107 protein-coding genes and 1 pseudogene (1 of these 108 cut by a window edge) are annotated in these 112,864 nt (G+C 73.3%); 35 read left to right on the top strand and 73 right to left on the bottom strand.

Features of this window, described 5'->3' with window-relative positions; all coding sequences use genetic code 11:
- From AB0H57_RS12490 to AB0H57_RS12480, 3 genes are all read right to left on the bottom strand, one after another.
- Window positions 1-613, bottom strand: partial view of a phosphatase PAP2 family protein gene (locus AB0H57_RS12490; protein ID WP_357505572.1) — the 5' portion only. It extends 218 nt beyond the left edge of the window; only the first 613 of its 831 coding nucleotides appear in the window; it begins with the start codon at window positions 611-613; its stop codon lies off the left edge, out of view.
- Between the two features lie 301 nt (window positions 614-914).
- On the bottom strand, window positions 915-2,147 hold the full coding sequence (locus AB0H57_RS12485) for a hypothetical protein (RefSeq protein ID WP_357505570.1): 1,233 nt from the start codon (window positions 2,145-2,147) through the stop codon (window positions 915-917).
- Between the two features lie 62 nt (window positions 2,148-2,209).
- Window positions 2,210-2,812, bottom strand: a complete 603-nt coding sequence (locus AB0H57_RS12480; protein WP_357505568.1) for a glycoside hydrolase family 16 protein — start codon at window positions 2,810-2,812, stop codon at window positions 2,210-2,212.
- Between the two features lie 146 nt (window positions 2,813-2,958).
- Here AB0H57_RS12480 and AB0H57_RS12475 point away from each other — a divergent pair, with 146 nt between their 5' ends.
- Both AB0H57_RS12475 and AB0H57_RS12470 read left to right on the top strand, forming a co-directional pair.
- Entirely contained in the window at window positions 2,959-3,219 is a 261-nt protein-coding gene (locus AB0H57_RS12475) for a hypothetical protein (protein ID WP_357505566.1), read from the top strand.
- A 24-nt stretch (window positions 3,220-3,243) separates the two neighbouring features.
- Complete coding sequence (locus AB0H57_RS12470; protein ID WP_357505564.1) at window positions 3,244-3,597, top strand: hypothetical protein; 354 nt, start codon at window positions 3,244-3,246, stop codon at window positions 3,595-3,597.
- A 264-nt stretch (window positions 3,598-3,861) separates the two neighbouring features.
- Here the strand turns inward: AB0H57_RS12470 and AB0H57_RS12465 are convergent, their stop codons facing one another.
- From AB0H57_RS12465 to aspS, 13 genes are all read right to left on the bottom strand, one after another.
- On the bottom strand, window positions 3,862-4,674 hold the full coding sequence (locus tag AB0H57_RS12465; protein ID WP_357505562.1) for a shikimate dehydrogenase: 813 nt from the start codon (window positions 4,672-4,674) through the stop codon (window positions 3,862-3,864).
- Window positions 4,671-5,909, bottom strand: coding sequence for an endolytic transglycosylase MltG (gene mltG / locus AB0H57_RS12460; RefSeq protein ID WP_357505560.1), 1,239 nt, complete (start codon window positions 5,907-5,909; stop codon window positions 4,671-4,673). Before mltG ends, AB0H57_RS12465 begins: the two co-directional genes overlap by 4 nt.
- The gene (gene ruvX, locus AB0H57_RS12455; RefSeq protein WP_357505558.1) at window positions 5,906-6,367 is read right to left on the bottom strand and encodes a Holliday junction resolvase RuvX; all 462 of its coding nucleotides are present in this window, start codon (window positions 6,365-6,367) and stop codon (window positions 5,906-5,908) included. The genes mltG and ruvX overlap by 4 nt, the downstream gene beginning before the upstream one ends.
- Window positions 6,368-6,439: 72 nt before the next feature.
- Window positions 6,440-9,118, bottom strand: coding sequence for an alanine--tRNA ligase (alaS, locus tag AB0H57_RS12450; protein ID WP_357505556.1), 2,679 nt, complete (start codon window positions 9,116-9,118; stop codon window positions 6,440-6,442).
- Entirely contained in the window at window positions 9,115-9,420 is a 306-nt protein-coding gene (locus AB0H57_RS12445) for a hypothetical protein (protein WP_357505554.1), read from the bottom strand. Before AB0H57_RS12445 ends, alaS begins: the two co-directional genes overlap by 4 nt.
- A 33-nt stretch (window positions 9,421-9,453) precedes the next feature.
- On the bottom strand, window positions 9,454-9,915 hold the full coding sequence (locus tag AB0H57_RS12440) for a DUF948 domain-containing protein (RefSeq protein ID WP_357505552.1): 462 nt from the start codon (window positions 9,913-9,915) through the stop codon (window positions 9,454-9,456).
- A gap of 144 nt (window positions 9,916-10,059) precedes the next feature.
- The gene (locus AB0H57_RS12435; RefSeq protein WP_357505594.1) at window positions 10,060-10,683 is read right to left on the bottom strand and encodes a hypothetical protein; all 624 of its coding nucleotides are present in this window, start codon (window positions 10,681-10,683) and stop codon (window positions 10,060-10,062) included.
- 2,132 nt (window positions 10,684-12,815) lie between these two features.
- A complete protein-coding gene (locus tag AB0H57_RS12430; RefSeq protein WP_357505550.1) occupies window positions 12,816-14,318 on the bottom strand; it encodes a replication-associated recombination protein A in 1,503 nt (500 codons plus the stop codon).
- 72 nt (window positions 14,319-14,390) lie between these two features.
- Window positions 14,391-14,603 carry a hypothetical protein gene (locus tag AB0H57_RS12425; RefSeq protein WP_357505548.1) on the bottom strand — a complete coding sequence of 71 codons (213 nt, stop codon included), beginning with the start codon at window positions 14,601-14,603 and terminating at the stop codon, window positions 14,391-14,393.
- 203 nt (window positions 14,604-14,806) lie between these two features.
- A complete protein-coding gene (locus AB0H57_RS12420) occupies window positions 14,807-16,102 on the bottom strand; it encodes an MFS transporter (RefSeq protein ID WP_357505546.1) in 1,296 nt (431 codons plus the stop codon).
- The gene (locus AB0H57_RS12415; protein ID WP_357505544.1) at window positions 16,099-16,689 is read right to left on the bottom strand and encodes a helix-turn-helix domain-containing protein; all 591 of its coding nucleotides are present in this window, start codon (window positions 16,687-16,689) and stop codon (window positions 16,099-16,101) included. The genes AB0H57_RS12420 and AB0H57_RS12415 overlap by 4 nt, the downstream gene beginning before the upstream one ends.
- 84 nt (window positions 16,690-16,773) lie before the next feature.
- Complete coding sequence (locus AB0H57_RS12410; protein WP_357505542.1) at window positions 16,774-17,583, bottom strand: sugar nucleotide-binding protein; 810 nt, start codon at window positions 17,581-17,583, stop codon at window positions 16,774-16,776.
- Between the two features lie 65 nt (window positions 17,584-17,648).
- Window positions 17,649-19,454: an aspartate--tRNA ligase gene (gene aspS, locus AB0H57_RS12405; RefSeq protein ID WP_357505540.1), complete on the bottom strand. Its 1,806-nt coding sequence runs from the start codon at window positions 19,452-19,454 to the stop codon at window positions 17,649-17,651.
- A gap of 560 nt (window positions 19,455-20,014) precedes the next feature.
- On the opposite strand from aspS, the gene AB0H57_RS12400 reads away from it, so the two are divergent.
- The gene (locus AB0H57_RS12400; protein ID WP_357505538.1) at window positions 20,015-20,707 is read left to right on the top strand and encodes a DUF998 domain-containing protein; all 693 of its coding nucleotides are present in this window, start codon (window positions 20,015-20,017) and stop codon (window positions 20,705-20,707) included.
- A 64-nt stretch (window positions 20,708-20,771) separates the two neighbouring features.
- Here AB0H57_RS12400 and AB0H57_RS12395 read toward each other — a convergent pair whose 3' ends face one another.
- Window positions 20,772-21,830, bottom strand: coding sequence for a S1 family peptidase (locus AB0H57_RS12395; protein ID WP_357505536.1), 1,059 nt, complete (start codon window positions 21,828-21,830; stop codon window positions 20,772-20,774).
- 187 nt (window positions 21,831-22,017) lie between these two features.
- Between AB0H57_RS12395 and AB0H57_RS12390 the strand changes: the two genes are divergently transcribed.
- Window positions 22,018-22,908, top strand: coding sequence for an SGNH/GDSL hydrolase family protein (locus AB0H57_RS12390; protein ID WP_357505534.1), 891 nt, complete (start codon window positions 22,018-22,020; stop codon window positions 22,906-22,908).
- A gap of 64 nt (window positions 22,909-22,972) precedes the next feature.
- Here the strand turns inward: AB0H57_RS12390 and AB0H57_RS12385 are convergent, their stop codons facing one another.
- From AB0H57_RS12385 to AB0H57_RS12375, 3 genes are all read right to left on the bottom strand, one after another.
- The gene (locus AB0H57_RS12385) at window positions 22,973-23,905 is read right to left on the bottom strand and encodes an acyl-ACP desaturase (protein WP_357505532.1); all 933 of its coding nucleotides are present in this window, start codon (window positions 23,903-23,905) and stop codon (window positions 22,973-22,975) included.
- Between the two features lie 72 nt (window positions 23,906-23,977).
- On the bottom strand, window positions 23,978-25,300 hold the full coding sequence (hisS, locus tag AB0H57_RS12380; protein ID WP_357505530.1) for a histidine--tRNA ligase: 1,323 nt from the start codon (window positions 25,298-25,300) through the stop codon (window positions 23,978-23,980).
- Between the two features lie 51 nt (window positions 25,301-25,351).
- Complete coding sequence (locus AB0H57_RS12375; RefSeq protein WP_357505528.1) at window positions 25,352-26,071, bottom strand: MBL fold metallo-hydrolase; 720 nt, start codon at window positions 26,069-26,071, stop codon at window positions 25,352-25,354.
- A gap of 194 nt (window positions 26,072-26,265) precedes the next feature.
- On the opposite strand from AB0H57_RS12375, the gene AB0H57_RS12370 reads away from it, so the two are divergent.
- Together AB0H57_RS12370 and AB0H57_RS12365 are read left to right on the top strand one after the other, a co-directional pair.
- Window positions 26,266-27,141, top strand: a complete 876-nt coding sequence (locus tag AB0H57_RS12370) for a peptidylprolyl isomerase (protein WP_357505526.1) — start codon at window positions 26,266-26,268, stop codon at window positions 27,139-27,141.
- Between the two features lie 58 nt (window positions 27,142-27,199).
- Window positions 27,200-28,039: a peptidylprolyl isomerase gene (locus AB0H57_RS12365; RefSeq protein ID WP_357505523.1), complete on the top strand. Its 840-nt coding sequence runs from the start codon at window positions 27,200-27,202 to the stop codon at window positions 28,037-28,039.
- A gap of 60 nt (window positions 28,040-28,099) precedes the next feature.
- Here AB0H57_RS12365 and AB0H57_RS12360 read toward each other — a convergent pair whose 3' ends face one another.
- The 9 genes from AB0H57_RS12360 to tnpB form a co-directional block, all read right to left on the bottom strand.
- The gene (locus AB0H57_RS12360) at window positions 28,100-30,541 is read right to left on the bottom strand and encodes a bifunctional (p)ppGpp synthetase/guanosine-3',5'-bis(diphosphate) 3'-pyrophosphohydrolase (protein WP_357505592.1); all 2,442 of its coding nucleotides are present in this window, start codon (window positions 30,539-30,541) and stop codon (window positions 28,100-28,102) included.
- A gap of 301 nt (window positions 30,542-30,842) precedes the next feature.
- The gene (locus tag AB0H57_RS12355; protein ID WP_357505521.1) at window positions 30,843-31,409 is read right to left on the bottom strand and encodes an adenine phosphoribosyltransferase; all 567 of its coding nucleotides are present in this window, start codon (window positions 31,407-31,409) and stop codon (window positions 30,843-30,845) included.
- A 104-nt stretch (window positions 31,410-31,513) separates the two neighbouring features.
- Window positions 31,514-32,698, bottom strand: a complete 1,185-nt coding sequence (secF, locus tag AB0H57_RS12350; RefSeq protein ID WP_357505519.1) for a protein translocase subunit SecF — start codon at window positions 32,696-32,698, stop codon at window positions 31,514-31,516.
- A 1-nt stretch (window position 32,699) separates the two neighbouring features.
- Window positions 32,700-34,589 carry a protein translocase subunit SecD gene (secD, locus tag AB0H57_RS12345; protein ID WP_357505590.1) on the bottom strand — a complete coding sequence of 630 codons (1,890 nt, stop codon included), beginning with the start codon at window positions 34,587-34,589 and terminating at the stop codon, window positions 32,700-32,702.
- A 245-nt stretch (window positions 34,590-34,834) separates the two neighbouring features.
- Window positions 34,835-35,182 carry a preprotein translocase subunit YajC gene (gene yajC, locus AB0H57_RS12340; protein ID WP_357505517.1) on the bottom strand — a complete coding sequence of 116 codons (348 nt, stop codon included), beginning with the start codon at window positions 35,180-35,182 and terminating at the stop codon, window positions 34,835-34,837.
- A 139-nt stretch (window positions 35,183-35,321) separates the two neighbouring features.
- Complete coding sequence (gene ruvB / locus AB0H57_RS12335; RefSeq protein ID WP_357505515.1) at window positions 35,322-36,386, bottom strand: Holliday junction branch migration DNA helicase RuvB; 1,065 nt, start codon at window positions 36,384-36,386, stop codon at window positions 35,322-35,324.
- A 43-nt stretch (window positions 36,387-36,429) separates the two neighbouring features.
- Window positions 36,430-37,032, bottom strand: coding sequence for a Holliday junction branch migration protein RuvA (gene ruvA, locus AB0H57_RS12330; RefSeq protein WP_357505513.1), 603 nt, complete (start codon window positions 37,030-37,032; stop codon window positions 36,430-36,432).
- Window positions 37,029-37,559: a crossover junction endodeoxyribonuclease RuvC gene (gene ruvC / locus AB0H57_RS12325; protein ID WP_357505511.1), complete on the bottom strand. Its 531-nt coding sequence runs from the start codon at window positions 37,557-37,559 to the stop codon at window positions 37,029-37,031. Before ruvC ends, ruvA begins: the two co-directional genes overlap by 4 nt.
- A 66-nt stretch (window positions 37,560-37,625) precedes the next feature.
- Entirely contained in the window at window positions 37,626-38,981 is a 1,356-nt protein-coding gene (gene tnpB / locus AB0H57_RS12320; protein ID WP_357505588.1) for an IS607 family element RNA-guided endonuclease TnpB, read from the bottom strand.
- 480 nt (window positions 38,982-39,461) lie between these two features.
- Between tnpB and AB0H57_RS12315 the strand changes: the two genes are divergently transcribed.
- Window positions 39,462-40,244, top strand: a complete 783-nt coding sequence (locus AB0H57_RS12315; protein WP_357505509.1) for a 3-hydroxybutyrate dehydrogenase — start codon at window positions 39,462-39,464, stop codon at window positions 40,242-40,244.
- Window positions 40,244-42,178, top strand: coding sequence for a helix-turn-helix domain-containing protein (locus AB0H57_RS12310; RefSeq protein ID WP_357505507.1), 1,935 nt, complete (start codon window positions 40,244-40,246; stop codon window positions 42,176-42,178). The genes AB0H57_RS12315 and AB0H57_RS12310 overlap by 1 nt, the downstream gene beginning before the upstream one ends.
- A 40-nt stretch (window positions 42,179-42,218) precedes the next feature.
- On the opposite strand, the gene AB0H57_RS12305 is transcribed toward AB0H57_RS12310, so the two are convergent.
- The 8 genes from AB0H57_RS12305 to AB0H57_RS12270 form a co-directional block, all read right to left on the bottom strand.
- The gene (locus AB0H57_RS12305) at window positions 42,219-42,827 is read right to left on the bottom strand and encodes a TetR/AcrR family transcriptional regulator (protein WP_357505505.1); all 609 of its coding nucleotides are present in this window, start codon (window positions 42,825-42,827) and stop codon (window positions 42,219-42,221) included.
- A gap of 11 nt (window positions 42,828-42,838) precedes the next feature.
- Complete coding sequence (locus tag AB0H57_RS12300; protein WP_357505503.1) at window positions 42,839-44,404, bottom strand: MFS transporter; 1,566 nt, start codon at window positions 44,402-44,404, stop codon at window positions 42,839-42,841.
- A gap of 292 nt (window positions 44,405-44,696) precedes the next feature.
- Complete coding sequence (locus AB0H57_RS12295) at window positions 44,697-45,722, bottom strand: branched-chain amino acid ABC transporter permease (RefSeq protein WP_357505501.1); 1,026 nt, start codon at window positions 45,720-45,722, stop codon at window positions 44,697-44,699.
- Complete coding sequence (locus tag AB0H57_RS12290; RefSeq protein WP_357505499.1) at window positions 45,719-46,600, bottom strand: branched-chain amino acid ABC transporter permease; 882 nt, start codon at window positions 46,598-46,600, stop codon at window positions 45,719-45,721. Before AB0H57_RS12290 ends, AB0H57_RS12295 begins: the two co-directional genes overlap by 4 nt.
- Window positions 46,601-46,607: 7 nt before the next feature.
- Window positions 46,608-47,852: an ABC transporter substrate-binding protein gene (locus tag AB0H57_RS12285; RefSeq protein WP_357505497.1), complete on the bottom strand. Its 1,245-nt coding sequence runs from the start codon at window positions 47,850-47,852 to the stop codon at window positions 46,608-46,610.
- 57 nt (window positions 47,853-47,909) lie between these two features.
- Window positions 47,910-48,602, bottom strand: coding sequence for an ABC transporter ATP-binding protein (locus AB0H57_RS12280; protein WP_357505495.1), 693 nt, complete (start codon window positions 48,600-48,602; stop codon window positions 47,910-47,912).
- Complete coding sequence (locus AB0H57_RS12275; RefSeq protein ID WP_357505493.1) at window positions 48,589-49,350, bottom strand: ABC transporter ATP-binding protein; 762 nt, start codon at window positions 49,348-49,350, stop codon at window positions 48,589-48,591. Before AB0H57_RS12275 ends, AB0H57_RS12280 begins: the two co-directional genes overlap by 14 nt.
- A gap of 262 nt (window positions 49,351-49,612) precedes the next feature.
- On the bottom strand, window positions 49,613-50,263 hold the full coding sequence (locus AB0H57_RS12270) for a TetR family transcriptional regulator (protein WP_357505491.1): 651 nt from the start codon (window positions 50,261-50,263) through the stop codon (window positions 49,613-49,615).
- 119 nt (window positions 50,264-50,382) lie between these two features.
- On the opposite strand from AB0H57_RS12270, the gene AB0H57_RS12265 reads away from it, so the two are divergent.
- Window positions 50,383-51,555: an acyl-CoA dehydrogenase family protein gene (locus AB0H57_RS12265; RefSeq protein ID WP_357505489.1), complete on the top strand. Its 1,173-nt coding sequence runs from the start codon at window positions 50,383-50,385 to the stop codon at window positions 51,553-51,555.
- Between the two features lie 45 nt (window positions 51,556-51,600).
- Here the strand turns inward: AB0H57_RS12265 and AB0H57_RS12260 are convergent, their stop codons facing one another.
- Together AB0H57_RS12260 and AB0H57_RS12255 are read right to left on the bottom strand one after the other, a co-directional pair.
- On the bottom strand, window positions 51,601-52,638 hold the full coding sequence (locus tag AB0H57_RS12260) for an aminotransferase class V-fold PLP-dependent enzyme (RefSeq protein WP_357505487.1): 1,038 nt from the start codon (window positions 52,636-52,638) through the stop codon (window positions 51,601-51,603).
- 145 nt (window positions 52,639-52,783) lie between these two features.
- Window positions 52,784-54,190: a cation:dicarboxylase symporter family transporter gene (locus AB0H57_RS12255; protein WP_357505485.1), complete on the bottom strand. Its 1,407-nt coding sequence runs from the start codon at window positions 54,188-54,190 to the stop codon at window positions 52,784-52,786.
- A gap of 134 nt (window positions 54,191-54,324) precedes the next feature.
- Here AB0H57_RS12255 and AB0H57_RS12250 point away from each other — a divergent pair, with 134 nt between their 5' ends.
- Together AB0H57_RS12250 and AB0H57_RS12245 are read left to right on the top strand one after the other, a co-directional pair.
- Entirely contained in the window at window positions 54,325-55,911 is a 1,587-nt protein-coding gene (locus tag AB0H57_RS12250) for a sensor histidine kinase (RefSeq protein WP_357505483.1), read from the top strand.
- Complete coding sequence (locus AB0H57_RS12245; protein WP_357505481.1) at window positions 55,908-56,591, top strand: response regulator; 684 nt, start codon at window positions 55,908-55,910, stop codon at window positions 56,589-56,591. Before AB0H57_RS12250 ends, AB0H57_RS12245 begins: the two co-directional genes overlap by 4 nt.
- A gap of 15 nt (window positions 56,592-56,606) precedes the next feature.
- Here AB0H57_RS12245 and dnaE read toward each other — a convergent pair whose 3' ends face one another.
- Complete coding sequence (gene dnaE, locus AB0H57_RS12240) at window positions 56,607-60,140, bottom strand: DNA polymerase III subunit alpha (RefSeq protein ID WP_357505479.1); 3,534 nt, start codon at window positions 60,138-60,140, stop codon at window positions 56,607-56,609.
- A gap of 203 nt (window positions 60,141-60,343) precedes the next feature.
- Here dnaE and AB0H57_RS12235 point away from each other — a divergent pair, with 203 nt between their 5' ends.
- The 8 genes from AB0H57_RS12235 to AB0H57_RS12200 all read left to right on the top strand — a co-directional run bounded on the left by AB0H57_RS12235 (window position 60,344) and on the right by AB0H57_RS12200 (window position 68,426).
- Window positions 60,344-60,685, top strand: a complete 342-nt coding sequence (locus AB0H57_RS12235) for a PadR family transcriptional regulator (protein WP_357505477.1) — start codon at window positions 60,344-60,346, stop codon at window positions 60,683-60,685.
- Window positions 60,682-61,623 carry a permease prefix domain 1-containing protein gene (locus tag AB0H57_RS12230; protein WP_357505475.1) on the top strand — a complete coding sequence of 314 codons (942 nt, stop codon included), beginning with the start codon at window positions 60,682-60,684 and terminating at the stop codon, window positions 61,621-61,623. Before AB0H57_RS12235 ends, AB0H57_RS12230 begins: the two co-directional genes overlap by 4 nt.
- 163 nt (window positions 61,624-61,786) lie before the next feature.
- The gene (locus AB0H57_RS12225; protein ID WP_357505473.1) at window positions 61,787-62,383 is read left to right on the top strand and encodes a LemA family protein; all 597 of its coding nucleotides are present in this window, start codon (window positions 61,787-61,789) and stop codon (window positions 62,381-62,383) included.
- A gap of 14 nt (window positions 62,384-62,397) precedes the next feature.
- Window positions 62,398-64,335, top strand: coding sequence for a M48 family metalloprotease (locus AB0H57_RS12220; RefSeq protein ID WP_357505471.1), 1,938 nt, complete (start codon window positions 62,398-62,400; stop codon window positions 64,333-64,335).
- Between the two features lie 64 nt (window positions 64,336-64,399).
- The gene (locus AB0H57_RS12215) at window positions 64,400-65,680 is read left to right on the top strand and encodes a sensor histidine kinase (RefSeq protein WP_357505469.1); all 1,281 of its coding nucleotides are present in this window, start codon (window positions 64,400-64,402) and stop codon (window positions 65,678-65,680) included.
- Window positions 65,677-66,393: a response regulator transcription factor gene (locus AB0H57_RS12210; protein WP_357505467.1), complete on the top strand. Its 717-nt coding sequence runs from the start codon at window positions 65,677-65,679 to the stop codon at window positions 66,391-66,393. The genes AB0H57_RS12215 and AB0H57_RS12210 overlap by 4 nt, the downstream gene beginning before the upstream one ends.
- 81 nt (window positions 66,394-66,474) lie before the next feature.
- Window positions 66,475-67,368, top strand: coding sequence for an ATP-binding cassette domain-containing protein (locus AB0H57_RS12205; RefSeq protein ID WP_357505465.1), 894 nt, complete (start codon window positions 66,475-66,477; stop codon window positions 67,366-67,368).
- Complete coding sequence (locus AB0H57_RS12200) at window positions 67,365-68,426, top strand: ABC transporter permease (RefSeq protein ID WP_357505463.1); 1,062 nt, start codon at window positions 67,365-67,367, stop codon at window positions 68,424-68,426. The genes AB0H57_RS12205 and AB0H57_RS12200 overlap by 4 nt, the downstream gene beginning before the upstream one ends.
- 3 nt (window positions 68,427-68,429) lie before the next feature.
- Here the strand turns inward: AB0H57_RS12200 and AB0H57_RS12195 are convergent, their stop codons facing one another.
- From AB0H57_RS12195 to AB0H57_RS12175, 5 genes and pseudogenes are all read right to left on the bottom strand, one after another.
- A complete protein-coding gene (locus tag AB0H57_RS12195) occupies window positions 68,430-68,582 on the bottom strand; it encodes a hypothetical protein (protein ID WP_357505596.1) in 153 nt (50 codons plus the stop codon).
- A 119-nt stretch (window positions 68,583-68,701) separates the two neighbouring features.
- Window positions 68,702-68,776 (bottom strand): annotated as a pseudogene (locus AB0H57_RS12190) (DUF402 domain-containing protein); the annotation flags it as partial.
- A 493-nt stretch (window positions 68,777-69,269) separates the two neighbouring features.
- A complete protein-coding gene (locus AB0H57_RS12185; RefSeq protein WP_357505461.1) occupies window positions 69,270-70,019 on the bottom strand; it encodes a YebC/PmpR family DNA-binding transcriptional regulator in 750 nt (249 codons plus the stop codon).
- A 222-nt stretch (window positions 70,020-70,241) separates the two neighbouring features.
- Window positions 70,242-70,535, bottom strand: a complete 294-nt coding sequence (locus AB0H57_RS12180) for a hypothetical protein (protein WP_357505459.1) — start codon at window positions 70,533-70,535, stop codon at window positions 70,242-70,244.
- 2 nt (window positions 70,536-70,537) lie between these two features.
- On the bottom strand, window positions 70,538-71,149 hold the full coding sequence (locus tag AB0H57_RS12175; protein ID WP_357505457.1) for an NAD(P)H-dependent oxidoreductase: 612 nt from the start codon (window positions 71,147-71,149) through the stop codon (window positions 70,538-70,540).
- A gap of 103 nt (window positions 71,150-71,252) precedes the next feature.
- Here AB0H57_RS12175 and AB0H57_RS12170 point away from each other — a divergent pair, with 103 nt between their 5' ends.
- On the top strand, window positions 71,253-72,101 hold the full coding sequence (locus AB0H57_RS12170; RefSeq protein ID WP_357505586.1) for a helix-turn-helix transcriptional regulator: 849 nt from the start codon (window positions 71,253-71,255) through the stop codon (window positions 72,099-72,101).
- A 65-nt stretch (window positions 72,102-72,166) separates the two neighbouring features.
- On the opposite strand, the gene pdxT is transcribed toward AB0H57_RS12170, so the two are convergent.
- From pdxT to pgsA, 6 genes are all read right to left on the bottom strand, one after another.
- Window positions 72,167-72,778 carry a pyridoxal 5'-phosphate synthase glutaminase subunit PdxT gene (gene pdxT, locus AB0H57_RS12165; RefSeq protein WP_357505455.1) on the bottom strand — a complete coding sequence of 204 codons (612 nt, stop codon included), beginning with the start codon at window positions 72,776-72,778 and terminating at the stop codon, window positions 72,167-72,169.
- Window positions 72,779-72,852: 74 nt separating this feature from the next.
- On the bottom strand, window positions 72,853-73,770 hold the full coding sequence (pdxS, locus tag AB0H57_RS12160; protein ID WP_357505453.1) for a pyridoxal 5'-phosphate synthase lyase subunit PdxS: 918 nt from the start codon (window positions 73,768-73,770) through the stop codon (window positions 72,853-72,855).
- 135 nt (window positions 73,771-73,905) lie between these two features.
- Window positions 73,906-74,409 (bottom strand): hypothetical protein, encoded by a 504-nt coding sequence (locus AB0H57_RS12155; protein WP_357505451.1) that lies wholly within the window; start codon window positions 74,407-74,409, stop codon window positions 73,906-73,908.
- Between the two features lie 64 nt (window positions 74,410-74,473).
- On the bottom strand, window positions 74,474-75,634 hold the full coding sequence (locus tag AB0H57_RS12150; RefSeq protein WP_357505449.1) for a glycosyltransferase family 4 protein: 1,161 nt from the start codon (window positions 75,632-75,634) through the stop codon (window positions 74,474-74,476).
- Between the two features lie 61 nt (window positions 75,635-75,695).
- Window positions 75,696-76,631, bottom strand: a complete 936-nt coding sequence (locus tag AB0H57_RS12145) for a phosphatidylinositol mannoside acyltransferase (RefSeq protein WP_357505447.1) — start codon at window positions 76,629-76,631, stop codon at window positions 75,696-75,698.
- Window positions 76,628-77,248: a phosphatidylinositol phosphate synthase gene (pgsA, locus tag AB0H57_RS12140; RefSeq protein WP_357505445.1), complete on the bottom strand. Its 621-nt coding sequence runs from the start codon at window positions 77,246-77,248 to the stop codon at window positions 76,628-76,630. Before pgsA ends, AB0H57_RS12145 begins: the two co-directional genes overlap by 4 nt.
- Before the next feature lie 241 nt (window positions 77,249-77,489).
- On the opposite strand from pgsA, the gene AB0H57_RS12135 reads away from it, so the two are divergent.
- Window positions 77,490-79,652, top strand: a complete 2,163-nt coding sequence (locus AB0H57_RS12135) for an elongation factor G-like protein EF-G2 (protein WP_357505443.1) — start codon at window positions 77,490-77,492, stop codon at window positions 79,650-79,652.
- Between the two features lie 113 nt (window positions 79,653-79,765).
- On the opposite strand, the gene AB0H57_RS12130 is transcribed toward AB0H57_RS12135, so the two are convergent.
- Entirely contained in the window at window positions 79,766-80,824 is a 1,059-nt protein-coding gene (locus AB0H57_RS12130) for an aldo/keto reductase (RefSeq protein ID WP_357505441.1), read from the bottom strand.
- A gap of 67 nt (window positions 80,825-80,891) precedes the next feature.
- Here AB0H57_RS12130 and AB0H57_RS12125 point away from each other — a divergent pair, with 67 nt between their 5' ends.
- A complete protein-coding gene (locus AB0H57_RS12125; RefSeq protein WP_357505439.1) occupies window positions 80,892-81,221 on the top strand; it encodes a hypothetical protein in 330 nt (109 codons plus the stop codon).
- Window positions 81,222-81,273: 52 nt separating this feature from the next.
- Here AB0H57_RS12125 and AB0H57_RS12120 read toward each other — a convergent pair whose 3' ends face one another.
- The 5 genes from AB0H57_RS12120 to thrS form a co-directional block, all read right to left on the bottom strand.
- On the bottom strand, window positions 81,274-81,747 hold the full coding sequence (locus tag AB0H57_RS12120; protein WP_357505584.1) for an HIT domain-containing protein: 474 nt from the start codon (window positions 81,745-81,747) through the stop codon (window positions 81,274-81,276).
- 307 nt (window positions 81,748-82,054) lie between these two features.
- Entirely contained in the window at window positions 82,055-82,786 is a 732-nt protein-coding gene (locus AB0H57_RS12115) for an endonuclease/exonuclease/phosphatase family protein (RefSeq protein WP_357505437.1), read from the bottom strand.
- Window positions 82,783-83,421: a hypothetical protein gene (locus tag AB0H57_RS12110; protein ID WP_357505435.1), complete on the bottom strand. Its 639-nt coding sequence runs from the start codon at window positions 83,419-83,421 to the stop codon at window positions 82,783-82,785. Before AB0H57_RS12110 ends, AB0H57_RS12115 begins: the two co-directional genes overlap by 4 nt.
- Window positions 83,414-84,313, bottom strand: a complete 900-nt coding sequence (locus AB0H57_RS12105) for a hypothetical protein (protein WP_357505433.1) — start codon at window positions 84,311-84,313, stop codon at window positions 83,414-83,416. Before AB0H57_RS12105 ends, AB0H57_RS12110 begins: the two co-directional genes overlap by 8 nt.
- Before the next feature lie 88 nt (window positions 84,314-84,401).
- Window positions 84,402-86,414, bottom strand: a complete 2,013-nt coding sequence (gene thrS / locus AB0H57_RS12100; RefSeq protein ID WP_357505431.1) for a threonine--tRNA ligase — start codon at window positions 86,412-86,414, stop codon at window positions 84,402-84,404.
- A 215-nt stretch (window positions 86,415-86,629) separates the two neighbouring features.
- Between thrS and AB0H57_RS12095 the strand changes: the two genes are divergently transcribed.
- Window positions 86,630-87,673 carry a DUF1775 domain-containing protein gene (locus AB0H57_RS12095; protein ID WP_357505429.1) on the top strand — a complete coding sequence of 348 codons (1,044 nt, stop codon included), beginning with the start codon at window positions 86,630-86,632 and terminating at the stop codon, window positions 87,671-87,673.
- Between the two features lie 40 nt (window positions 87,674-87,713).
- Here AB0H57_RS12095 and AB0H57_RS12090 read toward each other — a convergent pair whose 3' ends face one another.
- Window positions 87,714-88,628 (bottom strand): ADP-ribosylglycohydrolase family protein, encoded by a 915-nt coding sequence (locus tag AB0H57_RS12090; protein ID WP_357505427.1) that lies wholly within the window; start codon window positions 88,626-88,628, stop codon window positions 87,714-87,716.
- 73 nt (window positions 88,629-88,701) lie between these two features.
- Here AB0H57_RS12090 and AB0H57_RS12085 point away from each other — a divergent pair, with 73 nt between their 5' ends.
- Window positions 88,702-89,391 carry a response regulator transcription factor gene (locus tag AB0H57_RS12085; protein WP_222957637.1) on the top strand — a complete coding sequence of 230 codons (690 nt, stop codon included), beginning with the start codon at window positions 88,702-88,704 and terminating at the stop codon, window positions 89,389-89,391.
- A 29-nt stretch (window positions 89,392-89,420) separates the two neighbouring features.
- Window positions 89,421-90,818, top strand: a complete 1,398-nt coding sequence (locus tag AB0H57_RS12080; RefSeq protein ID WP_357505425.1) for a HAMP domain-containing sensor histidine kinase — start codon at window positions 89,421-89,423, stop codon at window positions 90,816-90,818.
- A gap of 253 nt (window positions 90,819-91,071) precedes the next feature.
- On the opposite strand, the gene AB0H57_RS12075 is transcribed toward AB0H57_RS12080, so the two are convergent.
- Together AB0H57_RS12075 and AB0H57_RS12070 are read right to left on the bottom strand one after the other, a co-directional pair.
- Complete coding sequence (locus AB0H57_RS12075) at window positions 91,072-92,097, bottom strand: adenosine deaminase (protein ID WP_357505423.1); 1,026 nt, start codon at window positions 92,095-92,097, stop codon at window positions 91,072-91,074.
- The gene (locus AB0H57_RS12070) at window positions 92,094-92,894 is read right to left on the bottom strand and encodes a trans-aconitate 2-methyltransferase (RefSeq protein WP_357505420.1); all 801 of its coding nucleotides are present in this window, start codon (window positions 92,892-92,894) and stop codon (window positions 92,094-92,096) included. Before AB0H57_RS12070 ends, AB0H57_RS12075 begins: the two co-directional genes overlap by 4 nt.
- Window positions 92,895-93,039: 145 nt before the next feature.
- On the opposite strand from AB0H57_RS12070, the gene AB0H57_RS12065 reads away from it, so the two are divergent.
- Both AB0H57_RS12065 and AB0H57_RS12060 read left to right on the top strand, forming a co-directional pair.
- Window positions 93,040-94,023, top strand: coding sequence for an aldo/keto reductase (locus AB0H57_RS12065; RefSeq protein ID WP_357505418.1), 984 nt, complete (start codon window positions 93,040-93,042; stop codon window positions 94,021-94,023).
- A gap of 76 nt (window positions 94,024-94,099) precedes the next feature.
- Window positions 94,100-94,294, top strand: a complete 195-nt coding sequence (locus AB0H57_RS12060) for a hypothetical protein (RefSeq protein WP_357505417.1) — start codon at window positions 94,100-94,102, stop codon at window positions 94,292-94,294.
- A 124-nt stretch (window positions 94,295-94,418) separates the two neighbouring features.
- Here AB0H57_RS12060 and AB0H57_RS12055 read toward each other — a convergent pair whose 3' ends face one another.
- The 7 genes from AB0H57_RS12055 to AB0H57_RS12025 form a co-directional block, all read right to left on the bottom strand.
- Window positions 94,419-94,622 (bottom strand): cold-shock protein, encoded by a 204-nt coding sequence (locus AB0H57_RS12055; RefSeq protein WP_091424054.1) that lies wholly within the window; start codon window positions 94,620-94,622, stop codon window positions 94,419-94,421.
- 289 nt (window positions 94,623-94,911) lie between these two features.
- Window positions 94,912-95,184 (bottom strand): DUF4235 domain-containing protein, encoded by a 273-nt coding sequence (locus AB0H57_RS12050; protein WP_357505415.1) that lies wholly within the window; start codon window positions 95,182-95,184, stop codon window positions 94,912-94,914.
- On the bottom strand, window positions 95,181-95,522 hold the full coding sequence (locus tag AB0H57_RS12045; protein WP_357505413.1) for a DUF3618 domain-containing protein: 342 nt from the start codon (window positions 95,520-95,522) through the stop codon (window positions 95,181-95,183). The genes AB0H57_RS12050 and AB0H57_RS12045 overlap by 4 nt, the downstream gene beginning before the upstream one ends.
- Window positions 95,519-95,953 (bottom strand): phage holin family protein, encoded by a 435-nt coding sequence (locus tag AB0H57_RS12040; RefSeq protein WP_357505411.1) that lies wholly within the window; start codon window positions 95,951-95,953, stop codon window positions 95,519-95,521. Before AB0H57_RS12040 ends, AB0H57_RS12045 begins: the two co-directional genes overlap by 4 nt.
- 217 nt (window positions 95,954-96,170) lie before the next feature.
- The gene (locus AB0H57_RS12035; protein ID WP_357505409.1) at window positions 96,171-97,367 is read right to left on the bottom strand and encodes a mechanosensitive ion channel domain-containing protein; all 1,197 of its coding nucleotides are present in this window, start codon (window positions 97,365-97,367) and stop codon (window positions 96,171-96,173) included.
- A gap of 76 nt (window positions 97,368-97,443) precedes the next feature.
- On the bottom strand, window positions 97,444-98,265 hold the full coding sequence (locus AB0H57_RS12030) for a DUF1206 domain-containing protein (protein WP_357505407.1): 822 nt from the start codon (window positions 98,263-98,265) through the stop codon (window positions 97,444-97,446).
- Window positions 98,266-98,339: 74 nt separating this feature from the next.
- Window positions 98,340-98,693, bottom strand: coding sequence for a hypothetical protein (locus tag AB0H57_RS12025; RefSeq protein ID WP_357505404.1), 354 nt, complete (start codon window positions 98,691-98,693; stop codon window positions 98,340-98,342).
- Between the two features lie 91 nt (window positions 98,694-98,784).
- Between AB0H57_RS12025 and AB0H57_RS12020 the strand changes: the two genes are divergently transcribed.
- Together AB0H57_RS12020 and AB0H57_RS12015 are read left to right on the top strand one after the other, a co-directional pair.
- The gene (locus tag AB0H57_RS12020; protein WP_357505403.1) at window positions 98,785-100,011 is read left to right on the top strand and encodes a cysteine desulfurase-like protein; all 1,227 of its coding nucleotides are present in this window, start codon (window positions 98,785-98,787) and stop codon (window positions 100,009-100,011) included.
- Entirely contained in the window at window positions 100,008-100,295 is a 288-nt protein-coding gene (locus AB0H57_RS12015) for a GNAT family N-acetyltransferase (RefSeq protein WP_357505401.1), read from the top strand. The genes AB0H57_RS12020 and AB0H57_RS12015 overlap by 4 nt, the downstream gene beginning before the upstream one ends.
- A gap of 29 nt (window positions 100,296-100,324) precedes the next feature.
- Here AB0H57_RS12015 and AB0H57_RS12010 read toward each other — a convergent pair whose 3' ends face one another.
- On the bottom strand, window positions 100,325-101,872 hold the full coding sequence (locus AB0H57_RS12010) for a glycoside hydrolase family 3 N-terminal domain-containing protein (RefSeq protein WP_357505399.1): 1,548 nt from the start codon (window positions 101,870-101,872) through the stop codon (window positions 100,325-100,327).
- Between the two features lie 189 nt (window positions 101,873-102,061).
- Between AB0H57_RS12010 and AB0H57_RS12005 the strand changes: the two genes are divergently transcribed.
- Together AB0H57_RS12005 and AB0H57_RS12000 are read left to right on the top strand one after the other, a co-directional pair.
- Window positions 102,062-102,184: a hypothetical protein gene (locus tag AB0H57_RS12005; protein ID WP_357505397.1), complete on the top strand. Its 123-nt coding sequence runs from the start codon at window positions 102,062-102,064 to the stop codon at window positions 102,182-102,184.
- A 115-nt stretch (window positions 102,185-102,299) separates the two neighbouring features.
- Entirely contained in the window at window positions 102,300-103,250 is a 951-nt protein-coding gene (locus tag AB0H57_RS12000) for a TIGR03557 family F420-dependent LLM class oxidoreductase (RefSeq protein ID WP_357505395.1), read from the top strand.
- Between the two features lie 22 nt (window positions 103,251-103,272).
- On the opposite strand, the gene AB0H57_RS11995 is transcribed toward AB0H57_RS12000, so the two are convergent.
- Both AB0H57_RS11995 and AB0H57_RS11990 read right to left on the bottom strand, forming a co-directional pair.
- Window positions 103,273-103,950, bottom strand: coding sequence for a helix-turn-helix domain-containing protein (locus AB0H57_RS11995; protein WP_357505393.1), 678 nt, complete (start codon window positions 103,948-103,950; stop codon window positions 103,273-103,275).
- Window positions 103,951-104,062: 112 nt separating this feature from the next.
- On the bottom strand, window positions 104,063-104,899 hold the full coding sequence (locus AB0H57_RS11990) for a methyltransferase domain-containing protein (RefSeq protein ID WP_357505391.1): 837 nt from the start codon (window positions 104,897-104,899) through the stop codon (window positions 104,063-104,065).
- Between the two features lie 114 nt (window positions 104,900-105,013).
- Here AB0H57_RS11990 and AB0H57_RS11985 point away from each other — a divergent pair, with 114 nt between their 5' ends.
- Complete coding sequence (locus AB0H57_RS11985; protein ID WP_357505390.1) at window positions 105,014-106,645, top strand: RecQ family ATP-dependent DNA helicase; 1,632 nt, start codon at window positions 105,014-105,016, stop codon at window positions 106,643-106,645.
- Between the two features lie 66 nt (window positions 106,646-106,711).
- Window positions 106,712-107,215, top strand: a complete 504-nt coding sequence (locus AB0H57_RS11980) for a hypothetical protein (RefSeq protein WP_357505388.1) — start codon at window positions 106,712-106,714, stop codon at window positions 107,213-107,215.
- A 221-nt stretch (window positions 107,216-107,436) separates the two neighbouring features.
- Here AB0H57_RS11980 and AB0H57_RS11975 read toward each other — a convergent pair whose 3' ends face one another.
- A complete protein-coding gene (locus tag AB0H57_RS11975) occupies window positions 107,437-109,116 on the bottom strand; it encodes an MFS transporter (protein WP_357505386.1) in 1,680 nt (559 codons plus the stop codon).
- Between the two features lie 81 nt (window positions 109,117-109,197).
- Between AB0H57_RS11975 and AB0H57_RS11970 the strand changes: the two genes are divergently transcribed.
- Window positions 109,198-109,971, top strand: a complete 774-nt coding sequence (locus tag AB0H57_RS11970) for a TetR/AcrR family transcriptional regulator (RefSeq protein WP_357505384.1) — start codon at window positions 109,198-109,200, stop codon at window positions 109,969-109,971.
- A 53-nt stretch (window positions 109,972-110,024) separates the two neighbouring features.
- A complete protein-coding gene (locus AB0H57_RS11965) occupies window positions 110,025-111,011 on the top strand; it encodes a helix-turn-helix domain-containing protein (RefSeq protein WP_357505382.1) in 987 nt (328 codons plus the stop codon).
- Between the two features lie 301 nt (window positions 111,012-111,312).
- Here the strand turns inward: AB0H57_RS11965 and AB0H57_RS11960 are convergent, their stop codons facing one another.
- Entirely contained in the window at window positions 111,313-112,296 is a 984-nt protein-coding gene (locus tag AB0H57_RS11960) for a DNA topoisomerase IB (protein ID WP_357505380.1), read from the bottom strand.
- Window positions 112,280-112,864: glycosyltransferase family 9 protein (locus AB0H57_RS11955; protein ID WP_357505378.1), on the bottom strand; the 585-nt coding region annotated here is incomplete at its 5' end. The genes AB0H57_RS11960 and AB0H57_RS11955, both read right to left, overlap by 17 nt.

The raw sequence follows: 112,864 nt of genomic DNA, 5'->3' as shown, positions 1-112,864 counted from the left end.
TCCGGCCACCGCGCGGCAGCCGCCAGGTCAGCCCGGCCAGCAGGGCGATGGTGCCGAAGGTGAGCAGCACCCGGGCGCAGCCGCCGGACGGGTAGGTGCCCAGGTCGGTCGGCGGGTGCCCGCGGTCCACCACCCGGGCGAGGATCTCCTGGGTGTACTGCTCGAGCACGAACTGCAGGGGCAGCGCCAGCAGCGGCAACCACCAGCGCCGGCGCCGCCACAGCACGGCGAACACCAGCGCCGCGACCACGGTCACCCACTTGAGCGGGTACCGGTCGCCGATGGCGGTGACGAACGAGTTCAGCTCGGCCCAGCCGGCCACCCGCCGAGCGTGCACGTACTCGAAGACGGGCCGGTCGAGGTGCGGCTCCAGGCGGGACAGCGCCTCGCCGAGCGGCCAGCAGACCGCCACCACCGCGGCGGAGCCGGCGAGCAGGACCACCAGCGCGGTGCCGAACCGGCCCACGGCGCCGTTCAGCGCCGCCACGGCCAGCCGCAGGCGCTCGGCCGCCCGTCCGGCCCGCAGGGCCGGCGCCCAGCGGGTGACCCCGACCGGGACCAGCACCGTGGGCAGCAGCACCACCAGCACCGCGCACGCGTAGATGATCAGCATGGCCGGACACCACCCCCGGTGTCCCTGCCGGTGCGCCGGGCTGCCCCTCGCCCGGCGATCCGCGCCGATGCCATCGGTCCCCCTGTCGTGCCGGCCGTCGGCCGGACCGCGTGCTCCCGACGTCCCACGACGTCGGGAGTGCAGCGATCACGGTGCGGCGGACCGCCCGTAATCGAGTGGTGACAGTAGTGGACCGAGCAGGGGATGCGATAGCGTCGATGTCGTCACTGCGGCTTTTCGGCGGAATGTGAGTCCATCTCCGGACACTTCGTTCCGTCCGCCGAAGCACGTACGGGCAACCTCAGCCGCCGCTCGTGAGCCGTCCGGCGAGCATCCGCGGCAACGCCGGATGCAGCTTCCCGCTCCACCCGCCGCCGCCGGCCGCCAGTTCGGCGGTACGCAGCCAGAGCTCGACCAGGTAGGCGTCCGCGACGAACCGCCGGCGCGCCCGATCCAGGCCGAACGCCGCGCCGTACCGGTCGAGCACCGCGACCATGTCGGCGGTCGCCTCCGGCACGGCCCGCCCGCGCAGCGACAGCGCGCTCTGGAATCCCTGATGGGCGAGGTCGAAGCCGACCGGCCGGTCCGGCCCGCTGTTCTCCCAGTCCCAGGCCCAGAGCCGGCCGCCGTGCCCGCCCAGGTTCCACGGCACCCAGTCGCCGTGCCAGTGGCCGAACTCCACAGTGGTCGCACCGTCGCGGGCGGCGAGCGCCGCCACCGCCTCCCGCGCCGGCCCACCGGCCCGCTCGGCGCGGTCGGCCAACCCGGCCAGGAACGGCGACCCGGCCAGCGGGCGGGACTCGGCCGGCGCACCGGCCCGCCGGGCCACCGCCAGCATCGCCGCCACCCGGGGCCGCTCCGCCCGGGACAGCCGGCGGACCCGGGCCGGCATCGGCGCCACCAGGGTCACCGCCAGCTCCCCCCAGCGCGTCTCGGCCAGCAGCCGGGGCACCTCGGGCAGGTCACCGCCGTCACGCGGCAGGGCACGCAGCGCCGCCGCCTCCGCCACCACCATGGCCCGGGTGGCGTCGTTCCAGCCGATCTTCGCGTACCCCCGGGCCGCTCCCCGGTCGTCGAAGAGCTGCAACGTCGGCTTGTGGTGCGGGTCGGGCGGCCGGATCCCGATCGCCGCGTGCAACGTGCGCCCGGCCGCGCGGCCCAGGTGCTCGGCGAGCAGCACCTCGGCCGGGTCGACCCGGTCCGGCACGGCCACGCTCAGCACCGGCATCCGGGCACGGCCGGTCGCGCCGAGCCCGGCCAGCAGCCCGACCGCGAGCCGGTTCATCCGCACCCGCGGTGGTCGCAGCGCGTTGTACGCCAGGGTGGCCGCCGCGCCGACCCGGCGGGAAGCCAGCGGCAGCAGGAACTTCGCCCGGTCCACAGAGGGCACCACCGCGTACCGGGCGGCCACCCGGTGACCGGGCGGCGGCGCGGACGGGCCGGCCGACACGCCCAGCCACAGGCGGGGATCGCCGAAGACCGCCCGGCACACCCAACCGATGCCGTCGGTCCGGCCCCGCGGGTCCTCCGCCATGCCGCCTCCCACCCGTACCTCCGCGATCACGACCGGGCACACCATAGGCCCGGCCGGCGCGGTCAGCGCTGCCAGACCCGGACGTAGTCGACCCGGAAGTCGGCCGGGAACCGGGTCGCCGGGTCCGGGTCACCGAGCCAGCCGCCGACCTGGAAGTTCAACCGCAGGTTGTAGGGCTTGTGGAAGACCTCGTCGAACCAGGGGGTGGTGGTGCGGTCGCGCTGCCAGACCTGCCGCCCGTCGACGTACCAGCGGATCGCGTCCGGCTCCCACTCCACCGTGTACGTGTGGAAGCCGTCCCCCGGATGCCCGGCCGGCAGGGGGACCCGCACGTCCTGCTTGACCGGGCTGTAGTCGTAGAAGACGGCCAGGGTGGCGGCCCGGTGCCACTCCGGACCGCCGGGCAGTTCCACCACGTCGATCTCGCCCCGCCCGCCGTCCTCCGGGCGCAGCCAGAACGCCGGCCACAGGCCGCGCGAGTCCCCCGGCCCGTTGGGTGACTGCGCCCGCACCTCGAAGCGCCCGTACCGGAACGACGTCCGGCCGATGGTGTCCAGGTAGCTCTGCGCGTACGCGCGCGGCTGCGCGCCGCACGGCACGGCCCGCCGTTCGGCGCGCAGCGTGAGCACGCCGCCGGAGACGAACGTGTTGGCCGGATCGGCCACGTTGCAGCCCCGGTCGATGTCCCTCGCCGTCGCGCAGGTTCCACTTCGACCGGTCCAGACCGGGGCCGTCGAACTCGTCGGACCAGACCAGCCGCCAGCCCGGCACCGGGCCGCCGCGGTCGGTCGTCGCGCCGGGCGGATCGCCGGTGGGCGGGCCGGCCGGCGGGCCGCCCGGCGCGACCGGCGGGGATTCCGGCGGGGCGGGCGCGGACCCGGCCGGGGCGGACGGCGCCGGGCCGGCGAGCGGCGACCCGCCGGACGCTTGTGGTGGCGTGCGCGACCCCGGGTCCGGGCCGACCGGCGCGGGTGCCGGGGTGGCTGCCCGGCCGCGGCGCGCGCCCCGGTCGTACGTCAGCACCAGCCGGGGCCGGACGGCGGCGTCGGCGTTCTCCCGGGAGGCCCAGTAGATCCGGGAGCCCCGGTCGAGCTGGGTGAGGGCGAACGCCACCCGGCCGTTGCCGGTCACCGCGCCGGAGACGTCGAAGTCGTTGAACCCGGTGACCACCCGCTGCGCCCGGGCCAGCGCCCCGTCCAGCGGCGGGCGGCGGGACCAGTCGCCCGGCCACGGCTCCTCGCCGGTCACCCGGTGCACGGCGACCCGGGCCGGGAACGGCTGCCAGCTCCAGACCCGCAGGGTGGCCCGGACCCGCACCACCTCCGGCGGCAGCTCCGCCACCACGAACTCGAACACCGCGTCCCGGCGCCCGTTGGGGTTGCCGTCGCAGAGCTGCGGGCAGCTGGCCAGCGCGGTCTCGGCCCCGGTGTCGCCGTCCTGGAGCACCTGACTCGCGGTGGCGTCGGCGGCCACCGGGACCACGATCGGCGCGACCTCCGCCCGGGACAGCGGCACGGCGGCGGCCCCCAGCACGAGCAGGCCGGCGCAGAACACGCCAAGCCCGAGCGCGCGGCGGCGAACCCGCTCCCGCCTTCGGTGCCCGGCCCCCACCAGGTGCGCTCCCCAGGCTCGACGACGGCTGTCCGAGCCAGCGTAGCGACCGCCCGCCCACCGCGCGGGTCACCCGAGCCGGCCCCGGGGACCGCCGTTCGGGTCAGCCGGCGGCCGCGGCCAGCGCGGCGGCCATCGCCGCCCGGGGCGCGGGGACGCCGGTGAACTGCTCGAACTGGCCGAGCGCCTGGGCGAGCAGCAGGTCCAACCCGGACACCACCCGGCAGCCGGCGGCGGCGGCCGACGCCGCGAGGGGGGTGGGCCACGGGTCGTACAGGGCGTCGAAGCAGACCGTGCCGGGGCGCCACCGCACCTGCCCGGCCAGCGGGTCCGCCACCCCCTTCGGGACGGTGGCGACCACCACGTCGGCGCCGGCCAGGGCGCCGACCGCCGCCGGCCAGGCCGCGCCGGTCAGTGGCACGCCGACGGCGTCCGCCACCGGCGCCAGCTCCGCCAGCGCCGCGGCCCGCCGCGCCAGCACGGTCACCCCGGCCGCGTCGAGCCGGGCCGCCGCGGCCAGCGCCGCCCGGGCGGTGCCACCCGCGCCGAGCACGGCCACCGTGGCGCCCCGGGCGACCCCGGCGGCGGTCAGCACCTCGACCATCCCGGCGACGTCGGTGTTGTCCGCGTACCAGCCGCCGTCGGGGCGGCGTACCAAGGTGTTGGCGGCGCCGACGGCGGCGGCGACCGGCGAGACCTCACCGGCCACGGCGAGCGCCGCCTCCTTGCCCGGCATGGTCACCGACAGGCCGGCCCACTCCGGGCCGAGGCCCGCGACCAGGCCGGCCAGCTCGTCGGCCGCGCACTCGATCCGGGTGTACGACCACCCGGTCAACCCCGCCGCCGCGTACCCGGCGTTGTGCAGCACCGGGGAGAGCGAGTGGGCGATCGGCTTGCCGACGACGGCGGCTCTCACTGGTAACGGGTGCAGTTCGACCCGGTGAGCACCTTGTTGTCGCACATCTGCTTCTGCAGCTTGTGGAAGTCGGCTTCGGTGCGGCCGTACCCCATGGTGCCCTTCTTGTCGACCGTCATGAAGAAGAGGTCCTTGGTGTCCGGAGGGTCCATCGCGCCCTTGAGCGCCGCCTCGCCCGGGTTGCTGATCGGCGTGATCGGCAGGCCGTCGGAGCCCGGCCCGTGCGTCCGGTACGGGTTCTTCGGGTCGAACAGCTCGCTGCTCTTGATGACGTCGGAGTCCTTCGGGTCGAGACCCTGCAGCCGCTTCCAGTAGTTCAGCGCGCTGTCGATCTCCAGGCAGTGGCAGTGGTAGTCGTCGGTGTAGACCCGGTTGTAGAGCACCCGGGCCACCCGGCCCATGTCCTTGTGGTTGACCGACTCGGCCTCGGCGATGGACGCGGTGATCAGCGCCTCGTACGGGGTGATGCCGCCGCGCTTGGACTCCACCGTCTCGACGAACTTCATCCCCTCGGTGACGGTGAGGAACTTCTCCACCATCATCGACAGGATCTGCTCGGCGGTCGCCTTCGGCGGGATCTCGTACGTCGCCGGGTAGAGGAAGCCCTCCAGGCTCTTCGCCGACTTCTTGCCGTCGGAGCGCTTGAACCAGAACTCCGGCACGCCCAGCGCCACCGGATCCTTCGCCGCCGCCTTGAACTCGGCCACCGGGATCTTGGTCTGCTTGGACAGCTTGTCGTAGATCGCCAGCGTGATCATCCCCTCCGGGATGGTGACGCCGTTGACCACCCGGTTCTTCGGGTCCAGCAGCATGTCCAGCGCGTCTGCGGCCTTCATCTCCTGGCGCACCTTGTACCGGCCGACCTGGATGTTCTTGCTGCGCGAATTCTCCTCGGCGGCGTTGATGAACGCCTTGACGCTCTTGACCACCCCCGCGTCGTGCAGGGTGACGCCGATGTCGGTGGCGGTGTCGCCGCGCTTGACCTCCACCTGCGCCTCGCCCTTGCCCGGCCCGTCGTAGTCGGGGGTGACGAAGTAGTTACGCACCCGGTCGAACCCGACGTACGCGCCGCCGCCGATGCCGCCGAGCAGGACAAGGGCCATCAGCAGGGCGAAGACCGTCTTGCCCCGGCCGCTGCCACCGCCCTTGGCGCGCTTCTCGACGAAGCCCCTGCGGTGCCGGCCCTTCTCCCCCCGCTCCGGCTCGTCGAACCCCAGATCCAGATCGTCGATCATTGCGTCTGCCTCCGCTGCGCGTCCAGCCAGCCCTGCAGGATCTCGACTGCGGCGGCCTGGTCGACCACCGCGCGCTGACGTTTTCCTCGGACGCCGCGCTCGGCAAGCCTACGAGAAGCCACCACCGTCGACATCCTCTCGTCGGTGAGCGTTACCGGAACCGGCGCTATTACATCGGCCAAACGGTCGGCGTACGCCTTCGCGTGCACCGCGGCGGGGCCGTGTCGGCCGGCAAGGTTGACCGGAAGGCCGACGACGACCTGCACCGCCTCGTGCTCGACGACGAGCCGGGCCAGCTCCGCCAGGTCCGTCGGCACGGCGTCCTCGGCGGTGGTCAGGTCCCGGGCGAGGGTGACCAGCGGGGTGGCCAGCACGCCGTGCGGGTCGGACCGGGCCACCCCGACCCGGACCTGCCCGACGTCCACGCCGAGCCGGACACCACGGGTCAGGTCAGCCACAACCGGTCACCGTCCCACCGGTACGGACCAGGGCGGACCGGATCGGTCCGCCCTGGTCGACGCGGTTCGTGTTCACGCCTCGGCGATCGCCTTCTCGACGGTGGCCAGCAGGTTCGGCGCCTCGGCCGCGGGCAGGCCACCGCCCTGGGCCAGGTCCGGGCTGCCGCCACCGCGCCCGGAGAAGGCCGCCTTGACCAGATCCGACGCCGCCAGCCCCCGGCCCCGGGCCGCCGCGTTCACGGCCACCACCAGGGACGCCTTGCCGTTCGAGCGGGCCGCCACGGCGACCACCGCCGGCCGGGCCGGGTCGATCCGGCCGCGGATCTCCTGGGCCAGGGTCCGCACGTCGTTGCCGGCCGCGCCCTCCGGCGCCTCGGTGCCGACGTACGCCACCCCGCGCACGTCCTTCGCCCCGGCCGCGAGGCTCGCCGCGCCGCCCAGCACCAGCTGGGCGCGGAGCTTCTCCAGCTCCTTCTCCGCGTCCCGAAGCTGGGTGACGGTCTGCTCCACCCGGTCGGCCACCTGCTCGCCCGGCACCCGGAACAGCTCGGCCAGCCGGGACACCAGCAGGTGCTCCCGGGCCAGGAAGCCGAAGGCGTCCATGCCGACCAGCGCCTCGATCCGGCGCACACCGGACCCCACGGACGCCTCGGAGAGGATCTTCACCAGGCCCAGCTGGGCCGAGCGGGCGACGTGGGTGCCGCCGCACAGCTCCCGGGCGTAGTCGCCGACCTCGACGACCCGCACCCGCTCGCCGTACTTCTCGCCGAACAGCGCCATCGCGCCGATCCGGCGCGCCTCCTCCTGGGTGGTGATGAAGGCGTGCACCTCCAGGTCGGCCAGGAGCACCTCGTTGACCTGCTGCTCCACGTCGTGCAGCACGCTGGGCGCCACCCCGGTCGGGGTGTTGAAGTCGAACCGCAGCCGGCCCGGCGCGTTCAGCGAGCCCGCCTGGGTCGCCGACTCCCCGAGGAAGTTGCGCATGGTCTGGTGCACCAGGTGCGTCGCGGTGTGCGAGCGGGAGATGGCCCGCCGCCGGGACGCGTCGATCTCGGCGTACCCGGTCTCGCCCGCGCGCACCTCGCCGCGCAGCACCCGCGCCCGGTGCACGATCAGACCCGGCACCGGCTGCTGCACGTCGAAGACCTCGAGCTGGCCCCCGCCGACCGTGATCAAACCCTGGTCCGGCTGCTGGCCACCGCCCTCGGCGTAGAACGGGGTGGTGTCGAGCACCAGCTCGACCGTGTCCCCCTCGACCGCCGCGCCGACCGACCCGCCACCGGACAGCAGCGCCCGCACCCGGGACTCCCGGTTCAGCTCGCTGTAGCCGGTGAACTCGACGTCGCCGCCGTCCTCCAGCACCGACCGGTACGCCGACACGTCGGTGTGCCCGGTCTTGCGGGCCCGCGCGTCGGCCTTGGCCCGGTTGCGCTGGTCGGCCATCAGCCGGCGGAAGCCCTCCGCGTCGACCTGCAGGCCCTGCTCGGCCGCGATCTCCAGGGTCAGGTCGATCGGGAAGCCGTACGTGTCGTGCAGCTGGAACGCCTTGTCGCCGGAGAGCGCCGGCTTCCCGGCCGTCTTCGTCTCCGCGATCGCGGTGTCCAGGATCGTGGTGCCGGCGCGCAGGGTGGCCAGGAAGGCGTCCTCCTCCGCGTACGCGTACTGGGAGATCCGGTCGAACTCGGCGGAGAGCTCCGGGTACGACGGGGACATGCAGTCCCGGGCCACCGGCAGCAGCTCGGGCAGCGCCCGGTCCTGCCAGCCGAGCAGCCGCACCGCGCGGATCGCCCGGCGCATGATCCGGCGCAACACGTACCCGCGGCCCTCGTTGCTCGGGGTCACCCCGTCGCCGATCAGCATCAGCGCGGTGCGCACGTGGTCGGCGATCACCCGCAGCCGCACGTCGTCCGGGTGCGACTCGGCGGCCACGTGGCCGGAGTGCGCCCCGTAGCGCTTGCCGGTCAGCTCGGCGGCCCGGTCGAGGATCGGCCGCACCTCGTCGATCTCGTAGAGGTTGTCGACGCCCTGGAGGATGGAGGCCATCCGCTCCAGGCCCATCCCGGTGTCGATGTTCTTCGCCGGCAGGTCGCCGACGATCCGGAACTCCTCCTTGCTGCGCACGTCGGCGATCTCGTACTGCATGAAGACGAGGTTCCAGAACTCCAGGTAACGGTCCTCGTCGACCTCCGGACCGCCCGCGCGCCCGTACTGCGGGCCCCGGTCGTAGAACAGCTCCGAGCAGGGGCCGGCCGGGCCGGGGATGCCCATCGACCAGTAGTTGTCCTTCTTGCCCCGCCGCACGATCCGCTCGTCCGGCACGCCCACCGAGCGCCAGATCGCGTACGCCTCGTCGTCGTCGAGGTAGACGGTCGGCCAGATCCGCTCCGGGTCCAGCCCGTAACCGCCGGCGTCGACCGACTTGGTGGCCAACTCCCAGGCCAGCGGGATGGCCCCGTCCTTGAAGTAGTCGCCGAAGGAGAAGTTGCCGTTCATCTGGAAGAACGTGCCGTGCCGGCTGGTCTTGCCGACCTCGTCGATGTCCGGCGTCCGGATGCACTTCTGCACGCTCACCGCGCGCGGGTACGGCGGCCTCTGCTGGCCGAGGAAGTACGGGACGAACTGCACCATGCCGGCGTTGACGAACAGCAGGTTCGGGTCGCTGATGGCGGGCAGCGGAGCGGACGGCACCACGGCATGGCCGTTCGCCTCGAAGTGGGCGAGGTACCGCCGCCTGATCTCCGCCGTCTTCATCGCTGGTGGTCCTCCGGGAAAATCTCTCGGTCGCCGATGCGCGGGTCCTCGCGCAGCTCGGCGAACTGGTCGTCGAACGCCTCGCCGCGGGCGAAGGCCTCGTGGATCTCCTGCTCCCGCTCCGCCATCCCGAGCCGGACGTCCGCCACGAAGCTACGCACCGACTCGACCAGGCCGCCAGCGGATTCCGACAGGCCGCCGGCGATGCCGGCCGGGGTGTACGCCTGGGCGGTGCGGGTGGCCTTGCGGACCACCACCACCCCCACGGCCAGTCCGATGCCCAGCCAGAACAGACGCCTCATGCTCTCTCCTCCTCCTGCTCGCCGCCGGCCGGGTCAGCGGTTGCCGCGCCGGGCGGCGCGCCGCTGCTGCTTGATGGTGTCGCGCACCTCCCGCTCGGTCTCGGCGTGCCGGCGGGCCGAGGCGGCCCGGCGCACCCCGTAGCCGAAGGCCGCGACCTTGACCAGCGGGTTGGCCGCGGCGGCGGAGACCACGGTGGCCAGGTTCGCGACGTTGGCGGTGACGTTCTGGGCGTGGGTGGTCATGGTGTCCACCTTGGCGAGTTGGAGGTTGACCCCGTCGAGGGAGGTCTGCACCTGCTCCAGGGCGGTGTTGACGTTCTTCACGGTGGTGTTGACGTCGCCGAGCAGCGGCCCGGAGCGGTCGTTGAGGTCGTTGATCATGCGGGTGGCGGCGTCCACGGTGTGCCGCAGCCGCAGGATGGGCAGCGTCAGGATCAGCACCAGCATCGCGAACGCGATCGCCGCGACCAGTGCCGCGACCTCCAAAATGCCCACGCCTGTCCTCCTCAAGCTGTGCCCCGTGGCCCGACGCCCGGGACGCGCGACCGTCCTGCCCGGCCCGCACGCCGCCGACGGCACGCCGACGGGTGCGAACGGGTCCGCCAGCCCCAGACCCTACCGTCCGTGATGAAAACCGGCTCAGGACGGTGAAGGTGTCAGTTCGCCGAGCGGATCGTCGGTGATGACGGGGTCCGGATCCTCGCCGGTGAGTGACGGGTCGGTGCTCGGCTGTGGCTGCGTCCGCTCGTCGTCGATCGCGTTGCGGACCTTCACCGACACCAACGACCCGGTGCACTTGCCCGCAGCGGGCTTCGGCGGCGGGGACGGCGGAATCGCCGGCTCACCGTTGACCGGCGGCGGTACGCAGGCCGGCTCGCGCACCCACAGGTCGAGGGTGAGCTCGTCCCGGCGCCAGCAGGTGTAGCTGCCGTTGGCCGGCTGCTCCGGGCACCGGCTGACCTTCCACGGCCGCCAACCGTCGTCGGCCAGCGCCCGCTGGTAGACCTGCGCGGTCTCCTTGACCGGCCGCTGCGAGTCCACGGTGCGCTCCCGCAACCGGCAGTCGAGCAGGCACCAGCGGCTGCCGCTGACGTCGTCGACCGTCTTCACCGCCGCCCAGTCGGGCACGCCCAACTCGTCGAGGGAGTCGAAGACCGGGTCGTGGCTGAGCGTCCGGATGCCGAAGTAGAGCGGTACCGCTCCCAGGAGGACCAGGCTGACCAGGGCCAGGATGCCCATCCGCAGCCGGCGCCGCTCGCGCATCTGGCGGCGTAGCTCGGAACGGGCGCCGCGCAGCCCACCGGCCGGCGCCGGCGCGGCCGGTTCCGGCTCGACCCCGGCGCGCAGCGGCGGACCGCTGGTCGGCTCGGGACCGGGCGGGCCGGCCGGGGGGACGGCGACCGCGGCCCGGGCCACCGCGGGTGGCTCGCCGGGGCGCGGCGGCGGCACGGCCGCGCCGGCCCGGGCGGGTGGCCCCTCGGCCGGTCCCGCCGGTGCGGCCGGACCGTTGACCGGCGCGGCGGCCCGGGCCACGGCGGGCTGGCCCGCCGGCCCCGGTCGACCGCCGGGGCCGCCGTCCGGTCCGGGCAGGGACCGGCGCGGCTCCTCCGGGTTCGTCCCGGGACCGTCGCCCGGTCGGGGACCGCCGGCGACCGGACCGGCCGGCCCGCCGGCCGCCGGCGGCGGGCCGGGGCGCGCCGCCCCGTAAGCCGGGCCGGGCCGGGCGGCACCACGCGCAGCCGGCGGTGCGTCCGGCACCGGGCCGGGCCGGGCGCCGGTGTCCGGCCGGCCGGCACCACGCGCCGCGGCGGGCGCCTCCGGCACCGGGCCGGCGGACCGGCCGGGCACCTGGGCGCTCGCCCCCGGACGGGCGGCGCCCCGGGCGGGCGCCGGGTCGACCCGGTCCGCCGGGTCGTGGCCGATGGGCCCGGCGGGCGGCTGGCCGGGCCGTGGCGCGGGCCGCTCGGTGGGGGTCTCCGGCCGGCCGGTCGGGGCCCCCGACACGGGGCGTGGCTCACCGGAGCGCCGCGCGGCGCCACGCCGGCCGCCGTCGGTCGCGGCGTTCGGGCCGGACGGCGCCACCACCGGCATGGCGGGGTCGCTGTGGCCGGTCCGGCCGGCCTGGCGCAGCCAGTCCGCCGGGCGCTGCGGACGCTCGGCACGGGCGTCACCGCCCCGGCGGCCCCCGGCCGGCGGGGCAGCGGATCCGGTGCCGCGGCGCTCGCCGCGGTCGGTCGCCGGCGCGGTCCGGTCCGCCGCCGGCGGGACCGGCGGGGCGTTGCCGCTGCGGGGCACCACGGGCTCGTCGGCCTCCGCCGCGCGTCGCCGGCCCGGACGCGGCGCGCCGGTCACGCCGGGACCGGCCGGAGCGCCGGTGGCGCCGGCACCCGCCGGGCTTTCGGTGGTGCCGGGAGCGTTCCGGCCCACCGGCGGGTGGTCGCCGGCTACCGGCCGGGCCGGCGGTTCGGCCGCGGCTCGCCGGCCGCGGCCGCCGGTCGAGGGTTCCTGCTCGGGCACAGCCCGGCGCCCGGCGGCCGGGGCGACCGGACCGCGCCCGGGATCGGTCGGATCGGGTGCGGCCCGACGGCCGGCACCGGGCCGCCCGGCCGGCCGGCCCGGATCGGTCGGGTCCGCCGCGGGGGGCGTGGTCGGCCGCCCGGCGCGGCGCCCGGGGTCGGTCGCCGGCGGCACGGCCGCCGCGGTGTCGGTGGGCGGCCCGCCGGGAGTACGGCGGGGCGGCCGGGACTGGGCGGCGGCGTCCATCGTCCGGCGGGGCGGCTCCGGGGCGGCGGCCCGGCCCTCCTCGGGCCGGGACCGCGGCGGCGGCACCGGTCCGCCGTCGCGCACCGGCGGTACCGCTCCCCGCCCGGTGGCACCCTCGGGGGCCGATCGGCCGGTGGGCGGGTCACCCCGGCCCACCACGGGCGCGCCACCGCGCGCCGGCCTCGCCGACGGCATCGCGCCGGGCGGCACCTGCCCGGGGCGGGCGCCGGACGGGGGCACCGGGCCGGACCGGGCGTCCGGCGGGGGCACCGGCCCCGGCCGGGTCGGGGCGCCAGGGGCCGGCCCGCCGGACGGCGGAGGCACCTGGCCGGGCCGGGTCGGGGCGCCGGGGCCCGGACGGCCGGCCGGCGCGGGCGCCGGGCGCCGCGGTCCCGCGCCGGGTGGAGGCACCGGACCAGGGCCGGCCACCGGGGCCGACCGGTCGCCGTCGGGGCCAAGCTCGGCGCGATCCTGCTTCGCCGTACGGAGATCGTCGATCCAGCCGAGGTCCTCACCGTCGGGCGCACCCGCCGGCTCGGCGTCGGCCTTGCCCCGCCCCCAGCGGCGCCCCTTGGTGCGGGGGTCACGCCGCTCCTCAGGGCCATCCTCCGGTCGCTCCGAACCACGCGGATTCACTGCTGAGCCTCCATGACGGCGTTCGTGCCGCCTTCGTCCGCCGCGTTGGCGTTCTCCGGGTCCGACGGTCGTCGGTCGGTGCCGTGCCCGGGCGCCGCCGGGGCCGGCCGTGCCGAGGGCGCCGGCAGTCCCCGCACGATCCGGCGCAGCACGGGCAGCCGGGCGGCGACGGATTTCTCCGCGCCGTGTCCGCCGGGCCGGTAGTAGTCGGTCCCGACGAGGTCGTCGGGAGCGTACTGCTGGGTGACCACCCCGCGCGGGTCGTCGTGCGGGTACCGGTAGCCGGTGCCGTGGCCGAGCCCGCGCGCCCCGGCGTAGTGCGCGTCGCGCAGGCCGCGCGGGACGGGACCGCCCCGGCCGGCCCGGACGTCGGCGATGGCGGCGCCGATCGCGGTGGTCGCCGAGTTGGACTTCGGCGCGGTGGCCAGGTGGACGACCGCCTGCGCGAGGTTGAGCTGCGCCTCGGGCAGGCCGACGTACTCCACGGCGTGCGCGGCGGCGGTCGCCACGGTCAGCGCGGTGGGGTCGGCCATGCCGACGTCCTCGCTGGCGAAGATGACCAGGCGGCGGGCGATGAACCGGGCGTCCTCGCCGGCGACCAGCATCCGGGCCAGCCAGTGCAGCGCCGCGTCCACGTCCGAGCCGCGCATGCTCTTGATGAAGGCGCTGGTCACGTCGTAGTGGGCGTCGCCGTCCCGGTCGTAGCGCACCGCCGCCACGTCCACCGCCTGTTCGGCGGTGGCCAGGTCGATCACGTCGGCGCCGAGCGCGGCGGCGGAGGCGGCGGCCGCCTCCAGCGCGGTGAGCGCCTTGCGCACGTCGCCGCCGGCGAGGCGGACCAGATGGTCCTCGGCCTCCGTTTCCAGGGTGACCGCGCCGGCGAGGCCGCGCTCGTCGGCGACCGCGCGGCGGAGCAGGCCGCGCACCGCCCGGTCGTCGAGCGGCTGGAGGGTGAGCAGCACGCACCGGGACAGCAGCGGTGAGATGACCGAGAAGTACGGGTTCTCGGTGGTCGCCGCCAGCAGGGTGACCGTCCGGTCCTCCACGGCGGCGAGCAGGGAATCCTGCTGCGTCTTGCTGAACCGGTGCACCTCGTCGATGAAGAGCACGGTCTGTGGCCCGCCGGAGCGGCGCTGCCGACGGGCGGCCTCGATGACCGCCCGGACGTCCTTGACGCCGGCGTTGAGCGCCGACATGGCGACGAACGTACGGTCGGTGGCCCCGGCGACCAGGTGGGCGACGGTGGTCTTGCCGCAGCCCGGCGGGCCCCAGAGGATCACCGACATCGGCGCCCCGCCGCCGACCAGCTGGCGCAGCGGCGAACCGGGCGCGAGCAGGTGCTCCTGGCCGACCAGCTCGTCGATGTTGGCCGGACGCATCCGGACGGGGAGGGGCGAATCCGACGTCACGCCGACGAAGTCGGCGACACCGGCGGCGCCCGCGGGGGCGCGCGGCGCTCCGGCGGGTTCTCCGAGGGAGAAGAGGGTGTCGGACTCCATCACGAAGACATTACCGGGCCCGGCCGACGGCGCCGGAACGACGCCGTCGGTCGGGCCGCTGATCCGATCCGGTCAGCCACGGCCGGGGCGCCGGCCCCGGTACCAGCGACCGCCGCCACCGCCGCGCGGCCCGCTGCCCACCCCCGCCAGGTAGAGCGAGAGCAGCAGCAGGCCGAGCAGCAGCATGGTGTGCACGTTGAAGAGGTCGGGCGCGCCGAGGTCGGTGTTCAGGAAGTCGAGCAGCAGCATGAAGCCGAACACGATGGCGGCGAGGATCGCGAGCATGTCAAGTCCTCCGGTCGGGGGTCCCAGTAGGTCGGCGCGGGATGTACCCAATCGGTCCGGCCGCCAATCTCCACCGTGGACCAGTCGCCCCGCCGACCACCGGCGGGTGGCCGGAATCGCTGCTCTCGTGGTCAACGTCGGCGCGATCCGCCGCTACCGCCGGCTCGGCTTCACCGGCACCGAGCCGCGCACCTCGTTTCGCCTCAGCTGACCTTGGACAGGGGCTCGGCCGACGACTCCGCCTCCTCCGCACCGGCGGCGGCGCCGGTGCGGCCGGCCCGCCAGGCGGGCAGGTAGAGCGGGGCGGCCAGGGCCAGCACCACCCCGCCGACCAGCATGGCGACGGTGACGCTGACGCGGTCGGCCAGGGCGGTCAGCACCACCATGCCGAGCGCCCCGGCGGGCTGGACCATCATCGAGTTCAGCGAGAGCACACTGGTCCGGTACGGTCCGTCGACCTGCCGGTGCAGCAGTCCCATGTGCAGCGGGTTCGACGCGCCGTGCACCGTGTAGCAGGCCAGGTAGGCCACGATCACCCCGACCGGGCCGGCGAGCAGGCCCATCCCGATCACGGTGCCGCCCTGCAGGATCCGCATCAGCGCGGCGGCGGGCGCGGCGCCGATGCGGCGCAGCAGGAACGGCGTCAGGGCCGCGCCGGCCGCGTTGGCCAGCCAGGCCGCCGAGGCGGCCGGGCCGAGCAGAGCGGCGGCCCGTTCGCTGCCGCCGGCCACCTCGGCGAGGCGCACCGGCAGCAGGGACTCGAAGGTGACCATGCCGAAACCCCAGAACAGCTCGACACAGACCAGCGCGAGCAGCACCCGCGAGCGGCGCAGCAGGCCCACCGCCTGCCCCACCATCCGGGGCGCGTCGACCACCGAGGCGCGCAGCGCGGCGGCGCCGGTGGCCGGCCGCTCCTCGCGGAGCAGCACCAGCAGGGCCACCAGGGCCACGCCGTTGAGCACGACGGCCGCCAGCACCGGCAGGGTCAGCGCGCTGACCGGGCCGACCGGTCCGAGCGCGACGAGGCCGCCGCTGAGGATGGCACCCGTCCCGATCGCGACGCCGCTGACGGTGCCCGCCCAGCCGAGGCCGCGCTCGTACCTGGCGTGCGGGTCGGCAGCCAGCGTGGCGTCGACGTACCAGGACTCCAGTGGGCCGCTGTCCAGCGCCCGGTAGACCCCCTGCAACGCCCAGACCAGGAAGAACAGCCAGAACGAGTCGGCCACCGTCCACAGCACCACCGACAGCAGGCCGACCACCCAGGCGACGGCGAGCACCGGCTTGCGGCCGAGCGCGTCGGCGAACCCGCCGGTGGGCAGCTCCAGCGCGAGCACGATGAGCCCCTGGGCGGTGGCGACCAGGCCGATCTGGGACAGCGACAGACCGCGCTCCTGCATCAGCAGGATCGTCACCGGGATCATCAGGCCGGTGGGCAGCCAGCGCAGGCCGTACAGGGCGAGGTAGCGGAACCGGACCTGGCGTACGGACAGCGCGCTCATCGGGGCCCCTCGGTCAACGGGTACGCGGCCAGGAAGATCTGCACCCGCTCGGCGTCCGGCTCGTCCGCGGTCGCCTCGGCGCGGTGCCGTTCCAGCACCCGGTCCAGGTCGGCCTTGAGCGCCTGGAGGCGCTGCGGGGTGAGGGTCAGGAAGGTGTCGCCCATGCCGAGCGCGTCCCGCCAGGCGGCCGACCACTCGTGCCGGGCGGCGAACCAGCGCTCGGCCACCTCGGTCAGGTACCGGACCTGGTGGCCCTCGACCCACTCGATGGCGGCACGGGCGTCGGGGTCGGCGTCGTAGTCGCTGGTGTCCCACTGGGTGAAGTCGTGCCCGGCCCGCCAGTACCGCTGCCGGCCGCTGCCCCGCTCCGGGTCCTCCACGACGAGCCCGACCTCGGCGAGTTGGCGCAGGTGGTAGCTGGTGGCCCCGGTGTTGGTGTCGAGCAGTTCGGCCAGCCGGGTGGCGGTGGCCGGGCCGTTGACGCGCAGCGCGCCGACGAGACGCATCCGCAGCGGGTGCGCCAGCACGCGCACCTGCCGGTGATCGAGCCGTACGCCCTGCGGCGCGGGCTTCCGCACGTTGTCCATGGATGCACAATAACTGTGCACACTTTCTATGCACAAGAGTTGTGCATAGAAAGTGTGTGGATGGTTGTGCCGTGGTCGCGGTGGTCAGGCGAGCAGTTCGGAGACGCCGCGCAGCCGGGTGCGCAGCAGCGCGGCGGCCCGGGTGGAGTCCAGGCGTACGTCGGTGGAGCGGTGCAGGCCGGCGGCGACCGTGGTGGTGGTCTTCAGGGCCGCGGTGTCGAGGCCGAACCGGCGGGCCACCAGCAGCCCCAACTCGGCCCGGCTGACCGGATCCGGTCCGGCGATGTTGAGCAGGCCGGCGTACTCCGTCGACACCAGTTCCAGCACGGCGGCGGCCAGGTCGGCGACGTGGATCGGGCAGCGCACCTCGTCGGTGAAGAGGGTGACCCGGCCGGCGAGGCCGTCGTGGCAGAGCTGGATCTGCTTGCTCCCCTTCCCCACGATCAGCGAGGTACGCACCAGCGCCGCCCCCGGGTCGACCACCCGCACCGCGGTCTCCGCCGCCGCCTTCGCCGCCCCGTACGCGTTGACCGGCGTCGGCACGTCGTCGTCGGCGTACGGCGTGGGCCGCCCGGCGTGCAGCGCGTCGCTGGACAGGTGCACCAGCCGTGCCCCCACCTCGGCGGCCGCGTACGCCACGTTCGCCGCCCCGTCCGCGGTGACCCGCCAGTCGTCGTACCGATAGGACGTGCCGACGACGGCATCGGGGCGTACCTCGGTCAGCAGCGCGCGCACCGCGGCCCGGTCGGTGACGTCGAGGCGGCGTGGCTCGACGGCCGGCGCCCCCACGACGGCCGAGTGGTACGTGCCGACGACCCGCCGACCGGCCGCGACCGCCTGCCGGCACACCTCGCCACCGAGAAAGCCGCTGGCCCCCACCACGAGCAGGTTCATCCGCACCCCCATCAAGATCGACCGGCCCGCGCCATCATGACGCGGGCCGGTCGACGAAGCCAGGATCAGGTCGGGTCGGCCACCGGGGCGGCCGGGCCGGCGGTACCGGCGTGCGGGCCGGTCGGGGCCTTCGGCTTGGCGTCGATGCCGGCCTCGGCGCGCTGCTGGCCGGTGATCGGCGTGGGCGCGCCGGTCAGCGGGTCGAAGCCGCCCCGGGTCTTCGGGAAGGCGATCACCTCGCGGATCGAGTCCGCGCCGGCCAGCAGCATGCAGACCCGGTCCCAGCCGAACGCGATGCCGCCGTGCGGCGGGGCGCCGTACTTGAACGCCTCCAGCAGGAAGCCGAACTTGTCCTGCGCCTCCTCAGGGGTGATACCGAGCAGGTCGAAGACCCGCTGCTGCACGTCGCCCCGGTGGATACGGATCGAGCCGCCGCCGATCTCGTTGCCGTTGCAGACGATGTCGTACGCGTAGGCCAACGCCCGGTCGGGCGCCTCCTCGAACCGGTCCACCCACTCGGCGTTGGGCGAGGTGAACGGGTGGTGCACGGCGGTCCAGCCACCGTCGTCCGTGCGTTCGAACATCGGCGCGTCGACCACCCAGCAGAACGCCCAGGCGCTCTCGTCGACCAGGTTGGCCCGCTTGGCGATCTCGATCCGGGCCGCGCCGAGCAGCTCCTGCGCCTCCCGGGTGTTGGCGCTCGCGGCGAAGAAGATCGCGTCGCCGGGCTTCGCGCCGACCGCGTCGGCCAGCCCGGCCAGGTGCGCCTCGGAGAGGTTCTTGGCCACCGGGCCACGCGCCTCGCCGGTCTCCGCGTCGAGCACCACGTACGCCAGGCCGCGCGCGCCGCGCGCCTTGGCCCAGTCCTGCCAGCCGTCCAGCTCCTTGCGGGTCTGGGACGCGCCGCCCGGCATGACCACCGCGCCGACGTAGCCGCCCGCGTCGATCGCCCCGGCGAAGACCCGGAACTCGGTGCCGCGCAGGTAGTCGGTCAGCTCGGTCAGCTCGACGCCGTAGCGCAGGTCCGGCTTGTCCGAGCCGTACCGGGCCATCGCGTCGTGCCAGGTGATCCGCGGGATCGGCCGGGCGATCTCGTGGCCGGCCAGCTCGGACCAGAGCTTCGCCACGATCGCCTCGCCGAGGTCGATCACGTCGTCCTCGGTGACGAAGGACATCTCGATGTCGAGCTGGGTGAACTCCGGCTGCCGGTCGGCCCGGAAGTCCTCGTCCCGGTAGCAGCGGGCGATCTGGTAGTACCGCTCCATGCCGCCGACCATCAGCAGCTGCTTGAACAGCTGCGGCGACTGCGGCAGCGCGTACCAGCTGCCCGGCTGCAGGCGCACCGGGACCAGGAAGTCGCGGGCGCCCTCCGGAGTGGAGCGGGTCAGCGTCGGGGTCTCGATCTCCAGGAAGTCCCGCTCGTGCAGCACGGCGCGGGCGAGCTGGTTGGCCCGCGAGCGCAGCCGCATCGCCTTCGCCGGGCCGCCGCGGCGCAGGTCCAGGTAGCGGTACCTGAGCCGGATGTCGTCGCCGGCCTCGACCTGGTCGTCGACCGGCAGCGGCAGCGGGGCCGCCTCGGAGAGCACCTCCAGCTCGCTGGCGGTCACCTCGATCTCGCCGGTGGGCAGGTCGGGGTTCTCGTTGCCCTCGGGGCGGCGGGTCACCTCACCGGTGACCTTGACGCAGAACTCGTTGCGCAGCGCGTGCGCGTCCTCCTCGCGGAAGACCACCTGGACCACGCCGGAGCCGTCGCGCAGGTCGACGAAGATGACACCGCCGTGGTCGCGCCGGCGGGCCACCCACCCGGCGAGCGTCACCGTCGAGCCGGCGTCCGCGGCGCGCAGGCTTCCGGCATTGTGGGTACGGATCACGGCTTGCGTCTCCTCATCTGAGTGCACGTCCTCTCCCGGCATTCTGTCAGGGCGGGCCCGGCGCGCTCCGGGCACCCGCGCGGTTCCTCCCACCCGGTGCCCGCGCGCCCGCACCCGGGCGCCCGGCCATTCCGTCCCGCAGCCCCCGCACCGGCCCGCTCACTCCCGACCGATCCGTGACGCCCCGTCACCCCCGTCGCCCGCCACCCCACCCCCGTGCTCGCCTTTGCTCTGCTTCAGCCCACGCAACAGTCACGCGGCGCAACGCGCGCCGCCGCCGCGGGCTCGCCCACCGCCCCGCGGTCTCGCAGCTCAGCTCGGTGTTGCGTCCGGGGAAGCAGAGCAAAGGCAGTCGGATCGGGTGTACGCGGCAGGCGAGCCACCACGCCAGGTCACCAGCACGGTGGCCTCGGCGCCGGACGAGGACACCCCGCCGGTGACCGCCCAGCCGGTGGCGACCCGCGACCCGACAGCGCGGTCGCCCGCCTTTCCCGAGGCGCGGGTGGGCGGCCTTTTCCGAGGCGCGGGTGGGCGGCCCGACCGGGCGTTACCGTGGCCGGATGCGTGCCGTACCGGGGTGGGCGGTGGCCGCGGCGGCGGCCGCACCCGTCCTGCTGGCCGGCGGATGGACGGTGGCCGGCGCCCGGCAACCCCCGGGGTACGACCCGGTCCGCGACACCATCAGCGAGCTGGCCGGGCAGGGCGCGACCGATCCGTGGATCATGACGGCCTGCCTGGTGCTGCTCGGCGGCTGCTACCTCGGCACCGCGCTGGTCCTGCACGCCGCCGGACTGCCCAGCCGGTTTCTGTTGGCGGTCGGCGGCGTGGCCACCATCGCGCTGATCGCCGTGCCGCGCCCGAGGGTGGGCGGCTCCCTCGGCCACGGCGTGGTGGCCACGGTGGCCGTGCTCGCTCTGGCGCTCTGGCCGGCCGGTTCGGCGCTGCTGCTGCCCCGGGGGCCGGACCGGCGGCACCCGGCTCGGGCCGCGGCGCCGTGGGCGTTCCGCCGGCCGGTGGCGCTGACCGTGACGGCGCTGCTGCTGGCCCTGTTCGCCTGGTGCGCCGTCGAGGTGACGGGCGGATCGCGTACCGGGCTGGCCGAACGGACCACCGCGCTGGCGGTCGCCCTGTGGCCGCTGCTCGCGGTGCTCTCCGCTCGGCGGGGCGCCCGGGCGCACGGGCGCGGAGGGATCGGCCCGCCGGTCGGCCCGGATCCGCCGGTCGGTCCGGGCCGGCCGGAAGCAACCGACTGACCCGCACGTCGTCCGCGCGGAGCGGGCCGCCGGTCGCCCGGCGGCCCGCTCGGTGCGGGGTGGATCAGTAGACGCTCACGCCGTAGACGCTGAGCGCCTCGGTGACCGGCTGGAAGTAGGTGGTGCCGCCGCTGCTGCAGTTGCCACTGCCGCCGGAGGTGAGGCCCAGGGCGGTGGTGCCGGCGAAGAGCGAGCCGCCACTGTCGCCGGGCTCGGCGCAGACGGTGGTCCGGATCAGGCCGGAGACGCTGCCCTCGGCGTAGTTCACCGTGGCGTTGGTGGCCGTGACGGTGCCGCTGCGCACCCCGGTGGTGCTGCCGGAGCGGCGCACGGACTGGTTGACGTACGCGTTGCCGGCCGAGGTGATGTCCTGGAAGCTGCCGTTGTACAGGGTGACGTTGCCCGGCTGGGCGGTGCTCTGGTTGCTGTACCGCACGATGCCGTAGTCGTTGCCCGGGAAGCTGGTGCCGGACCGGCTGCCCAGCAGCGAGGTCTGCCCGGAGTTGCTGTACCAGCTGGACGAGATGTTGGTGCAGTGCCCGGCGGTGAGGAAGTAGTAGACGCCAGAGCCGCTGCGGACGTTGAAGCCGAGCGAGCAGCGACCGCCGCCACCGGCGTAGATGGCGTTGCCGCCGGAGATCCGGGTGCTCAGCACGCCGGCCTCGGCCTCGATGCGGACCGCGCCGCCGGTGCGGGCCGCGGCGGCCTTGACCCGCTCCAGCTTGGCGCCGGTGACGGTGCTGTCGACGGAGACCACGACCTGGTTGGTGGCCGGGTCGGTCCACCACGCGGTGCCGGGGATCTTGGCGGAGCGCTCCAGCTCGGCGGTGGCCCTGGCCAGCACGGCGGCGCCGCGGGTGACGAGCCGGGCGGTGGCGCCGGCGGCCCGGACCTGGCGGGCGGCGGCGGCGTCGGTGACGGCCACGACCATCTTGCCACTGGTGTCGGCGTACGTGCCGGCGGCGCGGTCGCCCAGGCGCTCGGCCAGGGTGGCGGCCGCGTCGGGGGATGCGGGCGATGCGGGCGCGGCCTGGGCGGGGGCACCCAGCAGTGAACCGGCGACCAGGGTTCCGGCGACGGCGACGGTGACGGCGCGGCGGAGCGATGACCTCGTGGGTCGCATGTAACGGCCTCCCGATTGGGGATGGGGCGGCCCGACCGAACGGCCGAGCCTCTGGCTACCCGACCGACTGGGGGAAGTCGGCCGAGTGAGTGAAGTATTCACATACTTAAGATCCTAGGCAAGACCTGGTTTTGCCCGAATTCACCCGAGGCTCCGTGGAAACCGGCCGGCAACATTGTGGACACAGATGCGCGTCTATATGCTCCGCTCACCGCCGCTGTCCGGCACCCGCGACCCGGAGGCCACCATGCCCCTCGTCCGACGCGCGCTCGCCACCATCGCCAGCGCCACCGCCCTCGTCACGCTCGCCGCCGGCCCCGCCACGGCCGCCGCCACCCCACCGCCCAACTCGATGGCCAGCCTGGGCGACTCGATCACCCGCGGCTTCAACGCCTGCGGCTGGTACTCCGACTGCACCGCCCGGTCGTTCAGCACCGGCGACTACGCCAGCGTGAACAGCCACTACCTGCGCATCCGCGCGGTCAACCCGACCATCGGCGGGCGCAACTACAACGACGCCCGCAGCGGCGCCAAGTCGGCCGACATGTACGGCCAGGCCGGCACCGCGGTCAGCCAGAACGTCGACTACGTCACCATGCTGATCGGCGCCAACGACGCCTGCACCGGGTCGGAATCCACCATGACCTCGGTGACCACCTTCCGGGCCAACATCGACAGCGCGCTCAACCGACTCAAGGCCGGCCTGCCCACCGCCCGGGTGGCCGTGATCAGCATCCCGGACGTCCAACGCCTCTGGTCCGTCGGCAAGGACAGCGGCAGCGCCCGCTCGGCCTGGTCGCTCTTCGGCATCTGCCAGTCGATGCTGGCCAACCCGACCTCCACCAGTCAGGCGGACGTCGACCGGCGGGCCCGGGTCCGGCAGCGGGTGATCGACTTCAACACCCAGCTCGCCCAGGCCTGCGCCGCGTACGGCGCCAACTGCGACTTCGACGACAACGCGGTGTTCAACTACCCGTTCGCGCTCAGCCAGGTCTCCACCTGGGACTACTTCCACCCGAACACCAGCGGCCAGGCGGTGCTGGCGAACATCTCGTACGCCAACGGCTTCCGCTGGTAGCCGGACCTCGGGGTGTTAACCGGGGGCCCCTCCGCTACCGGAAACGGTAAGAAGGGGCCCCTCCTTACCGGCGGGCGGCCCGGGCGGCGCGGGCGGCGCGCTTCTCCTCGAAGCGGGCGGCCTGCACGTCGAGGGTGTCGAGGTGGGCGGCGATCTGGTCGCGGGCGGCCTCGCCGTCGCCGTCCAGCCCGGTCACGTCGAACACGTCCCACTGGCGCAGCACCGGCACGACCACCTCGTCGCGGTGCTGCCGCAGGTCGTAGATGCCGGCCAGGGCGATGGCCACCGACTTGCGGGCGAACCCGTCGATGCCGACGCCGGGCATCTGGAAGTCGGCCAGCACGTCGGCCACCGCCCGCATCGCCTGGCTCGGGGCCAGCTCGAACGCCGCGCCGAGCAGGTTGCGGTAGAAGACCATGTGCAGGTTCTCGTCGGCGGCCACCCGGGCCAGCAGCGCCTCGCAGGCCGGGTCGCCGGTCGCCCGGCCGGTGTTGCGGTGCGAGATCCGGGTGGCCAGCTCCTGGAACGACACGTACGCCAGGGAGTGCAGCACCTCGTCGCCGTGCACGTTCTGGTAGCCCTCGGACATGTGGGTCATCCGGGCCCGCTCCAGGGCCACCGGGTCCACCGCCCGGGTCACCGTCAGGTAGTCCCGGATGGCGGTGCCGTGCCGGCCCTCCTCGGCCGTCCACCGGTGCACCCAGGTGCCCCAGGCGCCGTCCCGGCCGAACAGGGTGGCGATCTCGTGGTGGTACGAGGGCAGGTTGTCCTCGGTGAGCAGGTTGACGATCAGCGCCGTGCGGGCCACGTCCGGGATGGTCGAGTCGGCCTCGGCCCACGCCTCGCCGCCGAGCGGGCCGTCGAAGGTGCGCCCGTCGCCCCACGGGACGTACTGGTGCGGGAACCACTCCTTGGCCAGGGACAGGTGACGGTCGAGGTTCTTCTCGACCACCGGCTCGAGTTCGATGAGCAGCGCGGTCTGGCTCAGCACGGTCACGGGGAACCTCCCTACGGTGGCGTAACTTACGCCACCGTAGGTCCTTCCCGCCGTACGCGCGAGTAATGCGCCTCAGCTCACCAACGGCCGCAGGTCGGCCCGGGGCGGCGTCCACTCCCCGGCCGCCGCGGCGACCTGCTCACCGGAGCGGATGTCCTTCACCTCGTCGCCCTCGGCCCCCGGGAACCAGACGTACGGGATACCGCGCCGCTCGGCGTACCGGATCTGCTTGCCGAACTTGGCCGCGGTCGGCGACACCTCGGTGGGCACGCCCCGCGAGCGCAGCGCCTCGGCGACCCGGTTGCTGGCCGCCCGCTCCTCCTCGGCGCCGACCGCGACCAGCACGCAGGTCGGCACGGCGCGGGACACCGACAGCGCGTCGGCGCCGAAGAGCAGCCCGAGCAGCCGGGTCACCCCGATCGAGATGCCCACCCCCGGGAAGCGGGCGTTGCCGGCGCTGGCCAGGTTGTCGTACCGCCCGCCGGAGCAGATCGAGCCGAACCGCTCGTAGCCCGTCAGCTGGGTCTCGTAGACGGTGCCGGTGTAGTAGTCCAGCCCCCGGGCGATGCGCAGGTCGGCGACGCACAGCCCCGGCGAGTGCGCGGCGGCGGTCTCCACCACCGCGGTCAGCTCGGCGACGCCCTCGTCGAGCAGCGGGTCGCTCACCCCGAGGGCGCGCACCGCGTCGGCGAAGGAGGCGTCCGGCGCGGAGATCTCCGCCAGCGCCAGCACCGCCTTGGCCTGGGCCTCACTCGCCCCGGCCGTCTCGGCCAGCAGCTCGGCCACCCTCGCCGGGCCGATCTTGTCGAGCTTGTCGACCGCGCGCAGCGCGGCCTCCGGCTCGGTCAGCCCGATGCCCCGGTAGAAGCCCTCGCAGATCTTGCGGTTGTTGACCTGGATCCGCACCGGCGGGATCGGCAGTGAGCGCAGCGCGTCGCCGATGACCAGCGGCATCTCCGCCTCGTAGTGCGCGGGCAGGGCGTCTCGATCGACGATGTCGATGTCGGCCTGAAGGAACTCCCGGTAGCGCCCCTCCTGCGGGCGCTCGCCCCGCCACACCTTCTGGATCTGGTAGCGGCGGAACGGGAACTGCAGCTTGCCGGCGTTCTCCAGCACGTACCGGGCGAACGGCACGGTCAGGTCGAAGTGCAGGCCGAGCGCGTCGTCACCGGCCGGACCGTCGGCGTCGGCCTGCAACCGGCGCAGCAGGTAGACCTCCTTCGAGGTCTCCCCCTTACGCAGCAGCTGGTCGAGGGGCTCCACCGAGCGGGTCTCCAGCGGGGCGAAGCCGTACAGCTCGAAGGTCTGACGGATGCGGTCGAGCACGAACTGCTCGATCATCCGCTGGGCCGGCGTCCACTCGGGGAAGCCGGAGATGGGCGTGGGCTTGCTCATGATGCTCCTTCAGCGCCCGCGCCGCCGGCGCGGGAAGGTCGAAGTCGGCGGCTACAGGCCGCGGGTGGGCGCGGCCGGGCGCGCGTCGCCGGTCCCCGCCACCTCGAGGAGGTACGGGTTGGTCGCGCGCTCGCGGCCGATGGTGGTCGCGGGGCCGTGGCCGGGCAGGACGACGGTGTCGTCGGCCAGCGGGAGGACCTTCTCCCGGAGGCTGGTGAGCATGCGGTGCATGCTGCCGCCCGGCAGGTCGGTGCGGCCGATGGACCCGGCGAAGAGCACGTCACCGGAGAGGCAGAGCTGCTCGGCCTCCCAGGGCGAGCCGGCGCCGGGCATCCGGAACAGCACCGACCCGCCGGTATGGCCGGGGGCGTGGTCGACGGTGATCTCCAGGCCGGCCATCCGCAGCACCGCCCCGTCGGTCAGCTCGGCCACGTCGTCGGGCTCGGTGTACGGCAGCCGGCCGCCGAAGAGCTGGCTGAGGTCCATCGAGAGCGCCTTGCCCGGGTCGGCCAGCATCTCCCGGTCGGCCGGGTGCAGGTAGGCGGTGATGCCGCGCGCCCCGCAGACCGGGGCGACCGAGAAGGTGTGGTCCAGGTGCCCGTGGGTGAGCAGCACGGCGGCCGGGTGCAGGCGGTGCTCGGCGAGCACGGCGTCGAGGCGGTCCAGCACCCCGATCCCCGGGTCGACCACCAGGCACTGCTCCCCCGGCGCGGTGGCCAGCACGTAGCAGTTGGTGCCGAAGGCGTCCGCGGGAAAGCCGGCCACGAGCACGTCCGCTCCCCTTCCGAGTCGAGCTGTCGTCTGCGTCCAGCAGCCTAGTCGGCAAACCGGCGTCGACCTCGTACACCACTTTCCCAGTCGCTACCCGTACACTCTGGCGGGCGTGTGGCGTGGCGCACTCGGCCCCCGACGGGCGCGACCGCCCGACCGCCGGTGACGACCAGGGTAGAGGAAGGGGAGCACGCGTGGCTTCCAGCAGGGACCGGCAGCGCAGACTGGCGCGGGAGAAGCTCGACCGGCAGTTGGCCCGACGGGCCGCCGCCACCCGCCGACGCCGGCGGATCCAAGCCGGCGTGGGCGCGGCCGTGGTACTCGTCCTGGTGATGGCGGGCGCGGCCTGGGGCCTCGGCGCCTTCGACCGGGACCCGGACGAGAAGAAGGCCGCCGAGGACGTCTGCCTCTGGACTCCGCAGGACGCCGCCGGCAACACCAACCTCAAGGACGTCGGCACCCCGGCCACCACCGGGCTGCCCACCGCCGGCACCCGGACGATGACCGTCACCACCAACCAGGGCGCCCCGATCACCGCCCAGTTGGACCTGGCCACCGCGCCCTGCGCCGGAGCGAGCATGGCCCACCTGGCCAGCCGGGCGTTCTACGACAACACCAAGTGCCACGAGATCACCGCCGAGGGCGCGCTGCGCTGCGGCGACCCGAGCGGCACCGGGATCGGCGGCCCGGCCTACACCTTCTACGACGAGGACGTACCGGACCCGGCTCCGTCGGCGAGCGCGGCGCCCGGTTCGTCCCCGGCGTACCCGAAGGGCACGGTCGCGATGATCGGCAACCCGCCCGGCCAGAACGGCAGCCAGTTCCTGATCTTCTTCAAGGACTTCAACCCGGAGAAGCCGGGGTACTCGATCATTGGCAAGGTCACCGGCGGGCTGGACACGGTGGAGAAGATCGGTGCCCTGCCGACCGTGGACAATGGTTCCGGGGACACGGTCAAGCCGAAGACGGACGTGGTGATCCAGAGCCTCACCGTCAGCGACCCGGACGCGGCGGCGACGCCGAGCGGCCCGGCCTCCGGCGCCCCGACCGCCAGCCCCAGCGCCGGCTGACCCGGCACCTGATCACCTGCGGCACCGGCCGCGCCCGAGAAGCCAGGAGGAGTGAAGCGTGACGTCCACCAGGGAGCGGCAGCGCGCGGCGGCGCGCGCCCAGCTCGAGCGGAAGATGGCCGAGCGGGCGGCCAGGGCCCGCAAGCGCCGGCAGACGCAGGCGATCATCGGCGCGAGCGCCGCCCTGCTGCTGGTGATCGCCGGCACGGTCTGGCTGGCGAGCCGGTTCGGCGACGACGACGGCCCGCAGGGGACCGCCGCGCAGGACTCCGGGGCGGCCCAGTGCGCCTTCACCGAGGTCCCCAAGGAGCAGCGGCACAAGGAGATCAAGGACGTCGGGCTCCCGCCGGGGCAGCAGTCGACCAGCGGCACCCAGACGATGACGCTCGACACCAACCTGGGCCCGATCACCGCCAAGGTCGACCGGTCGAAGGTGCCCTGCACGGCCGGCAGCTTCACCCACCTGGCCAGCAAGAACTTCTTCGACAACAGCAAGTGCCACCGGCTGGTGACCCAGGGCATCAAGGTGCTGCAGTGCGGTGACCCGAGCGTCACCGGCAAGGGCTGGCGGCAGACCGACGGCACCGGCGGCCCGAGCTACCGGCTGGCCGAGGAGAACCTGCCCACCGACAAGCGGCCGGCGTACCCGGAGGGCGTCATCGCCATGGCGAACAACGGGGACCCGGGCAGCACCGGCAGCCAGTTCTTCATCGTCTGGGGCGACTCCCAGCTCGACCCGAACTACACGGTGCTGGGCACCATCACCGGCGGGATGGACGTGGTGCAGCAGGTCGCGAAGGCCGGCGACGACGGCGCGTTCGCCCAGCAGGCCGGCGGCGGCCACCCGAAGAAGGAGATCGTCATCAAGAAGCTGACGATGAGCGAGCCGCAGGGCTGAGCCCCACCCCGTACGACGAAGCGCCCGCCGGCGATGCCGGCGGGCGCTTGCGTGTGTGGCTCAGGCGCCCGAGGTGACCCGGTACGCGTCGAACACCCCGTCGACCTTGCGGACCGCCGCGAGCAGGTGCCCCAGGTGCTTCGGGTCGGCCATCTCGAAGCTGAACCGGCTCACCGCCACCCGGTCGCGGGTGGTGGTGACGGTGGCGGAGAGGATGTTCACCCGCTCGTCGGAGAGCACCCGGGTGACGTCCGCGAGGAGCTTGTGCCGGTCCAGCGCCTCGACCTGTATCGCGACCAGGAACGTCGAGGCGGAGGTGAGCTTCCAGGTGACCTCGACGACCCGCTCGCCCTGCGCCCTCAGGTCCTCGGCGTTGGCGCAGTCGTCGCGGTGCACGCTCACCCCGCCGGAGCGGGTGACGAAGCCGAACACCGTGTCCGGCGGCACCGGGGTGCAGCATCGGGCCAACTTGATCCAGACGTCGCTGACGCCCCGGACCACGACGCCCGGGTCGTGGCTGCTGGCCCGGCTGCGCGGCGGGCGGGTGGCCACCGCCGTCTCGGCGATGTCCTCGGCCGCGCCCTCCTCCCCGCCGTAGGTGGCCATCAGCTTCTGCACCACCGACTGCGCGGAGACCTGGCTGTCGCCGACCGCCGCGTAGAGCGAGGCCACGTCGGCCAGGTGCAGGTCCCGGGCGATCGCCATCAGCGCGTCGGAGGTGAGCATCCGCTGCAACGGCATGCCCTGCTTGCGCATCGCCTTGACGATCGAGTCCTTGCCGGCCTCGATCGCCTCCTCGCGCCGCTCCTTGTTGAAGTACTGGCGGATCTTGGTGCGGGCGCGCGGGCTCTTGACGAAGCCCAGCCAGTCCTGGGTGGGGCCGGCCGTCTCCGACTTCGAGGTGAAGATCTCGATGACGTCGCCGTTGGACAGCGTCGACTCCAGCGGCACCAGCTTGCCGTTGACCCGCGCGCCGATGCACTTGTGACCGACCTCGGTGTGCACCGCGTACGCGAAGTCCACCGGCGTCGACCCGGTCGGCAGCGGGATGACGTCACCCTTGGGGGTGAAGACGTACACCTCCTGGCTGGACAGGTCGAAGCGCAGCGCGTCGAGGAACTCGCTCGGGTCGGCCGCCTCCCGCTGCCAGTCCAGCAGCTGGCGCAGCCAGGTCATCTCGTCGATGTGCGCCGGCGGGCCGACGATCTGGGTGCCCTTGTGCTCCTTGTACTTCCAGTGCGCGGCGATGCCGAACTCCGCGGTGCGGTGCATCGCGTACGTGCGGATCTGCATCTCGACCGGCTTGCCGGTGGGCCCGATGACCGTCGTGTGCAACGACTGGTACATGTTGAACTTGGGCATCGCGATGTAGTCCTTGAACCGGCCCGGCACCGGCTGCCAGTTGGCGTGGATGACGCCCAGCGCCGCGTAGCAGTCCCGCACCGTGTCGACCAGGATCCGCACCCCGACCAGGTCGTAGATGTCGTTGAAGTCGCGCCCCCGCACGATCATCTTCTGGTAGATCGAGTAGAGGTGCTTCGGCCGCCCGGTGGTCTCCGCCTTGATCTTGGCGGCCTTCAGGTCGGTCTGCACCTTCTGCGTCACCTGCCGCAGCAGCGCCTCCCGCTGCGGCTGGTGCTCCCCGATCAGCCGGTTGATCTCCTCGTACCGCTTCGGGAAGAGGGTGCCGAAGGCCAGATCCTCCAGCTCCCACTTGATGGTGTTCATACCGAGGCGGTGGGCGAGCGGGGCGAGGATCTCCAGCGTCTCCTTCGCCTTCTGCTCCTGCTTGGGACGGGGCAGGAAGGTCAGGGTGCGCATGTTGTGCAGCCGGTCGGCCAGCTTGATCACCAGCACCCGCGGGTCCTTGGCCATCGCCACCACCATCTTGCGGATAGTCTCGGCCTTGGCCGCGTCGCCGAGCTTGACCTTGTCCAGCTTGGTGACGCCGTCGACCAGCAGGGTGACCTCGGGGCCGAAGTCGGCGCGCATCTGGTCGAGGGTGTATTCGGTGTCCTCGATCGTGTCGTGCAGCAGCGCCGCCACCAGGGTCGTGGTGTCCATCCCCAGGTTGCCCAGGATGGTCGCCACGGCGAGGGGGTGGGTGATGTACGGGTCGCCGGACTTGCGGTACTGACCCGAGTGCCAGCGGGCCGCGGTGTCGAACGCGCGCTGGAGCAGCCGGGCGTCCGCCTTCGGGTGGTTCACCCGATGGCTGGCGATCAGCGGCTCGAGCACCTCGCTGACCTGCGAGGTCTGCCAGGGTGCGTTGAACCGGGCCAGGCGCGCCCGCACCCGCCGCCCGGTCGGGGCGTTGGAGAGCGCGAACCCACCGCTCGGCGAAGGGTCGACGGAGCCCTCGACGGGGTACGACGCCGGGGCGGCGCCGTCGCCGGACGGCGAGCCGCCGTCGACGGGACCCGCCACCCGGGCCGGCGGGTTGCCGTTCCGCTCGGTCACCGAGCCGTCAGCGTCGCCTGTCGGGTGCACCGTGCCCTCCACCGGAGGGACGACCTCGTGGGACACCGGCCTCCTCACCGCTCGCCGGGGTTGCCGCCGGCCGTCCGGCCGACGTATCTGTCCAACCGGCCCGGGGCCGGTGTTGTTCCGCGCCGCCCGGATCGATCGGCGTGCTCCGCGCCCGGCCGCCGGCCGGATCCGGACACCGCGCCGACCGCGCCGGCCGACTCGCGCCGCCCGGTCGGTCACCCGCCCGGTCGGCAAAGGGCAATGCTACCCGTACGCAGGGTGCCCCGCGCTTCCGCCGGACGGACCGCGACCGGTCGGTCCCACGGTGACCGGCTCAAACAGTCAGCAGGGCATGCACCGGACGCGGGGCGAGGCGCTCGCGCCCGGCGAGGAAGCCCAACTCCAGCAGCACGGTGAACCCGGCCACCGTGCCGCCGGCCCGCTCCACCAGGTCCAGGGTGGCCTCGGCGGTGCCGCCGGTGGCCAGCACGTCGTCCACCACCAGCACCCGGTGCCCCGCGGTGAACGCGTCCTGGTGCACCTCCAGCGTCGCCTGGCCGTACTCCAGGGCGTACGAGGCGGCGTGGGTGGCCCGGGGCAGCTTGCCCGCCTTGCGCACCGGCACCACCCCCAGCCCGGTGGCGTACGCGATGGCGGCGGCCAGCACGAAGCCGCGCGCCTCGATGCCGGCGACCACGTCGAACGACTCCCGCCCGTGGTACGCGACGATCCCGTCGATCACCTCACGGAACACGTCCCCGTCGGCGAAGAGCGGCATCAGGTCCTTGAACACCACGCCCGGCTTCGGGAAGTCCGGCACGTCCAGCACCCGGCTGGCGACCAGTTGGGCGACCTGCGGGCCGCTGTCTCCCCGTACCGCGGTGCTGTGGGTCTCCGTCACGGTTGTCCTGTTTCCCTTCCGACGACGACGGCGTCCGTCATGCTGCTCGCACAGCATGGCGGACGCCGTCAGGTCGGTTCCTACCGGGTGTCCCCGGCGCCGGGTCAGCGCCGCTTCGCGCCGCCCGGGCGGTTGCCGCCCCCGCCGGGGCGGCCGCCCCGGGCACCGGTCGGCCGCTTGCCCGTCGGCCGGGCGCCGACCTTCGGCGCGACGCCGGCCAGCGCGGCCTCCGCGTCGGTCGGCTCGGCACCGCTGGCCGGGCGCGGGGCGCTGCCCTTCGGGGTGAGCTCGCCGCGGGCGATCGCGCCCCGGCGGGTCTCCACCCGCTTGTTGTGCGCCTGGATCCGCGGCTCCTGGTTCTTCAGCACGGTCAGCAGCGGGGTGGCGAGCAGGATCGAGGTCAGGAACGCCACCGCCATACCGACGAAGAGCACCAGGCCGAGGTCCTTCAGGGTGCCCGCGCCGAGCAGGCCGGCCCCGATGAAGAGCAGACCACCGACCGGGAGCAGGGCGACCACCGAGGTGTTCAGCGACCGCATCAGGCTCTGGTTCAACGCCAGGTTGGCCGCCTCGCCGTACGTCTGGTTGTTGTTCGCCGTGATGCCCCGGACGTTCTCCTGGACCTTGTCGAAGACCACCACCACGTCGTACAGGGCGAAGCCCAGGATGGTCAGGAAGCCGATGATCGTCGACGGGGTGACCTCGAAGCCGATCAGCGAGTAGATGCCGGCGGTGAGGATCAGGTTCATGAACAGCGAGACGATCGCGGCCGCCGCCATCCGCCACTCGAAGCGCACCACCAGGTAGAGCGCCACCACCGCCACGAAGATCACCAGACCGAGCAGGGCCCGCGAGGTGACCTGGTCACCCCAGGCCTTGCTGACCTGGTTGCCGCTGATCTGCCCGGCGTCGAGGCCGAAGTCCCGGGCCAGCTCGTTCTTGACGTCGACCGCCTGGGTCGGCGTGAGCTGCGCGGTGCGGAACTCGTACGAGTCGCCGCTGGTGCTGCCGATCTTCTGCGCGGTGACCACCTCAACGCCGCCGCCCTTGGCGGCCAGCGCCTGGTTGAGCGTCCGCTCCGCGTCGTCGAGGGTGCCGACGCTGGCCGGCACCTGGAACGAGTTGCCGCCGGCGAACTCGATGCCGGGGTTGAAGCCGCGTACGACGAAGCTGAGCGCCGCGATCAGCACCAGCACACCGGCCACCGTGAACCAGAGCTTGCGCCGGCCGACGATGTTGAGGCCGGCCTCGCCCCGGTAGAGCCGGGCCGCCAGTCCACTCTTAGCCATCTCAGGCCTCCTTGGCACGCGGGTTGCGGGCGGTCGCCGGCTCGGCCGACCGGGCCGGCAGTGCCCGGCCGAGACCACTGACCCGCGGGGACAGGAACGCCCGGGTGCGGGCGAACATCGTCATGATCGGGTGACGGAAGAGGAAGACCACCATCAGGTCCAGCACGGTCGCCAGGCCGAGCGCGAAGGCGAAGCCCTTCACCACGCCGACCGAGACGATGTAGAGCACCACGGCGGACATCAGGGTGATCGCGTTCGCCGAGATGATCGTCCGGCGGGCGCGGATCCACGCCCGGGGCACCGCGCTGCGCGGGCTGCGCCCCTCGCGGATCTCGTCCTTGAGCCGTTCGAAGTAGATGACGAACGAGTCCGCCGCCACACCGAGGGAGACGATCATGCCGGCGATGCCGGCGAGGGTGAGGGTGAACCCGATCTGCCGGCCGAGCACCACCAGCGCGCCGAAGACCAGCAGCGCCGAGAGCACCAGGCTCAGGAAGATCACCGAGCCGAGCAGCCGGTAGTAGAAGAACGAGTAGACGATGACCAGCGCCAGGCCGATGCCCATGGCCAGCAGGCCGGCCCGCAGGTGGCTGTCGCCCAGGGTGGCCGTGACGTTCTGCTGCTCCTGCGGCACGAAGGTCACCGGCAGCGCGCCGTAACGCAGCTGGCTGGCCAGGGCGTTGGCGTCCTGGCTGGTGAAGCTGCCGGTGATCTGCGAGTCGCCGGTCAGCACGGCCTGGATCTCCGGCGAGGAGACGATGGCGTTGTCCAGCACCACCGCCACCCGGCACTTGCCGTCCTGGCCGAGCGCGCTCTGGTCGCAGGCGCCGCCGGCGTTGGTGAACGACTCGCGGGTCAGCTCGGTCCACTTGTTCTGGCCGTCGCCGGTGAACTTCAGGCTGACCACCCAGGAGCTGGTCTGGTCGAGCTGGGCGCTGGCGTCCTTGACGTCGGTGCCCTCCACCTTCGCCACGTCCAGCAGGTACTTCGCCGCGCCGCCCTCGCAGGCCACGGCCTGCTGCTTCGGGTCCTTGATCGAGGCGGCTGGCCGCTTGTCCAGCTGGGCGCAGCTGATCGTCGGGACGTTGAACTGCATCTCGGGCGAGAGCACGGCGACCTCCTGCGGGGTCAGCGTGCCGAACGGCTTGAGCTTCTCCACCAGGGACGGGTCGGCGGTCAGGTCGGCCGGGGCCTGCAAGCCGCTCGCGGCGGCCCAGGCGGCGGCGCCGACCTTCTGCTCGACCGCCTTGCGCTGCTCCTCGATGCCCTGCGGCACCGGGGCGGCACTCGCGCTCGGGGTGGCGGCCGGGGCGCTGGGGCTGGCGGGCGGGGTGGCGCTGGCGCTCGGCGCGGGGGCGCCACCGCCCTGGCCACCGGCGGCCGGCGAGGCGGTCGCCTTCGGCGCGGCGCTGCCCGACGGCGTGGCCGCCGCGCTGCCCGAGGGCTGCGGGGTGGCGCTGCCGGACGGGGCCGGGGTGGCGGTCGGTGCCGGGGCGGCGGTCGCGCCGCTGCCGTCGGTCGCCTTGAGCACCTTGCGGAATCGCAGCTCCGCTGCCTCACCGACGTCGGTGAGGTCGCGGTTCTGGCCCGGCAGGGAGATCACGATGTTCCGGTCGCCCTCGGTGACCACCTCGGCCTCGGCCACGCCGTACGCGTTGACCCGGCTCTCGATGATCTGGCGGGCCTCCTCGAGGTTGGCCCTCGTCGGAGGCTTGCCGTCGAGGCTGTTGGTGGCCTCCAGGGTGAGCCGGGTGCCGCCGATCAGGTCCAGGCCGAGCCGCGGCTCCAGCCGGTCCTGCCAGCCACCCTTGGCGCCGCCCGAGAAGAACACCAATAGATAGAGGACGACGAAGATGAGCCCGAGTACGGCGAGCTGCCGCCCGGGGCGCATCTGTCCCTGAGGTGGTGGTGCCACGGCTGTCCTGTCTCCCTGTAACGGTCACGCCGCTGACGCGGCAACGACGAGGTTCGGGCCGGGGGTCCGGCCGACTGCTCTGGATGGCCGACGCCACGGACGGCACGTGTCGACCGGCGGCGCGGCGGCGCCGGCCGGGGGTACGCGTGTCGCCGCCCGGGCGTCGACCCCACTATCCACTTGTGCGGACCGATCCGCTGCCCCTTGGCAGGGGCGGCGGGTCACTCCTTGACCGGCTCGGCGTCCTCGGTGACCGCCTCGGTCGACTCGGCGCGCGGCGCCTGGGTGACCACCCGGGCGATCGCCGGGCGGGCGTACCGGGTCTGCACACCGGGGGCGACCTCCAGCAGCACCGTGTCGTCGTCCACCCCGGTGACCGTGCCGTAGAGCCCGCCGATGGTGACCACCTCGTCGCCCGGGGCGAGCGCGGACTGCATCTGCTCCGCCTCGCGGCGGCGCTTCTGCTGGGGGCGGATCATCATGAAGTACATGACACCGAAGAGCAGAGCGATCATGAGGATCGGCGTCAGGCCGCCGACTCCCCCGCCACTCGCTGCTGCGTAGAACACGCTTGTCGACCTTCCCACTGGCCAGCCGTCCGGCACGAGGGGTACCGGAGCGGAGGCGGATTTTCACATCCTGTACAGACCGCGGCGAGTCTAGTCCCTACACCTGAGAACGCCGAATGCGGCACAGATCACGTTCGCGTCACGGCTGATCGGGATCGGCCGAGAACAGATCGGGCGGCACGGCGGTCTCGGCGGCAAATGTACCATTCGGTGGGTTACGCCCCAGGTGGTGCCAGGCGGCGCCGGTCGCCACCCGGCCCCGCGGCGTACGGGCCAGCAGGCCGGCCCGGACCAGGAACGGCTCGCAGACCTCCTCCACCGTGTCCGGCTGCTCCCCCACCGCCACGGCCAGGGTGGACAGGCCCACCGGACCGCCCCGGAACGAATCCACCAGCGCGGTCAGCACCGCCCGGTCCAGCCGGTCCAGGCCGAGCCCGTCGACGTCGTACACGGTCAGGGCCGACCGGGCGGTCTCCACCGCGACCACGCCGTCGGCCCGCACCTCGGCGTAGTCCCGGACCCGGCGCAGCAGCCGGTTGGCGATCCGGGGCGTGCCCCGGGACCGGCCGGCGATCTCCGCCGCGCCGTCGACGGTGATCGGCACGCCGAGGATCCGCGCCGACCGGTGCAGCAGCGCCTCCAGCTCGACCGGGGAATAGAAGTCCAGGTGCGCGACGAAGCCGAACCGGTCCCGCATCGGCCCGGTCAGCAGGCCGGACCGGGTGGTCGCGCCGACCAGGGTGAACGGCTCGACGTCCAGCGGGATCGCGGTGGCCCCCGGGCCCTTGCCCACCACCACGTCGACCCGGAAGTCCTCCATCGCGGAGTAGAGCAGCTCCTCCGCCGGCTTCGCGATCCGGTGGATCTCGTCGATGAAGAGCACGTCGCCCTCGGCGAGACCGGTCAGGATGGCGGCCAGATCGCCGGAGCGCTCGATCGCCGGACCGCTGGTCACCCGGATCGCGGTGCCCAGCTCGGCGGCGACGATGTTGGCCAGGCTGGTCTTGCCCAGGCCCGGCGGCCCGGAGAGCAGGATGTGGTCGGGCGGGGAACCGCGCCGCATCGCGCCCTGGAGCAGCAGGTCGAGCTGGTCGCGGACGCGGTCCTGGGCGATGAACTCGGCCAACCGCTTCGGCCGGACGCTGGCCTCCGCGTCCCGTTCCGCGTCGCTGACGTACGCCGAGACCAGATTGTCGCCCGTCATGCGCTGATCTCCACTCGCGAAGGCGGGGCTCCGCTCCTCGCGCTCATCGGGTCCGGCCCAGCAGGCGGATGGCCTGCTTGAGCAGGACCGGCACCGGCGGGGTCTCGCCGTCGACGGTCTCCGCGACCGCGGCCACCGCCTGCTCGGCCTGGCCGGCCGTCCAGCCGAGCCCGACCAGCGCCTGGCGCACCTGCTCGGGCCAGGCGCCCGTGGTGACCCCGGCGGCGCCGTCCGCGCCGACCGACACCGGACCGACCCGGTCCCGCAGCTCCAGCACCAGCCGCTCGGCGCCCTTCTTACCGATCCCCGGCACCCGGGTCAGCGCCGCCGTGTCGGCGTTGGCGATGGCCTTGCGGACCGCGTCCGGGGTGTGCACGGCCAGCACCGCCTGGGCCAGCCGGGGGCCGACCCCGCTCGCGGTCTGGAGCAGCTCGAACAGCTGCTTGGCGTCGTCGTCGGCGAAACCGTAGAGGGTGAGCGAGTCCTCCCGCACCACCAGGCTGGTGGCCAGCCGGGCGGGCTGACCGACCCGCAGCTCGGCCAGGGTGCCGGGGGCGCACTGCACCGCCAGGCCGACCCCGCCGACCTCCACCACCGCGTGATCCGGACCGGTCGCGGTCACCGTGCCGCGCACGCTGGCGATCATCGTCGCGCTCCTCCTCGTCGTGCCCGGTCGGCGGCCTCGGCCAGCTTGGACCGGGTGCCGCCCCGCCAGACATGACAGATGGCCAGGGCCAGGGCGTCGGCGGCGTCCGCCGGCCGGGGTGGCTCCGACAGCCGCAGCAGCCGGGTGACCATGCTGGTCATCTGCTTCTTGTCGGCCTGACCGGACCCGGTCACCGCCGCCTTCACCTCGCTCGGGGTGTACGTCTGCACCGGCAGCCCGGCGCGCGCCCCGGCCAGCACCGCGATCCCGCTGGCCTGCGCGGTGCCCATCACCGTGCGGACGTTGTGCTGGCTGAACACCCGCTCCACGGCGACCGCGTCCGGCCGGTGCTCGGCCACCAGATCGGTCAACGAGCGGTCCAGGTGCAGCAGGCGCAGCGGCAGGTCGTCGCCCGGATCGGTGTGGACGACGTAGTAGGCGACCAGGGTGCAGGGCCGCCCCGGCACGCCCTCGACCACGCCGACCCCGCACCGGGTCAGCCCCGGGTCGACGCCCAGCACCCGCACGCCGCCTCCTTTCCCAGCCGCAAGCAGTAAGCAGTACGTGTGTTCGACACCGTTACCTCTCATGATTCATACACGATCGGCAGCCCCGCTTTGCAGCGAAGCGGTCCCGGTCTTGCCCGCCACGGCGGTGCCGGGTTGACGGTTCGCAGCCACCGGCCCGCCGGAACGGGTCTTACGATCGGCTCCACGTCCAGCCACCGGGCCACTCCCGGCGGTATCTAGCTGCGCCGCAAGGGCGGCGAGGTTTCGCGCGGCGTTTAGATCACGGTCCAGGTTCAGGCCGCAAACGGTGCAGGTGTAAGTGCGCACGGACAGGGCCAGCTTGGCTTTCACTGTGCCGCATGCCGAGCAAGTCTTCGAGGACGGATACCAGCGGTCGGCCACGATCAGCCGGCCACCGTTCCATAACGTCTTGTAGTTCAACTGCCGGCGTAGTTCACCAAGACCGACGTCAGCGACGTGCCGCGCCACCCGCCGGTTGCGCAGCATCCCGGCGACGTTCAGGTCTTCGACAACGACAACGCCGTACATGCGGGTGAGGCGGGTGCTGAGCTTGTGCAGACCGTCGCGACGTAGGTTCGTAACCCGCGCATGTGCGCGGGCCGCCTGCAGCCGTGACCGTTCCCACCGGTTTGACGGCTGCTGCCCCGTGCGCCGGTCAGGTCCAACTCGGCGTGACATCTGTCGCGCGAGGCGACGCATCCGCCGGGTGGCATCAAGAAGGTGTCGCGGATTAGGTACCAACTGGCCGGTGGAAAGGACCGCGAGGTGCTTCAACCCGACGTCCACACCGACCACGGCATGCGGCAATCTCGGGACTCGCTCGGGCCGGTCGATCTCGACGCAGAACGCTACGTGCCACCGGCCCTTTTCACGACGCACTGTCGCAGATAGAAGCCGGGCAGTGCCAGCATCGAGGCGACGGGCCAACTTCCGGGCTGATTCGTGCAGCTTCAGCACGCCAAGACGCGGCAAGGTAACGCGCCGCCGGTCGGGCTCCACTCGAATCGCGCCTGTTGTAAAGCGAACCGTCGGCGTAGAGCGACGACGGGACTTAAAGCGCGGGAAGCCGATCCGCCGGCCGGCGCGAGCGCTTGTCTGGGAGTTCCACCAGTTCTTCAGCCCGCGGGCGCAAGCGTCCAAGCCAGTGTTGTATGCCTCCTTCGAACACTCCCGCCACCAGGGTGCCACGTCGTCCTTGACGGCGTTCCACTCTCGTCTCAGCGCTGGGAGTGACCAACCAGGAGCCGGCGTCAGATCCTCCTCGCCAATACCGTAGGTGCGCTCTGCGGCCCGCTGGTCCATCACCGCCTTCACCCGGGCCAAGGCCCAGTTGTGAGCTACCCGCGCCGCACCCGCATGGGCAAGCACCGCCCGTTCTTGGGTTGGAGTCAGATCCAGGGCGAACCGATACGCCTGCATCGTCTTCACTTCAACGCCCCTGTCGCTGTGGCGCTATCAGTCCGGGAAGGCATAGGGCTCACGGCAGTCCACCCCGACCGCACAGGGGGCAACAGCCTGATGCCAGCAACTCCTTCACGCCCTCACCAGTTGTCTCCGCACGAAGTGCTCGGCATTCGTTGATGGGGTTTTTACGGCCTTCGCCCCAGTGCTGGCGACGAGCGCGCCCGCACGTGGTTCGAAGACGGCCAGAACGCTGCCGGCCCGATCATGCATGATGTGTGGTCAACAAGCGTCCGGCTTCGCTCGTCATCATGTCCAACCCACTTTGCTTCTGTCACTCGCCTCGTACCTGACTCTCTCACGCCCCTCCGACACCTTCTAACACCGCCCACCTTGAAGAGCCGCCCCTCATGCTCGCCCCGCCCACACAGATCGGCCCCGGAGTATGTGTCGCCGCCCCATGTGCCGCCGGCCACACAGCTCGTAACTTCTTGCGCCATGACGGCAGAACCCGTGGCGGTCCCCCACGTCGTACACGTCGACCTCTCCGGTCGTAGCGCCCTGGTGACCGGTGGTGGCAGCGGCATCGGCCGGGCCTGCGCCCTGCGGCTGGCGGCGGCCGGCGCGGCGGTGCTGGTGGTGGACCGCAACACCGAGGCGGCCAAGGCGGTGGCCGCCGAGGCGGGCGGCCGGGCCGAGGGGATCGACCTGGCCGACGTGACCGCGGTGGGCCGGCTCGACGTCGACGTGGACATCGTCATCAACAACGCCGGCCTCCAGCACGTCGCGCCGGTGCAGGACTTCCCCGTCGAGCGGTTCGAGTACATCCAGCGGGTGATGGTGGAGGCGCCGTTCCTGTTGATCCGCCGGGCGCTGCCGCACATGTACGCCGGCGGCTGGGGCCGGATCGTCAACATCTCCTCGGTGCACGGGCTGCGCGCCTCGCCGTACAAGGCGGCGTACGTGTCGGCCAAGCACGCCCTGGAGGGGCTGTCGAAGGTGGTCGCGCTGGAGGGCGCCGCGCACGGGGTGACGGCCAACTGCATCAACCCGGCGTACGTGCGCACCGCCCTGGTGGAGAGCCAGATCGCCGACCAGGCGGCCACCCACGGCATCGGCGCCGACGAGGTGGTGGAGAAGATCATGTTGGCCCGGGCGGCGATCAAGCGGCTGATCGAGCCGGAGGAGGTGGCGGAGCTGGTGGCGTACCTCTGCTCGCCGCCGGCCGCGTTCATCACCGGCGCGTCGATCGCCCTCGACGGGGGCTGGACGGCCAACTAGTGGCGTCGCGCACAATGTCGCTCATGTCGTCGCCGGTCGAGTTCCTGGAGCTGCTGGCCCGGGAGGCCGCCGCGGTCGAGTTCGAGGGGCCGCTGGTGGCCGCCCGGGCCGCCGGGCTGCCCGCCGACCAGCTGGCCGAGCTGGAGCAGGCCAAGACGGTGGCGCTGCGGGTACGGGCGCTGCTGGAACGCCGCCGCCGGCGCGAGATCGAGCTCTCCGGCCTGTACGACACCGCCAGCGACCTGGCCGGCCTGCGCGACCTGGACGACGTGCTGCGGGCCATCGTGCACCGGGCGCGCATCCTGCTCGGCACCGATGTGGCGTACATGACGCTGAACGACGACGAGCGCGGCGACACCTACATGCGGGTCACCGACGGTTCGATCTCGGCGCGCTTCCAGGGGCTGCGGCTGGAGATGGGCGACGGCCTCGGTGGCCTGGTGGCGCAGACCGGCACCCCGTACGCCACCGCGAACTACCCGGAGGACGGCCGGTTCCGGCACACCGGGGAGATCGACGACGGGGTCGGCGAGGAGGGGCTGGTGGCCATCCTCGGCGTGCCGCTGCGCCTCGGGTCGAGCGTGATCGGCGTGCTGTACGCGGCGAACCGGTCGGTCCGGCCGTTCGCCCGCGAGGAGGTGTCGCTGTTGGTCTCCCTGGCCGCGCACGCGGCGGTGGCGATCGACACCGCGCGGCTGCTGGCCGAGACCCGTTCGGCGCTGGCCGAGCTGTCCGCGGCGAACAGCACCATCCGGGCGCACAGCGCCTCGGTGGAGCGCGCCGCCGCGGCGCACGACCGGATGACCGCGCTGGTGGTACGCGGCGGCGGGATGGAGGACGTCGCGGCGGCGGTCACCGACGTGCTCGGCGGGGCGCTGCTGGCGCTGGACGCCGAGGGCCGGCGGCTGGCCCGGGTGGGCGAGATAGCGGAGCCGGACCGGGCCGACCTGGTGGAGGCGGTGGCCGCGTCGCGTACCGAGGGGCGCAGCGTGCGCCGCGGTCCGCTCTGGTACGCCGCGGTGGTCGCCGGCACCGAGAACCTGGGCGCGCTGGTGCTGCGCCCGGACGACGAGCTGGTCGACGCCGACCAGCGGATCCTGGAGCGGGCCGCGCTGGTCACCGCGCTGCTGCTGCTGTTCCGGCGTACCGTGGCCGAGGCGGAGGGGCGGGTCCGGGGCGAGCTGCTGGACGACCTGATCGCCCGGCCGCTGCGGGACACCGACGCGCTGCGCAGTCGGGCCGGCCGGCTCGGGGTCGACCTGGACGCCCCGCACGTGCTGGTGGCGGTGGGCGACGACGTGATCGCCGCCACCGGTTCGGCCCGGCAGCGGGTGCTCTCCTGGGCCACCACGTACGCCTCCACCCGGGGTGGGCTGGCCGCGGCCCGGGACGGCCGGGTGGTGCTGATGCTGCCCGGCGTGGACGCCGGCGGCAGCGCCCGCGCGGTGGCCCGGGACCTGTCCCGGGTGACCGGCCGGCCGGTGACCGCCGGGGCGAGTGGCCCCGCCACCGGGCCGGCCGCGCTGACCACCACGTTCGCCGAGGCGGCCCGCTGCCTGACCGCGCTCGGCGCGCTGGGCCGCGCCGGGCAGGGGGCGAGCACCGCCGAGCTGGGCTTCGTCGGCCTGCTGCTGGGTGCGGTGGGCGACCCGGGCGACCGGGACGTGGCCCGGTTCCTCACCGCCACCGTGGGTCCGGTGGTGGACTACGACGCCCGGCGGGGCACCGCGCTGGTGCGGACGCTGGAGGCGTACTTCGGGGTGGGCGGCAGCCTGGCCCGGGCCGCGGAGCAGCTGCACGTGCACGTCAACACGGTGACCCAGCGGCTGGAGCGGGTGGGGCAGCTGCTCGGCACGGACTGGCAGCGACCCGACCGTGCGCTGGAGGTGCAGCTCGCGCTGCGGCTGCACCGGCTGCGCCACCCGGCCGGCTGAGCTGAGCTCCTCCCCGGCCGCCCGCTCGGCGTCGGGCGACTCAGCGGGGGCGGATGCCGTCCAGCACCAGGTCGACGATCTGCTCGGGCATGATCCGCTCGTCCAGCTCCGGGTGCCAGCGCAGCATCCGCTGGATCAGCATCGGACCGGCGAGCAGCGCCATGGTCAGCTCGATGTCGAGGTCGGCGCGCAGTTCCCCGGCGTCGACACCGCGCCGGAGCACCTCGCGCATCAGCTTCCGCCGCGGCTCGATGATGTTCTGGTAGAGCTGGTAGCGGTCCGGGCTGCGGTTCACCTCGGGCGCCAGGCAGGGCATGATCCGGGCGGCCCGCGGGTCGATGTTGTGCCCGATCGCGCCGACCAGCAGGATCAGGTCGTCGCGGACGGAATGCCCGGCCGGCTCCGGCGGGTGGCCCTTGAGGGTACGCAGCGCGTCGAGCAGCAGCGCCTCCTTGCCCGGCCAGCGACGGTAGATGGTCGCCTTGCCGACCCCGGCGCGGGCGGCGATCGCCTCGATGGCGAGCGTCTCGATGGTGTTCCCCTCGGCCAGCAGGTCCAGGGTGGCGCCGATGATCGCCTCGTCCGCGCGGACGCTCCGCGGCCGGCCGGGCGGCCGCGGAGCGTCAGCGCTGGAAGTCATGTCAGACATTGAACCCGAAGTCAGGCGGTTCCGGCCAACTCCGGCTCGGTGGCGGGGGCGAGAGCCGGCGTCGTCCCGGCCCGACCCGGCAGCCAGCGCAGCGCGACGACGATGCCGAGCGCGGCGACCACCGCGCTGATCCCGGCCGCCCAGTGCATGGCGGTGACGAAGGCGTCGTTGGCCGAATCGATCAGCGCGGGCGCGGCGGGACCGAGCCGGTCGGCCGCCGCGTACGCGCCGGAGATCGACTCGGTGGCCGCCTCCCGGGCCGCGGCGGGCAGCGCGGCCACGGCCGGGGCGATGTCCTCGCGGTAGACCGCGGAGAGCACCGAACCGAGCACCGCCACGCCGAGCGCGCCGGCGACCTGCCGGATGGTGTTGCTCACCGCCGAGCCCACGCCGGCCTTCTCGCGGGGCAGCGCCGACATGATCGACTCGGTGGCCGGCGGCATGATGTTGGCCATCCCGGCGCCCTGCACGAAGGTCAGCAGCAGCACGATCCAGATCGGGGTGTCCGCCTCGACCAGCACGAACCCGCCCAGCGACACGGCGGTCAGGGCGAGGCCGGTCACCGCGACCGCCCGGCCGCCGAACCGGCGGACCATGGCCGCGCTGCGCGGGGCGAAGAAGAGCTGGGCCCCGGCGAACGGCAGGAACAGCAGGCCGGTCTCCAGCGGGCTGTAGCCGCGCACCAGCTGGAGGTAGAAGGCGTTGAAGAACATCACGCCCATGGCGGCGAAGAAGACCAGCCCGATCAGGGTGACCGGGGCCGCGAACCGGGGCATCCGGAACAGCCGGACGTCCAGCGACGGGTGGTCGCTGCGCAGCTCGTGCACGATGAAGAAGGCCAGCACCGCCAGGCCACCGACGATCGCCAGCCAGACCGGGAGCCGGCCGAAGCCGTGTTCGCCGCCGTCGATGATGCCGTAGGTGAGCGCGACCAGACCGACCACGGACAGCAGCACACCGAGCAGGTCGACCCGGCCGGGGCTCGGATCCCGGGACTCGGGGACCAGGGTGGCGACCAGCACCACGCCCAGCGCCACCACCGGCACGTTGATCAGGAAGACCGACCCCCACCAGTAGTGCTCCAGCAGCGCACCGCCGAGCACCGGCCCGATCGCGACGCCGAGGCCGACCGCGCCGGCCCAGACGCCGATCGCCCGGCCCCGCTCCCGGGGGTCGAAGACGTTGGAGATGATCGACAGGGTCACCGGCATGATGGCTGCCCCGCCGACGCCCATCAGGGCCCGGGCCGCGATCAACTGGCCGGGGCTCTGCGCGTACGCGGACAGCAGCGACGCCAGTCCGAACAGGACCAGCCCGATCAGCAGGAAACGCCGCCGCCCGGACCGGTCGCCGAGCACGCCGAAGGTGAACAGGAGGCCGGCGAAGACGAGGGTGTAGGAGTTGATCGACCACTCCAGCTCACCCTGGCTGGCGCCGAGGCCGTGCACCGGGTCGGCGAGGGTGCGCAGCGCGACGTTGAGGATGGTGTTGTCGAGGACGACCACGAGCAGGCTGATCACCAGCACGCCGAGGATCGCCCACCTCCTCGGGTGCCCGGTGTTCTCGTGCAGTTCCATTCGGCCCGTTTCTCCCCCCGGTAGCCCCGTGCCGCGCAATACGATACGGGTCAGGCTCGTAACGAACGTGAGCCTAGGCCGGGAGATTTCGATACGGAACCGGTTCGTATCTCTTGTGGGCCACGTCACCGGCCCCGACCGGGGGCCCCGCCTTGCCAGCGTCAGGCGCTTGCGGGCCGCCTCGCGGCCTCGGCCGGCATCGGATCGGTCAGCACCAGACGAACTCCCGGGTAGTGGTGACCACTACCCGGGAGTTCGTCGGGACGGGCGTGCCGGAGGCGCCGCGGCCGGATCAGCCGTCGGTGCGGCCCCGGCGGGCCTGCCAGCGCTGGATCAGGGCCACCGCGGTGCCCCAGATCCCGCGCCGGAAAAGCAGCACGGCCAGCACGAAGATGGTGCCGGTGACCAGCCCGATCTGCTCGAAGCCGGAGAACGACAGCCAGTCCTCCAGCCGGACGAGCAGCGCCGCGCCGAGCACCCCGCCCCAGAGCGTGCCGATCCCGCCGAGCACCACGACGATGACCGCCTTGCCGGAGGTGGTCCAGTGCAGCACGTCCAGCGACACGAACTGGTGTCCCATCGCGAACAGCCCACCGCCCAGCCCGGCGAGGAACGCCGACAGCACGAACGCGGTCAGCTTGTACCGGTGCACCGGGTAGCCGAGGGCCCGGGCCCGGGCCGGGTTGTCGCGGATGCCGACCAGCACCCGCCCGAACGGCGAGTTCACGATCCGCCACGCGGCCCACAGGCCGAGCAGCGCGATCGGCAGCGCCGCGTAGTAGAAGTAGAACTCGTCGGACAGGTCGAGACCGCCGAGTTCGCGGGGCACCGCCTGGAGGCCGTTCTCACCGCCGGTGACCGAGCCCCACTTGTTGGCGACGTAGTAGATCATCTGCGCGAAGGCCAGCGTCACCATGGCGAAGTAGATGCCCGTGCGCTTCACCGCGAGATAGCCGATCGGGACGGCGATCACGGCCGCGGCCACCGCACCGGTCAGCACCGCGAGCGGGAACGGCAGGCCGGCCTTGATCGCCGCGATGCCGGCCACGTACGCCGACGTGCCCCAGAATGCGGCGTGACCGAAGGACATCAGCCCGGTGAAGCCGAGCAGCAGGTCCACCGAGACCGCGAAGAGTGCCCAGCACAGGATGTCCACGGCGACCGCCGGGTAGAGGTCGTTGGGCAGCCGGAGGGCGACCGCCAGCCCCACCACGAGCAGCGCGTACCGGACCCACCAGGGCGCCCGGGAGATTGCCACCAGCCCCGAGCGGGCCGGACCCGGCTTCGCCCCGGGCTCGCTCTCGACCGCTGTGGTCATGCGGGTGCCTCCTCACGCCCGAACAGGCCGGCCGGGCGCCACATCAGCACGGCGGCCATCACGATGAACACCAGGGTCTGCGACAGGATCGGCCAGTCGGCCAGGTAGACCACGCCCCAGGCCTGGATCAGGCCGATGCCGAACCCGGCGGCCACCGACCCGAAGATCGAGCCGAGGCCGCCGATCACCACGACCGCGAAGACCACGATGATCAGGTCGGCGCCCATCAGCGGGTTGACCGCGCGCATCGGGGCGGCGAGCACCCCGGCCAGTCCGGCGAGCGCGATGCCGAAGCCGAAGACCGGGGTCACCCACCGTCCCACGTTGATGCCGAACGCCCGGGTGAGTTCCGGGCGTTCGGTCGCCGCCCGCACCACCATGCCCACCCGGCTGTGGGTCAGCGCCCACCACACCGCGACGCAGATCGCGACCGCGAAGCCCAGCACGAAGACCCGGTAGGTCGGGAAGTCGAAGATGCCCAGGTCGACCGAGCCGCCGAGGGACTCCGGGGTGGCGTACGGGATCGACTGCACGCCGTACCGGGACTTCACCAGGTCCTGCAGGATGAGCACCAGGCCGAAGGTGAGCAGGAAGTTGTAGAGCGGATCGAGCCGGGCCAGGCGGTGCACGAAGGCCCGCTCGAGCGCCATGCCCAGCACCCCCAGCACCACCGGCATGATCACCAGCGCCCACCAGAACGGCACCCCGAACTCGGTCAGCAGGACGTACGCCCCCATCGCGCCGAGCATGTAGAAGGCGCCGTGGGCGAAGTTGACCACGCGGAGCATCCCGAAGATGACCGCCAGGCCGAGGGCGAGCAGGGCGTAGAACGCCCCGTTCACCAGCCCGTCGAACGTGTGCTGAAGGAAACCGGTCATGGCCTCGTCACATCTTGCACTCGGCCGACGGGGACGCGAACGCCTCGGTCGCCGGGATGGTCTTGACGACCTTCACGTAGTCCCAGTCCTCGGTCACCTCGGCCTGCGGCTTGACCTGCGCCAGGTACGCGTCGTGCAGGACCCGGTGGTCCTCGGCGCGGATCTTGCCGTTACGCAGGAAGACGTCGTTGACGTCCTTGCCCTCCAGGCCCTTCACCACGGTGTCGGCGTCGTCGGTGCCGGCGGACTGCACCGCCTCCAGGTACTGCGTGGCGGCGGAGTAGTTGGCGGCGTGGGCGAACGTCGGCCGGGTGCCGGTCTCCTTCAGGAACCGGTCCGCCCACTCCCGGTTCTGCTGGTCGAAGTTCCAGTACCAGGCGTCGGTGTACGTGGTGCCGGCCAGCGCGGCCGGGGTCAGCGAGTGAATGTCGGTGAGGAACATCAGGCCGACCGCGAGACCGACCCCCTTGTCCCGCAGCTTGAACTCGTTGTACTGCTTGACCAGGTTCACCAGGTCGCCGCCGGCCTGCATGGTGCCCAGGGTGTCCGGCTTCGGGTTCAGCGTCGGCGCCTTCAGCAGGAAGGTGGAGAAGTTGTCGTTCGGGAACGGCGTGGCGTCCTTGGCCACGACCTTGCCGCCGGCCCCCTGCACCGCCGCCGAGAACTTCTTCTCCATGTCCTGGCCGAACGCGTAGTCCGGGTAAACGATGTACCAGTTCTTCGCGCCCTCCTGAGTCGCCGCCGTGCCGGTGCCATGGGCCAGCATGTACGTGTCGTACGCGTAGTGGAACGTGTACTTGTTGCACGCCTTGCCGGTCAGGTCGGTGGTCGCGCCGGTGATGTTGAAGTAGAGCTTCTTCTTCGCCTTCGCGACGTCGGCGACCTTCAGCGCCGCCGAGGACGTCGGCACGTCCAGGATCGCGTCCACGCCCTTGCGGTCGTAGAGCTCAGCCGCCTTGGTGTTGGCGATGTCCGGCTTGTTCTGGTGGTCCGCGGACTCGACGCTGACGTTCTTGGTGACGGCCTTGTCGCCGTACTTGGCCTTGAAGTCGGCGATGGCCATCTCGACGGCCTTCACCGAGTTCTTGCCGGACGCGTCCGCGTACACCCCGGACTGGTCGTTCAACACGCCCAGGACGATCTTGTCGTCGGTGAGCTTGGAGTCACCCGACCCGCTCGGGCCGCCACCGCCACACCCGGCGGCGAGCAGCACGGCGGCGGACGCCGCCGCCACACCTGCGGTTCTACGCATGCCGATCCCTCCAAAACCGCGCCGACGCGCGGCCATCGATGTCATTTGCAGGAAATTTCAGATGCCGAGGTACGCCAGCAGCTCGCGCTCCCGGCTGCGCACCTCGGAGTTGTCCATCGCCTCCACCACGCGCCCCTCGGCCAGCAGGTAGTGCCGGTCGGCGACGCCGGTGGCGAAGTGCAGGTTCTGCTCGACGAGCAGCACCGTCACGCCGTGCTTCTTGGCCTCCCGCAGCAGGTCGCCGACCTGCTGCACGAGCAGCGGGGAGAGCCCCTCGGTGGGCTCGTCGCAGAGCAGCAGCCGGGCGCCCATCCGCAGCACCCGGGCCAGGGCGAGCATCTGCTGTTCGCCGCCGGAGAGCTTGGTGGCCGGCGAGTCGCGCCGCAGGTGCAGCGCGGGGAACGCCTCGTACACCCGCTCGAGCGACCACGGGTCGGGGCCGACCCGGGGCGGCAGCGTCAGGTTCTCGGTGACGGTGAGGGAGGCGTACGCGCCCCGGTCGTCGGGCACCCAGCCCAACCCGAGCCGGGCCCGCCGGTGCGCCGGCAGCTTCGTCACGTCCCGGCCGTCCAGGGCGACCGTGCCGGACTTGCCGGAATGCAGCCCCATCACGCAACGCAGCAGGGTGGACTTACCGGCGCCGTTGCGCCCGACCAGGGTCACCACCTCGCCGGCGGCGACCTCCAGGCTCACCTCCCGCAGCACCCGCGCCTCGCCGTACCAGGCGGAGAGGTTCTCAATGCGCAGCATCAGCGGCTCCCAGGTAGGCGGTGATGACCCGCTCGTCGGCGCGGACCTGCTCGTACGGCCCCTCGACCAGCACCGTGCCGGCCTGGAGCACGGTGACGGTGTCGGCGAGGCGGCCGACCACGCTCATGTTGTGCTCGACCATCACCACGGTCCGGCCCTTGCGCACCGCGGCGATCAGGTCGACGGTGCGGTCGACGTCCTCCAGCCCCATCCCGGCGGTCGGCTCGTCGAGCAGCAGCACCTTCGGGTCCAGGGCGAGCGCGATGGCCAGCTCCAGGGCCCGCTTGCGCCCGTACGCCAGCGCCTCGGCAGGGGCCTCGGCCAGCTCGGCGAGACCGACCATGTCCAGCAGTTCCTCGGCGCGTTCCCGGTAGCGGCCCATCAGTTGCACCGAACGCCAGAACCGCCAGCCCAGGCCGCTCGGCGACTGCAGGGCCAGCTCGACGTGCTCCCGCGCGCAGAGCTGCGGGAAGAGGCTGGTGATCTGGAAGGAACGGGCCACCCCCAGCCGGGCGACCTGCTCCGGTGCCAGCCCGGTGACGTCCCGCCCGGCCAGCTCGATCCGCCCGGCCGTCGGTGGCAGGAAGCCGGTGAGCAGGTTGAACAGCGTGGTCTTGCCGGCGCCGTTCGGGCCGACCAGGGCGTGCACGCTGTCCGCGGCGACGTCGAGGTCGACCTGGTCGACGGCGCGGAAGCCCCGGAAGTCGCGGGTCAGCCCGCGGGCTGACAGGAGCGCTTGCCCGGCCATCGCCACACCCTCCGCAGGTTCACGGCGACGGCCAGGTCGGTGACAGTGGTCACAGGGCCGTCGCGTGCTGGAAACCTACGGTGGCCCGGCAGAGTCGAACCATGTCGATCTCCCACACATTCGCCCACTGTGGCACGGCCCCGATCCCCATAGGGAACGGGCCCGTTCCGTGCCGGCACCGCCCCGCACGCCAGTCGGCGGCGCTCGACATGTGGGGCGGCACCGTCACCGGGGCCGGGGCGCACGCCGCCCGGTCCGGCGCTCAGCCCTCCGCCGCCTGCCGGGCGGGACCGACCGTGCGGTCGTACTCGGCGGCGAGGCCGTGCAGCAGCGCGTCCAGGCCGAGCACGAAGGCGCCCTCGTCGACGCTGCGCTGGTGCCCGGCCAGCCGGTGCGCCTGGTGCAGGTGCGGATGATCGACGTACAGGTCGGGGTCGTCGGAGAAGCCCCTCGCGAACGAGCCGAGCGCGGAACCGGCCACGAAGTAACGCAGCGCCGCGCCGATGTGGGTGGCCCGGGCGGGCGGCCAGCCGGCCCGGATCAGCCCGCCGTACACCGCGTCGGCCATGGCCAGGGCGGCCGGCCGGCGGCCGGGGCCCTGCACCAGGTACGGCACGATGTGCGGGTGCGCGGCGAGCGCCCGCCGGTAGGAGTGCGCCCAGTGCCGCAGCGCCGCCGGCCAGTCGAGGGTGCCGAAGGCCGAGGTGTCGACCGTCGCGGTGACACTGTCGGCGACCGCGTCGAGGATCTCGCCCTTGGTGGCGAAGTGGTTGTAGAGCGACGGGCCCTGCACGCCGAGTTCGGCGGCGAGCCGGCGGGTGGAGAGCGCCGTCAGCCCCTCCGCGTCGATGACCGCCCGGGCCGCGTCGACGATCCGCCGCCGATCCAGCAGCGGCTGCCGAGGTCGGGGCAACAGGTCCTCCTCGTGGTCGCCGGCGGTCGGTGACGTCGACTCTGGACGCCGGAAAACTTACACCGCTAGTTTAAGGGCGGCTGCCGGCCGGCGACACCTCCGGAAAGGGGACGGACACTGTGGACTTCGCGCTGACCGACGAGGAACGGGCGGTGCGGGACACCGCCCGAACGTTCATCGCCCGCGAGGTGATGCCCCTGGAGCAGGAGGTGCTGCGCCGCGAGCGCGCCCACCGCCCCGGGCTGGACCGCACCGAGCTGCGCGAGCTGCAACTGCGGGCGAAGAAGTTCGGCTTCTGGGGGCTGGCGACCCCGCCGGAGTACGGCGGCATGGACCTGCCCGCCGTACTGCAGTCGCTGATCTGGACCGAGCTGGGGCGGACCTTCGTGCCGTTCCGGTTCGGCGGGGAGGCCGACAACATCCTGTTCCACGCCACCGCGGAGCAGCAGCGCGAGTTCCTCGTCCCCACCATCGAGGGCGAGCGGCTCTCCTGCTTCGCCATCACCGAGCCCGGCGCCGGCTCGGACGCGGCGAACATCAGGATGCGCGCCCGCCGCGACGGCGACGACTGGGTGCTCGACGGCGAGAAGACCTTCATCACCGGCGGCAACGACGCCGACTTCGCCATCGTGGTGGCGGTCACCGACCCGGAGCAGGGCGCCCGCCACGGCGGCGCGACCGCGTTCCTGGTGGACCGGGCGATGGGCTGGCGGTCGGAGTTCATCCAGACCATGGGCGAGGGCGGTCCGGCCGCCCTGGTCTTCGACGGCGTGCGGGTGCCGCACCGCAACGTCCTCGGCGAGGTGGGGCAGGGCTTCGCGCTCGGCATGGAGTGGATCGGCAAGGGCCGTTACACCATCCCCTCGCACGCCCTCGGCATCGCCGAGCGGGCGTTGCGGATGGCGATCGAGCACGCCAACACCCGGGAGACCTTCGGCGCCAAGATCGCCGTCAACCAGGCGATCCAGTGGATGATCGCCGACTCGGAGACCGAACTGGAGGCGGCCCGCTGGCTGGTCCTGCGGGCCGCCTGGACGGTGGACCAGGGCCTGGACCCGCGACACGCGTCGTCGATGGCCAAGCTCTACGGCGCCGGCATGGTGAACCGGGTGGTCGACCGGGTGCTGCAGATCCACGGCGGGATGGGCTACACGCGAGAGCTGCCGATCGAGCGCTGGTACCGGCAGGTCCGGCTCTACCGGATCTTCGAGGGCACCGACGAGATGCAGCGGCTGATCATCGCCCGCGATCTGCTGCGCGGCTACACGAAGATCGGCGGGCACCTGGCCTGAGCGCCCCCGGCCGGCCCGTTCCGGGCCGGCCGGGGGCGGCCCGGGTCAGTCGGTCAACGCCTCGACGGCCCGGTCGACGTCCGCCACCGAGGTGTAGAGGTGGAAGGACGCCCGGACCCGGCCGGCGCGGACCGCCGCGCGGATCCCCGCCCGGGCCAGCCGCTCCTGCGCGTTCGGCGCCTCGACGCTGACGATCGCGCTGTCCCCCGGCGGCCGGCCCAGTCCGGCGAGGAACCGGTTCGCCAGCGCCACGTCGTGCCGGTGGACGGCCGACAGCCCGATCTCGGCGAGCAGCTCCAGGGCCGGGGCCGCGCCGACGTAGTTCAGCCAGGCCGGCGAGATGTCGAACCGGCGAGCGTCCCCGGCCAGCCGCAGCGGGAGCCCGTAGTACGACTCGGCGGGATCCTCGCCCGCGTACCAGTTGGCGGCGTCGGGACGCATCCGGTCCCGCAGCGCCGGGGCCAGGTAGGCCAGCGCCACGCCGCGCGGCGCCATCAACCACTTGTACGCCCCCACCACCACCGCGTCCGCCAACCCCGCGTCGAAGGGCAGCCAGCCGCAGGCCTGGGTGGCGTCGACCACGACGAGGGCGTCGTGCGCCCGGGCCGCCGCGACGAGCTTCTCGTACGGGGCGACCGTGCCGTCGGCGGACTGCACCAGGCTGAACGCCACCAGGTCGGTGTCGGCGTCGATCGCGTCGACCAGGCCGGCCAGCGCGACGGTGCGTACCCGCACCCCGCGCTCCTGCTGGACCAGCCACGGGAACAGGTTGGAGGTGAACTCGACCTCCGGCACGAGCACCGTCGCGCCCGGCGGCAGCGCGACCGCCACCGGCGCGATCAGCTGCGACGCCGCGGCGCCGACCGCCACGTCGGCCGGGTCCACCCCGATCAGGCCGGCGAAGGCGGCCCGGGTCCGGCCCACCGACTCGTCCCAGCCCTCGAACGACACCCGCCCACCCCGCCAGTCGGCGAGCATCTCCTGCACCGCGGTCCACGCCGGTTCCGGCGGCAGCCCGTAGGTGGCGGTGTTCAACCAGCCCGGTTCGGGCTGCCACAGTCCTCGCGCCTGCTCCAAGTCCATTCCGCGACGCTAGCCCCACCCCACCCCCGCCCGGCACCACCAATTCCCCACCCGTGGCCCGCAAGGAAGGGCTGGCCGCCACAGGCGCCACGCCGCCCGCCGCCACGGGTACACCGCGACGGCGGGCGAGCGGGGTGCGGCGGGCTCAGGCCGGGGCGCCGGCCAGGGTGGCCGGGCGGCCCGGCGGCTCGTCGCCGGCGGGACCGTCCTCGGGACCGCCCTCGGCCGGTTCGTCCTCGTCGAGCATGGTGGTCTCGTCGAACGGGCGGCGGCCGGCGAGCACCTCGGCGGCCTGCTCCCGGTCGAACTCACCGGTCCAGGTGCCGACCAGGACGGTGGCCACCGCGTTGCCCGCAAAGTTGGTCAACGCCCGGGCCTCCGACATGAACCGGTCGATGCCCACGATCAGGCCGACCCCGTCCACCAGATCAGGGCGGTGCGACTGCAGACCACCGGCCAGCGTCGCCAGACCGGCGCCGGTCACCCCGGCGGCCCCCTTCGACGCGATCACCATGAACACCAGCAGACCGATCTGCTCCCCCACCGCCAGCGGCTTGCCGAGCGCGTCGGCGATGAACAACGACGCCATCGTCAGGTAGATCGCCGTGCCGTCCAGGTTGAACGAGTACCCGGTCGGCACCGTGATCCCCACCACCGGCTTCGACACCCCGACGTGCTCCATCTTCGCGATCAACCGCGGCAGCGCCGACTCCGACGAGGAGGTCGACAGGATCAGCAGGAACTCCCGGCCCAGGTACGCCAACAGCTTGAAGATCGACACCCGGGCCACGAACCACAACAGCGCACCCAGCACCACGAACACGAACACCACGCAGGTCGCGTAGAAGCCCACCATGATCTGCGCCAGGCTCTTCAACGCGTCCACCCCGGTCGCGCCGACCACCGCCGCGATCGCCCCGAACGCACCGACCGGCGCCACCCACATGATCATCGCCAGCACCTTGAAGACGAGGCGCTGGAGCACGCCCACGGCGCGCAGCACCGGCTCGCCCCGGGTGCCCATCGCCTGCACGCCGAAGCCGACCAGCAGCGCCACCAGCAGCGTCTGGAGCACCTCGCCCTCGGTGAGCGCGGAGAGCAGCGAGGTCGGGATGACGCCGAGCAGGAAGTCCACGGTCCCCTCGGACTCGCCACCGGCCGCCTGCCGGCCCGCGTCGGCCACCTCCGGCCCCAGGTTCAGCCCGGAACCCGGATGGATCAGGTTGCCGACCACCAGGCCGATCGCCAACGCCACCGTCGACATCAGCAGGAAGTAGCCCAACGCCAGGCCACCGACCTTGCCGACCTTGGCGGCCTGCCGGACGGACCCGACGCCCAGCACGATGGTGCAGAAGATGACCGGGCTGATCATCATTTTGATCAGCGCCACGAAGCCGGTCCCGAGTGGCTTCAGCTCCTTGCCGACCTCGGGGGCGACCAGGCCGACCACGATGCCGGCGACGACGGCCGCGATGACCGCCAGGTAGAGGTACCGGGTCCGGTCCCGGCGGGCGGGCCGGACGGCCGCGCTGGTGGAAGTGGTGGTGTCCATGCCCACAATGTGAAGCGGGTCTCACCGCAGGGCAGCCTTGCGTTCATTCTGTTCACCCGGGTGACTCGGGGGCGAAATCCGGACCTGACCCGTACGCCACACTTGCCCACGACGCGCGGCAGAAGGAGGGGACCATGGCCCGACGGCAGTGGAGCATCGCGGCGCAGCTGTTCGCCCTGCAGGCCGTGGTCGTCACGCTGCTGGTGCTGGCGGGTGCCGGGGGTGCCGTCTGGCTGGCCCGCGCCGACTCCGAACAGGCGGCCCGGGCGGAGGTGCTGGCGGTCGCGGAGACGGTGGCCCGCTCCCCCGACGTACGCGCGGCGCTGCGCTCCGCCGACCCGGCGGCCGCCCTGCAGCCGTACGCGGAGGCCACCCGGCGGGCCACCGGCACGGACTTCGTGGTGGTGATGGCCCTGGACCGGACCCGCTACTCGCATCCCAATCGGGCCCTGATCGGGCACCCGTTCATCGGGGACATCGGCCCCGCCCTGGCCGGCGAGCGGTTCACCGTCACCAACACCGGAACCCTCGGTGAGTCGGTACGCTCCGTCGTCCCGGTGCGGGACGCCGACGACCGGATCATCGGCCTGGTCTCCGTCGGCATCACCACCCGGGCGATCAACCGCAAGCTGCTCGCCCAGATCCCGGTGCTGCTCGGCGCGGCCGTGCCGGCGCTCGCCCTGGCCGGGACCGGCTCCTGGCTGCTCAGCCGCCGGCTGCGGCGGCAGACGCACGGGCTCGGACCACGCCAGATGACCCAGATGTACGAGTACTACGACGCCGTCCTGCACTCGGTGCGCGAGGGACTGGTGGTGCTCACCCGGGACCGCCGGGTGGCGCTGGTCAACGACGAGGGCCGGCGCCTGCTCGGGCTGGGTGCGGAGGCGCCGCTGACCGATCAGCCGGTGAGCGCGGTCGACCTGCCGCCGGCGGTGGCGGACCTGCTCGCCGAGGGGCGGGACGCGCACGACGAACCGGTGCTGGCCGGCGAGCGGGTGCTGGTGGCCAACCAGCGCAGCACCCGGTTCGAGGGGAAGGTGCTCGGCACCGTGCTGACCCTGCGGGACCAGACCGACCTGCGCAACCTGGCCAGCGAGCTGGACTCGGTGCGGGCGCTGACCGAGGCGTTGCGGGCGCAGACCCACGAGTCGGCCAATCGGCTGCACACCGTGCTGACGCTGGTCGAGCTGGGGCGTACCGAGGAGGCGGTCCGGCTCGGCACGGAGGACCTGGCGTTGGCCCAGCAGCTCACCGACCGGGTGGTCGGCGCGGTCACCGAGCCGGCCATCGCCGCGCTGCTGCTCGGCAAGTCGGCGCAGGCCGGCGAGCGCGGCATCGACCTGGTCGTCGAGCCGGACTGCCGGCTCGACGGCAGCCCGCTGCCCACCACCGACCTGCTCACCGTGCTCGGCAACCTGGTCGACAACGCCCTGGAGGCGGTCGCCGGCACCGATCCGCCCCGCCGGGTCCGGGTCTTCGTCGGGGCCGACGGCACCGGACTCGTCGTCCGGGTCGGGGACAGCGGGCCCGGCCTGGACCCGGATCGGGTGGCGGACGCGTTCCGGCGCGGCTGGTCCACCAAGAGCGCCGGCCGGGGCGTCGGCCTGGCCCTGGTCGGGCAGGTCATCCGCCGCTACGGCGGCCGGTACGAGGTGGGCCGCAGCGCCGACGGCGGCAGCCTGTTCACCGTCCGGCTGCCGATCCGGGAGGAGGGGTCGTGACCGACATCCGGGTGCTCGTGGTCGAGGACGAGCCGTTGCTGGCCGAGGCACACCGGGCGTACGCCGAACGGGTGCCCGGCTTCGCGGTGGTCGGCGTGGCGCACACCGCGCGGGACGCGATGGCCGCGCTGCGGCAGCAGGGGGGCCGCGACGTCGATCTGGTGCTGCTCGACTTCCGGCTGCCGGACCTGCACGGCCTGGAGGTGTGCCGGGCGCTGCGCGCGGCCGGCAGCACCGTCGACGTCCTCGCCGTGACCTCGGCCCGCGACCTGGCGGTGGTCCGCACCGCGGTCTCCCTCGGGGTGACCCACTACCTGCTCAAACCGTTCACCTTCGCGGCGTTCCGCGACAAGCTGGAGCGGTACGCGGAGTACCGCCGGCAGGCGCTCGCCGACGGGGAGGTGGCCGCCCAGCACGAGGTGGACCGGATGTTCGCCACCCTGCGCGGGGCGGCGTCGCACACCCTGCCCAAGGGTCTCGACGAGCAGACGTTGCAGATCGTGCTGGCCGTCCTCGGTGCCGGCGCCGGGCTCTCCGCCACCGAGGTGAGCGGCCGGACCGGGATCTCCCGGGTGACCGCCCGCCGCTACCTGGAATACCTGGTCACCGTCGAGCGGGCGGTGCGGGCGCCCCGCTACGGCACGCCGGGCCGGCCGGAGGTCGAGTACCGGCCGGCGTGAGCCCGCGGGCCCGGCTCAGCTGACGTTGGCCGGGCCGAGGACGCTCTTCAGGTCGCCCATCAGGGCGGTGGTCGGGGCGACCCGGAACGGGCCGAGGCGCAGGGTGGTGACCTTGCCGCCGTTGAGCAGCTTGACGTGCACCTCCGCGTCGCCGGGGTGCAGCACCAGCGTCTCCTTGAGCCGTTCCACCAACGGCGGCGTGCACCGGTGCACCGGGATGGTGAGGGTGATCGGCTTGTTGGCCGGGTTGACGCTGACGTCCGGCATGGACATGTCCATCGCCATGATCCGCGGAGTGTCGTCGCGGCGGTCGACGCGCCCCTTGACCACCACGATGGCGTCCTCGGCGATGTACTGCCCGATCACCTCGTAGGTGTTCGGGAAGAACAGCGTCTCCACCCCACCGGCCAGGTCCTCCAGGGTGGCCGAGGCCCAGGCCCGGCCCTGCTTGGTGACCCGGCGCTGCACCCCGGAGAGGATGCCGGCCAGGGTGACGACCGCGCCGTCGGGCACGGTGCCCTCCTCGGAGAGCGCGGCGATGGTGCAGTCGGCGGCCGCGCCCAGCACGTGTTCCAGCCCGAACAGCGGGTGGTCGGAGACGTAGAGGCCGAGCATCTCGCGTTCGAAGGCGAGCTTGTCCCGCTTGTCCCACTCCGAATCGCCGATGACCGGCATGACGGTGGTGCTGCCGCCGGTGTCCGCGTCGCCGAAGCCGGCGCCGAACAGGTCGTACTGGCCGACGGCCTCCTTGCGCTTGACGTCGGCGAAGGCGTCGATGGCGTCGGCGTGCACGGCGAGCAGGCCCTTGCGGCTGTGCTTGAGGGAGTCGAAGGCGCCGGCCTTGATCAAGGATTCGATGGTCTTCTTGTTGCAGACCACCGCGTCGACCTTGGACAGGAAGTCGTAGAAGTCGGCGTACTCGCCCTTCTCCTCCCGGCACCGCATGATCGCCGCCACCACGTTGGCGCCGACGTTGCGGACCGCGCCGAGGCCGAACCGGATCTCCTTGCCGACCGGGGTGAACGGGCCGGCGGAGGTGTTGACGTCGGGCGGGAGGACCTGGATGCGCATCCGGCGGCACTCCGACAGGTAGAGCGCCATCTTGTCCTTGTCGTCGCCGACGGAGGTCAGCAGCGCCGCCATGTACTCGGCCGGGTAGTGCGCCTTCAGGTACGCGGTCCAGTACGAGACCAGGCCGTACGCGGCGGAGTGCGCCTTGTTGAAGGCGTACCCGGCGAACGGGACCAGCACGTCCCACACCGCCTTGATGGCCTCGTCGGAGTAACCGCGCTCGCGGCAGCCGTCGCGGAACGGCACGAACTCCTTGTCGAGGATCTCCTTCTTCTTCTTGCCCATCGCCCGGCGCAGCAGGTCGGCCTGGCCGAGGGTGTAGCCGGCGAGGATCTGCGCGGCGCGCTGCACCTGCTCCTGGTAGACGATCAGGCCGTGGGTGGGGGCGAGGATCTCCCGCAGCGGCTCCTCGAGCTCCGGGTGGATCGGGGTGATCTCCTGGAGGCCGTTCTTGCGCAGCGCGTAGTTGGTGTGCGAGTCCACGCCCATCGGGCCGGGCCGGTAGAGCGCGAGGACGGCGGAGATGTCCTCGAAGTTGTCCGGCTTCATCAGCCGCAGCAGCGAGCGCATCGGACCGCCGTCGAGCTGGAACACGCCCAGCGTGTCGCCGCGGGCCAGCAGGTCGTACGCGGCCTGGTCGTCCAGCGGCAGGGCCAGCAGGTCGAGATCCTTGCCGTGGTTGAGCTGGATGTTCTTGACCGCGTCGTCGATGATCGTCAGGTTGCGCAGGCCGAGGAAGTCCATCTTCAGCAGCCCGAGCGACTCGCAGGTCGGATAGTCGAACTGCGTGATGATGACGCCGTCGGAGTCGCGCCGCATCAGCGGGATGTGCTCGATGATCGGCTCGGCCGACATGATCACGCCGGCGGCGTGCACGCCGGTCTGCCGGATCAGCCCCTCGATGCCCTTGGCGGTGTCGATGACCTTCTTGACGTCCGGGTCGGACTCGTACAGGCCGCGGATCTCACCGGCCTCGGCGTGGCGCGGGTGCTGCGGGTCGAAGATGCCCGACAGCGGGATGTCCTTGCCCATCACCGCGGGCGGCATCGCCTTGGTGATCCGGTCGCCGACCGCGTACGGGTAGCCGAGCACCCGGGCGGAGTCCTTGATCGCGGCCTTCGCCTTGATCGTGCCGAAGGTGGCGATCTGCGCGACCTTGTCCTCGCCCCACTTCTCGGTGACGTAGCGGATCACCTCGCCGCGACGGCGCTCGTCGAAGTCGATGTCGACGTCGGGCATCGAGACGCGCTCGGGGTTGAGGAACCGCTCGAAGATCAGCCCGTGCGGGATCGGGTCGAGGTCGGTGATGCCCAGGGCGTACGCGACGAGCGAGCCGGCGGCCGAGCCACGGCCCGGTCCCACCGCGATGCCCTGGTTCTTGGCCCACTGGATGAAGTCGGCGACCACGAGGAAGTACGACGGGAAGCCCATCTGGATGATGACGCCCAGTTCGTATTCCGCCTGCACGACGTGCCCCTCGGGGATGCCGTCCGGGAAGCGGCGGGCCAGGCCGGCGAAGGTCTCCTTGCGGAACCAGGACTCCTCGGTCTCCCCCTCGGGGATCGGGAAGCGGGGCATCAGGTTGTGGAAGGTGAACATCCCGGCGGGGTCGACCTTCTCGGCGACCAGCAGGGTGTTGCGGCAGCCCTGCTGCCACAGCTCGGAGGAGTCCACCGCCCGCATCTGCTCGGCGGACTTGATGAAGTAGCCGCCGCCCTCGAAGCGGAACCGGTTGGGGTCGGCGACGTTGCTGCCGGTCTGCACGCAGAGCAGCACGTCGTGCGCCTCGGCCTGCGCCTCGTGGGTGTAGTGCGAGTCGTTGGTGACCACCGGCGGGATGTCGAGCTTGCGGGCGATCTCGGTGAGCCCGTCGCGGACCCGGCGCTCGATGTCGAGGCCGTGGTCCATGATCTCCAGGAAGTAGTTCTCCTTGCCGAAGATGTCCTGGTACGCCGCCGCGACCTTGAGCGCCTCGTCGAACTGGCCCAACCGCAGCCGGGTCTGCACCGCTCCGGAGGGGCAGCCGGTGGTGGCCATGATCCCCTCCGCGTGCTCGGCGATGAGCTCCATGTCCATCCGGGGCCACTTGACGTAGTGGCCCTCCATCGAGGCCCGCGAGTTCAGCTTGAACAGGTTGTGCAGGCCGGTCGCGTTCGCCGCCCACATGGTCTTGTGGGTGATCGCGCCGTTACCGGAGATGTCGTCGCTCTTCTGCTCGGGCCGGCCCCATTTCACCCGCGCCTTGTGGAACCGCGACTCCGGCGCCACGTACGCCTCGACGCCCAGGATCGGGGTGACCCCGGCGTCCATCGCCTGCTTGTAGAAGTCGTTCGCGCCGTGCATGTTGCCGTGGTCGGTCATCGCCACCGCCGACATGCCGAGCCGCTCGGCCTCGGCGAACAGGTCCTTGAGCCGGGCCGCTCCGTCGAGCATCGAGTACTCCGTGTGCACGTGCAGATGCGCGAACGAATCGGCCATGCGTGGTGCCCCCCGGTCGTGGTCATGGGTCGGTCAGGTCACCCTATCGCCGGCCGACCGGCGCCCTCCAGCAGCCGCGCGGGGCGAACCAGCCGGGGTGGTGTGGATCTCCACGACCAGAACCGGCGCCTCACCCATTGATGTCCGCCGCACGGCGTAGTGTGGTTAGACAATAGCGTGTGCCACACGGTAAGGTGTGACACATGGCAAGCGACGAGATCCTGCGAACCCACCTCCAGGAGCTGCGGCGGGGCACGGTGGTCGTGGCCAGCCTGGTCGCCCTGCAGCACCCCGACTACGGATACGCGCTGCTGCAACGACTCACGGCGCACGGCTTCCCCGTCGACGCCAACACGCTCTATCCCCTGCTCCGACGCCTGGAGGAGCAGGGCCTGCTGACCAGCGAGTGGAACACCGAGGAGAGCCGGCCGCGCAAGTTCTACCGCACCAGCGAGGCCGGCGAGCAGATGCTGCGCCGGCTGCTCGACGACCTCGCCGCCGTGCAGGCGTCCCTCACCGCCCTGATCGAAGGAGCCCCCCGATGACGACCCTGACCGACCGCTACCTCGCCGCAACGCTGCGCTCGGTGCCGGCCGCCCGGCGCGCGGAGATCGCCGACGAACTCCGGGCCTCGATCGCGGACATGGTCGACGGCCGGGCCGCCGACGGCGTCGACGCCGTGACCGCCGAGCGGGAGGTGCTCACCGAGCTGGGCAACCCGGCCCAGTTGGCCGCCCGCTACAGCGACCGGCGGCTCCAGCTCATCGGCCCGCAGTACTACCTGGCCTGGCAGCGGCTGCTGATCCTGCTGGTCAGCAGCATCCCGGCCGTGGTCGGGGTGCTGGTGGGCGCGATCGAGGCCACCGTCTCCGACAACCCGGGCGGGGCCATCGGCGCCGGGTTCTCCGCCGCGTTCAACGTCGCCGTGCAGATCGCCTTCTGGGTGACGCTGGTCTTCGCGGTGCTCGAGCGGGTGGGCACGCCGCTGAACCTGCCGGAATGGACCGTCGACCAGCTCCCCGACGAGCCGGTCGAGCGGGACGTCAGCCGCACCGACACCTGCGCCGCGATCGTGTTCCTGGTCCTGACCATCGCGTTCCTGCCGTGGCAGCAGTTCCAGCGGGTGATCGGCGACGGCGACCGACTGCCGATCCTCGACCCGGCGCTCTGGGCGTCCTGGCTGCCGGTGTTGATCGCGGTCCTGGTCGCCGGCATCGGGCTGGAGATCGCCAAGTACCGGGCCGGCCGGTGGACCTGGCCGCTGGTCGGCGCCAACGCCATGCTCAACCTGGCCTTCGCGGTGCCGGCGAGCTGGCTGCTGCTCACCGACCGGCTGCTCAATCCCGACTTCGTCGCCCGCTTCGCCTGGCTGCGCGACGGTGGCGTCGACCTCGTCGCCCGGATCAGCGTGGTGGTGACCGTCGGGATCACGGTCTGGGACGTGGTGGACAGCGCGGTGAAGGCGCGCCGGGCGGCCCGCTGAGCCGGCGGCCGGCAACGGGCGGGACGCCCCGGCGTCCCGCCCGGTCGGCCGGCCGGCCTCCGGCGGACGGGCGGTGCCGGGTCGGCGGACCGGCCAGGCGCCGGCGTGGACCCGCGAACGTACGATGATCAGCGCAGGTCCGACGCGTACCGAGGGAGCGGCCATGGAACTGATCATCGGGTTGGTGTGTCTGGTCTTGATCGTCGTGGCGGTGCTCGGCTTCGGCGTCTCGATCTACAACGGGCTGGTCCGGGCCCGCAACGCGTACCGCAACGCCTTCGCCCAGATCGACGTGCAGCTCGTCCGGCGGCACGACCTCATCCCCAACCTGGTCGAGACGGCCAAGGGCTACCTCAGGCACGAGCGGGAGACGCTGGAGGCGGTGATCAACGCCCGCAACGCTGCCGTCAACGCGCAGGCCAGCGCCGCCGCGGCCCCCGGTGACCCGGCCGCCATGCAGCAGCTCAGCGGCGCCGAGAACATGCTCACCGCCACCCTGGGCCGGCTGTTCGCGCTCTCCGAGGCGTACCCGGACCTCAAGGCCAACCAGAACATGATGCAGCTGTCGGAGGAGCTGACCTCGACGGAGAACCGGGTCGCCTTCGCGCGCCAGGCGTACAACGACGCCGTGATGGCCTACAACAACAAGCGCGAGGTCTTCCCCTCCAGCCTGATCGCGGGGATGTTCTCGTTCGGCCCGGCGGCGCTGTTCCAGCCGGACGACCCGCAGCAGCGCCAGGCCCCGCAGGTCTCCTTCTGAAGTTCCGGCGCCCGATGAACTTCTTCGAACGGCAGCGTCAGGTCCGCCGGCTGTCGACCCGGTTGGTGTTGCTGTTCGTGCTGGCCGTGATCGGCATCGTGGTGGTGGTGAACCTCGCCGCGGTGTTCGCCTTCAACGCCACCGCAGGCCCGCCGGAGCAACTGCTCGGGCTGATCGCCGTGGTCAGCGCGGGCACGGTCGCGGCGATCGGGCTGGCCGCGCTGGTGCGTACGCTGGCGCTGCGCGGCGGCGGTGGCAAGGTGGCCCGCGAGCTGGGCGGGGTGCCGGTCCCGGCGGACACCACCGACCCGGAGCTGCGCCGGCTGCGCAACGTGGTCGAGGAGATGGCGCTGGCCTCCGGCGTGCCCGTCCCCGAGGTCTACCTCCTGCCCGACGAAGCGGCGATCAACGCCTTCGCCGCCGGCTGGGGCCCCTCCGACGCCGCCGTCGCGGTCACCCGGGGCGCCCTGCAACGGCTCAACCGCGACGAGCTCCAGGGGGTCATCGCCCACGAGTTCGCCCACGTGGTGAACGGGGACATGCGGCTCAACATCCGGCTGATGGGCCTGCTGTTCGGCATCCTCTTCCTCACCGTGATCGGCCGTGGCCTGACCCAGGCCGGCGTCCTCGGCGGCGGGCGCGGCCGTGGCAGCAACAGCGGCGGCGGTGGCGCGAACCCGCTACCGCTGGTCGGGCTGGCGCTGCTCGCCGCCGGGTACATCGGCGTCCTCGCCGGGCGGCTCATCCAGGCCTCGGTGTCCCGGCAGCGGGAGTACCTGGCCGACGCCTCGGCGGTGCAGTACACCCGGCAGACCCGGGGGATCGCCGGGGCGCTGAAGAAGATCGGTGGCCTGGCCGACGGCTCCGAGCTGAGATCGCCGAAGCGCGACGAGGTCGGCCACATGCTCTTCGGCGAGGCGGCCCGGGCCTCGTGGTTCGCCACCCATCCCCCGCTGGCCGACCGGATCAGGGCGCTGGAGCCGTCGTTCGACCCGGCCGAGCTGCAACAGCTGTCGCGGCGATGGGCGGCGGCGCCGCCGTCGGGCCGGCAGGAGGACGTCGTCCTCGGCCTGGCCCCGGCCACCCCGGCCGGTCCCGCCGCCCCGGCGGCCGAGACCCGGGTACGCGTCTCGCCCGACGAGGTGTTGGGCCGGGTCGCCGCCCCCACCGAGACCGCCTACACCCATGCCGCGGCGATCCTCGACCGGATCCCCGACCCGCTGCTGGACCAGGCCCGGGACCGGGCGGCGGCCGTACCGCTGCTGCTCGGCCTGCTGCTCAGCGCCGACCCGGCGGTCCGGCGGCACCAGCACGCGGCGCTGGCGCAGCGGCACGGCCGCGACCTGGCCGATGCCGCCCTGGGCGCGGCGGACGCCCCGGCCGGGCTGTCTCCCGCGCTCCGGCTGCCGCTGGCCGAGCTGACCTTCCCGGCGCTGCGCGACCGGCCGGGCCCGGAGCTGGAGGCGCTGCTGGCGACCGTGTTCACCCTGATCCACGCCGACGGCGCGATCGACGTGACCGAGTACTGCCTGTCCCGGCTGCTGCTGTCCGAGCTCCAGGAGGCGCTGCGACCGGACTCCCGCTGGCGCATCGACCGGCGCCGGCTCACCGACGCCCGCTCCGCGGCGGCCTTCCTGCTGTCCACGCTCGCCCAGGTCGGGCAGGCCGACCGGCCCGCCGCCGAGCGGGCCTTCCGGGCCGGCGTCGCGGCCCTGCTGCCGGGGGCCGACCTGCCGTACGCGCCGCCGGAGGACGGCGTGCTGGCCCTGGAGACCGCCTGGCCGGTGCTCGACGGGTTGCGCCCGGCCGACAAGGAGCGGCTGGTCGCGGCGGTCGTGGCGGTGATCGGCCACGACGGGACGATGACCGTGGCCGAGATCGAGCTGCTCCGGACCATCTGCGGCCTGCTGCACTGCCCGCTGCCGCCGATGGCCGGCACCGGCATCGGCTGACGCGCACGGGCAGGTCACGGGCCGGCGCATCCGTACCTGAGGCCCGGATGACATGCTCATCAGGGTGACCACCGAGACGGGCGACGACTGGCGGCGGCCGGGGCCCACCGCCGACCAGCAACGCCTGGACCGCTACGCCGGGCTGGGCGCGACGGCCCTGGCCCTGCTCAGCCTCACCCTGGCCCGCAGCACCGGGACGTTCCTGCTGGGGCCGCCGCCGTCCGGCCTCGAACAGGTCCTCTGGACCGTCGCGGTGCCGCTGCCGCTGATCTGGCGGCGGCGCTTCCCGGCCACCACCACGCTGGTCATCTCGGCCGCCTTCATCGGCTCGCAGGCCCGCGCCGTCCCCGAATGGCAGCTCTCCCAGTGGGCGTTGTTCGTCGCCGTCTACACCCTGGGGGCCTGGGGACCGGACCGCCGGCTGTCCCGACGGCTGCGGATCGGCGTGATCGGCGCCATGTTCGGCTGGCTCGGCATCTCGTACGCGGTCCGGTACGCCGAGCTGCGCGCCGAACCGTTCGCGGACGCGATCGGGCCGGTGCCGCCGATGCTCGCCGCGATCGTCGCCGGTGTGCTGGTCAACGTCCTGTTCTTCGGGTTCGCGTACTTCTTCGGGGAGACCGCCTGGGTCGCCGCCCGCCGGCAGCACGAGCTGGCCCGGCAGGCGGAGCAGCTACGCCGGTCGCAGGCGGAGATCCGGGAGCACGCCGTGGTCGGTGAGCGGGTCCGGATCGCCCGCGAGCTGCACGACGTGGTCGCCCACCACGTGTCGGTGATGGGGGTGCAGGCGTCGGCCTGCCGCCGGGTCTTCGACAAGGACCCGGCGAAGGCCCGGGTGGCGCTCACCGCGATCGAGGAGACCGCCCGTACGGCGGTGGAGGAGCTGCGCCGGATGCTCGGTGTGCTGCGCGCCTCCGACGGCGACGGCGAACGCGCCGCGCAGGCCGCCGGGATCGACCAGCTCGGCGCCGTGGTGCAGCGGGCCCGCGAGGCGGGGCTGCGGGCCACCCTGGGGGTGTACGGGGAGCCGAGGCCGCTGCCCGAGTCGCTGTCCCAGGCCACGTACCGGGTGGTGCAGGAGGCCACGACGAACGCGCTGAAGCACGCCACCGGCGCGACCCTGCTCGACGTGCGGGTCCGCTATCTGGCGCACGAGGTGGAGGTCGAGGTGACCGACGACGGCCGGGCCACCCGTCCGGCGAACGCCGACGGGCTGGGCCTGATCGGGATGCGCGAACGGGTCCACACCCACGGCGGCGAGCTGGCGGCCGGTCCGCGTACCGGCGGTGGCTGGCGGGTACGGGTGCGCTTCCCGCTGCCGATCCCGGCGGGACGGCCGGCATGAGCGCCGCACCGCAGGCGTTCGGGCCGAACGGCGACGCGGCCGGCCGGCCGATCCGGGTGCTGCTCGCCGACGACCAGCATCTGGTCCGCGCCGGCTTCCGGGTCATCCTCGAGGTGGAGGACGACATCGAGGTGGTAGGTGAGGCGGCGGACGGCGAACGGGCGGTCGGCATGGCTCGCGCGCTGCGTCCGGACCTGGTGTTGATGGATGTGGAGATGCCCGGGGTCGACGGCCTGACGGCCACTCGACGGATCAGCGCGGACGTCGACGGGCCGGCCGTGCTGATCCTCACCACCTTCGACCGGGACGACTACCTGTTCGCCGCGTTGCGCGCCGGGGCCAGCGGCTTCCTGCTCAAGAACGGCACCCCGGAGGCCCTGGTCGAGGCGATCCGGGTGGTGGCCCGCGGCGACGGTCTGCTCGCCCCGGAGATCACCCGGCGGGTGATCGCCACCTTCGCCCGGCCGGGTGCCCCGCCCGGTGGCGCGACCGATCCGGCGGCGGCGCTGCGCGACCTCACGCCCCGGGAGCGGGAGGTGCTGGTGCTGGTCGCCGGGGGCGCCAGCAACGCCGAGATCGCCGCCGCGCTGCGGCTGGGCGAGGCGACCGTGAAGTCACACGTCAGCCGGGTGCTGGCCAAGCTCGGCCTGCGCGACCGGGTGCAGGCGGTGGTCTTCGCGTACGAACACGGCGTGGTCCGGCCGGGCGGGTGAGCGCGTCCCCCGCGTGGCGGAGGAACGATCTCCGTCGGCGGGCGGAGGGCAGGCGATCATCAACGACCTAGCGTGTACGCCGTGACCAGCGTGCTCCGCCTCGACGGTGTCGACCGCAGCTTCGGCGACCGTCAGGTGCTCAGGAAGGTGTCCTTCGACGTCGTCGCCGGCCGGATGACCGGCTTCGTCGGCGGCAACGGCGCGGGCAAGACCACCACCATGCGGATCGTCCTCGGCGTGCTCGCCGCCGACGCGGGCCAGGTGACGTGGCAGGGTGTCCCGCTGAGTCGGGCGGCCCGGCGGCGCTTCGGCTACATGCCGGAGGAACGTGGCCTCTATCCCAAGATGAGCGTCCGCGAGCAGGTGGTCTACCTGGGCCGGTTGCACGGGCTGACCGCCGAGGGCGCCCGCCGGTCGACCGACGCGCTGCTGGACCGGGTCGGGCTCGCCGAGCGGGGCGACGACCTGCTGGAGACGCTGTCGCTGGGCAACCAGCAGCGCGCCCAGATCGCCGCCGCCCTGGTGCACGAGCCCGAGGTGCTGGTGCTCGACGAACCCTTCTCCGGCCTGGATCCGCTGGCCGTGGAGACCATCGTGGCGGTGCTGCGCGAGCGGGCCGCCGCCGGTGTGCCGGTGCTCTTCTCCAGCCACCAGCTGGATGTCGTCGAGCGGCTCTGCGACGACCTGGTGATCATCGCGGACGGCACGATCCGCGCCGCCGGCAGCCGGGAGGAGCTGCGCTCAGCGTACGCCTCGCCCCGCTTCGAGTTGGTGGTGGAGACCGACGCCGGCTGGCTGCGGGACCAGCCCAGGGTGACCCTGGTCGACCTCGACGGCCCCCGCGCCGTGTTCGACCTCGCGCCCGGCGGCGACGAGCAGCCGGTGCTGCGCGCGGCGCTGGAGCGCGGCCCGGTGCGCGCGTTCCGGCCGGTCGCTCCCTCCCTCACCGAGATCTTCCGAGAGGTCACCCAGTGAACACCTTCGAGGCCACCCGCCTGGTCGCCGCCCGGGAGATCCGGGTCAAGCTGCGCGACCGTACCTTCCTGGTCAGCACCGTGTTCTTCCTGCTGATCGCCGCGGCGGCGACCATCCTGCCGCCGCTGCTGTCCGGCGGACCGTCCACCGTGGCGGCGACCGAGGCGGCGGCCGGTCCACTGCGCGCGGCGGGCCTGGAGGTGCGGACGGTGCCCGACGACGCCGCCGCGGAGCGGGCGGTCCGCGACGGCGACGCGGACGCCGCCGTCGTCGCCGGCCCGGCCGTGCTGGCCATGGACGAGGCCCCGGACGACGTGGTCTCCGCGTTGAGCACCGCGCCCCCGGTCCGGCTGCTGAACCCGGACGCGGTGGACCCGGTGCTGGCCTTCCTGGTGCCGTTCGCCTTCGCCTTCATCTTCTTCGTCACCTCGCAGACCTTCGGCGTGCAGATCGCGCAGAGCATCATCGAGGAGAAGCAGACCCGGATCGTGGAGATCCTGGTCGCCGCGGTACCGGTGCGCGCCCTGCTGGCCGGCAAGATGCTCGCCGGCACGATCCTGGCGCTCGGGCAGATCGGATTGGTCGCGCTGGTCGCGGTGGTCGGCATGACGTTCGGCGACAACAGCGGCCTGCTGTCCCTGCTGGGACCGGCGATCGGCTGGTTCGTGCCCTTCTTCCTGCTCGGCTTCGTGCTGATCGCGTCGATGTGGGCGGCGGCCGGCGCGCTGGTCAACCGGCTGGAGGACATCGGCGGCGTGTCAATGCCGGTGCAGCTCGCCGTGATGCTGCCGTTCTTCGCGGTGATCTTCCTGAACGACAACGCCACCGCCATGCGGGTGCTGTCCTACCTGCCGTTCTCGGCGCCGACGGCGATGCCGCTGCGGCTGTTCACCGGGGACGCGGCCGGCTGGGAACTGCCGGTGTCGCTGCTCCTGCTGCTGGTGGCGGCGACCGGGTTCCTGCTCGCCGGGGCCCGGGTGTACGAGGGGTCGCTGCTGCGCACCAACGGCCGCACCTCGCTGCGCACCGCCTGGCGGGAGCGCGAGACGGTGGGCTGAGCCTCAGCAGGGGACGGCGGCCCAGCCGGCGGGCAGGCCCGGCACGGGCCAGGCCGGGTCGGGCCGCCAGTCCGCCCAGGACTCCGCCCACCAGCGTTTTCCCGCGTCGAGCAGGGCGGCGATCCGGTCGCCCTCGGCCCGGATCGCCGCGCCCATCCCGGGTAGCGCCCCTCCACCAGCCGTTGGGCGAAGACCTCGACGTCCTTGAAGACGTACCGGTCGGCGTCCGCCGCCCACCACAGGTCCAGCTCGTGGTCGAGGGTGTCCACCCCGATGGGCGTACGCCGGAACGGGTCCTGGAGGTTGAAGTACCAGCCGGCGAAGGCGCGTGCCGGGCCGGACCAGAACACGTCGACCGAGTGCGCCTCGCCGGGTCGCTGGAGCGTCAGCTTGCCGTGACCGGACCAGGCGGTGTGGCCCGCCGTCTGCCACGGGTGCCGGCCACACGGGAAGCTCCCGGTGGTGGGGAAGCCGAACTCGGCGCCCGAGGGCAGGTAGAGCGCGAGCAGGTCGGGCGAATCCTCGACGCAGATCGTCGGGCAGCCGAACCACACCTCGCCGCGCAGGATCTCCCGCCGGACCACCACGTCACCCGGCGCGAAGCGGCCCGCAGTCGTGGTCACTCCCCCACCAACCCCGGCCGACGCACCATGATCCACGCCGCCCCGCTCCACGCCGTCCCCGTCGCCACCATGATCCACCCCCGGCGCGGCAGATCTTGGAAACGTCCCGCTCGTACCGAACGGCGAGTGTCCAAGATCTGGCGCGGAGGTGCCTTCCCCGGCCGGGTCGCGGGCGGGTCAGGAGCGATCGAGGCGTGGCTGCGGGCAGCGAACACCGACGTCAGCCGACCGCGGCCATCACCTCGTCGGAGACGTCGAAGTTGGCGAAGACGTTCTGCACGTCGTCGCAGTCCTCGAGCACGTCGATCAGCTTGAAGATCTTGCGCGCGCCCTCCTCGTCCAGCGGCACGTTGACGCTGGGGATCAGGGAGGACTCGGCCGACTCGTACTCGATGCCGGCGCTCTGCAGGGCGGTGCGGACCGCGATCAGGTCACCCGGCTCGGAGACCACCTCGTACGCCTCGCCGAGATCGTTGACCTCCTCGGCACCGGCGTCGAGGACCGCCAGCATCACGTCGTCCTCGCTGGTCCCAGCCTTGGGGACGATCACCACGCCCTTGCGGGAGAACATGTACGACACCGAGCCGGCGTCGGCGAGCGAGCCGCCGTTGCGGGTCAACGCGGTGCGCACCTCGGTGGCCGCCCGGTTGCGGTTGTCGGTCAGGCACTCGATCAGCATCGCCACGCCGTTCGGGCCGTAGCCCTCGTACATGATCGTCTGCCAGTCGGCGCCGCCGGCCTCCAGGCCGGAGCCGCGCTTGACCGCCCGGTCGATGTTGTCGTTCGGGACCGAGTTCTTCTTGGCCTTCTGGATGGCGTCGAAGAGGGTCGGGTTGCCGGCCGGGTCACCACCGCCGGTCCGCGCCGCGACCTCGACGTTCTTGATCAGCTTGGCGAACATCTTGCCGCGCTTGGCGTCGATGACCGCCTTCTTGTGCTTGGTCGTCGCCCACTTTGAGTGGCCGGACATCTGTTACCTCCGTTGCTACCCGCCGTCTGCATCGACCGCACCGCGCACGCCCCGCTCCCGCCGGCGCACGCGGAGGTGCCGGTCAGCTCTGGTGGAAGCCGTGACGGGCAGATGGCCCTGCCGAATCTCGACAATCCTACCGACGTACGGCGGGTGATCGTCACCCGCCGCACGTCGCCGACCGCGCCGATCACCACAGACCGCGCACAACAGGCCAAGCCACTACCCCATGGCGTACGACCCCAGCACGGTGAACGTCGCGACGTCCCGCTGCTCGCAGCGCTCCACCAGGTCGGCCCGATAGCTCCGGAACGACTCCAGCGCCGCCAGCGGCCCCGGCAGTTCCGAACCCATGGCCACGTCGACGAAGCTACGTCCGTCGTCGAGTCGCAACGTCAGGTAGCGGAAACCGGCCGGCCGGAGCCGGACCAGTTCCTCGTGCACCTCGCCGAGCAGTGACAGGTGCTCGTCCAGCCGGTCCGGGCGGACCCGGTACCGGATAAGGATCGTCTCCATGCTCACGCCACCGGCGCCGGCTCGCGGGCGGCGTCGAGCAGGTCGGTGAGCAGCGCCGTGACCGCCACCGCCCGGTCCTCGCCGGGCGCGACCCGCGCGGCGGCGGTCGGATCGGACAGGTCGTCGCCCGGCCACTCGAAGTCGGCGAACAGCCGCAGCTCGACGTGCTCGTCCACCACCCGTGCCCCCACCTCGGTGAGGATGTCCCGCAGATGCGCGGCCGCCCGGCCGCCGCCAGTCACGCCGTAGCACAGCACACCGGCGGGCCTGCCCCGCCATTCGGCGTCCAGGTAGTCGATGGCGTTCTTGAGCACCGCGGGGATCGAGTGGTTGTACTCCGGGGTGACGAAGACGAAGGCGTCACACGCGGCCACCACCGCGGACCAGCGCCGAGTGTGCTCCTGCCGGTAGTCGCCGAACCGGGCCGGCACCGGTTCGTCCAGCAGCGGCAGCCGCTGCTCGGCGAGGTCGATCACCTCGACGGCCGCCGCGCCGGCCCGTACCGACGGGTGCCGGGCGGCCACCTCGGCCGCCCAATCCGCCACCGCCGGCCCCCGTCGACCCGGCCGGCTGCTGCCCACGACCACGCCGATCATGAAAGGTTTCTTGTTCATGCCGTCATCGAATCGGCGCGGCGGCCCGGTCGGGAGGCCGGCGCGAGGGTGGCCCTGGCGGGGACACCCTCGCGGCCACCGACACCGGCAGACTGGCACCGTGATGGACGGCGAACTGGGCGCGTTCCTGCGCAGCCGGCGGGAGGCGGTACGACCCGAGCAGGTGGGGCTGCCCGCGGGCCCCCGGCGGCGTACGCCCGGACTGCGCCGGGCGGAACTCGCGACGCTGGCGCAGGTAAGCGTGGAGTACCTGACCCGGCTCGAACAGGGTCGCGACACCCACCCCTCGCCGGAGATCCTCGCCGCGCTGGCGAACGCGCTGCGGCTCGACGAACACGACCGGCAACACCTGCGGCAACTCGCGGCGGTCAACCACAGCCGTCAGCTGTGCACCGGAGTCCGTCCGTCGGTGTCGCGTACCGTCCGCCCCGAGGTCCGCGGGCTGCTGGACGCGCTGCCGGACCGGCCCGCCTACCTGCTCAACCGGATCGGTGACGTGCTGGCCTGGAACGGCCCGTTCGACCGGTTGGCCCGCCCGCTGGGGCTGCTCGACGGCGACCGACCCAACCTGGTGTGGTTCGCCTTCACCGACGAGCGCGCCCGGGAGCACTTCCCCGACTGGGCGGAGCTGGCCGACCAGCAGGTGGCCGAGCTGCACCGGCTGCGCCAGGGCGACCCCGCCACCGACGCGTTCGCCGACCGGCTCGGCCGCACCGTCGGCGCGGCGTTCACCACACGCTGGCGACGCCGGCCGGTCGCGGCGCACGCCAGCGGCGTGCGCCGGGTGCGGCATCCGGAGGTCGGGCCGCTACGCCTGGCGTACGAGACCTTGGCACTCGCCGACGACCAGCAGCGACTCGTGGTCCAGCTGCCCGCCGACGCCGCCACCGCCGACGCCCTGGACCGCCTGCTGGGCCGCCGCCCCGGCGCCCTGCGCCCGGTCGCCGGCTGACCTTTCAGCGCTGGTCGGCCACGACGTCAGCGGCCTTCTCGGCCGCCGCACCCGCCCGGCCCTGATCAGCCGGCGGACGTGGCCCGGACCAGGTCGACGAAGTAGCGGTGCAGCCGCAGGTCGCCGGTGAGCTCCGGGTGGAAGGAGGTGGCCAGCAGGTTGCCCTGCCGGACCGCCACGATCCGGTCCCCGGCCGGCCCGTCGGTGACCCGGCCCAGCACCTCGACGCCGTCGCCGACCCGCTCCACCCAGGGCGCCCGGATGAAGACCGCGTGGAACGGCTCGCCCTCGACGCCGCTGATCGCCACCGGCGCCTCGAACGAGTCGACCTGCCGGCCGAACGCGTTGCGCCGCACCGTCATCGCGATGCCGTCGAACCCGCGCTGATCCGGCCGGCCGTCGAGGACCTCGGCGGCCAGCATGATCATTCCGGCGCACGAGCCGTAGACCGGCAGGCCCGCGGCGATCCGCTTGTCGATCGGTTCGCGCAGCTCGAAGAGGTCGACCAGCTTGCTGATCGTGGTGGACTCCCCGCCCGGCAGGACCAGCCCGTCGACCGCGTCCAGCTCCGCCGGCCGGCGCACCGGGCGGGCGTCGGCGCCGACCCCGGCCAGCGCCGCGAGGTGCTCCCGGACGTCGCCCTGCAAAGCGAGCACCCCGATGACCGGTGCCGTCACGTTCTCTCCCTAGAGGTGTTAAGCGGGGGCCCCGCCTCTACCGAATGCGTTAAGCGGGGGCGCCGCCTTTCACTTCACCAGCCGCGGTCGGCGAGGCGGTGGGGTTGGGGGATCTCGTCGACGTTGATGCCGACCATCGCCTCGCCCAGGCCACGGGAGACCTTGGCCAGCACGTCCGGGTCGTCGTGGAAGGTGGTCGCCTTGACGATCGCGGCGGCCCGCTGGGCCGGGTTGCCGGACTTGAAGATGCCCGAGCCGACGAAGACGCCCTCGGCGCCGAGCTGCATCATCATCGCGGCGTCGGCCGGGGTGGCGATGCCGCCGGCGGTGAAGAGCACCACCGGCAGCTTGCCGGTCTCGGCGACCTCCTTGACCAGCTCGTACGGCGCCTGCAGCTCCTTGGCCGCGACGAACAGCTCGTCGGCTGGCAGAGATTGGAGGCGGCGGATCTCCTGGCGGATCTTCCGCATGTGGGTGGTGGCGTTGGAGACGTCACCGGTGCCGGCCTCGCCCTTGGAACGGATCATCGCCGCGCCCTCGGTGATCCGGCGCAGCGCCTCGCCCAGGTTGGTCGCGCCGCAGACGAAGGGCACGGTGAACGCCCACTTGTCGATGTGGTTGGCGTAGTCGGCCGGGGTGAGCACCTCGGACTCGTCGACGTAGTCGACGCCGAGCGACTGGAGGATCTGCGCCTCGACGAAGTGGCCGATCCGGGCCTTGGCCATCACCGGGATGGAGACGGCGGCGATGATGCCGTCGATCATGTCCGGGTCGCTCATCCGGGACACCCCGCCCTGGGCGCGGATGTCGGCGGGCACCCGCTCCAGCGCCATCACCGCCACCGCGCCGGCGTCCTCGGCGATGCGGGCCTGCTCGGGCGTCACCACGTCCATGATCACGCCGCCCTTGAGCATCTCGGCCATGCCGCGCTTGACCCGGGCGGTGCCGACGACGGGACCGGTTCCGGGGTTCGGTGAGGTGGTTTCGGACACGGGGCATCGCTCCTTGGACACGGCGGAGTGGTTCGGGGAAAATGCTATGCCCGGGTCAACGCCGCTCCGACAGCCAATCAGACCCCCGGTGGCCTGCCCTGTGGCCCCGATCACCCCGAGGGGTGCGGGGCGGCGTCAGCCGGTGGGGACGTCAGCCGGGACGGCGAGGGTCGGGTCGTCGATGTCGAAGTAGCGGGGCCAGCTGTGCCGCCGCCCCATCCGGAACAACCGCACCACGGGCCGGCCGCGGGCCGAGCGGGCGTCCCGCACCAGGTCGGTGTGCACCTGGCGGGCCAGGGCCAGTCGCCGGCTCGCCGCGATCACCGCCGCGCAGTCCCGGTCGGCCGGATCGAGGTCCACCGTGCGCAGCTGCCGGGTCAGGTCGTTCTCCGCCGCCTCCCGCTCGTCCGGCACGGCGTCCAGCGCGATCCGGGCCGCCGCGTACAGCTCGACGCCGTAGCGGCGCTCGGCGAGCACCGCGGCGGCCGCCGCGCGGCGCAGCAGGTGGGCGTCGAGCGCGCGGGCCGCCAGCTCCGCCCGCGCCTGCAACCGTTCGACCCGACCGGCGGTCCAGATCAGGTACGCCGCCACCAGCCCGAGCACCAGGCCCGTACCCACCAGCCACCACATGCCCGGCATCGTAGTGCCGCCGGGTTCCCGATCATCGGGGACGCGGCGGCCGTCACGTGAACGTCACATCCGTTCAGGGCAGGCCGGCCCACTCCTGATCGATGACCCGCCCGTCGGTGGCCTCGATCGCGGCCGCGTACACCTCCACCACCCGGCGGGCCACCACCGGCCAGTCGAAGTGCGCGACCACCTGGTCGCCGCACGCGGTCAGCTCGGCCCGCCGGGCCGGCTCGTCGAGCAGCTCGGCCAGCGCCGCGCGCAGCGCCACCGCGTCGCCGGTGGGGAAGAGCCACCCGGCCCGGCCGCCGTCGAGCACCCGGCGGAACGCCTCCAGGTCACTGGCGACCACCGTGGTGCCGGCGGCCAGCGCCTCGGTGAGGATCATCCCGAACGACTCGCCGCCGGTGTTCGGCGCGACGTACAGGTGCACGCTGCGCAGCATGCGCGGCTTCTCCGCCTCGGGGACCAGGCCGAGGAAGGTCACCCGCTCCCGCAGCTCGGCGGGGAACCGCGCGTAGAGGTCGTCCCGGTCGCCGGGGCCGGCCACCAGCAGGCGCAGCCCCGGGCGGTGCGGGGCCAGCGCGACGAAGGCGTCCCGCAGGATCGGGAAGCCCTTGCGCGGTTCGGTGAACCGGCCGAGGAAGCCGACGGTCCCGCCGTGGCCGGGGCCGCACTCCCCCGGCCAGCCGGGCAGCGGGCGCGCCCCGGCGAACCGGGCCACGTTCACCCCGTTGGGGATCTCCACCGCGCCGCCGTCCATGTGCTCGACCTGCACCTTGCGGGCCAGTGCGCTGACCGCGATCCGCGCGGTGATCCGCTCCAGCACGATCCGCAGCGCGCCCTGCGCGGCGGCCAGCACCCGGGACCGGGTCATCGCGGTGTGGAAGGTGGCCACCACCGGGCCCCGGGCGCAGAGCACGGCCAGCATGGACAGGCTCAGCGTCAACGGCTCGTGCACGTGCAGCACGTCGAACTCCCCGCGGTTGATCCAGCGCCGCACCCGGGCGGTGGAGACCGGGCCGAACGCGATCCGGGCCACCGAGCCGTTGTACGGCAGCGGCACCGCCCGCCCCGCCGGCACCACGTATGGCGGCAGCGGGGAGTCGTCGTCGGCCGGGGCGAGCACGCTGACCTCGTGCCCCAGCCCGATCAGCGCCTCCGCCAGGTCCACCACGTGGTTCTGCACCCCACCGGGGACGTCGAGGGAGTACGGGCACACGATGCCGATCCGCACGTCAATGCCTTTCGTCCGCGCCCGTGGGGTTCCGTCGCGCCACGTCCACCGCGGCGCCCACTCAGACCGAGCCGGTGGCGGCCGGCCGGGTCGGGGCCGCCCCACCACCCGGGCCGGGTTGGTCGAGCCACATCCGCTGCAACATGTGCCAGTCTTGCGGATGCCGGGCGATGCCCGCCGCCAGACCGTCGGCAATCCGCTGGGTCAGCACCCTGACCCGCTCGTCCAGCGGGCCGGTCGACTCGTCCGGCAGCGGCAGCGGGCCGTCGAGCGACCCGCGGGCGGCGTCCGGCTCGTACCACATCGAGGCGACGTAGAGTGGGGCGCCGGTGCGCAGCGCGAGCAGCGCGCAGCCGGCGGGCATCCGGGTCCGGCCGCCGAAGAAGTCGACCTCGACGCCCCGGGCGGAGAGGTCCCGGTCGGACAGCAGCGGCACCACCGCCCCGGCCCGCAGCCGGTCCACCAGCACGTCGAACGCCGGGCGCGGGCCGCCGTGGGTGGGCAGGATCTCCATGCCGAGACCCTCCCGGAAGGCGACGAAGCGCCGGAACACCCCCTCCGGCTTGAGCCGCTCGGCGACCGTGGTGATCGGCCAGCCGGTGGCGGCCACCCAGGCGCCGGCGGCGTCCCAGTTCCCCGCGTGCGGCAGCGCCACCACCGCGCCCCGGCCGGCGGCCACGTCGGCGGCGAGCTTCTCCGCCCCGTCCAGCCGGAACCCGGCCAGGATCTGCTCCCGGCTCAGCGAGGGCAGCCGGAACGCCTCCAGCCAGTACCGGGCGTACGAGCGCAACCCGGCCCGGAGCAGGTCGTCCAGCTCGACCTCGGGCAGGTCGGGGCCGACCACCCGGCGCAGGTTGGCGCGGAGTCGGGCCGTACCCCGGCCGCCCTTGCGGTGGGCGCGGTCGGCGCCCGCCCGGAAGGCCGCGGCCGTCACCGGCCGGGGCAGCGCCCGGACCAGGCGCCAGCCGGCCACGTAGCCGAGCTCGGTGAGGTTCACTCCGGGTCGGCCAACCGGGCCTGCCGGTACACGTGCGCCATCCGCTGCCCGACCGTGAAGATCGACACGGCGGCGAGCAGCCAGAGCGCGATCTCCAGGGCCAGCGGCACGCCGAACCCGGTGAGCAGGCCACCCACCCCGACGATCAGCAGCCGCTCGGTGCGCTCCGCGATGCCCACGTTGCAGGTCATGCCGAGGCCCTCGGCGCGCGCCTTGACGTAGGAGACCAGCCCGCCGGCGGCCAGGCAGATCAGCGCGGCGGCGGTGCCGGCGCGGTCCCCCTCGGTGGCCAGCCAGTACGCCACCGCGCCGAAGACCGCGCTGTCGGCGACCCGGTCCATGCTCGAGTCGAGGAAGGCGCCGAACCGCGTCGAGCCGCCGCTCATCCGGGCCATCGTGCCGTCCAGCAGGTCGGTCAGCGCGAAGACCGTCACGATCAGGGCGCCGGCGACCAGGTGGCCGCGGGCGCCGAAGCCGAGGGCGCCGACGAGCACGCCGAGGGTACCGGTCACGGTGACCGCGTTGGGAGTCACGCCGGCGCGGAGCAGGCCGCGCGCGAGCGGCTCGACGACGCGGGTCATCCCCGCACGGGCCGACACTTGGAAGATCTTCGCCATGGCGGTCCCACGATAACGGCCGGCGATGTCGCGCGATACGGCCGGTCAGCCCCGAGGCTTGTGCCGGCCCGGCAAACGGGTGTGAGATCGGACCAGGCGGGTGAGCCAGCTCACCCCGCCACCCGTCCCGTAACCGCTTGGCAGCAGACCCCCGGAGGATATCGCCGCGGAACCCGCCCGGGCCGCTTCCCCGTCGCGCGCGGCGGTCGCCACCAACCACCGGCTGAGGGAGGTGCGCCCGATGGCGCATAGGAATCAGGAGAAGGGTGTCACCGGCGGCGCGCCGGTGGTGACCGGGCCCGACAGGGTTCGCAACGTGGTGCTCGTCGGGCACTCCGGCGCGGGCAAGACCACGCTGGTCGAGGCGCTGCTCGCCGCGACCGGCACGATCGGCCGGGCCGGCGGTGTCGTCGACGGCACCACGGTCTGCGACCACGATCCGGCGGCGGTCCGTCAGCAGCGCTCGGTGAGCCTGGCCTGCGCCCCGCTGGTGCACGACGGTGTCAAGGTCAACCTCCTGGACACCCCCGGGTACGCCGACTTCGTCGGTGAGCTGCGGGCCGGGCTGCGGGCCGCCGACGCGGCGCTGTTCGTGGTCTCCGCCGTGGACGGGATGGACGCGGCCACCGCGGCGCTGTGGGAGGAGTGCGCGGCGGTGGACATGCCCCGCGCGGTGGCGGTGGCCCGGCTGGACCACCCGCGCGCCGACTTCGACGAGGCCGTGGCCCTGTGCCAGCGGGTCTTCGGCGACAACGTGCTCCCGCTCTACCTGCCGATGCTCGGCGACGACGGGGTGTCGGTGGCCGGCCTGCTCGGGCTGATCACCCAGCGGGTCTTCGACTACACCGCCGGGCTGCCCGCCGACGTGCGCGAGCCGGACCCGGAGCATCTGCCGGCCATCGCCGAGTCCCGGAACGAGCTGATCGAGGGGATCATCGCCGAGAGCGAGGACGAGACCCTGATGGACCGCTATCTCGGCGGCGAGGAGATCGGCACGGAGATCCTCATCGAGGACCTGGAGAAGGCGGTCGCCCGCGGCCACTTCTACCCGGTGGTGCCGGTCTGCGCGGAGACCGCGGTCGGCCTCGACGCGCTGCTGGAGGTGCTGACCGCCGGTTTCCCGTCGCCGCTGGAGCACGACCTGCCCCCGGTCACCGGCGTGGACGGCTCGCCCCGGCCCCCACTGACCTGCGACCCGGACGGCCCGCTGGTCGCCGAGGTGGTCAAGACCACCGTCGACCGGCACGTCGGCCGGGTCTCCCTGGTCCGGGTCTTCTCCGGCACGCTCCGGCCCGACCAGGTGATCCACGTGTCCGGGCACGGCATGGCCGAGCGCGGCCACCCCGACCACGACGCCGACGAGCGGGTCGGCCACCTCTACAGCCCGCTGGGCGCGACCCTGCGCGAGGTGCCCGCCTGCGTGGCCGGTGACCTCTGCGCGATCACCAAGTCGGGCAGCGCGGAGACCGGCGACACCATCTCGGCCCGGGACGAACCGCTGCTGATCGCCCCGTGGGAGATGCCCGAGCCGCTGCTGCCGGTGGCGATCGTGGCCAAGAGCCGGGCCGACGAGGACGCCCTCGCGCGCAACCTGGCCCGGCTGGTCGCCGGGGACCCGACCATGCGGCTGGAGCGCAACCCGGAGACTCACCAGCTCGTGCTCTGGTGCATGGGCGAGGCGCACGCCGACGTGGTGCTGGACCGGCTGCGCAGCGGCGGGGTGGAGCTGGACACCGAGCCGGTGCGGGTGTCGCTGCGCGAGACGTTCACCGCCGGGGCCAAGGGGCACGGCCGGCACGTGAAGCAGTCCGGCGGCCACGGCCAGTACGCCGTCTGCGACATCGAGGTGGAGCCGCTGCCCCGGGGCGCCGGCTTCGAGTTCGTGGACAAGGTGGTCGGCGGGGCGGTGCCGCACAACTACATCCCGTCGGTGGAGAAGGGCGTCCGGGCCCAGATGGACCGCGGCCTGGTCGCCGGACATCCGGTGGTGGACCTGCGGGTGACCCTCGTCGACGGCAAGGCGCACAGCGTCGACTCCTCCGACGCCGCCTTCCAGACCGCCGGGGCGCTCGCCCTGCGCGACGCGGCCGAGAAGGGCCAGCCGGCGCTGCTGGAGCCGGTCGACGAGGTGGTCATCCGGGTGCCCGACTCGGCCGTCGGCGCGGTGCTGGGCGACCTGTCCGGCCGGCGCGGCCGGGTGCTCGGCACCGAGCCCGACCCGGACGGCGAGGGGCGCAGCCTGGTCCGCGCCGAGGTGCCCGCCACCGAGCTGCTCCGGTACGCGGTCGAGCTGCGCTCGATGACCGCCGGCGGGGGCACCTTCCGCCGGGAGTTCGCCCGCTACGACCCGATGCCCACCCACCTCGCCGACCAGATCCGCAAGGAACACACCGCCGCCCCCTGACCCCGCCCCTGGTGATCGCCTCGTTGATCATGGAGTTGGCCGGTTGGAGCGGCATTTTCCCGGCCGCACTCCATGATCAACCGGGCGGGCCGGGCCCGGGGGTGTGGCGGGGATCAGGGGCGGGCGGAGGGGATGGGGGGCATCGGCCAGTGCGGGCGGTCGGCGTCGCGCAGGGCGGCGGAGCGGACCGCGGCGAGGCGGCGCTCCACCTCCGCGAACTGGTCCGGCGCGAGCGGACCGAGGCCCAGCGCCGCGGCGTTCTCCTCGACCTGGGCCACGGTGCGGCAGCCGGGGATCGGCACCGTCCGGCCGCTGCGGGCCCAGATCCACCCCAACGCCCCCTGCGCGGGAGTACGGCCGTCCCCGGTCAGCGCGTCGCGGACCGCGGCGACCCGGCGCAGCCACTCCGGGGCGGGCCGGCCGCCGCGGAACCACTCCAGCCAGGTCGGCGCGCTGCCCCGTACGTCGTCGCGGGGCAGCGTGGAGCCCGCCCCGTACTTGCCGGTAAGCAGCCCCATGCCGAGCGGTCCCCGGTTCACGCTGGCCAGGTCGTACTTGTCGCAGACGGCGAGCAGCTCGGGCGCGTCGCGCAGCACCGACAGGCTGTGCTGCACGGCGGTGGCGTGCCTGCCCCGCTGGGCGAAGGCGGCGACCCGGTCGGCCCGGTCGGTGCTCCAGCCGTACCCCCGCACCAGGCCCTCGGCGACCAGCTCCTCGCAGGTGCCGAGCAGCGCCTCGACCCGCGGTACCGGCAGATCGCCCAGGTGCAGCTGGTAGAGGTCGATCCGGTCGGTGCCGAGGCGGCGGAGCGAGCCGGTCACCGCCCGCCGCAGGTACGCCGGGCTCGCGTTCTCCCCGGTGGCCTGCCGGGCGGACTCGTCGAACGTGTAACCCCACTTGGTGGCGACCACCGCCTCGTCGCGCCGGCCGGCCAGCGCCCGGCCGAGGACCCGCTCGCCGTGCCCCGCGCCGTACGTGTCGGCGGTGTCGAAGAACGTCACGCCGAGGTCCAGCGCCCGGCGTACCGCCCGGACGGACTCCTCGTCGTCCACCCGACCCCAGCCCAACGCCCGGCCCCCCTCGGACCAGGGGCCACCGATCGCCCAGCAACCCATGCCCAGGGCGCTGACCTCGATGCCGCTGCGGCCCAACGTCCGCGTCGTCACTGCCACCGGGGCATCGTGCCACCTCGACGGGGCGGGCGGGCCGGATCGTCACCGATGGTGCAATCATGACCACATGCGGCGCATGGGGGTGGACGTCGGAGGCGTGATCATCGAGCCGGCCGACTCCGACGAGGACACCTTCCACGCCCGGACCGGGATCGGGCCGGACCGGCTGCACTTCTGCCGGACCCGGCCGGAGAAGGGGCCCATCGCCGCCCGGCTCGGGCTCACCCACTTCGTCGACGACCGGCTCGAGGTGCTCGGCTACCTGGACACCGTCGGTCACCGGTACCTGTTCCGCCCGCGCCCGGCGGAGGTCGCCGCGCACGCGGGCCACCTCCCTGCCGTACGCCGGGTGGCGAGCTGGCCGGAACTGGTCGCCGCGCTGCGCGCGACCGGCTGACCCCGACGGACCGGGGATTCCCCGGCGGCCGGGGCCGATGCCGCGCGTCCGGTCAGGCCGGCCAGGCCCTGGCGAGCAGGTCGCGGGTGTCGGCGAGCAACTGCGGAAGGACCTTGGTACGGGCGATGACCGGCATGAAGTTGGCGTCGCCACCCCAGCGCGGCACCACGTGCTGGTGCAGGTGGGCGGCGATGCCCGCACCGGCCACCCCGCCCTGGTTCATCCCCAGGTTGAAGCCGTGCGCGTTGCTGACCCGGCGCACCACCCGCATCGCGTCCTGGGTGAACGCCGCCAGCTCGGCGGTCTCCGGCACGTCCAGCTCGGTGTAGTCGGCCACGTGCCGGTACGGGCAGACCAGCAGGTGCCCCGGGTTGTACGGGTACAGGTTGAGCAGCGCGAAGACACGCTCACCCCGGGCCACCACGAGGCTCTCGTCGGGCGGCAGATCCGGCGCCAGGCAGAACGGGCACCCGGTGGGTTTCTCGTAACCGGTCACCGGCCGGTCCTCACGGGAGACGTACGTCATCCGATGTGGCGTCCAGAGCCGTTCCAGGCCGTCCGGCAGACCGTCGTCGCGCACCGTCACGATTGTCATCAACTCCAGCAAGGCAGCACGGTCCTCGAACGTCAACGGCTCGGCATCCACCGTCGAGGCCGCCTTCGGGCGACAAGACTATCTGTTCCCGTGCCGGAGCCGCCCCTGCTGTCCTCGTCCCCGGCGCGCACGGGTACGCCTCGGCGCACGGCACACGGGTACGCCCCGCGTACCGCAGATGCGGGAGCGACGGGAATGCCAGCGGTGCGCACAGCGACGAGCACGTGCGAGACCGACGTTATCGCCGCTCGCCCAATTCCAATTCGGCAAAGCACAGCAGATGATCCGAAGGATTATCCAACAGTTCGACGCGCCGGACCCGAAAATGCCGCGATATCAGGATGTCGTCCGAGGCGAAGCCCTCGTGGGTGACCTGGTCGCCGACAACTCTCACATAGCCGGCACCTGGAGACATCGCGAGTTCACGGATGGGGGTGTTGAAGTCTCCGAACACGACGGTCGGCACGTCTTTGGAGGCTTCGAGCTCGGCCTGCACGGTCAGCCACAGGGAATCAAACCGTTCACTCGACGCTTCGGCCCTCATCCGCCGGAAGGGAAAAAGGTGAAGGTTCACCAGCACGACCGTACCGAACCGGGTTTGGCATTTCACCCGTTGGATGGCCTTCTTATGGACGCCTTCCCTGCGGCCGGCGACGACTATCGCTTCACCCTCCGGGTCGAGGAAGCGACTGGTTGGCTCGGACTGCGGATAACGGGCGAGCGTCGCCAAGCCGGACGCGGCCCCACCGAAGCCCGCCGGATGCAACGGCACGACACTTGCGAAACGAAGTCCGGTCCGCGTGGACATCGAGGAGAGAACTGCGGAGTTGCCGTCTTCGTCGAATGGAACCTCTTGCAGTGCGAGAATGTCGAGATCCAGGTCCTGGACAAATTTCCAGGCATCAAACGACTCGTCGGAAGCGGCTGACGATGCCTCCCGGATGTTCCACGTCGCAACCCGCAGCGTCATCCGATGGCCAGCCACAGCGCTCTCCGAAAGTCTTCTTGTTCCTGGCTTGTCGTCGGCGTCATGGGCGCGTGTCCCGATCGGCTCGATTGCGGCGTCGTCACGACGAGCGGGTAGTCGACGCGGGGGGACGAGGTCGTTACGAGTGTGAGCGCGCTCGACGAACAGGGCTCCGACGTGTGGTACACGCCGTGGCCAACGAAGTAGACGCTCCCCGCGCCCTGGGACTTCCTGTTGACAACCGAAACGCTGACGTGCTCACCGGTGGGCTCTCGAACGGTTCCAACTTGCGCTGGCTTCACCGTGAACAGCTGGGTCGGCTCCGCCACCGGGGCGGGGCGGACCTCGTACTCGGTGCTCCTGATCTCACCGCCGAGGACGTAGCTCGTGAGGTCCCAGAGGTGCGTGTGCGGCTCCTCGGAGAACGAGACGCTGGCCGGCCAGTGATGTATCCGAAGTTCCCTGCCCGCCGCGGTAGCGAGTCTGAGCTGGACGAAGCCCAGGACGTGCCGATGCATCCGGTCGGATGCGACCAATTGATCCACTCCGACTTCTCGCAGCGCCGTCAGCATCTCCGCAAAGGTGCGGGCCCGCTGACCGGAAAGCATGTAACTCGCGAAGCCGGCCACCTCATCCATAAGGACTCCTGCTGCTCGCCGCGACGTCTATCACTTCCTGCATGCCTGCATCCGACATCGAGCCCGTGCAGTTGACGCCCAGCCGGGTGAACCAGTCCCGGAGCGAATCCGGACGAATATCGGCGGGGAGTGGTGCCGCTCGGACACTGCGGACCTGCTTGCGCTCCAGCCGGAAGTCCTCCTTCATGAGAGCGTAGAAGGGCGCTTCCTTGGGAAAGACGAGCGCCGATTCGGTTGGATCCTCCGACGTGCGGATCGCAAAGGACTCGTTGATCTCGAGCCGCGTGAGCGCACATGTCTGCTTGAGGCCCACCTCCACCTCAAGCAATGGTTCCCGGTCGCGCCACTGGAAAGCGACCAGTATCGTAGCCAGGATCTCGTTTCGGACGGACGACTCGGTCCAGGTCTGCCCCCGGCCCGAGCGTCTGGCGCTGCGCAGTTCCGCATAGGTCGAGCAAACGGCCTCGCAGTCCGGGTCCAGAGTGAGCAGGACAATTGACCGAGCAGAGTTCGATTGCCTTGACGCGGCCGCGAGTTCAGGTATGACGACGGCTCGGTTGAATCGACCCAAGCCTCCCGTGAACCACCAGAAGGTGGTCGACCGCCGGCCCTCCTCAAGGGCCGCCGCGCGGTCCCGCCCGCTGACGACCTTTACTTCACGAGCGTCCGGCACCGGGGGAAAGAGCCACAACAGGACACCGGCGGCGACCAGAAAGGCGATCAACGAGGTCAACAGATTCGCCACCACGTTGGCCCCGACGGCCTTGAGATTGTCCACCTTGTTGCCGGTCGCAGGCAGCAGCAGGTACTCAATCAGCGCTAGGAGGAGCAGGCAGAGGGCAGCCAGACCGAACAATGCCCTACGGAGATACCTGCTCTCAGGAAGCCGCACACCGCGAAGGATACGGTCGGCCACTAACGAGTGGAAGACCTCGATGCCTGGCAGCGGCTATCTGTCCGACACTCGTCACCGTCGCAGCTCAGCCCGCCGCGGACGGGCCGGTGTTGGTGCGGGAGTTGACCACGTCGAGGACGTGGGCGACCGCCTCGGCCAGCGGCACGCCGTTGCGCTGCGACCCGTCCCGGTAGCGGAACGAGACGGTGCCGGCGGCCACGTCGTCGTCGCCGGCGATCACCATGAACGGGATCTTCTGCTGCTGGGCGTTGCGGATCTTCTTCTGCATCCGGTCGTCGCCGAAGTCGACCTCGGCCCGGATCCCCTGCTTGCGCAGCGTGGAGACGAACTCCTGGAGGTAGTCGGCGTGGTCGTCCCGGATCGGGATGCCGACCACCTGCACCGGGGCCAGCCAGGCCGGGAACGCGCCGGCGTAGTGCTCGGTGAGTACGCCGATGAACCGCTCGATCGACCCGAACTTCGCACAGTGGATCATGACGGGCTGCTGCCGGGTGCCGTCCGCCGCCTGGTACTCCAGCCCGAAGCCCTTCGGCTGGTTGAAGTCGTACTGGATGGTCGACAGCTGCCAGGTCCGGCCGATGGCGTCCTTGGCCTGCACGGAGATCTTCGGGCCGTAGAAGGCCGCGCCGCCCGGGTCGGGCACCAGGTCGAGCCCGGTCTCCCGGGCGCACTGCTCGAGCACCTCGGTGGCCGTCGCCCAGTCGGCGTCGGAGCCGACGAACTTTTCCGGCTTCGACTCGTCCCGGGTCGACAGCTCCAGGTAGAAGTCGTCGATGCCGAAGTCCTTCAGCAGGCTGAGCACGAACCCGAGCAGGTGCTTGATCTCGGCCGGCGCCTGCTCCCGGGTGCAGTAGGAGTGCGAGTCGTCCTGGGTCAGACCGCGCACCCGGGTCAACCCGTGCACCACGCCGGACTTCTCGTACCGGTAGACCGACCCGAACTCGAACAGCCGCATCGGCAGCTCACGGTAGGACCGCCCGCGCGACCGGTAGATCAGGTTGTGCATCGGGCAGTTCATCGCCTTGAGGTAGTAGTCCGCGCCCTCGAGCTCCATGGGCGGGTACATGCCGTCGGCGTAGTACGGCAGGTGGCCCGAGGTGTGGAAGAGCCCTTCCTTCGAGATGTGCGGGGTACCGACGTACTGGAAGCCCTCCTCGATGTGGCGGGCCCGGACGTAGTCCTCCATCACCCGCTTGATCACGCCACCCTTGGGGTGGAAGACCGCCAGGCCGGAGCCGATCTCGTCGGGGAAGCTGAACAGGTCCAGGTCCGCGCCGAGCTTGCGGTGGTCGCGCCGGGCGGCCTCCTCCAACAGCCTCAGGTACGCCTTGAGCTCGTCCCGGGTCGGCCACGCGGTGCCGTAGACCCGCTGCAACTGCGGGTTGCGCTCCGACCCCCGCCAGTACGCGGCGGCCGAGCGCATCAGCTTGAACGCGCCGATCAGCCGGGTGTTCGGCAGGTGCGGGCCGCGGCACAGGTCCGACCAGCAGACCTTGTCCTCACCGGCGGCGAGGTTGTCGTAGATGGTCAGCTCACCGCCGCCGACCTCCATCACCTCGGAGGAGTCCAGCCCCTCGCCCTTGACCTCGATCAACTCCAGCTTGAACGGCTCGGCGGCCAGCTCGGCCCGCGCCTGCTCCAGGCTGTCGAAGCGGCGCCGGCGGAACCGCTGGCCGGACTTGACGATCTCCTGCATCCGCTTCTCCAGCCGGGCCAGGTCGTCCGGCTGGAACGGCTTGTCGACCGCGAAGTCGTAGTAGAAGCCGTTCTCGATCGGCGGGCCGATGCCGAGCTTCGCCTCCGGGAAGACGTCCTGCACCGCCTGGGCGAGCACGTGCGCGGTGGAGTGGCGCAGCACGTTCAGCCCATCCGGGGTGTCCAGGGCAACCGGCTCGACGCTGGTCTCCTCGGCCGGCGTCCAGTCCAGGTCGCGCAGCTGGCCCGCCGGGTCACGGACCACCACCACGGCCTTCGGGCCGGTCATCGGCAGGCCGGTCGCGGCCACCGCGTCGGCCGCCGTCGTCCCGGCGGCTACGACGACGGGGTCGGCCACGACGGGGGTACGGGGTGCGGACACGCTGGACTCCTCGAGAAGACGCGGACATACGGGCACCGCCGGTGACGGCTGGTGACGATGCTATCGGTCGCCCGGTTCCACCCGGGCGTCGGTCTTGTCGGGTCCCACCTCGCCCGTCCGGGGTCGTGCCCCGGCGGATTGAACCTTTTCGGCCCGCCGTGCGAACCATCAGGTGTGGCCGGAGCCGGTGCCGGCCGGCGAGGGAGGGAACGCGGATGACGAGAACCCGTGGTCGCGGGCGGGTACGGGCGCTCGCCGCCCTGGCCGCCGCCGTGCTGGGGGCGCTGGCCGGGCCCGGTGCGGCGCTGGCCGACGTGACGGTGAGCCCGGACCGGGCGGAGCGGGGTGGCGCGGTCGAGCTCACCTTCGTGGTGCCCGAGGAGCGGGCCGGCAGCCGCACCGAGCGGATCGAGGTGCGGCTGCCGGCGGCGGCGCCGATCGCCGAGGTCTTCCCGATGTCGGTCCCGGGCTGGGGTCCCCGGCTGACCTACCGCGAGCTGGAGCAGCCGGTGCCCGGCATCCACGGCGGGCAGGTGGACACCGCCACCGCCTCGGTGATCTGGACCCGGGGCACCGGCGCGCCGGCCGGCCCGGCTCGGCTCGGACTCTCCCTCGGGCCGCTGCCCGAGACCGACCGGCTCGCCTTCGAGGTGATCCAGACGTACGCCGACGGCACGGTGGTCCGCTGGGCCGACCCGGCCGGCGGGCCGCGGCCGGCGCCGGCGCTCGCCCTGGCGGCGGCCCGGCGCAGCACGGCCGGGCACGACGCCGGCGCGACCGGTCCGGGCACGAGCGGGCACGACGCGGGCGCGACCGGGCCGGGTGCCGCGGGGCACGGCCCGGTGGTCGCCGGTGAGCCGGACGGGGGACGGCCGGCCGGCGGCGACGGGCCGAGCGCCGACCTGCTGCTCGGCGGCGGGCTGCTGGCCGGGCTGGGTGGTGGCGCGGCGCTCGGCTGGGCGGCCAGCCGCTGGCGGCGGCGACCGGCACCGGACGGCGAGCCCAGGCACGGCGAGCGGGCGGACGGCGAGCGGGCGGGCGGCGAGCCCACGGGCGGCGAGCCCGCGGGCGGCGAGCCCGCGGGCGGCGAGCCCGCGACCGCCGCGGACACCGAACCTGCGGGCGGCACGGCTGCGGGCGGCGAGCCGGCGACCACCGAATCCGCCGGCACCGAACCTGCGGCCGGTGCGGCTCCGGGTTCCGCCCGGCGGCAACCGGTGGCCCTGGTGTCCGGAACGGCTGGACGGCCCGGGTCCTAGGGTCATGGCGGCTTCCGCCCCGCCGGGGTGCCGGGTGCAGTCAGCCGAGCCAGTCGGGCAGCGGTTCCCGGGCGGCCAGCCACTGCGCCGGCACGCCGCCGGGGGTGCCGACGCCCGCGTACGCGGCCACCACGGCACCGGCGATCGCCGCCGTGGTGTCGACGTCCCCGCCGGCCTCGACGCAGGCCCGTACCGCTGCGGGGTAGTCCTCAAGGTGGGTGGCCGCGACCCAGAGGGTGAACGGGACGGTGTCCTGCGCGGTCACCCGCGCACCGTTGCCCAGCGCGTCGACGGCCCGGGGCAGCGGGCCGCCGAGCAACGCTGCCGCGCGGCGTACCCCCTGGTGGACGTCGCCGGTGGGGTCGAGGGCGGCGGCCACCGCGGCGAGCAGCCGGGCCGGCGCCGGGCGGTCCCCCGTCAGCCGGGCCCGGGCGGCCAGCGAGGCGGCCACGGCGACCGCCACCGCCCCGGCGATCCCCTCCGGGTGGGCGTGGGTCACCTCGGCGGAGGCGCGGGCCTGGTCGGCGGCGCGGCGGGTGGAGTCGGCGAACCACGCCCCCAGCGGCCCGACCCGCATCGCCGCCCCGTTTCCGCACGAGCCCTGCCCGTCGAAGGCGGACGCGGCGGCCACCGGCCACGGGGTGCCGGCGCGGATCAGCTCCAGGATCCGCACCGCCCCGGCGCCGTAGCGTCGGGCCGGGTCGTAGCGCCGGGCGAACGACACGGCCAGGTCGTCCCGGTCCACCGCGCCGGTCTCGGCGAGCACCCGCAGCACCGAGCAGGCCATCTCGGTGTCGTCGCTCCACGGCCACGGGCCGGGCGGCGGCTCGCGCCACGGGGCCGCCGCCTGCCCGGGGACGAAGAAGGTCGCCCCGAGGGCGTCGCCGACCGAGAGCCCGGCCAGCGCGTCCCGGGCCAGCGCCGCGCGGGTGTCGGGAAACAGGGTGAACGTCATCGCCGTCCCAGCTTGCCGGGTCGCCGGAAGCGCCGCAACGCGCTCGACTTGCCATCCGAAGTACGGTCTTGACGTGGCCACCGTGCTCCTGGTCGAAGACGACCACGTCGTCCGCGGCGCGATGCTCCGCTCCCTCACCGACCGGGGGCACGCCGTGCACGCCGTGGGCACCGCGCTGGACGCGCTGCGCCGGGTCGCCGCGGAGACACCCGACCTGGTGGTTCTCGACCTGGGCCTGCCCGACCTGGACGGGTCGGACGCGCTGCGGATGCTGCGCGGCATCACCGACGTGCCGATCATCATCGCCACCGCCCGCGACGACGAGCAGTCCGTGGTCCGGCTGCTGCGGGCCGGCGCGGACGACTACATGGTCAAGCCGTTCACCGGGGCGCACCTGGACGCCCGGATCACCACGGTGCTGCGCCGGGTGGGCCGGGCCAGCCGTACGGTGCAACCGGCCGTGCACACCGTGGGTGGGCTGCGGGTGGACGTCGGCGAGCGCAGCGCGGTGCTCGACGGGGAGCCGTTGGCGCTCACCCGCAAGGAATTCGACCTGCTGGCGTATCTCGCCGCGCGGCCCGGACGGGTAGTGTCCCGCCGGGAACTCTTGGAGGAGGTATGGCGGCAGCCGTCGGTCGGCGAGGATCAGACCATCGACGTTCACCTGTACTGGCTCCGGCGCAAAATGGGCGAGTCCGCGGCGAAGCCCCGCTACCTGCGCACCGTGCGGGGGGTGGGTTTCCGGCTGGTGGCCCCCGACTGAGGACGGCGCTGGCCGGGCTGACTGCCGGCATGTGCAGCCTGGTCGCCCTGGCCTTCCTCGTCCCGCTCGGGATCAGCCTGCGTAACGAGGCCCGCGACGAACTGCTCGCCGACGCCGGCCGCCGGGCCGCCCTGGTCACCGGCGCGCTCGCGGTCAGCAGCGAGCCGGCCGCCGTACGCCGGGCGGTGCAGGCCAGCGGCGACTCCCCGCAGACCCGCGCGGTCGTGCACGGCCTGACCGACGCGCCGGCCGGGCGGGCCGGCGAGGCGGAGCTGGACCGGGCCCGCGAGGATCGGCGGTCCGTGGTCGCCGACGTGCCGGGCGGGGTGATCCGGCTCGACCCGGTGGTGCTCGGCGACCGGGTCGCCGTGATCGAGGTCTTCGTGCCGAAGGACCAGCTCGACTCCGGCGCCGGGGGGACCTGGCTGCTGCTGGCGGCGGTGGCGGTCGCTTTGGTCGGCGCGTCGGTGGTGGTGGTCGACCGGGTCGCGGCCCGCGCCGTCGACGCCACCGGGGAGCTGGTCCGGGCGGCGCGCGCGCTGGGCGACGGCGACCTGGGCGTACGGGTGACGCCGAGCGGCCCCCGGGAGCTGGCCGAGGCGGGTCACGCCTTCAACCGGATGGCCGACGGGATGGTGGCGGCCCGCGCCGACGAGCGGGAACTGGTCGCCGACCTCTCCCACCGGCTGCGTACGCCGCTGACCGCGTTGCGCCTCGACGCCGAGGCGCTGGAGTCCGACGACACCAGCATCGGCACGTTCACCGAGGCGGAGTTGGACCGCCGGCGCGGTATCCGCCGGATCCGGCAGGCCATCGCCACGCTGGAGGGCGAGGTCGACCAGCTGATCAAGACCACCCGCAAGGCGGTGACCCACGAGGCCGCGACCGGCAGCTGCGACGTCAGCGAGGTGGTCCGGGAGCGGATGGTGTTCTGGTCGGCGCTCGCCGGCGACCAGCAGCGGGCGCACCGGGTGACCGGCGCCCAGCTGCGGATCCCCGCCCCGGTGCCGCGTGCCGAGCTGGCCGCCGCGCTGGACGCGGTGATCGGCAACGTGTTCCGCTACACCCCGCAGGGCACCGCGTTCGAGGTGGCGGTGTCCCGCCGGGACGGGTGGGTGGCGATCCGGGTCGACGACGCCGGCCCGGGCATCCCCGACCCGGACCGGGCGCTGCGCCGGGGCACCAGCGACCGGGGCTCGACGGGCCTGGGCCTGGACATCGCGAAGCGGGTCGCGTTGCAGGCCAACGGTTCGGTGAGCATCGACCGGGCCCGGCTCGGCGGCGCCAGCGTGGTGATGCTGCTCGCCGACCCGGACGCCACCCCGCGGCAGGTGAGCCGGTTCGGGCTGGTGGGGCGGATGGCCCGGGAGGCGCGGGAGCAGAAGACCGGCCGGCGCTGGCCCCGGCAGCGCGCCGAGGACGCCTGAGCCGGTTCTGCGAGCCCCGCAGTAGTCGGGAACGAACAAGGAAGCTCGATGGCTGTGGCCGAACGCAAGTCTTCCTTAGATCCGGGTTAACCCCGGCGGCGAACCGGCCGCGAGCTGACAGGATCAGATCCGAACCCATCAGTTCCGCCGGCCACACGCCCCGTTCCACCCAACGGCCGGTGGAGCGCGCGCGGCGGGAGTCGGTCCCCCCACACCTGGCTCCCGCCGCGCGCCACTCCCACCCCGCGCCGGCTCAACGCCCGGTCGCCACCAGGTACGCGTCGATCTCCCCGCTGATCCGCGCCTGCTCCGCCGGCTCCAGGAACGACGCGGTCACCGCGTCCCGGGCCAGCCCGGCCAGCCCTTCCGGCCCGACCCCGAGCAGCTCGGCGGCGACCGCGTACTCGTCGTTGAGGGTGGTGCCGAACATCGGCGGGTCGTCGGAGTTGATGCTCACCAGCACCCCGGCGTCGACCAGTTGCCGCAGCGGGTGCTCGGCGAGCGTGGGCACCGCCCGGGTGCGCACGTTGGACGTGGGGCAGACCTCCAGCGCGATCCCCCGCTGCGCGAGGTACGCCAGCAGCTCCGGGTCCCGGGCCGCGGAGATGCCGTGGCCGATCCGCTCGGCGCCCAGGTCGCGCAGCGCGTCCCAGACGGTCTGCGGGCCGGTGGTCTCCCCGGCGTGCGGCACGGAGCGCAGGCCGGCCGCGCGGGCCTGGTCGAAGTACGGCTTGAACTGCGGCCGGGGCACCCCGATCTCCGGGCCGCCGAGACCGAAGCTGATCAGCCCGTCGGGGCGTTCCTGCAGCGCGATCCGCAGCGTCTCCTCGGCGGCCGGCAGGCCGGCTTCACCGGGGATGTCGAAGCACCAGCGCAGCGCGATGCCGAAGTCGGCCTCGGCCCGCTTGCGGGCGTCCTCGATCGCCTCGCAGAAGGCGGGCGCGGGGATGCCGCGGTGCACGTGCGAGTACGGGGTGACGGTCAGCTCGGCGTACCGGACCTGCTGGCGGGCCAGCTCGCGGGCCACTTCGTGAGTGAGGAGCCAGACGTCCTCGGGGTCGCGGATCAGGTCGACCACGCTGAGGTACACCTCGATGAAGTGTGCGAAGTCGCGGAACGCGAAGTAGTCGGCGAGCTTGTCCGGGTCGGCCGGGACGGGGCTGCGCCCCTCGTGCCGGGCGGCCAGCTCGGCGACGATGCGGGGCGAGGCGGAGCCGACGTGGTGCACGTGCAGCTCCACCTTGGGCAGTCCGGCGATGAAGGTGGGCAGGTCGGTCACGGGTTCTCCTCTGCGTGGGCGCCGGTACGGGCCACCACGAAGACGCGGCGGAACGGAAAGTACACCCGACCTTGCCGCACCGGGTACGCCTCGGCGAGGGCGGCCCCCAGCTCGGCGCGGAAAGCCGACCAGCCGGCGGCGTCCAGCGCGGCCCGCACCGGGCGCAGCGCGGTCCCCTCCATCCAGGTCAGCACCGGGTGGTCCGCGCCGGCGGCGGCCGGCAGCAAGTGCAGGTAGGTGGTCTCCCAGGCGTCCACCGTGCAGCCGGCGCCGGTCAGCAGCGCCGCGTAGCCGACCGGTTCGTCCACCGGGGCCGCGCGCAGCAGCGGGGCGAGGGTGGCCGCCCAGCGCGGCCGGCCCGCCACCTCGCGCAGCGTGCGGTGCGACGGCGCGTCGAAGTTGCCGGGCACCTGGCAGGCGAGCCAGGCGCCGGTGGGCAGCTCGGCCGCCCAGCGGGTGAGCAGTTCCTGGTGGCCGGGCACCCACTGGAGGACGGCGTTGCAGACCACCACGTCCAGGTCCGGCTCCGGGCGCCAGGCGCGGACGTCGCCGACGGTGAAGGAGATCTGCTCGGCCCGGGTCAGGGCGCCGGCCCGTTCGATCATCTCGGCGGAGGAGTCCAGGCCGGTGATCCGGCTGCCCGGCCAGCGGTCGGCGAGGGTGGCGGTCAGCGTGCCGGGGCCGCAGCCGAGGTCGGCCACCGCCCGGGGGCGCTCGGCCGCCACCCGGGCGAGCAGGTCGTGGAAGGGGCGGGAGCGCTCGTCGCCGTAGCGGAGGTAGGTGCTCGGATCCCACATGACAGCCTCCAAACCGTACGTACGTCTTGCTAAGACCGTACGGCCCGGCGCGCGTCCGGGCAAGCGGATCATTCTTGCCTGTCTTGTCATGCCCTCACGGCCCTCGCTGCGCTCGGTGCGTTCGGTCCTGACTAGGCTCGGCGGCATGGAACAGCGCAGCTTCGACCGGCTCGGCCGGCAGGTGGGCGTCGTCGGCCTCGGTGCCTGGCAGCTCGGCGCCGACTGGGGCCAGGTCAGCGAGGAGGCCGCGATGAGCGTTCTCGCCGCCGCCGTGGACGCCGGGGTCACCTTCCTGGACACCGCCGACGTGTACGGCGACGGCCGCAGCGAGCAGCTGATCGGCCGGTTCCTGCGCGGGCGCCCCGGGCACGGGCTGACCGTCGCCACCAAGATGGGCCGCCGGGTCGAGCAGGCGCCCGAGGCGTACGCCCTGGACAACTTCCGGGCCTGGACCGACCGGTCCCGGGCCAACCTCGGGGTGGACACCCTGGATCTGGTCCAGCTGCACTGCCCGCCCACCCCGGTCTTCGCCGACGACCGGGTCTTCGACGCCCTCGACACCCTCGTCGCCGAGCAGCGCATCGCCGGCTACGGGGTGAGCGTGGAGACCTGCGAGCAGGCGCTGACCGCGATCGCCCGACCCGGCGTGGCCAGCGTCCAGATCATCCTCAACGCGGTCCGGCTCAAGCCCCTCGACCGGGTGCTGCCCGCCGCCGCGGCGGCCGGGGTCGGCATCATCGCCCGGGTGCCGCTGGCCAGCGGCCTGCTCTCCGGCCGCTACGACGAGCACACCACCTTCCCCGCCGACGACCACCGCAATTTCAACCGGCACGGGGAGTCGTTCGACGTCGGGGAGACGTTCTCCGGCGTCGACTACGACCTCGGGCTGGCCGCCGTGCGCCGGCTCGCGCCGCTGGTCGGTGACGGCCGCACGATGGCCCAGTTCGCGCTGCGCTGGGTGCTCGACCAGCCGGGCGTCACCGTGGTCATCCCCGGGGCCCGCGACGCCGAGCAGGCCCGGCGCAACGCCGCCGCGGCCGGGCTGGCGCCGCTCACCGACGCCGAGCGGACCGCCGTCCGCGACACCTACGACGAGCTGATCAGGCCGCAGGTGCACCACCGGTGGTGATCGCGCCGCGTGGCGTCCACGCCCGGCGGGCCGGCGCGGCGCATGCTGGACCGGCCCGGACGTGGAGGGGGGAACGATGAAGGGCTGGCTGCCGCTCACTCTCGGCCTGCTCGCCGTGGTCGTCGGGGCGGTGTGGACCGTCCAGGGCCTCGGCTTCGTCGAGGGCAGCGTGATGACCGGCCAGCGGGTGTGGGCGGTCGTCGGGCCGGTGCTCGTCCTGGTCGGACTGGTCGCGCTCTGGCTCGGCCTGCGGTCGCGCCGCCGCACCTGACCGGGCCACGCGCGGCGGGTCACCTCCGGGAACGCGGAAAGCCCCGCGTCCGGCAAGGACACGGGGCTTCACATCAGCCCGGAGCCACACCGTCGTGCGGCGACGGCGGGCCGGATCTGCTTGCTCAGATGGGGCGGACCTGCTCGGCCTGCGGACCCTTCTGACCCTGGGCGATCTCGAACTCCACCCGCTGGTTCTCCTCCAGCGTGCGGTAGCCGCTGGACTGGATTGCCGAGAAGTGGACGAACACGTCAGCACCCCCGCCGTCGACGGTGATGAAGCCGAAGCCCTTGTCTGCGTTGAACCACTTCACGGTTCCCTGCGCCATGTGAATCTCCTTCTAAAACTGGCGGCCTAGCACGCCGGCGCGGCCGATTGGCCGTTTTCGAGCAGCGGCGCCGGAGGCGGCCCCCGGTGAGGGAGACTTCTCTCAACCCACGCCATCTCTCAACAGCGTGGAACAGCAAACCACGTACGCAAAAACTCTGCACGGCCTAGCCGACGAAATTCTCCGACATGTGACCTGACGGATGCCGAAAGCGGCTGGGCGGGCGGCTCAGGCCGTGCGAAAGGCCCCCTGCCCGTCGATGGGTGCAGGGGGCCTCTCCCGTCGTTTCTCAGTCCGGCCAGTGGCCGGTCAGTCGGCGTACCCCGACCGCGCCACCGCGGTCCACGGCCGCCCGGACCACCGCGAAGATGGCGCCCTGCAGGGCCGCCGCGGCGAGGATCTCGCCCCACCGGCGGTCCTCGTCGGTGGCGCTGGGAGCCTCCCCGTCGCCGGCCGTCACCGTCCACACCTTCCGGAAGATGGCCCCGGCGAGGGCGCCGGCCGCGATACCGAGCAGCACCCCCACGGGCTTGTACGCCGCCTTGCCGATCCCCGCGCTCACCGACGCCTCCCCCGTACGATCAACAGCACGATCATGGTGGCCACGGCACCCGCCGCCACCGCGGCCCACGGCGCCGCGCCGCTCCGCAGGGCGACCTTCCCCTCGTCCGCGTGCACCCGCGCGGAGTGCGCCTGCCGCGTCGCCTGACCCCGCACCCGGGCCACGGTCTGCGCGGCCTGCCCTCGCATCCGGTCCTTCGCCTGCTCGGCCGAGGACCGCAACCGGGCCTTCACGTCGGCCTTGGCGGCCAACAGCTCCATCGTCTCACCCAACTCCACCCGGGTCCGGCGGATCTCCTCACGGAGCGCCTCCAGGTCACCGGTCCCGTTGCCCCTCATGCCCGCCTCCCGTCCTTCACCGCGGCGGTGACGGTGTCCACGTCCGCCCGGACGCTACGGACCGCCGCCTCCGGCACCGGCGGGACGGCACGGCTGACCTGCTTCTTGCCGACCAGCGCGAGGACCCCGGCGAGCAGGAAGAGCACCACCGCCACGATCAGGGCGGCCAGCCACGCGGGCATCACCAGCGCCAGCAGCAGGATCACCGTGGCCACCAGCGCGCCCGCGCCGTAGAGGGCCATCACTCCGCCGCCGCCGAACAACCCGATGCCGATCCCGGCGTGCTTACCCTTCTCGGTCAGTTCCGCCCGGGCCAGTGCCAGCTCGTCTCGCACCAGGCGGGAGACCTGTTCGGTGGCGCGCTGTACCAGCTCGGCGGTGGACGGCTCGTTCCCGGTCCGGGACGCGTTGCGACTCGCGACGTCAGCCATGCTGTCCTCCTTTCATCATCACCGCGCTGTATGCCCGGAGTCGCCGCCCGTCAATCCTGACGCGGGGCGTGCGCAGCAGGTCCCCGGGATCGGGGTCGCCAAACGCCTCGCCCGCCACCGATCCGCCCGCACCCGCCGCGTACGGGCCAACGCGCCCGCCCGCCGAAGGTCACGCACCGACCCGCCGAGCCCCCCGTCCAGCGGTGGACGGGGGGGCTCAGCGCCGCGCGTCGGCGTGGTCCTCGGGGCCGACGAAGGCCTCGCTGCGGGCATCGCCGTCGTCGCTGCCGCCGAAGACCCGCGCGTCGTCCGGCAGGTCCGCCTCCGCCCGCCGGCGGACCGGGCGGCGCGGCTGCACCCACTGCCAGGGCAGCGTGCCCGAGTCGTCGCCCAGCTCGGTACGCACCCGGGGCATCGCGGTCGGCTGGTTGTCCCGGATCCAGCCGACCAGGTGCTCCCGGACCAGGCAGCGCAGGTCCCAGAGGCTGCCCGCGTCGGCCGCGCTGACCAGCGCGCGCACCTTCACCATCCCGCCGGTGGCGTCGGTGACCTGGAGTACGCAGACCCGACCGTCCCACAGCTCGGTGCCCTCCACGAGCCGGCGCAGCTCCTCGCGCATCGCCTGCACCGGGATCGCCCAGTCGACGTCGAACTCGGCGGTGCCGAGCACCGCCGCCTCGGTGCGGGTCCAGTTCTGGAACGGGGTGCTGGTGAAGTACGAGGTGGGCAGGATCAGCCGCCGGTCGTCCCAGACCTGCACCACCACGTAGCTGAGCGTCAGCTCCTCGATCCGGCCCCACTCCCCCTCGACCACCACCACGTCGTCGAGGCGTACCGCGTCGCTGAAGGCGAGCTGGAGGCCGGCGAAGACGTTGCCGAGCAGGCTCTGCGCGGCCAGCGCCGCCACCACACCGACGACACCGGCGCTGGTCAGCACGCCGGCGCCGATGCCCCGTACCGCGGGGAAGGTCATCAGCATCACGCCGAGGGCGAGCACCACGATCACCGCGATGGTCAGCCGGCGCAGCAGCACCACCTGGGTGCGGACCCGCCGGGCGTGCCGGTTGTTCGGCACGTCCACCCGGAACCGGGCCAGCGCGGTGTCCTCGACCACCACCAGCAGCGAGGCGACCAGCCAGGCCGCGGCGGCCACCACGGCGAGCACCAGCGTGTGCAGCACGATCTGCCGCCAGGCGGTGCCCACGGCGTACAGGGTGGTGAAGCGCACCGCGAACTGCACGGCGAGGATGGTGGCGGCCACCTGGAACGACCGGTGCGCGTGCTGGCTGAGCTCGGTCAGCAGCAGCGAACGGCGGCCGAGCCGGCGCATCGTGCGGTGCACCACCTCCACCACCAGCAGCGCGATCGCCGCCGCGCCCAGCGCGGCGGCGATCGTGGTCAGGTAGCTCTGCACAGGGTCCTCCTCCGGCCGGGCACCCGGTTTCGGGCAAAGGCCCAATGGTGCCCGGCGGATGCCGCATCGACCAGGATCAGACCTTGCGGTAGCGGGACTGGACGAAGCAGTAGACACCGAACGCGGCGATGCCGAGCGCCATGAGGGTGAGCAGCACCGGGCCGTAGGACTGGTCGCGCAGGGTACGCAGCGCGGCGTCCAGCCCGCGGGCCTTCTCCGGGTCGTAGTTCACCGCGGCCACGATGATCAGCACACCGGTGACGGCGAAGACGGCGCCCCGGGCGGCGTACCCGGCCATGCCGAGCCGGCGGGTCAGCCGCAGCGTCTTCGGGTTCATCTGCTCGGTCTTGAGGTTGCGCAGGAACTTCTTCTTGAGGCCGTAGACGACCATGCCGACGCTCACGGCGGCGAGGACCAGGCCGGCCAGCCCGACCAACCACCGGCCCCCGTCGGAGGACATCAGCTTCTCGGAGAACGCCTGCTGCTGGTCCGAGGAGTTGGAGCTGGCGTCCTGGAAGACCTTGATGGCGGTCCAGGCGAGCCAGAGGAAGATCACGGTACGGGCCACCGAGGCGACCCGTTCGAAGATCCGCTCCTTGCCACGCAGCGAGCGGTGCCCGACGATCGCCTCCAGCGCCTGCCAGATCGCCATCGCGATCAGGCCGACCGCGATCGCGATCAGCAGGAACTTCCCCAGGGGCTGCTCGCCGAGGGTACGCAGCGCACCGTTCTGGTTGCCCTCCTCGCCCGAGTTGCCGAAGGCGATCTGCAGAGCCAGCCAGCCGAAGAGGAGGTGCACGATGCCGTAGCCGATGAAACCGGCACGGGCCAACAGTTCGAGCCACCGGCTGTTCGCCGCCTGGGTGGCGGTGGCTTCGGCGTTACGGGTGAGTGACATGGCGCCTCAATCTCCGAACGCGAAGATCTCCAAACGTCGCCACCGCCACCGCCGCGCGGTGTCAGCTGCCCGTACTACCGCGAAACCCGGATCTTGACCTGCTCGTCGGTGACGCTCTCCAGGCTGACCGAGAGGTCCCCCGCCGAGGCCGCCTGCTGGCCGACGGTCAGCGAGAGCTGCTCGCCGGCCACCTCGACGGTGACCTGGTCGCCCTGGGCGCCGACCAGTTTCGCCTCGACGCCGAGGATGGTGGCGCTGGCCTCGACACCGCGCTCGAAGGTGACTGTGCAGGCGTCCAGTCCGCAGTCGGTGGAGGCGCCCTGGGAGCTGCATCCGGCGAGCAGGGCCGCGCCGAGCAGCAGGCCGGCCAGCAGGCCGCCGGCCCGCCGGAGGGGGGCAAACGAGGGGTGGAACGGTCGGTTCGTCACCGGGCAAGGGTACGAGACAGCCGCCGGTCGGTCACCAGTCGGATGATCATCTTTTTCGGACCGTCGGGCGCCGGCGGGTTAGGGTCCCCGCATGCCGTACGACATCGCCCGGGTCCGGGCCACCTACCCCGCGCTGGCCGAGGGTTTCGCCCACTTCGACGGTGCCGGCGGCACCCAGACCGCCGCGCCGGTGATCGAGGCCGCCGCCGCCGCGATGCGGGGCGCCACCGGCAACCGCAGCACCGCCTTCGCGCCCGGCAGCCGGTCCCTGGAGCTGGTCGCCGGCGCCCGGGCCGCGGTGGCCGACCTGCTCGGAGCGGAGCCCGCCGGGGTGGTCCTCGGTCCCAGCGCCACCGCGCTGACGTACACCCTGGCCCGCACCCTCGGCGCGACCTGGCGCCCGGGTGACGAGGTGGTGCTGTCCCGGCTGGACCACGACGCGAACGTGCGCCCGTGGGTGCAGGCCGCCGAGGCGGCCGGCGCCACGGTGCGCTGGGCCGAGTTCGACCGGCACAGCGGCGAGCTGCCCGCCGGCCAGTACGCCGACCTGGTCGGGGCGCGCACCCGGCTGGTCGCGGTCACCGCCGGCAGCAACGCGATCGGCACCGTGCCGGACGTCGCGGCGATCGCCAAGACCGCGCACGCCGCCGGCGCGCTGGTCTGCGTGGACGGGGTGCACTCGGTGCCGCACGGGCCCACCGACCTGGCCACGCTGGGCGCGGACTTCCTGGTCACCAGCGCCTACAAGTGGTCCGGTCCGCACCTGGCCGCGATGGTGGCCGACCCGGCCCGGTGGGCGGGGCTGCGCCCGGCGAAGCTGCTGCCCTCCGCCGACGCGGTGCCGGACCGGTTCGAGTTCGGCACGCCGAGCTTCCCGCTGCTGGCCGGCGTCACCGCGGCGGTGGACCAGCTGGCGTCGCTGGACCCGGCGGCGACCGGCGACCGGCGGGCGCGGGTACGGGCCGGGCTGACCGCCGCGCAGGCGCACGAGGAGGCGGTCTTCGACCGGCTGCTCGCCGGCCTGACGGCGCTGCCCGGGCTGACCCTGTACGGCTCGCCGGCCCGGCGCTGCCCGACCGTCTCGTTCCGGGTGGCCGGGCTCTCCCCCGCCGACACCGCCGCCGAGCTGGGCGCGGCCGGGCTCTGCCTGTCGCACGGCGACTACTACGCCTACGAGTACTTCCACGCGATGGGGCTGCGGGCCGACGGCGGCGCGGTGCGCGCCAGCGTGTACCACTACAACACCGTCGAGGAGGTCGACCGGTTGCTGGCCGAACTGGACAGGATCGCCACGCGCGGTGCGAGGATGGCCCGGTGAGCTTCCTGGTCGAGGAGAACCCCGCCAAGCACCGGTTCGAGATCCTGGTCGACGACGCGCTGGCCGGGTTCACCGCGTACCTTCCCCGGGGCGAGGTGCTGGTCTTCACCCACACCGAGGTGGACGCGAAGTTCCAGAACATGGGGGTCGGCGCGGCGCTGATCCGCGGCACGCTGGACCAGGTCCGGGCCCGCGGTGGCCGGGTGGTTCCCCGGTGCCCGTTCGTGGCCAGCTTCATCGAGCGCCACCCGGAGTACGCCGACCTGGTCGTCCCGGCCGCCTGACGGGTTCGCGCCCGCGGCCGGCGGCCGGCTCAGGACGCGGTGAGGCGCTCGGCGGCGGCCCGGGCGCCGGCCCGGGTGGCGCCGTGCGTGGCGACGTGGACCGCGCCGATGACCAGGTGCGGGACGCCCAGCTCGACCACCACCGCGTCGGGTCGGGCGGCCAGGGCGCGGGCCACGGCGGCCCGCATCCAGTCGTGCCGGTGCAGGTCGCGTACCACCAGCACCAGCGGGCGACCGGCGGCGCCGGCGGTCGGGTCGGCGGGCGTGTCGTCGCGGGCGTACCGGACCGTGGTGGTGCCGGGCAGCAGCTCAGCGAGCGGGGCGGCGACGCCCCACGGGGTCTGCGGGCCGATCGCGATGTTGTGCGGCGCGGCGAACTCCACCACGTGCGGCGGGCGGGTCAGCGGCAACGGGTCGGCGCCGCCCGGGGCGACGGTCACCCGGACCGCCCGGCGGGCCGCCACCAGCCCGATCGCCGGGCCGGCCGGGGGTGCCACGCCGTCGTCGCCGGCCGGGTCTGCGGCGGCGCGGGCCGGGTCTGCGGCGGCGCGGGGCTGGTCTCCGGCGGCGCGGGCCGTCACCGTCCAGGCGGCGAGCTGGCCGACCCGCTTGGCGGCCTCGGCCAGCCGCTCCTCGGGCAGCTCACCGGCGCGTACCGCGGTCACCAGGGCGTCCCGCAGCGCGCGGACGGTCTCCTCGTCGGCGTGCTCGCCGCCCACGCAGATCGCGTCCGCCCCGGCGGCCAGGGCGCGCACCGCCGCGCCGGTCAGGCCGTACCGGTCGGCCACCGCGCGCATCTCCACCGCGTCGGTCACCACCACGCCCTGGAAACCGAGCTCCTCACGGAGCAGGCCGCCGAGCACGTACGGGCTGAGCGTGGCCGGCAGCACAGGGTCCAGCGCCGGCACCAGCAGGTGGCCGGTCATCACGGCCTGCACGCCGGCCGCCACCGCGGCCCGGAACGGCACCAGCTCACCGGAGCGCAACTGCTCGCCGGTGGCCCCGATGACGGGCAGGTCGTGGTGCGAGTCGACCCGGGTGTCGCCGTGCCCGGGGAAGTGCTTGGCGCAGGCGGCCACCCCGCCGGCCTGCAGGCCGCGGACCCAGGCGGCGGTGTGCCGGGCCACCAGGGCCGGGTCGGCCCCGAAGGAGCGCACCCCGATCACCGGGTTGTCGGGGTTGGAGTTGACGTCGGCGTCCGGCGCGTAGTTGAGGGTGACGCCGGCGGCGGCGAGGTCGACGCCGAGGTCGCGGGCCACCGCCTCGGTCAGCGCCGGGTCGTCCACCGCGCCGAGGGCCAGGTTGCCCGGGCGGGAGCTGCCCCCGGCCGACTCGATCCGGGTGACGTCCCCGGCCTCCTCGTCGATGGCCACGATCACGTCGGGGCGCTCGGCACGCAGCGCCGCGGTCAGCGCGGCGAGCTGCGCCGGGTCGACCACGTTGCGGGCGAAGAGCACCACGGCGCCGAGCCCGTCGGCGAGCCAGCGCCGGACCCAGGACGGCGGGGTGGTGCCGACGAAACCGGGTTGCAGGACGGTGGCGGCCAGCCGGTCCAGCTCGCGTTCCGGGAAGCTCACGCCGTTTCCGTCCCCGCGCACCGAGCGGTCACCGCACCGTCCATCGCCCACCGTCCCCGTACGCTCGCCGCCCACCGTCCGTGACCCGCCGGTGGCGGGCACGTGCCTGCCATGGTCACACCCGCGCCGCCTAACAGTCAAGAAACCTTACTGTTTCGGTCGGCGAGCCCGGCGTGAAAGAGTGCGGGCATGGCACCCCCGCTGCTCGCCGACGCCACCAGCGCAGCCGACATCCCCGGCGTACGCCTGCTCGGCCTGGTGGTGGGCGGCCTGTTCCTGCTGATCGCGATCCGGGCGATGTTCAAGCGCTGATCCCCGGCGGCGATTCGAACCGGCCCGACGGGGTACCGCCCTTCAGGTCCGGCACGCCAGCCGGTCCGGCACGCCGACGCCGCCCGGCACGCCGAGGTGACGAGGGGAACGCAAGATGAGGATCGGCTACTTTCTGTCCAGCGAGGAGTACACCCCGGCGGAGCTGCTGGAGCAGGCGCGCGGCGCCGAGCGGGCCGGGTTCGAGGCACTGTGGATCTCCGACCACTACCACCCGTGGGTCGACGCGCAGGGTCAGAGTCCCTTCGTCTGGTCCACCATCGGGGCACTGAGCCAGGTCTGCACGCTGCCGGTGACCACGGCGGTGACCTGCCCGACGGTCCGCATCCACCCGGCGGTGCTGGCCCAGGCCGCGGCGACCAGCGCGGTCCTGCACGCCGGGCGGTTCGTGCTCGGGGTCGGCTCGGGCGAGGCGCTCAACGAGCACATCTTCGGCGACGCCTGGCCGCCGGCCGACGTGCGGCTGGAGATGCTGGAGGAGGCGGTCGAGGTGATGCGCGAGCTGTGGGGAGGCGGCTTCGTCAACCACCGCGGCAGGCACTACACCGTCGACCACGCCCGGCTCTACACGCTGCCGGAGACCCCGCCGAAGGTGTACGTCTCCGGCTTCGGGCCCAAAGCGATCGACCTGGCCGCCCGGATCGGTGACGGCTACGTCAGCACCATGCCAAACGGCGACATGGTGCGCCGCTTCCGCGACAACGGCGGCGGCGACAAGCCGTGCCAGGCCGGCTTCAAGGCGGCGTACGCCGACAGCGAGGACGAGGGCGTGCGGATCGCGTACGAGCGGTGGCCCAACGCCGGGGTGCCGGGCGAGCTGTCCCAGGTGCTCCCCTCGCCGCGCCACTTCGAGCAGGCCGCGCAGCTGGTGCGGCCGGAGATGATGAAGGAGTCCTTCGTCTGCGGCAACAGCGTCGACGCGCACCTGGAGATGATCGACAGGTACGCCAAGGCCGGCTTCGACGAGGTGTACGTGGCCAACACCGGCCCGAACTGGGCCGGCCTGTTCGACCTCTACCGACGCGAGGTGCTGCCCCGCCTCCGCTGAGGACGCAAGGAGGGGCCCCCGCTTAACGCGGGGCGGTGCCAGCGGTGCCCCGCCGCCCGGCGGGTGGCGGACCGGGCAGGACGCCGTGCAGCAGGGTGGCGACCAGTGCGTCCACGAGCTCGGGGGCGGGCTCCGGCGGCGCGCCCGCCGGATCGAGCAGCCGGCCCAGGACCAGGTCGTGGCAGACCCCGACGACCAGCGTGGCGACGGCCTCCGGACTGGCCGTGGCGGCCACCCGGCCGAGCCCCCGTTCCGCGCGGACGTAGTCGGCCAGTTCCCCGCGCAGCCAGTGCCCGCCACCGAGCGGGGTGGGCAGGTCGCGGAGGCGGGCCAGCAACTTCGGCTGGGTGGTCAGGCCGGCGAACGCCGGCAGGATCGCCGCGTGCAGCGCCAGCGCGCGGTCGACGTACGCCCGCAGGTTCACCTCGACGGTCCGCTCCCCCGCCCGCGGCGGCACCGCCCGCTGCCCCGCCTCGACCGCCCGCAGGTGCGCGTCCAGCGCGTACGCGACCAGCTCCTCCTTGTCGGCGAAGTGGTTGTAGAGCACGCCGTCGGCCACCCCGGCCTCCCGGGCGATGTCGCGGACGGTGAGCCCGGCGGTGCCGCGCCGGGCGACGAGCCGGCCGGCGGCGGCGATCAGGTGCGCACGCAGGCTCTGCTCGCCGCCGCCGCGCAGCGCGGCCGCTCTTCTCGGGGACATCACCGGCATCCTAGGCACGGCGGTCGCGCGGACACCCGCCCCACCGGTCGTCGGGGTTAAACGGGGGCCCCGGCTATGCAGAAAGCGTTGAGCGGGGGCCCCTGCTTACCGGTCAGGCCGGGTGGTGGGCGGTTATCGACCAGGCGGTGGCTTGGAGGCGTACCGCGCCGGGTTGCTCGTAGGCGCGTAGCGCCTCGACCAGCGCGGCGCGGGCCCGGGCCGCGCTGGCCGGGTCGACCCGGTCGAGCTGGTGGCGGATCGGGCCCCAGCCGGCCAGGAAGTGGCCCGCGTCCACCGCGTCCCGGCCCCAGTGCGCCACGGCCTCCACCGGCACGCACTCGATGCCGGCGAAGCCGGCGGCGGTGAGCACCCGGGCCACCACCGCCGGGTCGGCCAGCGAGAGCGGCTCGGCGGCGCCGGTGCCGTCGGTGCCCGGCGGGGGCAGGTGCGCGGCGAGGGCCCCGAGCACCGCGCCCAGGTCACCGCGGCGGAAGTCGTCGAGGCAGACGAACGCGAGCCGGCCGCCGGGCCGCAACGCGCGACCGATGTTGCCGAAGGCGGCGACCGGGTCGGCGAAGAACATCACCCCGAAGCGGCTCAGCGCGACGTCGAAGGCGGCGGCCGGGAACGGGTGCACCTGGGCGTCGGCCCGGACGAACTCCACGCCGGGCACCCCCTCCTCGGCCGCCGACGCCCGGGCCCGGTCGAGCATCGGCGCGGAGAGGTCGACGCCGACGGCGCCACCGTCGCCGGCCCGGGCGGCCAGCCGGGTCAGCTGGCCGGTGCCGCACCCGACGTCGAGCACCCGGTTGCCGGGGCGTACGGCGGCGAGCAGCACCTCGTTGAACCCGGCGTTGACCGCGTCGTAGCGGTCCTGGTGGTCGGCCCAGTGCCGCCCCTCGTAGCCGTTCCACGCCTCGGCCTGGTGGGTGTTGACCAGTGTCTCCATGCGACCCCTCCGTGATGAACGCTTGTTCATGAACGCACACTCATAATGAACCCGTGAGTCGCCGCGGTCAATGCCGGTTTCGTCCGGTCGGGCGTCGGGTACCTGCGCCCACTGATGAAGCTGTCCACGAACGCCATGACACTGCGCCGCGCCGCGAAGAACCTCTTCGGCTGGACCACGCTGCGGCCCAACCAGCTCGCCGCCATGCGCGCGGTGATGAAGCGACGCGACGCGCTGGTGGTGCTGCCCACCGGCGCCGGCAAGTCGGCGATCTACCAGATCCCGGCCAGCCTGATCCCCGGACCCACGGTGGTCATCTCCCCGCTGCTCGCCCTCCAGCAGGACCAGATCGCCGCGCTGAACGAGCGGCAGCGCCCCGAGCTGCGGGCGGTGCGGATCAGTTCGGACGAGACCGCCGCCCAGCAGGCGCAGGCGATCGCCGAGATCCGCGACGGGCGGGCCGAGTTCCTCTTCATCACCCCGGAGGCGCTGGGCAATCCGGACCGGATGGCGGAGGTACGCGAGCTGAAGCCGGCGCTGGTCGCGATCGACGAGGCGCACTGCATCTCCGCCTGGGGGCACGACTTCCGGCCGGACTACCTGGCCCTCGGGCACCTCATCGAGGGCCTCGGCCGGCCGCCGGTGGTGGCGCTGACCGCGACCGCCTCACCCCCGGTACGCGACGACATCATCTCCCGGTTGCGGCTGCGCGACGCCGAGGTGGTGGTCTCCGGGCTGGACCGGCCCAACCTCTTCCTCGAGGTGGCCTACTGCCCGACCGACGACTACCGGTGGCGCAGGCTGAGCGCGCTGCTGAGCGACGACGAGCGGCCGGGCATCATCTACGTGCCCACCCGGCGGGCCGCCGAGGAGCTGGCCGGTCGGCTCACCGACGCCGGCCTCCCGTCGCAGCACTTCCACGGTGGCATGCCCACCGCGGCCCGCAACGAGCTGCACGAGGCGTTCCTCGCCGACCGCGTCCCGATCATGGTGGCCACCTCCGCGTTCGGCATGGGCATCGACAAGCCGAACATCGCCTGGGTGGTGCACATGGCCCTGCCGGACTCCCCGGACAGCTACTTCCAGGAGATCGGCCGGGCCGGGCGCGACGGCGAGCAGGCCCGGGTGCTGCTGCTCTGGCGCACCGAGGACGTCGGCCTGCAGCGCTACTTCACCGGCGGCCTGCCCGACCAGCAGGAACTCCAGGAACTCGCGGCGGTGCTGCGCACGCAGCCGCGGACCAAGAAGGAGCTGCGCGAGCTGACCGGCCTGGGCCCGCGCAAGCTCGGCCAGTACCTGTCGCTGCTGGAGCAGGTGGGCGCCGCCGAACCCCGCGCGAAGCAGCGCGTCGGCGCCCCCCGGTACGCCTCGACGCCCGTCGACTCGGCGCAGGCGGCCCTGGCCGAGGCGGAGCGCCAGCAGGTGGTCACCCGGTCCCGGACGGACATGATGCGCGCCTTCGCCGAGACCACCGGCTGCCGGGGGCAGGCCCTGCTGGCCTACTTCGGCGAGCAGATGAGCCAGGTGTGCGGGCACTGCGACAACTGCCACGCCGGGACGAGCACCGCCGACGACGGCGCGGTCGGACCGTTCCCGGTGCACAGCCAGGTGCGGCACCCGGAGTGGGGGGCCGGCCTGGTGCTCAACTACGAGGAGGACCGGATGACGGTGCTCTTCGACGAGGTGGGCTACAAGACGCTGTCCGTGCGCGTGGTGTCCGAACTGGGCCTGTTGACGCTGGGCTAGCCTGAGCCGCGTCGGCCGTCCGGCCGAGCGAGCTGACCGTGACATCTGTGCTGAGGAGGCTTTGCCGTGATCGAGCAGCCGGCGTACACCGGGTTCGGCTTCTCCGACGAGGAGTGGGGGCTGCTGGTCGGCCTGCCGCAGGCGGTGGTGACCGCCGCGAGCGCCGCGGAGTCCGACGGCACCCGCCGGACGATGGCCGAGAACGCCGCCGGGATGGAGACCATCTCCGCCGGCCGGGAGTCGGCCAGCCCGCTGGTCGCCGCGGTCGCCGGTGAGGTCATCTCCCGGGTGGGCGACCCGGAGGCCGGCGCGGAGCTGCCGGTGATCTCGCCGCCGGACCCGGCGGCCATGATCGACGACGTGCTGGCCCGGGCCGGCGAGGCCGCCGCCCTGCTGGCGGCGAAGGTGGACGAGGGCCAGGCCGGGGCGTACAAGCACTGGCTGGTGGAGATCGCCGAGCAGGTGGTCGGCGCGGCCTCGACCGGCGGCATCCTCGGCATCGGCGGGGACGCGGTCAGCGACTCCGAGCGACGGTTCCGCGACCGGCTCTCCCAGGTGCTCAACGACTGACCGCCAGCGATCGGGGCGGGCGGGCCAGGCGCCGCAGCGACCGGGCGGGGTCGCCACGGGAGGACGCGCGGCGGGCCGGGCGGGTCGCCTCGACGAAGGCATGTCCCCCGCGCGTGATACCTCTGGGGTATTTACATACCTCAGAGGTATCACGTTCGTTTTTTCTCCTGCCCGGCCCGGCGGAGGCCCGCCCCGCGGGCCGGCCCCGGCGGGAGGCCGGGTCAGGTGGCCGGCGGGCCCGCCGGCACCGGCCGGACTCCCGGCGCCACGGTCGGGGACCCGGCGGCGGCCGGCGCCGGCACGCCGTGCGCCTCGACGGCGGCCGGCGCCGGCGCGTCGTGCGCCCCGGCGGGGGCCGGGTCGGCCGTCGGCTCCGGCGCCGGCGGTCGGGCGCCGCGGAGCACGGCCACCGCGAGCGCCGCGGAAAGCAGCATCACCAGCGCGGCCACCACCGCGGCGAGGTGCAGCCCGTCGACGAACGCCGCGCGGGCGGCCCGCACCACCGCGTCGGCCGTACCCGGCGGCAGCCCCTCGGCCGCCGCCAGCGCGCCGCCCAGCGTCTCCCGGGCCGTCCGGACCGCCTCGTCGGGCAGGCCGGCGGGCAGCCGGTCCACCACCTCGCGGTGGTACACGGCCGCGCCGGCACTGCCCAGCACGGCCATTCCGAGTGCCCCGCCCAGCTCGCTGCTGGACTCGGTCAGGGCCGAGGCCACCCCGGCCCGCTCCGCCGGGGCGGCGCCCAGCACCAGCTCGGTGACCAGGGGCATGACCAGCATCGCGCCGGCCGCGCAAACGGCCGCGCCGAGCAGCAGCAGCCACAGCGGCGACTGCGGCGTCACTTGGGTCAGCAGGGCGAAACCGCCCGCCGCGACGACGAAGCCGGCCGCGATCAGCCAGGCCCGCTCGATCCGCCGGGCCAGCGTGGTGGCGACCGGGGCGACCCCGCCCACCACCAGCGCCGGCAGCACGCTCCACAGTGCCGCGCGCAGCGGGCTGAGGCCGAGCACCGACTGCAGGTGCTGGGTGGTGAAGATGGCGAAGCCGACCAGGCCGAACATCACCAGCAGGTTGACCCCGAGCGCGCCGCCGAAGGCCCGCCGGCGGAACAGCGCCGGGTCGATCATCGGGTGCGGCCGGGTCCGCAGCCGGTGCACGAAGGCCGCCCCGACCAGCAGACCGGCCACGACGGCGGCGCCGCGCGGCGGCGACCAGCCGGCCCGGGCGATCTCCTTGACCGCGTAGATCACCGGTAGCAGCGCGGCCAGCGACAGCGCCGCGCCGAGCAGGTCGAACGGGCCGGCGGCCGGGTTGCGGAACTCCGGCACCAGCAGCGGGACGAACAGCAACAGCAGCAGCATCGCCGGAATGTTGATCAGGAAGACCGATCCCCACCAGAAGTGCTCCAGCAGCAGGCCGCTGAACACCGGACCGACGGCGACCCCGCCGGTCAGCACGGCGGTCCAGACGCCGACCGCGGTGCCCCGCTGCCGCTCGTCGCGGAACATGTTGCGGACCAGGGCCAGCGTGGACGGCATCAGCGTCGCCCCGCCCACGCCGAGCAGCGCCCGGGCGGCGATCAGGGTGGTGGCGCTGTCGGCGTACGCGGCCAGCAGCGACGCCGCACCGAACGCGGCGGCGCCGAGCAGCAGCAGGCGACGCCGTCCGATCCGGTCGCCGAGCGCGCCCATCGTGATCAGCAGGCCGGCGAGCATGAACCCGTAGCTGTCGAAGATCCAGAGTTGCTGGGTGGCGGTGGGCCGCAACTGCTCGGTGATGGCCGGGACGGCGAAGTAGAGCACCGACACGTCCATCGACACCAGCAGCAGCGGCAACATCAGCACGCCGAACCCGATCCATTCCCGCCGGCCGGCCCGTCCCGGCGAGACCCCCATGTCCGTCATGACCCGCACCTTTCTGCGTATGTCGTACGCTTCATTGCGTAGACCATACGCAGAAATATGATGGCGGGGCAAGGAGGAGATGTGGACGCGACGACGGACAGCCAGACACCGGCACTGCCCCCGGCCATCGAGGCCGCCTGGGGCCTACGGGGCCGCGCGCCGAGGGGCCCCCGCCCCGGGCTCACCCTCGCCCGGATCGTCGAGGCCGCGGTGCGGATCGCCGACGCCGAAGGGCTGGCCGCCGTCTCGATGGGCCGGGTCGCCAAGGAACTCGGCGCCGGCACGATGGCCCTCTACCGGTACGTCGGCGCGAAGGACGAACTGCTCACCCTCATGGTCGACACGGCATACGGGGAACCGCCCGGGGCCGGCGACGACAGCCGGGACTGGCGGGCGGGGCTGGCCCACTGGGCCTGGGCCGACCGCGGCACGCTGCGCCGGCACCCGTGGATCCTGCTGGTGCCGATCGCCGGCCCGCCGCTCACCCCCAACTCGCTGGCCTGGCTGGAGGACGGCCTGCGCTGCCTGGCCGACACCGCACTGGCCGAACACGAGAAGCTGTCGGTGATCCTGCTGGTCACCGGCTACGTCCGCAACGAGTCCCTGCTGAGCGCCCAGATCGCCGAGGGAACCCGGTCGGCCGGCATCGCGTCCGAGGATCTGATGTCCAGCTACCGTGCCCTGGTCGCCCGGGTCGCCGACCCGGGACGGTTCCCCGCGCTGAACCGGCTGCTGGCGGCCGGCGTGCTGGACCGCGCGGACGACCCGGACGAGGAGTTCGTCTTCGGCCTGGAGCGGGTGCTCGACGGGGTGGCCGCGCTGATCCACGAGCGCGGCCGGACCGCACCGCGCTGAGCGTGCCGGCGGCTCCGGTGAGAATGGCTCCGGCGAACGAACGGGAGGAGACGATGAGCGGACTACCCACCGAGACGCTGGACACCAGGCCGCTGGCGCCCGCCGACCGGTGGCCGTTCTGGCAGGCCATGACCGGCCGGGTGTCGACCCCGCTCTCCTTCCACAGTGAGCACGCCGACGACTTCCAGGGCGACGCCCGCACCATCGCCCTCGGCCCGGTGGGCATGGTCCTGTTCCGCTACCAGTCGCTGACCTGCTGGCGCACCCCCCAGCTGATCCGGCAGACCGATCCGGAGATCTACCAGATCGGCCTGGTCCTGGCCGGCGACACCGCGGTCAGCGCCCGGCGGCGCAACACCGCCGTGGCCGCCGGCGACCTGACCTTCATCGACTGGGGACGGCCGCACGAGGTACGCCACATGGGCGGCCAGGACGGCCGGTTCCCGGCCGCCTCGATCACCGCCTCCATCCCACGCAGCCTGCTCCCCCTCGACGAGGACCGGGTGGACCGCCTCTCCGGCATCCGGATCTCCGGCACCGAGGGCACCGGCGCGCTGCTGGCCCAGCACCTGCACCGGATCAACCGCCACCCCGAGCAGTTCCACCCGGCCGAGGCGCCGTACCTCGCCGACGTCACGGTCAGCCTGGTCGCCAGCATGCTGGCCCGGCAGCTCGACAGCGAGAGCTCCCTGCCGGCCGAGCAGCGGCAGCAGGTCACGCTGACCCGGATCCGGGAATTCGTGGACCGCCACCTGGGCGACCGCTCGCTGACCCCGCGCGCGGTCGCCGACGCCCACCACGTCTCCCTCCGTACCCTGCACCGGCTCTTCGCCGAGTCGGAGGACACCATCGCCGGGCACATCCGGCGGCGGCGGCTGGACCGGTGCCGGCGCGACCTCGCCGACCCGCTGCTCGCCGCCCAGCCGGTCGGCGTCATCGCCCGCCGCTGGGGCTTCACCGACCAGGCCCACTTCAGCCGCGCCTTCCGCGCCGCGTACGGGATGAGTCCCCGGGCCTGGCGCGACGGGCACCGGCGCTGACCCCGCAATGGTGACCGACCGGTCCGAACGCGCCGACCACCGGCGAGGTGACGGGCGTCCGGCGCGACCGGCACGGATCGTCAACCTCGTGGCGTCCACCGTCAACTCCGGCCGGCGATAATGGATTCGGGCCGAGGCCGGGGTGACCGGTGCGGCCCACCGTATCGGGGGCGTGGCGAGGCGCCCGCGGCCCAGGCCGCGGGCGGCCTCGGCGCGATGTCGCCACCGACCGGCCGACCAGCGATCGGCCACTGCCGACTCCGGTCCCGCCGCAGATCCCCCAGGTTTCCGGCGGGGCCGGTCAGGCGTCCTCCAGCAGGGCGAGCACCCGCCGCTCGGCGTCCTCCCGGGGCGTCCCGGCCGCGATCTGAGCCACCACGCCGTCGTGGAACAGGTCCACCACCCGTGGATCGACGTACGAGGTCCGGGCCACCGTCGGGGTGTTGCCCAGCAGCTCGGCCACCGTCCGCATCACCGCCGCCACCGCCTTCTTCCGGGCGGTCGCCGAGCCGGCCGGTCCCGCCGTCGCCAACTCGGTCGCGGCCCGCACGGTGGCGTGCCAGGTGCGGAAGTCCTTGGCGGTCATCTCGCCGCCGCTGGCGTCGCGCAGGTAGTCGTTCACCTCGTCGCTGCGCACGTCCCGCCACTCCCGGCCGTCCCAGTAGCCGAAGAGCCGTTCCTCCCGCCGGCGCCGGCGCCGCAGGTTCGTCAGCACCCGGCACAGCTCGGCGTCCTCGATCCGCCGCACCTGCTCCACGCCGCCCTTGGCGGGGAACTCCAGGACCACGCAGCCGCCCCGGGACCGGGCGTGCTCCGGGCGCAGCGTGGAGACCCCGTACGTGGCCTCGTCGCCGACCGCGTACTGGTCGTTGCCGACCCGGAACATGCCCATGTCGAGCAGCCGCGCCACCGTGGCCAGCACCCGGAGCCGGTTGAGTCCCCGGCCGTCCAGGTCGTCGGCGACCCGCTCGCGCAGCTTCGGCAGCCGGCGCGCCACCTCCAGCACGTGGTCGAACTTCGCCTCGTCCCGCTTGCGCCGCCACTGCGGGTGGTAGAGGTACTGCCGGCGCCCGGCGGCGTCCACGCCGATGGCCTGGATGTGCCCGTTCGGGTACGGCGAGATCCACACGTCCTGCCAGGCCGGTGGGATCACCAGCCCGTCCAGCCGGTCAATCTCCGCCGGGTCGCGCAGCGGCGCCCCGGCCTGGTCGACGTACCGCCAGCCCTCGCCCCGCCGGCGGCGGCCGTATCCCGGCCTGCCCGGATCACTACGCCGCAACCGCACCGGAGATCCGCACCACCCGTTCCACCTCGTCCACCGCGGCCAGCACCGCAGCCAGCGGAATCGCCGCCATCGTCGCCGCGCCTACTACCCCACCAGAGCGGTCCCACTCCTGGTCACCGCCCCACAGCACCCGGTGTCGGGGGCGGCCGGCGGGCGGCCCCCAGCGGGCCGGCGGGACCGGCCCGAACAGCACCACCGACGCGGTGGCGTAGCCGGTGGCCAGGTGGGCCACCCCGGTGTCACCGCTGACCACCAGCCGGGCGTGCGCCACCAGGGCGGCCAGCGCGCCGACGTCGGTACGGCCGGCCAGCACCGCGTCCGCCGGCAGCCCCGCCCCGGCCGCCACCAGGGCGGCGAGCGCCCGCTCGTCCGGCGAGCCGGTGACCACCACCCGGTGCCCCCGGTCGGCCAGTTCCCGGGCCAGCGCGGCGAACCGCTCCGCCGGCCACCGCTTCGCCTCGATCTTGCTGCCGGGGTGCAGGACGGTTGCCCCGGTCGGCTGGCCGGCCGGCTCGGGCTGGCGCAGTGCCAGGTCGGTGCGGTCGGCCGGGATGCCGTACCAGGCCAG

Origin of the sequence: Micromonospora sp. NPDC050686 (assembly GCF_040654475.1) — a bacterium.
Lineage (GTDB): Bacteria > Actinomycetota > Actinomycetes > Mycobacteriales > Micromonosporaceae > Micromonospora.
Note: the sequence above shows the minus strand (reverse complement) of the source record. Positions and strands in the feature narration are given on the sequence as shown.

Bases quoted from the DNA above. Each gene is read 5' to 3' on its own strand.
- AB0H57_RS12195 (WP_357505596.1), bottom strand. From the start codon at position 68,582: ATGGGCGCGGCGATCCGGGCCGAGGGCGACCGGATCGCCGCCCTGCTC.
- AB0H57_RS12060 (WP_357505417.1), top strand. From the start codon at position 94,100: ATGAAGGGCTGGCTGCCGCTCACTCTCGGCCTGCTCGCCGTGGTCGTC.
- AB0H57_RS12000 (WP_357505395.1), top strand. From the start codon at position 102,300: ATGAGGATCGGCTACTTTCTGTCCAGCGAGGAGTACACCCCGGCGGAG.
- tnpB (WP_357505588.1), bottom strand. From the start codon at position 38,981: ATGCAGGCGTATCGGTTCGCCCTGGATCTGACTCCAACCCAAGAACGG.
- AB0H57_RS12235 (WP_357505477.1), top strand. From the start codon at position 60,344: ATGGCAAGCGACGAGATCCTGCGAACCCACCTCCAGGAGCTGCGGCGG.
- AB0H57_RS12155 (WP_357505451.1), bottom strand. From the start codon at position 74,409: ATGCCGGGCATGTGGTGGCTGGTGGGTACGGGCCTGGTGCTCGGGCTG.
- AB0H57_RS12080 (WP_357505425.1), top strand. From the start codon at position 89,421: ATGTGCAGCCTGGTCGCCCTGGCCTTCCTCGTCCCGCTCGGGATCAGC.
- AB0H57_RS11995 (WP_357505393.1), bottom strand. From the start codon at position 103,950: ATGTCCCCGAGAAGAGCGGCCGCGCTGCGCGGCGGCGGCGAGCAGAGC.
- AB0H57_RS12430 (WP_357505550.1), bottom strand. From the start codon at position 14,318: ATGGAGTCCGACACCCTCTTCTCCCTCGGAGAACCCGCCGGAGCGCCG.
- dnaE (WP_357505479.1), bottom strand. From the start codon at position 60,140: ATGGCCGATTCGTTCGCGCATCTGCACGTGCACACGGAGTACTCGATG.
- AB0H57_RS12485 (WP_357505570.1), bottom strand. From the start codon at position 2,147: ATGGCGGAGGACCCGCGGGGCCGGACCGACGGCATCGGTTGGGTGTGC.
- AB0H57_RS12090 (WP_357505427.1), bottom strand. From the start codon at position 88,628: ATGACGTTCACCCTGTTTCCCGACACCCGCGCGGCGCTGGCCCGGGAC.
- AB0H57_RS12435 (WP_357505594.1), bottom strand. From the start codon at position 10,683: ATGCGCGAGCGGCGCCGGCTGCGGATGGGCATCCTGGCCCTGGTCAGC.
- AB0H57_RS12315 (WP_357505509.1), top strand. From the start codon at position 39,462: ATGACGGCAGAACCCGTGGCGGTCCCCCACGTCGTACACGTCGACCTC.
- AB0H57_RS12070 (WP_357505420.1), bottom strand. From the start codon at position 92,894: ATGTGGGATCCGAGCACCTACCTCCGCTACGGCGACGAGCGCTCCCGC.
- ruvB (WP_357505515.1), bottom strand. From the start codon at position 36,386: ATGACGGGCGACAATCTGGTCTCGGCGTACGTCAGCGACGCGGAACGG.
- hisS (WP_357505530.1), bottom strand. From the start codon at position 25,300: ATGAGCAAGCCCACGCCCATCTCCGGCTTCCCCGAGTGGACGCCGGCC.
- AB0H57_RS11990 (WP_357505391.1), bottom strand. From the start codon at position 104,899: ATGGAGACACTGGTCAACACCCACCAGGCCGAGGCGTGGAACGGCTAC.
- AB0H57_RS12425 (WP_357505548.1), bottom strand. From the start codon at position 14,603: ATGCTCGCGATCCTCGCCGCCATCGTGTTCGGCTTCATGCTGCTGCTC.
- pgsA (WP_357505445.1), bottom strand. From the start codon at position 77,248: ATGGCGAAGATCTTCCAAGTGTCGGCCCGTGCGGGGATGACCCGCGTC.
- AB0H57_RS12065 (WP_357505418.1), top strand. From the start codon at position 93,040: ATGGAACAGCGCAGCTTCGACCGGCTCGGCCGGCAGGTGGGCGTCGTC.
- AB0H57_RS12400 (WP_357505538.1), top strand. From the start codon at position 20,015: ATGCGTGCCGTACCGGGGTGGGCGGTGGCCGCGGCGGCGGCCGCACCC.
- ruvA (WP_357505513.1), bottom strand. From the start codon at position 37,032: ATGATCGCCAGCGTGCGCGGCACGGTGACCGCGACCGGTCCGGATCAC.
- AB0H57_RS12120 (WP_357505584.1), bottom strand. From the start codon at position 81,747: ATGACGTACGTCTCCCGTGAGGACCGGCCGGTGACCGGTTACGAGAAA.
- AB0H57_RS12095 (WP_357505429.1), top strand. From the start codon at position 86,630: ATGACGAGAACCCGTGGTCGCGGGCGGGTACGGGCGCTCGCCGCCCTG.
- AB0H57_RS12045 (WP_357505413.1), bottom strand. From the start codon at position 95,522: ATGAGGGGCAACGGGACCGGTGACCTGGAGGCGCTCCGTGAGGAGATC.
- AB0H57_RS12020 (WP_357505403.1), top strand. From the start codon at position 98,785: ATGCCGTACGACATCGCCCGGGTCCGGGCCACCTACCCCGCGCTGGCC.
- AB0H57_RS12225 (WP_357505473.1), top strand. From the start codon at position 61,787: ATGGAACTGATCATCGGGTTGGTGTGTCTGGTCTTGATCGTCGTGGCG.
- AB0H57_RS12285 (WP_357505497.1), bottom strand. From the start codon at position 47,852: ATGCGTAGAACCGCAGGTGTGGCGGCGGCGTCCGCCGCCGTGCTGCTC.
- AB0H57_RS12420 (WP_357505546.1), bottom strand. From the start codon at position 16,102: ATGAGCGCGCTGTCCGTACGCCAGGTCCGGTTCCGCTACCTCGCCCTG.
- secF (WP_357505519.1), bottom strand. From the start codon at position 32,698: ATGGCTAAGAGTGGACTGGCGGCCCGGCTCTACCGGGGCGAGGCCGGC.
- AB0H57_RS12220 (WP_357505471.1), top strand. From the start codon at position 62,398: ATGAACTTCTTCGAACGGCAGCGTCAGGTCCGCCGGCTGTCGACCCGG.
- AB0H57_RS12135 (WP_357505443.1), top strand. From the start codon at position 77,490: ATGGCGCATAGGAATCAGGAGAAGGGTGTCACCGGCGGCGCGCCGGTG.
- AB0H57_RS12415 (WP_357505544.1), bottom strand. From the start codon at position 16,689: ATGGACAACGTGCGGAAGCCCGCGCCGCAGGGCGTACGGCTCGATCAC.
- AB0H57_RS12180 (WP_357505459.1), bottom strand. From the start codon at position 70,535: ATGGAGACGATCCTTATCCGGTACCGGGTCCGCCCGGACCGGCTGGAC.
- mltG (WP_357505560.1), bottom strand. From the start codon at position 5,909: ATGATCGACGATCTGGATCTGGGGTTCGACGAGCCGGAGCGGGGGGAG.
- AB0H57_RS12290 (WP_357505499.1), bottom strand. From the start codon at position 46,600: ATGACCGGTTTCCTTCAGCACACGTTCGACGGGCTGGTGAACGGGGCG.
- AB0H57_RS12260 (WP_357505487.1), bottom strand. From the start codon at position 52,638: ATGGACTTGGAGCAGGCGCGAGGACTGTGGCAGCCCGAACCGGGCTGG.
- AB0H57_RS11965 (WP_357505382.1), top strand. From the start codon at position 110,025: ATGAGCGGACTACCCACCGAGACGCTGGACACCAGGCCGCTGGCGCCC.
- AB0H57_RS12210 (WP_357505467.1), top strand. From the start codon at position 65,677: ATGAGCGCCGCACCGCAGGCGTTCGGGCCGAACGGCGACGCGGCCGGC.
- AB0H57_RS12175 (WP_357505457.1), bottom strand. From the start codon at position 71,149: ATGAACAAGAAACCTTTCATGATCGGCGTGGTCGTGGGCAGCAGCCGG.
- AB0H57_RS12230 (WP_357505475.1), top strand. From the start codon at position 60,682: ATGACGACCCTGACCGACCGCTACCTCGCCGCAACGCTGCGCTCGGTG.
- AB0H57_RS12300 (WP_357505503.1), bottom strand. From the start codon at position 44,404: ATGGAACTGCACGAGAACACCGGGCACCCGAGGAGGTGGGCGATCCTC.
- AB0H57_RS12395 (WP_357505536.1), bottom strand. From the start codon at position 21,830: ATGCGACCCACGAGGTCATCGCTCCGCCGCGCCGTCACCGTCGCCGTC.
- AB0H57_RS12125 (WP_357505439.1), top strand. From the start codon at position 80,892: ATGCGGCGCATGGGGGTGGACGTCGGAGGCGTGATCATCGAGCCGGCC.
- AB0H57_RS11985 (WP_357505390.1), top strand. From the start codon at position 105,014: ATGAAGCTGTCCACGAACGCCATGACACTGCGCCGCGCCGCGAAGAAC.
- AB0H57_RS12170 (WP_357505586.1), top strand. From the start codon at position 71,253: ATGGACGGCGAACTGGGCGCGTTCCTGCGCAGCCGGCGGGAGGCGGTA.
- AB0H57_RS12115 (WP_357505437.1), bottom strand. From the start codon at position 82,786: ATGACGCTGCGGGTTGCGACGTGGAACATCCGGGAGGCATCGTCAGCC.
- AB0H57_RS12305 (WP_357505505.1), bottom strand. From the start codon at position 42,827: ATGTCTGACATGACTTCCAGCGCTGACGCTCCGCGGCCGCCCGGCCGG.
- AB0H57_RS12185 (WP_357505461.1), bottom strand. From the start codon at position 70,019: ATGTCCGGCCACTCAAAGTGGGCGACGACCAAGCACAAGAAGGCGGTC.
- AB0H57_RS12030 (WP_357505407.1), bottom strand. From the start codon at position 98,265: ATGTCACTCACCCGTAACGCCGAAGCCACCGCCACCCAGGCGGCGAAC.
- AB0H57_RS12110 (WP_357505435.1), bottom strand. From the start codon at position 83,421: ATGGATGAGGTGGCCGGCTTCGCGAGTTACATGCTTTCCGGTCAGCGG.
- AB0H57_RS11975 (WP_357505386.1), bottom strand. From the start codon at position 109,116: ATGACGGACATGGGGGTCTCGCCGGGACGGGCCGGCCGGCGGGAATGG.
- AB0H57_RS12275 (WP_357505493.1), bottom strand. From the start codon at position 49,350: ATGGCCGGGCAAGCGCTCCTGTCAGCCCGCGGGCTGACCCGCGACTTC.
- AB0H57_RS12055 (WP_091424054.1), bottom strand. From the start codon at position 94,622: ATGGCGCAGGGAACCGTGAAGTGGTTCAACGCAGACAAGGGCTTCGGC.
- AB0H57_RS12410 (WP_357505542.1), bottom strand. From the start codon at position 17,583: ATGAACCTGCTCGTGGTGGGGGCCAGCGGCTTTCTCGGTGGCGAGGTG.
- AB0H57_RS12040 (WP_357505411.1), bottom strand. From the start codon at position 95,953: ATGGCTGACGTCGCGAGTCGCAACGCGTCCCGGACCGGGAACGAGCCG.
- AB0H57_RS12295 (WP_357505501.1), bottom strand. From the start codon at position 45,722: ATGACCACAGCGGTCGAGAGCGAGCCCGGGGCGAAGCCGGGTCCGGCC.
- alaS (WP_357505556.1), bottom strand. From the start codon at position 9,118: ATGAAGACGGCGGAGATCAGGCGGCGGTACCTCGCCCACTTCGAGGCG.
- AB0H57_RS12255 (WP_357505485.1), bottom strand. From the start codon at position 54,190: ATGGACACCACCACTTCCACCAGCGCGGCCGTCCGGCCCGCCCGCCGG.
- secD (WP_357505590.1), bottom strand. From the start codon at position 34,589: ATGCGCCCCGGGCGGCAGCTCGCCGTACTCGGGCTCATCTTCGTCGTC.
- AB0H57_RS12005 (WP_357505397.1), top strand. From the start codon at position 102,062: ATGGCACCCCCGCTGCTCGCCGACGCCACCAGCGCAGCCGACATCCCC.
- AB0H57_RS12390 (WP_357505534.1), top strand. From the start codon at position 22,018: ATGCGCGTCTATATGCTCCGCTCACCGCCGCTGTCCGGCACCCGCGAC.
- AB0H57_RS12445 (WP_357505554.1), bottom strand. From the start codon at position 9,420: ATGAGGCGTCTGTTCTGGCTGGGCATCGGACTGGCCGTGGGGGTGGTG.
- AB0H57_RS12250 (WP_357505483.1), top strand. From the start codon at position 54,325: ATGGCCCGACGGCAGTGGAGCATCGCGGCGCAGCTGTTCGCCCTGCAG.
- AB0H57_RS12280 (WP_357505495.1), bottom strand. From the start codon at position 48,602: ATGCTGCGCATTGAGAACCTCTCCGCCTGGTACGGCGAGGCGCGGGTG.